Origin of the sequence: Vibrio sp. J1-1 (assembly GCF_021728395.1) — a bacterium.
Lineage (GTDB): Bacteria > Pseudomonadota > Gammaproteobacteria > Enterobacterales > Vibrionaceae > Vibrio.
The window spans coordinates 56,158-171,500 of sequence record NZ_JAKKCM010000004.1; the positions used below are offsets into that span (position 1 = coordinate 56,158).

A 115,343-nucleotide genomic window follows, 5' to 3' on the forward strand; every position below is an offset into this window, starting at 1 on the left:
AGAGAACGGATGAAAGCCCTTTTTACCGCCTGATAAATCGTTCTAGAAAACGAATAATCGATCCAAATAACCGTATCAACCTTTGCCCATTTTATTGGCGCAGTACGATTGTAGTTGCCATCAAGGACCCAATGCTCTTCCCTCAACTGTGCTTCAAGAGTAGCAAAAAATTCGTCATCGGATGACTCTTGCCAGTTAGGTTTCCAGAACATAGCGTCCATTTCCAGATAAGGATAATTCAGCTTATCCGCCAGCATACGACCGAATGTACTTTTCCCACTGCCACTCGTTCCAACCACGTTTATTCTCTTCATCACCTTCCCTGTTTTCATACTCCAGTACAGGCCGATTGTTAATCGGTTTAAATCCCTTTCCCTTCACTATCATGCCGCCTTTCATTCTAAAACTGAACTTAGAATCAGTGAGTTAGCAATCCATAAGACTAATTAGATTGATAAAACCTACGAGTCACAACAAAAAACTAACGCTTGAGTGACGATACGGTTAACGAACTCGCTTGCAGAGAAGTTGAAACCCACCGCAAGAAAATAACTGCTATTTAGGCATTCGCCATGATTAACTAACGGCCGACCATGACAGAACTTAAGAAACTTTATGCAATGAATTACTCGTGCTTGAATCCATCACCGCTGCGTTGGATACGCGCAGCAACCCAGACTTAACCCACTGTGCCATAAACGCGTACCAGAATTGCCAAGCGTTGGGAATCGGCCGTAAACGCTTTGGTATATTTATAGAACGACTAAACCAAATTGACCGATGCTCAAAAGCCTTTAAATCCGAGAAACGCCCTCTACTTCGGTAACACTACTCGCATTGGCTCGCTCTATCACTTTTAATATCACCGTCTGAATACTCTCGTCTTCACGCACGTCCTGCTTGGACGAGAATTTTTGACATTGCGGCTCTGCTCCCTCTTCAAGCACGAACTTAATGACAACTTCTGTTGCTAATTCTGGCTTTTCACCAAAATACTCGATAGAAACTAGTGGGTAACCTTTAAAACCTTTGCCAACCTGCTTTGCTATCCGCTTCTTTGCTTTGTCTATGTTCACTTTTAACCCTTACATGGTATGAACTTCAAAAAATATAACGCCACATTAAGTTGTGAGAAATGCTGCCACCAAACCTAATCCATTGCACAGTAACACGAAACCCAACCTTAAACTTAAAATGCCAAGCGTTACAAATCTACCTTAAACACTTTGTGATGGTGCATTTCTGATTGACTCTAGGTAACTAATTAGATTTGGATAAAACTGAATCAAGATGTCTTTAACTTGTTCAATTGTGTAATTTTCATCATGGTATCGAATGAATATTCCATTTTCTACCGATGTAAAACAATAATCATAGTGATTAAGAATCTTTGCTTCCGTACCGATAGACTTAATACCAGAGGACTCTTTCCATTTATAGTGTTTTGTTGCATTCGTTGTATGCCAACATATACGGATACTATTCAAAATATGTCGAACAGCGCCTTGGTGTTGGTTAGGAAGGCAGGTTTTATCTTCAATCCAATCCTCTGACACAAGAGGCAAACCTGTATCAGACTTACCTTTCATTGTGTTTTTAAAGTTGGCATCCATTTGCTCATCATAGTGCTCGCAAATCCACTCAGTTAATACTGCTGCTGTAACCACAAAATTAAAAAAATCGTTTTTATTTGGGATAGAAACAATCTTTTCAGCTTCGAACAGCAGCTTATCAAGTAATTCTAAAGGTTCTTGAATTACGTAATTTATTCCTGAATTAGCAGACATTCGTCCTCCATACTCAAATTGCACCATAACGCAGCGTTAAGTAGTGAGTAACACCACCAACATAAACATTTACGCCTTGTTATGAATCAACCACTTACAACTCACATATTTATATATGATATTTCGCGCTCCGGACGCTGTGATGATTTACCACAAAGCTTACACTTAAAAACTTCTTCATATTTTATATAGCCAACAGATAACATTATCTGAGGTGGGAAAGTGCATTGGCATAGTTTATAACCCAATGCTTGAGCGATTTGAGCTTCAGCCAGTTTAGTGGCCTTAGCTGCCTCCTCCAAAGATTTCTCTATTACTTCTTTATCTCGTGATTCTGGTAACACATCTTTAGTTTTATTGACCAAACCAATCGTATCAGAAAGCAAAGAAATACCTACTTTCACACCCTGCATTGCTGTGGTTATATCATCCATATTACTCTCCTGATTCATAACGCCGCATTAAGGTGTGAGCGGCGCTTGGCTATACTTGAGCGAAGCGAAACCGCCAAGCGTTGCGAATCACTCTTAAATGCTTTGTTATGCAGCTTTTACGACTTTGTGCGCATCTGGCCAACTTGAATTTGCAAGAATATACGCCCGAACTAATGCTCGATTATGAGATGTCATTGATGCCCAACTACGTTGCCAAACTTTGTAGGCGTGCCATGAGTACCCTACATAAAGTTCTTCTCGCATGGTATGCATTGATCGCAATACTGTTTCTAAGTAAATATCTTTCAAAGGCGTTGCACCGATATCCAGAATGCTGCCTAGATGTACTAACCACTTAGCAAGTTGCTCGTATTGCTCCCATGCTCCTGATTCACCCGTCAGCTCTCTTTTTACCTTAATGACATTAGCAAGCAACGATATTACCTTTTCATTTACCAACGATAAGCCCGATGCATTTATAGAAGCAATTATCTCAAAGAATGAGTTTTCGATTTTAATGTATTCTTTAGTAAAGGAGTGGCTACGAAACAGTACATTTTTTAAGTTATCAAGACTTGCTTCATGTTTACCTTTAACTTTTGGCAATTCATCATTTAGTAGTTCAAAAAATGTTTTAGTTTCCATGCTGTCTATAACACGAATGCCGAAACAGTAGGAATAGTAATCTTTCAAGTACTGGGAAACTGGCGATCGAGATACAAATATAACACTGGAGCCAATAGCGTGATCACTCGTGAATTTTTTATAGTCATTCATGATTGATTTTAAGTTCGTATCTCCTAGTGAGTAACCTAAAATAACAACTGTATTTTCATGAAGGACTGTACTCAACTTGCGTGAAAAGTAAGACTCTGCATGGAAAAACCTGAAGTAGTCTTCTGAGGTAATTACCATATCTTCAGGTGCATCTACGGAGCCGTGCACATGATAAACTTTCACTTTGGATTTCGATCTAGGAATAGGAAGACCGGGTGCAAAGGATTGAACATCACCGCCACACAATGATTCAGCTAACTTGTCATAGTTAGTCGTTACTATACGAAATGACCGCTCAGTAAAAAACTCAATAATACTCTCGTTGCCATCAGCTGATGGAGCTACTTTACTTATTAAAGCTGCCGTTTCTTTGTGTATGTCCTTACCCACCTTCTGTAGTTCAATCGCAATAACTTGGGCTGTTTCTTCTAAACTTAAAGGCATTTCTTTTCCTTCAGGAAAGAGTGAAGCCTTTATTTCATCCTTAGTTGTAAGTAGCTCACACAAGCTTTCAAGTAACCCTTGCCAACTCGGTGCTCGATTTCCTGTAACTGCCTTGGAGAAACCTGTTCCTGTAAAGAAACACAATCGATCTGATTCTGCCGCATAGGCAATTTCATAAAAATAACTCACTATTACTACCTTTGTTATTATTTCTGCTCTGCTGCATAACGCTAATTAGGCGGCTTAAATCCGTCTTTTCTTCCATTATCATGCCGCTACTCATTGATAGCTTCAAAGCATAATCAGTGAGTTAGTGATCTGTAAAACTAATTGTTCAGCAACAGCACACTAACTCACAGCTACTTTTTCATATTCCGGCTCTTTTTGTTCTTGAGCAAACAGCGCTTATGAGAACTTTTCATATGTTTCTTTTTGTTCTGACCGCCAATCATGCTTGTTATAAATTGCCATTGCGCATACCAGCCCATGCCCGAGCATTTTTTCGGTAACGTGCGGCATAATGCCGAGTTCTGACCAAGTGGTAGAAATACTACGGCGGAAATCATAAGCTCGTCAGTAAGCTCTTAGCTACTTGTCTTTATTAACGCTTTGCGAAAATGCCGACGAGCAAGGAAATTAGCGCGATTGGCATCAGAGTGATGAAAACAATAAAACCAGAACCTAACGGACCATTGAAAAGCACAATAAGAGAAAATGGTAAAATTAAAACTAAGCTCAGAGTTGTATAAGACTGGAAAATGCCTCTAGACATGATTGACAGGCTGGAACCAGAAGGAGCTAGCGCATGCATGAACGCGGAAAATACCGTTATCCCAGAGAGAATCAGTAACCCACCTAACGCATCTTCAACGTCTTTTGCATCTGGGTAAACAATTATTAAGCTAAGACAAAGGTGGACAATTCCGATGATAATAAAGCTCTTCCGTTGTGATAACTTTTCCTTTTCTGATTTTTTATCATCAGTCATTCAGGTCACCTAAATTCGAAAATTAGAGTTAGAAATTATAGTTACTGGATAAACACTCAACTTAAAAGCTGCTCCTACCCTAGCATTTATTCGCTGAGCGGAATTCGTGGGTTCGCCAGTGAGGCAGGTTCAGGTTACCGCGTAACCGTCCAAATTACGCTCAGAATAGTTGCGTAAATATCAAGCCGATGGACACTTATGTGCTTTTTCATATTCACAAATTTACGTTGCATCTTTCGTTGCGAGTTAAGGCATTGAATGGTCTAATACTCTTATCGGTTCCGTAAACGGTAAGCAGAATGCACCAAGATAATCAGCCCACTTTTTTCTTCTTTGACTACGAGACTTGGGGTACAAACCCTGCAAAAGATCGACCGAGTCAATTCGCTGGTGTTCGCACAGATGAAAATTTCAATATCATCGGCGAGCCTTTAGTTATGTATTGCCAGCCACCTGCTGATTATCTTCCTTCTCCTGAAGCTGCTTTAATTACAGGTATTACTCCTCAGAAAGCCGTTCAGGAAGGTCTGCCTGAGCCTGAGTTCATCGCCAAAATTCATGCCGAGCTTTCCAAGCCAAACACCACGAGCTTGGGTTACAACAGTATTCGTTTTGATGATGAAGTCACGCGTTACACCTGTTACCGCAACTTTATTGATCCATACGCGTGGAGTTGGCAGAACGGCAATTCGCGTTGGGATTTGCTTGATGTTCTACGCGCTTGTCATGCCCTTCGACCAGAAGGGGTTGAGTGGCCAGAAAATGAAGATGGGTTTACCAGCTTCAAGCTCGAACATCTGTCTGTTGCCAACGGTATTGAACACAGTAATGCGCACGATGCAATGGCGGACGTTATCGCAACGATTGAGATGGCGAAGAAAGTTAAAGCTGCTCAACCTAAGTTGTTTGAGTATTTCTTCTCGATGCGTCAAAAGCGTAAGCTGAATGAGCTGGTTGATATCGTGAATATGACGCCTCTGATGCACGTTTCTGGCATGTTGGGGCGCGAGTGTCAGTACACCAGTTGGATTGTGCCTGTAGCCTGGCACCCGACGAACAGCAACGCGGTTATCACTATTGATTTAGCGAAAGATCCGCAACCAATTCTCGAGCTTTCTGCGGAAGAACTGCATGAAAGGTTATACACCAAGCGAGAAGACCTCGGTGATTTATTGCCTGTGCCAGTAAAGCTTGTGCATCTCAACAAGTGCCCTATTCTGGCGCCAGCGAAAACACTGACGGCTGAAAACGCAGAGTCCATTGGCATTGATCGTCAACAATGCTTGAACAATCTGGCTCTGTTACGTCAGCATCCAGAGATTCGTGAAAAGCTGATCAGCCTGTTTTCTGTTGAGCGCACATTTGAAAAAAGTGATGATGTGGATACTCAACTGTACGATGGTTTCTTCTCTCCAGCGGATCGCGCAGCGATGGATATTATTCGTGAGACCGACCCGAATAATCTGGCGGCTCTGGATATTGAATTCGATGACAAACGCATTAAACCACTGCTGTTCCGTTACCGTGCTCGAAATTTCACTGGTACGCTCGATGAACAAGAACAAAGACGTTGGGCACAGCACTGCCGTGAAGTGTTTGAAAGCCAAATCGAAGAGTATATGCTGAATTTAGAAAACTTAGTTCACGAACATGAAAGTGACGAAAAGAAAATAGCACTATTAAAATCCGTATATCGTTACGTAGAGAGCCTAGCCTCTTAATTTCTTACTTAATCAAGGGCACCTTATGGTGCACTTGTCGTTTTTATATGCTGCCCAAATGATAAAAGATCGATTATTACAACTGACCCAATTGCTCGTTTCCGTTTTTCTCATCATGGGAGCACTTGGGATTGGAGTTACTATCCAAAGGTTCACAGACACTTCCGTTCCAGGCAGTGTTATCGGCATGATCCTGTTATTCCTTGCTATGGTAACTGGCCTTGTCAAAGTCGAGTGGGTAAAGACCGGCGCAACTCTATTTATTCGTTACATGATTTTGTTGTTCGTGCCAATTAGTGTTGGCCTGATGCAGCATTTCGACATGCTCTTTGCCAATGCACTTCCTATTCTTGCAAGTGCGGTCGGCGGTACATTGATCGTGTTAGTGAGTCTCGCATGGCTACTGGATTATCTGCTTAAGGAGAAACACTAATATGTGGATATTTGTCACTATTGTCGTTTTCCTTGTTGCACGTGAAATTGCAAAAAAAGCGAACCACCCACTTGTGAACCCGCTGCTTATCAGTATTGCGGTCATCATACCCTTGTTGATCTATTTGAACGTACCTTTCGATACTTACTACGCCGACAACGAAGTGTTTAGTTTCCTACTACAACCTGCCGTTGTGGCTCTCGCTTACCCGCTATATGAGCAGCTTCCTCAAATCAGGGCAAACTGGCGAATCATTACCTTCGCTTGTGTTCTGGGCAGTGTGATGTCGATGATGACCACGACCCTAATCGCCGTTGCATTTCACACCGAGCTAAGTTTGATCGCGAGTTTGGTCGGTAAATCAGTGACCACCCCTATTGCGATGGAAATCTCCAGCCACCTTGGTGGCGAAGCGGCGGTTGCCGCGATCCTGGTTCTTCTTGTTGGCTTGCTGGGCGCAATTGTGGCTTACCCAATCTACAACCTTATCGGGATTAAGCATCCTATTGCCCGAGGTTTAACAATGGGTACCGTATCGCACGCACTTGGTACCGCGACGTGCGTAGAAAAGCAGCCAGCAGACGCGGCATTCTCTTCTCTGGCGTTAGTGTTGTGCGGCATTATTACGTCGGTTCTGGCACCAAGCTTTTTTGCTTTGGCTGTCTGGCTGTATCAATAAGAAACGGTTTACGGCCTGTCTATCTTAGGGCAGGTCTTCCCCTTATTCGTTCTTCTACTCTCTTTTACTCTCTTTCCACAAATTGAAACCCGTTCGCAACCTGACAAACTCTTGTGGATGTAATAGAAGCGACACTCAAATCCCCATTACTTGTCGATATGAGTATGAGTTAATATATTTAAGAGATCGAAGTAACATTCAACACCTGTGCAATCGAATACATGTGTGACTTCACTCTAACTATGTAACGTGAATTTTAATTGCATTAATTTATGCGATCCAAAGCACAGTACATTTCTCCACTTTGCATAGAATATCTGTCCATGCAATAACAAGGATTCAACATGAAAAGTCGCATTGAACAAGCGCTAGCAAGCGCACCTGAAGCACTTTCAAACCAACTTGCTCCTATCGTCCTAGCCGACGATTTTGATGCTACTCTTTCAGCACAGCAGTTCGAGCAGTTGCTGTCAGCTACCGCTCTATCTGACAAAGAGCTGCGTGTTGCTCTACTTCCTGTTGCCGCTGCTTATTCTTACGCACCTATTTCTGAGTTCTATGTTGGCGCAATTGTTCGCGGACTTTCTGGCCGTCTCTACTTCGGTGCAAACATGGAGTTCCTTGGTGTTCAGCTGGGTCAAACTGTTCACGCAGAACAATCTGCAATCAGTCATGCTTGGATGAAGGGCGAACGTGGTCTTAAAGACATCACGATTAACTTTAGCCCTTGTGGCCACTGTCGTCAGTTCATGAACGAACTGTCCACAGCGAAAGAGTTAAAAGTCCAATTGCCGGAGCGTGAAGAAAAAACGTTACATGAATATCTACCTGAATCATTTGGCCCTGCCGATCTGGGTATCAAATCGGGCTTAATGGCAGAAGTTAGGCATCAGTTTGAATGTGATGATAACGATGTGTTAATTCAAAAAGCCGTCGATGCGATGAATATGAGTCATGCCCCTTACACCAATAACCTTAGTGGATTGGCGTTAGAGCTTGCTGATGGCCGCATTTTCCAAGGTGCTTACGCAGAGAATGCGGCGTTTAATCCGAGCCTTCCTCCTCTTCAAGTTGCTTTGATTCAGGTACTACTGGCGGGTGAACCGTTCGAAAATATTAAAGCTGCGGCGTTAGTGGAAAACTCGCAAGGTAAGATCAGTCATCTTGCTGATACACAATCAACGTTAGAAGCGTTGAATCCCGACATTCCACTTAGTTTTGTTAACGTGTAATTCACATAATGATGTCGATGAAAGCTCTACATGATGTAGAGCTTTTTTATTAGCAAAAAACCATACGCAAACGTTTGCTTTGCGATAAAAATTCAGTATGATCCCCTGCAAATTCTGTCTCATCACTTTATTTTGTAAGGGAACGATATGTTCGGTACTGCAACCAGCGCAAACGCTACTCGTGTATTACTTTTAGGCTCAGGCGAGCTTGGCAAAGAAGTCGCGATTGAATGCCAACGACTAGGTCTGGAAGTCATCGCGTGTGACCGTTATGCGGATGCACCGGCGATGCAAGTCGCTCACCGCAGCTACGTGCTTGATATGTTGGATGGTCAAGCATTAGAAGAGATCATCAATAAAGAGCAACCGGCTTACGTTGTTCCAGAGATTGAAGCTATCGCGACCGATAAACTGGTTGAGCTAGAAGAGAAAGGTCTGAATGTCGTTCCAACAGCAAAGGCGACTAAGCTGACAATGAACCGTGAAGGTATTCGTCGTTTAGCTGCAGAAGAGCTTGAACTCACCACCTCCCCTTACCGATTTGCAGACAACTACAATGATTTCAAAGCAGCCGTAGAATTTGTTGGTATCCCTTGCGTGGTTAAGCCAGTGATGAGTTCATCGGGTAAAGGCCAGAGCGTCATTAAAACAGAAGCCGATATTGAAAAAGCATGGAACTACGCGCAAGAAGGTGGCCGTACAGGTGCTGGTCGTGTCATTGTTGAAGGCTTCATCGACTTTGATTACGAGATCACTTTGCTCACCGTACGTGCGGTTGACGGCGTGCACTTCTGCGCACCAATCGGTCACCGTCAAGAAGATGGTGACTACCGCGAGTCTTGGCAGCCTCAAGTGATGTCAGAAAACGCCATAAAAGCAGCGGAGTACGCAGCGGAAAAAGTAGTGAATGCACTTGGTGGCTACGGGATTTTTGGTGTCGAGTTATTTGTGAAAGGCGATAAAGTCATCTTCAACGAAGTTTCTCCTCGTCCACATGATACGGGTATGGTAACGCTTATTTCTCAGGAAATGTCTGAGTTTGCACTGCACGTGCGCGCGTTTACTGGTATGCCAATCAATCAAATCGTTCAATATGGTCCTTCTGCATCAGCAGTGATTCTCGGTCAAGGTACTTCAACAAACATTCGTTTTGATAATGTGTCTGAAGCAGTAGCACAACCACAGACTCAAGTTCGCCTGTTTGGTAAACCAGAAATCGACGGTCGCCGCCGCTTAGGTGTTGTGCTTACTCGTCGAAACAGTACAGAAGAGTCCGTTCAAGATGCCGTAGCAAGTGCATCAAAGGTAAACATCGTTTACTAAGCTATCTTTCATTAACAAAAAAGCGCAGCTATATTAGCTGCGCTTTTTACTTTTTCTATGCACGGAACACGGCATTTAGCATCAAATCGTTTCAATTAAGTACACTTCTTCAGAGAAACGGCTCAGGCCTTGCTTAGCAATTTTTGGGTGCTCCTCATCCGCTTCGTCCACACTGAGGCAAGTTACTTTGTAACCCGAGAACAGCTGTTCAATCTCATTTACTGGTACGCTAAATGGAGGACCGGACATCTCCTCCTGAGGGTAATTGAGTGTCACAAGCAGAATTCGGCCACCTGGCTTAAGTAGCTGTTTCAAACGCTCTGCATATTCTTCTCGCATCTCTTGTGGCAGTGCAACCAATGCCGCTCGGTCGTAAATAATATCGACTTGAGAAACTGGTGCCGTGAAAAAGTCTCCGGAGTAAATAGAGAGCTCATCAAACTGATACAGCTCATGTGTACCACTTATTGGCGTAACAGTTGGGGTATAGAAGTGCTCTGCAAAGAAAGCTCGCACCGCAATTTGACTTAATTCAACACCACTCACTTCATCATGCTTGGTCGCCAACCAGACAAGATCTTCAGACTTACCACAAAGCGGAACCAACACGGTGTCTTCGCGTTTAGGGTTGGTGTGGTGCCAATACTGAGGCAGTAATGGATTTACATCTTCCAAATGGAATCCGATTTTGTTGCTGGCCCACTTATTGTGCCAAAATTCTGGGTCTCTCATTTTACTTTCTACTTATCGGCTGAAGTTCGTTTTGTGGAGTAAGACTAATGATTTTTTCGAATTTGTCTATGCCGTTCATCTTTCGTTAATCCTCAAGTGCTACGATGCATTCACGGTATACGAAATAATGCTGACGTTTAATTAACAGAATAATGAAAATACAAATAGTGGTCTAACGCATAATTCCACTGTAAACATGAGAGTTAACCTTGGAATGTTTCAAAAGATCCCCATTTATTAATAACAACCTGATTTGCAAATCTTAGCGACTTCTTTGTCCTCATTTTCTAAGTGTAAGCAAGTTAAGGAGAGTGAATGAGCTTATTTTTACGTACAGCAGCATTGATGCTTTTGGTACTAAGCCGTGCACCTGCATTAGCCGCAATCCCTGTTGCGCCAAGTAGTGAACAGAATCGTTCTACAAGCCAAAACGAGGTTTGTTCAAAACTATTCAAACATAGCCTAAGCGGTTTATATGGCATTCAAAATATCGACTCAAATCCAACTCAGCCATACTCTGATTTTGATATTCTTTACACCAAAGCACACCAAGCTCAGTTCGAACTTGAAACCATCTGTAAAAGTACCGCCCTTCTCAACGACGCCCAACCTTACTTCGCTGGCGTAAAATCCAAACAACGTGCCGAGGAAAAAGTTGCTTACGAACTGGATGGTCAGGTTGAACGCATCACCGACCTTGCGCGTGCGACGATAGTTGCGGAAGACGTGGCAAGTTTGGTCTCAATCTATGAAACACTAGAGCGCGAAACAACGATCGTTAAAGTGAAAAACAGATTTAAAAAGCCGGGACCTTCGGGTTATCGAGATTTAAACTTACTGGTTCGTTTACCGAAAACAAACCTCATTGCAGAAGTTCAGATCCATTTGAAAGCGATTGCGGATGTGAAAAGTGGTCCAGAGCATGACCTTTATGAAAAAATCCAAAAGCTTGAACGTCAGGCAATGGCAGAAAACCGCCCAATGACTGAATTTGAAACGGCAGCGATTCGAAGTATGCGCAGCCAAGCCAAGAACTTATACCAGCACGCTTGGCAACCATATTTAACGACACACCTAGAAGCTGCATAAAAACATCTTCTCTAAAAGTAACAAACCACCGCTATGCGGTGGTTTTCTTTTGCATGCCGACACTAAAATGCACACACAACAAAAGACCACGACCAAGCGTGATCTATTTGGTTAACTTACTGTTCTTTTTTAAGATTTTCTACGCGAGCTTTTAATTTCTGACCCGGGCGGAAAGTCACTACACGTCGAGCAGTAATTGGAATATCTTCACCAGTTTTCGGGTTACGACCAGGTCGTTCATTCTTGTCACGAAGATCAAAATTACCAAAACCTGACAGTTTTACCTGTTCGCCACTTTCTAGTGCCTTGCGAATTTCTTCAAAGAACACTTCCACCGTTTCCTTGGCGTCCCGCTTACTAAATCCCAATTTATCAAACAGGTTTTCCGCCAGTTCGGCTTTTGTGAGCGCCATAAAACTTTCCTCAAAGCTATGTTAAACAATGCTACTTAGTGTAGCGCCAGAGCAGTTTTACCCTACCAATTCAAGAACATATCGGGGTTACATCAGGAAGTGTATGACAAGCTTATGATTTTCGCCAACTTTTTTCTTTGCGAATAAATGGAATATGGCTGTATAAATTATTGTTAAATACCAACATTTTAACATTTTTTATTTAGAGAGTTCTTAAATACAAAACCCAACCAGTCGATTCAGCCAGTATAATGATTAATTTCAGAATAAATAACCATTTAATAAATTTGTTAGGTATAGACCATTTTACAAACACCTGACATAAGACTTGTCGGTATTTCATTGATTTGTAAGTAACTAGGCACATAAACAACCGGACAAGAAGTATGACCACTTACCACCGAATTTACTTTTATAAAGCTTGATTAACTCCAAGATTCTCGCTGTTTTACAATGACTCGCTAATCAAAGGTTGATAGTGTGAACCTAGATTAACGAAATCATCACATTTCTTACCATCAGTTAAAGTACGGTCATGATTAATCAAGTCATCAATATTCTTTTTCCTGTATTTGCTCTTGTCGGCGTCGGCTATTTAGTCGGTCGGCATATTAAGCCAGACTTCCGCTCAATCAATCGAATCAATATTGATGTCTTTACCCCTGCTCTGGTATTTTCTTCTCTTGTTAGCATGCCGCTCGATGCTGAACAAGGTCCTCTTCTTTTTGCTGCCATTGTTGCGGTTATCGTCCCCGGATTGGTCATGATACCGATCTGTAAAGCGACTGGATTAACTTTCAAGGCCTGGGCTCCGCCACACATGTTTCGTAATAGTGGAAACTTGGCTATCCCGCTGTTTACTTATACGTTCGGAGACGTAGCGCTTTCTTCAGCAGTTTTGCTGTTTGTTGTATCTGCTTGTCTACATATTAGTCTAGGGGTGATGTTGCTCAGCAGTGGCAACCCGCTAAAACAGATCACAAAGATGCCAATATTTTTATCGGCTTCACTCGCATTGGGTCTGAACTTATCAGGAATTGGCGCTTGGGCACCGCTCTATGAGGCGACGGCCTTATTAGGTCAGGCCGCAGTACCAGTCATGTTGCTTTCTCTTGGGGCACAAATGTGCAACTTACGATTGGATGGTCTGCGAGTAGGCGTAATATGCACCGTACAATCTCTGACTACAGGAGCGGTTGCTTTTGCTCTTATCTATTGGTTTATTCCGTTACCAACCATGCAATTGCAGATGATGGTACTTTTCACCATGTTACCGCCTGCGGTCATGAACTATTTATTTGCAGAGCGACTCAATATAGAACCAATGAAAGTGGCTTCGATGGTGTTATTTGGCAATTTTTTCAGTGTTTTGACGCTGCCTCTTCTTCTCACTTACACGTTATCGCTCTCTTAGTACATAGAATAACTAGCTCAACGATAGTGTAATTTTGCAGGAAGAATCAGATGCTCTGCTTTACGATCTGGCGAATCGATTAACGCCGCCGCTTGCTCAAATAAGGTTGTAGCAATGAGGTCGCAATCTTGTTCGATAGAGTCAATATGTATTGGTAAGCAATCTAAAATTGGTGAGTTATCGAACGTTGCTATTTTCACATTAGCATTCAATAACTGATGCTCTGACATATAACGTAAAACACCTTCGAGAATCGAATAAGAAGCGACAAATATTCGTGTCGGTATACGCCCAATGTCTTGGTGAATTTCCTGCAACATGGCATATCCAGACTCAGGCTGATAATCCTTATGTTTCACTAACTTTGTATCCGACTCCACGCCAGAGGCCAGTAAAGCTGCCTGATAACCGGAGAACCTATCTTTACTAGGCGAAAGCTCTAATTGCCCGCCCAAATACGCGCACTCTCTAGCTTGTTGGCAAAGTATTTCTACGACCTGTTGCGTTGCGCTAAAAGCATCCGTTTTGATTGTGGTTAACGAGGTAGACTCAAATATGCGGTCAAACAGAATTACCGGGGTCTGTTGCGTGATTTCCAGATAAAATGCGTCGTCAGTCATCGCCGTTGCGACCATTAGTAGATCGACTTGCCTCTCTAACAGGCTCTTAACAGCCGCTTTTTCTTGCTCTGGATTATCTTCAGAAGAGGCAATCAAAAGCTGGTAACCATGACTGCGTGCTAACTTCTCCAATAATTTCGCAGTAGTAGCAAAACCCATATTGGCTAAATCAGGTATCACAAGCCCCAAAGTATAAGTACGGTTAGCCTTTAGAGCACGAGCATACAAGCTTGGCGCATAATTGTGCTCATTGACCACCGCCTGAACTCGTTTTTCCGTTTCTTCATTTATACGATGTTTCTTTGCGTGACCATTGAGGACAAAGCTCACTGTGGATTTAGAGACTCCAGCGAGCTCAGCGATATCTGCTAACTTTAGTTTTTTCTTTTTCACCTTACCCTTCCGTGATGAGTTTCGCTCTGGCTGTTTGGCTTCACCACATCGGAGGTCATCATACCGATGAAAATGCTGAAAACCATCACTTTTAGTATCTGGTGTGCAAAGCAGCATTGCCGTCTCGCGGCCTAGATCACAATCAGCATCATTTTTTCTTCTGAGAAGGTAATTTCCGTTGATAAGCTAAATCGTTTTAGCTAAAAATACTGTCAGCGAAATTAACAGGTTTAAGGTAAGAATTATGAGTACGATTTGGGTGACGGGTGATGCCGTGGTTGATTTGATTCCAGATGCCAACAACACCTATTTGAAATGCCCTGGTGGCGCCCCTGCCAATGTTGCGGTAGCAATTGCTCGTTTGGGTGGCAACACCGCGTTTTTTGGGCGTGTAGGGCTTGATCCGTTAGGGCGTTTTATGAAAGAAACCTTGGCTAAGGAATCGGTGAATACTGATTTTATGCTGCTTGATGAGGCTCAACGGACGTCTACTGTCATTGTTGATCTGGATGATTCTGGTGAGCGTAGCTTTACCTTTATGGTAAAACCCAGTGCCGATCAGTTCTTGCTTCCTACAGACATTCCTTCTTTCACAAAGGGAGACTGGCTGCATGTGTGTTCCATCGCCCTAGCAAACGAGCCAAGCCGCAGCAGTACACTAAAAGCAATGAGAGACGTTAAAGAAGCAGGCGGCTTTGTTAGTTTTGACCCGAACCTTCGAGAAGAGGTGTGGGCAAACCCAGAGCAACTTAAACCTGTGGTTCGTCAGGCAATAGAACTAGCAGATGTGGTTAAGTTTTCAGACGACGAGCTGCTTTTCTTAACCGATACCAACTCTTTAGAAGAAGGCTTAGACGCGATCAAGAATTTCAATAATACGCTCGTCTTGATCACTCAGGGAGCAAAAGGCGCGCTTACCGTATTTGAAGGAGAGCAAGAGTTGATTGCTGGTCAAGCTGTAAAACCTGTCGATACAACGGGAGCTGGTGATGCCTTTGTCGGTGGTTTGCTTGCGAAATTAGCGCAGCAAACTGAATGGGCCAATAAAGAGGTTATTTACGCCGCGGTAACATGGGCGAATGGTTGCGGCGCGTTGGCAACAACGCAAAAAGGCGCAATGACAGCGTTACCAACTCAGGAAGCCCTCATCGCTTACATCTAGACTCAAAAACAAACGACAAATAGACAAATCCCCGCTAGTGCGGGGATTTTTTATAATTGGCTTTTATTGTTGCTGAAATGGCGCTTTCGCAGCTCTGAACCGGTGTAATATAGCATCTGCCGCCCGGCCATTGAGCGATATTCTGGTTGCATCTTGATCGGTAAACACACGTGATGTCATAACCGCAGAGCCGCCGTTTACGAACACTTCAACCGAAGAATTATCGGCAAGAATGCGTAATTCAATACGTTCACTATCGAGCGGTAACTCGCGAATGGTATCTTGTGCGCGATTCAACGTTTGAGAACGGTCCATGATTAAACAGCGATTTCTTTCTTCTGCTCGTAATACGAGCTTCTGCGTCGAGTTCTCAAATAGATTCAGCTCATCGCCCCACTCTAACGTAACCGTTAAATCAAAGGACTTAGTACCAACATTCAGCCCATTTGTATCAAGGTTGATCTCAGAAGAAGATTCAATCAGAGATTCCATCTCCGCAATAGGCCACTGGTATAGCGTACCATCGCGATACGTCAGCTCTCTCATCGCGGTAAGCTGATGCACCCATCCATTGTCGCTGCTTGGCTGGTCAACTTCATCTGGCAAGCCCATCCAGCCACACATCACACGTCTGCCATCTGGCGTTTGTATACTTTGTGGAGCGTAAAAATCAAAGCCGAAGTCTAAATGTTGAAACTCATCCAATTTCAGCCCGTTGCCCTCAACCCAATCTGCTTTCACAATACCGTTGTGATGTGGAATCGTATTGTGTACGGAAAAAGACGGTATGCCTTGCGGTCCAATCACCACAAACATTTGTTCATCCAGAGTAAACAGATCTGGGCACTCCCACATGTATCCAAAATCGCCTAACTCTTCACCATACAGGCCGTTAAATTGCCACTGATATAGATCCTCTGACTGGTAAATGGCAAGTCGTCCCTTGAGTTCTTCCGTTTGTGCGCCCAGCAACATTAACCACTTGTCATTATGGCGAACCACTTTAGGGTCTCGAATGTGAGGGGTGACATGTGGAGGCAACGAATCAATGACAGGACCATATTTGGTAAAATTCACCCCATCACGGGAAGTTGCTAAACATTGGGTCGTTTGACGGTCTCGTTCTTGCCCTATACGCGTGTTGCCCGTGTAGAACAGCATCAACTCTTCACCCTGACTCAGCGCGTGTCCAGAAAATACACCGTGACTGTCACACCAAAGAGAAGGTGTAAGCGCAACTGGCTGCCACTTCCACTGAACTAAATCCTGGCTGGTTAAATGTGCCCAGTATTTGTCTTTATGTTCACAGTTGTATGGATACCACTGATAGAAAAGATGGTATTCACCATTATGGTAAATGAACCCATTTGGGTCGTTGAGCAACCCCTGAGGTGGAGAGATATGCCAAGATGGGCGATATTCGCACTCTACAGGCTCTTGTAAAGCAGAAAAATGTTTAGATTGCTGTGTACAAATAGCCTCTCCCACTTCAAGCAATGCTTCAGTGCTCAACCCCGCTGGACGGGAGAATGTTAACTGAATCTCCCCTTGAACCTCTTCTCGCTTTTCGATCAGAGCAGAGTCCTGAACCAAATCTATATTCCGGACTTCTATCATAAGATCTTTTTCTGTAAGCAGTGTGCGAGAGATATTTTCAATACCTCCACAAAGAGAAAGAATTGGTGTTATGGTCATCAGTTTACCTAAACATTTATAATTGGGAACGTTTGCAAAGTACCATACCCCCTATTAGATTCCTAGTTTGTCAGCACTTTCAAGCACTCATAATTGAGATAGATCTAGTTTTGAAGCGAAGTAGCCCTCTATTCAACTCATTTAAAGCCTACTACTCCACTTTTAAATTGGAACGTTCCCTTAATCTCACATTCGTTTATTTTCAATTCATTGACTTGAAGTATAAAAAAACCCTGCCGAATTGGCAGGGTTTATAAACACTCTAATTAAAGAAGAGTTGCAATACTCTTAATCACGTAGAGTTGCACCAAACTTCTCAGATACGTGAGCAACGATAGCTTCTACCGCACCCGCGATGTCTGCATCTTCAAGCGTGCGCTCAACAGATTGTAGAGTCAGCGCGATTGCAAGGCTCTTCTTACCTTCTTCAACACCTTTACCTACGTAAACGTCGAATAGTTTCGCATCTTTCAGGAACTCACCACCCTGCTCTAGACAAGCATTAACAATGTCACCTGAAGCAATTGCGTCATCTACTACCAAGGCGATATCACGACGGTTTGATGGGAACTTAGAAAGTTGTACTGCTTCTGGAATCACTTTCGAGTTAATTGCAGACCATTCGATTTCGAACACGATAGTACGGCCGTTTAGACCAAACTTGCGCTCAAGCTCTGGGTGAACCGTACCAATAACGCCCACTTCTTTGCCATCTACGATGATTGCCGCAGATTGACCTGGGTGAAGTGCTGGGTGCTTAGTAGCAGCAAAAGAGTACGCTTTTTCGTTAGCAGATAGCTCAAGAATCGCTTCTAGATCACCTTTAAGATCGAAGAAGTCAACCGTGTTGGTTTCGATATCCCAGTGCTCTTCGCCACGAGTACCGGCAATAACACCCGCTAGCATCGGCTCTTGGCGCATGCCGTTTTCTGCAGATTCACATGGAATGAAACGCAAACCGTATTCGAATAGACGAACACGTGGCTGTTGACGCTTCTGGTTGTGAACAACGGTGTTCAACAGACCTTGGATTAGGCCAAGACGCATCGCTGACATGTCTGCTGAAATTGGGTTTGGAAGCACTAGCGGCTCAACACCCGGAACAACCAGTTTTTGTTGCTCAGGCTCTACAAAGCTGTAGGTGATTGCTTCGTGGTAACCACGATCAACGAGAAGATCACGAACGCGTTTTAGTGGTTGATCCGCTTCAACGTGATTGTGCATCTTAAGTGCCGCAACTGGATGCTGGTTAGGAATGTTGTCGTAACCGTAGATACGACCCACTTCTTCAATCAGATCCTGCTCAATAGCGATATCGAAACGCCATGTTGGTGCGATAGCAACCCAACCTGACTCACCGTTTTCAAGAACAGAAGCTTCAACCGTTAGACCAAGACGCTCTAGGATTTCTACAACGTCAGCATCTTCGATGTGGTGACCTAGCAAGCTGTCTAGTTTAGCGCGACGTAGTGCTACTTTGTTCGGCTTAGGTAGCTCAGCCTCAGACTCTACTGAAACAACAGGCGCGACTTCGCCGCCACAGATCTCAACAAGAAGTTGAGTCGCACGCTCCATTGAGCTTACTTGCAGTGCGTAATCTACACCACGCTCAAAGCGCATTGAAGAATCGGTGTGCAGGCCGTAGCTACGAGCGCGACCACGGATGTGGTCAGGTGCAAAGAATGCACACTCAAGTAGCACGTCTTTAGTTTCTGATGTAACACCAGAATCTTCACCACCAAAGATACCAGCGATTGCTAGTGCTTTGTTGTGGTCCGCAACAACTAGAGTGTCTGCGTTTAGTTCTGCTTCGCTACCGTCAAGAAGTGTTAGCTTCTCACCTTGCTCAGCCAGACGAACAACGATGCCGCCTTCGATCTTCGCTAGGTCGAACGCGTGCATTGGTTGGCCTTGCTCTAGCAGCACATAGTTTGTGATGTCTACTACAGGGTCAATAGAGCGGATACCACAACGACGCAGTTTCTCTTGCATCCAAAGTGGCGTTTCCGCTTGAACGTTTACGTTTTTAACCACACGGCCCATGTAACGTGGACACGCTGCTGGAGCTTTTACGTCGATAGATACTGTATCTTCAATAGAAGCAGCAACGGCTTCTACTGCTGGCTCAGTGACGTCAGCACGGTTAAGTACGCCTACTTCACGAGCCATACCGCGGATACTGAAACAGTCAGCACGGTTTGCTGTTAGATCTACGTCTACTGTTACGTCGTTTAGGCCTAGGAATTCACGGAAATCAGTACCGATAACTGCGTCTTCTGCTAGTTCCATGATGCCATCTGATTCTACGTCGATGCCTAGTTCAGTGAATGAACAAAGCATGCCGTGAGATGGCTGACCACGTAGTTTTGCTTTCTTGATTTTGAAATCACCAGGAAGCACTGCACCTACCGTTGCAACCGCAACTTTTAGGCCTTGGCGACAGTTAGGCGCACCACAAACGATGTCCAGAAGTACTTCTTCGCCTACATCGATTTTAGTTACGCGTAGTTTGTCTGCGTCAGGATGCTGACCACATTCCACAACGTGACCGACTTTAACGCCAGTAAATGAACCCGCTACAGGAAGAACATCGTCTACCTCAAGGCCGGCCATTGTAATTTGGTGAGTTAGCTCGTCAGTAGTAACCGCAGGGTTTACCCACTCACGAAGCCATGATTCGCTGAATTTCATGTTAATGAACCCTCTGGATTACTTGAACTGTTTTAGGAAACGAAGATCGTTCTCGAAGAACGCACGGAGGTCGTTCACGCCGTAACGAAGCATTGTCAGACGTTCAACACCCATACCGAATGCGAAACCAGAGTATTTTTCAGGATCGATGCCTACGCTACGTAGTACGTTCGGGTGAACCATACCGCAGCCTAGTACTTCTAGCCATTTACCGTTTTTACCTTTCACATCTACTTCTGCTGAAGGCTCAGTAAATGGGAAGTAAGATGGACGGAAACGTACTTCCACTTCCTCTTCGAAGAAGTTACATAGGAAATCGTGCAGAATGCCTTTCAGCTGAGCAAAGTTTACGTTCTCATCAACCAGCATACCTTCCACTTGGTGGAACATTGGCGTGTGCGTTTGGTCGTAGTCGTTACGGTATACACGGCCCGGTGCGATGAAACGGAATGGTGGTTTGCCATTTTCCATCGTACGGATCTGTACGCCTGACGTATGAGTACGAAGCATCAAATCTGGGTTGAAGAAGAAAGTATCGTGATCAGTACGCGCTGGGTGATCAGCGGCAATGTTTAGCGCATCAAAGTTGTGGAAAGCATCTTCGATTTCTGGACCAGACTCAGTGTTAAAGCCAAGTTCGCCAAAGAACTTCTCAATACGCTCAACGGTACGAGTAACTGGGTGTAAACCGCCGTTTTCAATGCGACGACCCGGTAGAGTTACGTCGATAGTTTCAGCGGCTAGTTTCGCTTCAAGCTCTGCACGTTGTAGTGCGTCTTTACGAGCTGCGATAGCTTGCTGAACAGCACCTTTCGCTTTGTTGATCTCTTGACCAGCTTCACGGCGCTCTTCCGGTGGTAGTTTGCCTAGGCTTTGAAGCTGAGCAGTTAGCTCACCTTTCTTACCTAGATACTGAACACGCACTTCATCAAGTGCGACTAGCGATTCGGCAGCTTCAATTGCAGTGCTTGCGCTAGCAATAATCTCTTCTAGATGTTGCATCGTTTCCTCATCTACCTATTGGTAGTATCCATAAGGGAGTGATTGGTTTTTTGATAGCTGTACATAGTAGCCAAACCGGGCACCAATGCCAAATTGAATTACGAAAAGAAGAGGTTATTGAATAAAAAGAGCACAAAAACGTCAAAAATGTCATCTTTCGTTAATCTGCCGTTAAGTTGTGCCCTTTTTTATTCGCTATTTGTTTTAGAAATAATACTGGATGGACAACTCGATAAAATCATCATCTCGGGCGAAATAGAGCAAATCTTTCGGTGTTTCATTTTTGAATAGCCAAGCGTCAATTTGCCACTTGAAGTGATTCGATATTCGGCTAGACGCTTCTAACTTGGCATTGTAAACATCGGAGTTGTCTAAATCTTTGGTGATCCCCGTCAACACTTCCGTTCCATCCTCGTCATTAAGCGCCCATCGGATCCCTGCAAACACGTCATTTTGACCGATAGTTTGTGCGTTATTCCCACGACTGTCATAGAGGTACTCACCAATCACCCCTACATCCCAAACCGTGTCAAATGCACCAATGAATGTGTACTCAAACCCCGTAACAAGACCAACATGATTATCCGCACTATCTCGATAAATACTTTCCAGCTTCCACAACCAATCGCCAACAATACCTTGTACATCTAAACCGACATGGCTCATCAGAGCGTAATAGGGCTTTAACTCACCATATTCAAAGCGAAAGTAAGGATCTCGATTTGTCCCATACAAATAACTCAGTCCAACGTCCCAATCGCCAAGCATTTTTGAGTACCGAAAAGCCACATCAAAATGCTTTTCTTCTCTGCTTGATTCATAGATAGCATCATCAGAGACAACGGGGTCGGTTCGTAACCGACCGTCAATACCCGCAAATGTGCGTTCCCTAAAATAAGGTAATAACATTGCGTGGACGGTGCCCCAGTCTTTGAGTGAGGTGAAATGTACCATTGGCTGGCCCAGTTTATCTTCACCATCAACGGCTTCAATGGCGTCCGTCTGGTTTACCACATCGACTAAATGGGCTGACTCCGTGACTCCCCAAAATACTTTGCTGATACCAACTCGAAGTTCATAATCATCCCAGTAAGTCAGATAAAGCGCCTCTCTTATGTCTCCATGACTTCGCTCGTTATCTAGACTGTCCAAACGGTAGAAAGGCGTGAAAGTAAAGCTCGCGTCACCATTTTGCATTTCCCAGTAAAATTCTGGCTGCAAAACCAACGATGTCTGCGCTTTGTTCTGACCTTGTGAACCTTGCTCAAAAAACTGACGATGCTCAATATTGACTTGTCCTGCAAGCTCAACAGCGGCAAGAGGCATCGAGTAAAGAGAGGTTGCTGCGCTAAGCAACAACCCAACATTTGATCGCTTCATTTCTCCTCCACTACCTCACTCGCTTTAACACGTTCTTATGAAAATCATTGTCTTCGAGGCCGGTGCTAAAGCTCATTTTACTTGTCGTAAGCTCAGTACTTTTGCCCGTTTGATGGTTTGTCATTGCCATGGTATGCGCTCGCCAATATTGGTTGAGGTACTGTTTGTAATCTGAGAAAGAAAGCGTTTTTAGCAACGAGCCTTTGCGATCGTAAAACTCAATTTTCTGTGGACGATAATGCGCTTTATCTAACCACACCGTTTGCTTGGTATAACCTGAGTTCTTATCGGTCGGGATTTGTTCTACGACGAAAGCATCTTGACCGTTTATCGTGTCGTCTTTGAGGTAATTGAAACGATACTTTTCGATCTCAAAGGAACTGAGATCCTCATACGCAAATTCACTGCCCATAAAAGGACCTGACTTGTTGCGAGAGGAAATACGTTTCACACGTTTTAGTGCCGGAAGGTAAAGCCATTGATCATCGGCACCCACAGTATGAGAGTGGTTAAGAAACGCTGTACCTTTTACATCTCTCGGCTCATCAAATATCGTGAGCCCTTTGTCACCATCTCCCTCAACTTCAAGCGATTGCAAGCGCATTGATCGTGTACTGCTTTCTCCTTGTGCGTTACGCAGAATCATTTGCATGGTGGCAACGGAATCCCCCCATCCTTCATCACGGGCTTTGCGCTCTTGAGCAATTTCCAGTCCCTTTGCTTCATCTGCGAACACCGCTGGACTCATGAAGAGCGAGACCGATAGTGCTGATACTTGTAAGACATTGTTTAGTAAATTCATGGTTCAATCCTTTGATTCGTTATGACTGAGTAACGTTAATAGTTTGAGAGTCATTTGATTTCAGCTTGTTACGACGATCCACTTCGTCATAGACGCCTTTATCAAACAACATCAGCAGAGTCGGCAGGAATATAAAATCCACCACTAGTGCAATAAAGATGACGATGGCACTCAACTGCCCCATATCCGCATTTAAACGGAAGCTCGACATCGCCAAAACAGAGAAGCCAGCAACAAGCACGACAGTAGTAATCCAAAGTGCGCGCCCCACGGTACGAAACGCGTAGCGAACCGCTTGCTCAGCGCTATGACCATCTTTCCGGGCGTATTGGTATTTAGAAAGAAAATGAACAGCATCATCGACCACTACGCCAAGCGTCAATGTCACTACCACCGACAGCCCCAAATTAATTTCACCGGACACCAACGCCCAGATACCAAAACCAATAAGCGCAGGAGCGATGTTCGGAACCAGACTGATTAACCCGAGCTTGAATGAGCGAAGAGCAAAGATCAGCAAGGCCGAAATTAAAACGAGAGTTATCGGCAAGGTCGACAACATACTGGCCATATTGGTTTCGCCAATATGCGCAAACATCAGTGAAGGACTGGAAGCAACAACATCATACTGAGGCGCGTTTTCGTTAAACCACTGGTAAATACGATTTTCCAAATCAACAAGCTCGACGCTGCCCAAGTTCTCTAACGTAAGAACCATCTTGATCGACGATTTATCAACATTGATTTGGTTGTTCAAATCTAAGCCGTACGGCAATGACATTTCATAAAGCAGCAGATATTGAGCAGCCAGCTCTCTGTCTTGAGGGAGCGAGTAATAAGCCTCATTATCCCCGTGCATATTCTTGTTTAGGCGTTTATAAACATCGCTCAAGGTCGCGACATGATCCGTTTCTGGCTGCACCCTCAGCCAATCAGTAAATTTACCCACGGTATTAAGGAAATTAGGAGCCGCAATGCCCTGCGATTCGTTAGTTTTGATCGCGATACTGATGTTCGCCATACCACTGATTCGCTCTTCCATAAAATCAGCTGCTCGACGAAATTCATTGCTATGACCAAAGTATTCGACGGATTCATCGTTGACTTTGTTAAGTGGAATCAAACTCGCGCTCACGACAATGACAAGCACTGACAAAGGCAATAACGCATGTCGTTTTGACACCACGAAATCGCCTAAATGATCCATAAAGTGTTTTCTTTCATCAGAAGCGCCCGACTTTACCTTAACAGGAAGAATGTTAAGTAACGCTGGGAGCAACGTAACGGAGAGGAAACACGCAATCATGACACCAAGGGCTGACAAGTTGCCGAAATCTCTCAGGATTGGAGAATCCGACATATTCATCATTAAAAAGCCGATTGCTGTAGTAATGGAAGTAATCAGGATTGGCATGAAATTGAGCGCGATACTTCGCTCAATAGAATGGGCTTTACTAAAGCCGTTTTGCATTGACTGACGCATTGTCGCAATGATATGCACACAGTCGGCGACGGCAAGCGTCATAACCAAGGTTGGTACATTAACCGTCGCAGTGCTAAGGAACATACCAGCCCATCCGGATAAGCCCATCGTCACCATGACCGAGCCGATAATAACGATGAGTGTCGCGATAACGCTAAGAAATGAGCGCAACATGAGAGTTAGGAAAACCAATATCACTAGCAACATGGTAGGAACTAATGTCGCGCTATCATCTTGAGCTGCGGTCATAAACGCGTAGTTCATTGCAATAATACCAGCCTTGTGGAACTCAGTATCTGGGTACACTTGCTGATAACGCTCAATCATTCCGTTTATGTAGGCAACCACTTCTTGTACTTCAGCGGTTTTATCTACCTCGGGGAGTTGGACCGTAATATTCACGACCGTGACATCTCCCTTTTCGGAAATCAGCGAGCTTTTCAAAACTGGCTCACTCAACGCAATACTTTTAACTTTCTCTATTCGCTGAGGCGTTAACTCATATTCGCTATACAGTAAATCTTCGACGAGAAGATCATCTTCAAACGCTTCGGTATGCTGGTAGTTTGCAAGGGAGTCGACACGGGTAGAATATGGGACTTGCCACGCTTCGTCGGTAACCTGCTGAATGAGTGATAAGGTGTTGGGAGTAAAAACAGTGCCACTTTTTGGGGCTATCACCAAAGCAAGACTGTCAGATTTTGCAAATGTGGTCTGAATTTCATCAAACGCGAGTAACTGCTCATTCGTCCCATCAAAGAAGATGTCATAGTCTCCTCTAAAATAAAGATTTTTTCCTCCAACCGTTGCTATAACAATCAATAAAACGGTAGCAAGCACAACCAATACACTATAATTAGTTGGTAGCTTACCCCAGCCTGTTCGGGCGTGTTGTTGAACTTTGTGATGTGGCATCACACTCTCCTTTTGTGACGTTTCGTCAAATTTAAAAACTAAAAAAACAGCGAATGCTGTATTCCCCAGATAACTTCAAGATGTAGGTCTCAAATCAAAATTATTTGGGTCTATAAGTTAGTCTTTGAGTAACTTTCTTTACTTCTCTTGAACGGAGAATTGAGCACCCGAGTTTCAAGAAGTTTTTGACGATTCGTCACAATAGTGTAATAAAAAAGCCAACTACAATATTAGATTGGCTTCTCTAGCCTATTAGCGATTCACTGACTCTAAATAAGCAAGTTCCTCGCTGAACAATTCCTGTTCTACTCGACGCCACGTTTTGCGGTAGTCCCACTCTGTAGATAAGGGTAACCATCCTAAACCATCAAGTAACATATTCGCGTTGTGCAGTACTGAGAATGGGTCTTGAATTCGCTGAATACACCGACTGTTCGATGCATTTTGTGCAAGAGCGTTTGAACCGAAGGCGATAGACCAGTTCGCAAACACGATGGCATCAGAACCAATAGCGGGAGAAAATTTAAGGTCTCCGCACTCGACGGCACTATTCACCAACGTATCCGCGCCATCTATCACTTCTTCTTCTAAGTTGTTCAATTCGTTCACACGCTTAGGCGAAGCTTTCTCCAGAACCCAAGGCGTCTTTGCAACAATCGCACAGGTAGAAAGTACTGGCTCCATACGAGCGTAAATACGATAACCTACATGCATAGCAATGATTTTTTCTCTTGTATTGCCATTGAATTTGGCGGTACGTTCAAAAAATATTGCCTCACTTTTCAACGAATGAATACAAAGCGCAAGAATCACATCTTCTTTGCTGCAAAAATGATTGTAGATCGTCCCCTTCGAATAAGGGCTTGCGGCTGTTAGCTTGTCCATCGTTAAGTTGGCAAAGCCCTGTTCTTGAACCAGAGACTTAGCCAGTTGAGTAAGCTCTATTTCACGATCAGCAATCGCCTGTTGCTTTTTAGTTAGCCCAGAAGACACACGACATCCGCCTTGCTTGCTATCCTTTTTACAGCGAAAGTTAAACATAATCCTTTGATCCGTATACCAACACACTCCCGTTAATTGTAACACGATTCTTTAATACAGGAACGCCACCAATTTTGACGAACCGTCATAAATGACACTTCGTCATAATAGACCAAAAAACAAACATTACAAGTATGAATTTATAGTCAGGCAAACAATAGCCGTTAGTTATGTATTTATCAGTTTTGTATACAGAAGGAGAGACTAGAGCGAGGATACAGGAAAAAATAACGAAAAAACCAGCACGTTCAACAAATTGAAAAGCTGGTAATGTTTGACTGATGTTATTCGAAAAAGCCCAAAGCATTCAAAACTTGAATCAAAAGCAGCAACTCATAGACGATCGACTTACAAAGTAGGTTCTGACTTAGACTTGTCTTTTACCACTACGTTTCAGAGATTAGAATTGCAAGCCTCTAAAATATAAAAGGGAAAGTGATTAGTTTTAAGTAAAAAGCTGTATGTTCTATATGGATAGGCTTGGTTTATCACCAGCAGACGCAATGGCGTAACGAATATCATCAATAAAGTGAGCATTTGTCTCAATAATTCCATCTGAGAATGTCACTGGCTGATGCGGACCAGCTAGCACGATTATGTTTGTAAAATCTGAGACGTTATAGTTCTCGGCAACAACATTCTTAGAGTGGAAATCAAGCACGGTATTGGCGATGAGCTCTTCAAGCTGTAAAAGCTGCTCTTCTGTAATCTTCATCCTTGCCAAAGCAACACGAACACAGTTCTTAGACGCAATGGCCTGCTCTTTAATTATTTCTGTGTATTTATCGTTAAGCTTTGAATTTTCAGCATAGCTGTAGTAAAGCGGCCCATGCAGCGTAATGTTATTCTTTTCATCGACATAGACAAGATCCAACAGCTCTAGAGCTTTGAGATAATCGGACATACTCTGCTTAGAGAGCTCATACTTTTTCTTTAGAATTGAGTAGCCATCTTTTCCGCGAAGCATCCTTAACTCACGATAAAAATCATAAAGGTGTGGATACTGGAAAAACACTTCATCCTGGGTGCGGCTAAAGTAGTCTTCATCTTCACCTTGCAGCTGGTCAGCTAACTTTTGCAGTTCATCCAACGTACAATCGATAGCGCGGCAATATTCGAGTAACTTATCTAAAGCAAGGTTTGTACTGGTTAAATGTCTTTTAAAAGTGGACAACGGCATGCCCATTTTTTCAGATAGCTCTCGATATGTTAGCCCTTTTGTTTTAATCGCTTGTCTTAAAGCAGCTAGCAAATACTCGGGAGTCAAATCTCTCATCTACGATTCCTTTTGGCAAAGTTACAGCTGTACAGAATTTGTAACAACTTAGAACCACTCAGCTAATTATTAGTTCATATTTTTATCATAAAAACATGAATTAATATACCGCCCTAGCATTCGCATGACAAATAGGACACTGAAAAATGCTGTTGCTTTCATTATGCCCATCAAATCTTATTGATAATAAAAACAAGTAAATTCAGCGTTTATTGAAATACTTACGACATGAACATCAAAAACCTCAGTATTTTACACCAAAGAAATTGCACCATTTCAGAATGTTGCACTTTACCAACCAAAAACAATAAGTGAATAAATACTCACACTACGCGCAGTAAAATACAATTTATCAAAAAGGAAAACTTACTACAGCCCTAGCCCTTCGCGACAGCCTGTAAGTTCATGACGACATTCCACAAACGAATGGGACCAATCGTCCCTTACAAGACCTAAGTTTCCAGCGGAATAAAGCCAACTCGTTTTTATTCCGAGAGCTTCACCGCTGTTCCAAACGACAGAATTTCAGAAGAACCATCCACAATTGAACTGGTGGTAAACCGGATTCCAACGATAGCATCGGCACCTTTTATTTCAGCCTCCTCTATCATGCGCTGGATAGCGATATTACGAGCTTCGGTCATCATTTCGGTATAACCTCGAATTTCGCCACCAACAATACTCTTGATTCCAGCCATGATGTCTCTGCCAATGTGTTTCGACTGAACCACACTCCCCATCACAATACCCTTAATTTCTAAGATCTCTCGCCCTGGAACCGTTTCTGTTGTTGTATAAATCATGATTTACCTCGATATAGTGGAATAGTTGCGTGATTCATTGAGTCAAAGCATAGCTGAGTAAGCATCTGCAATAAGTTAACAAACCATAGCGCATCTTTCGGCGGTTTTAACCACAAAGATGATTAGTTAGATAGTTTCTAAAATGGGGATAACCAATAGAAATGTTAGGCTGAAGTAAGCGCGTTGCTTCTGATTATATTTGGATGAGTAGAGGTAGGAACAGAGAAACAGAGAAACAGAGAAACAGAGAAACAGAGAAGGATTGTAGAGGCAATAAAAAAGGAGAGCGAATGCTCTCCTTTTCTTAAACCTAAACTGCTAATTAAAGAGCAGCTTTCGCTTTTTCAACTAGAACTGCGAATGCAGATTTGTCGAATACTGCGATGTCCGCAAGGATCTTACGGTCGATCTCGATAGATGCTTTCTTAAGACCGTTGATGAAACGGCTGTAAGATAGACCATTTTGACGAGATGCCGCATTGATACGTGCAATCCAAAGTTGACGGAATTGACGTTTCTTAGCGCGACGGTCACGGTAAGCGTATTGACCAGCTTTAGTAACTGCTTGGAAAGCTACGCGGTAAACACGTGAACGCGCACCGTAGTAACCTTTAGCTTGTTTTAGAACTTTCTTATGACGTGCACGAGCTTGTACACCACGTTTTACGCGAGGCATTATGCTTCTCCTAAACTAAACGATTGATAACTATAAAGAATTAAGCGTATGGCAACATACGGATTACTGCAGCCACTTCACATTTAGGAAGGATTGCATTTGGACGTAGTTGACGCTTGTTCTTAGTAGTACGCTTAGTCAGGATGTGACGTTTTGTAGCGTGCTTGTACTTAATACCACCAGCAGTTTTCTTGAAACGCTTAGCAGCACCTTTGTTGGTTTTCATCTTAGGCATGATGAATAACTCCGCATTGTAGTAGTTTAATAACAATGTAATTAGGGCGAACAAAACCCAACCGCTTACCTTCTATTAAAAGGAGTCGGCTAGGTTTTAATTACTTTATGAGCCGTTAATTACTTCTTTTTAGGGGCTAGCACCATGATCATCTGACGACCTTCAATACGGCTAGGGAAAGATTCTACTACAGCTAGTTCTGCAGTATCTTCTTTCAAGCGGTTTAGAACGTCGACACCGATGTCTTGGTGTGCCATCTCACGGCCACGGAAGCGAATTGTTACCTTCACTTTGTTGCCTTCTTCTAGGAAACGCACCAGGTTGCGTAGTTTTACCTGGTAGTCTCCAATATCAGTTCCAGGTCGGAATTTTACTTCCTTGATCTGAATCTGCTTTTGCTTCTTCTTCTGCTCTTTCGCAGCCTTGCTCTTTTCAAAGAGGAATTTACCGTAGTCCATCACACGACAAACTGGCGGCTCAGCGTTAGGACTAATCTCAACAAGATCCATACCTGCTTCTTCAGCAGCAGCAATCGCTTCTTGGATCGATACAACACCAACTGATTCACCGTCAGCGCCTGTTAGTCGAACTTCACGAACGCCACGAATTTCACCGTTTAAACGGTGTGGGTTTTGTTTTACCGGCTGTTGGCCGCGTCTTCCGCCTTTAATAGCTTATTCCTCCAGATTGAGCTTACGGCTTGAAATCTCGTCTTGGATGTAAGAGATAAAATCATCCACCTTAAATTTACCGAGATCTTTACCTTTACGAGTACGTACTGCAATTTCACCAGCTTCCATTTCTTGGTCACCGACAACAAGCATATACGGTACACGCTTTAAAGTGTGTTCGCGGATTTTAAAGCCAATCTTCTCATTTCTCAAGTCCGCTTTAGCTCTAATTCCACTTTTTTGTAATTTTTGTACTACTTCTTGAACATAATCTGACTGTTTATCAGTAATATTCATAAGAACAGCTTGTTCTGGTGCCAACCAAGTTGGGAAGAAACCAGCGTATTCTTCGATAAGGATACCGATGAAACGTTCTAGTGAACCTAGAATTGCACGGTGAATCATTACCGGAACAAGACGTTCGTTGTTTTCACCTACATAAGTTGCACCTAAGCGACCTGGTAGGTTGAAGTCTAACTGAACAGTACCACATTGCCATGCACGGTCTAGACAGTCGTATAGCGTGAATTCAATCTTAGGACCGTAGAATGCACCCTCGCCTTCTTGAATCTCGTATGGAATTTCCATTGATTCTAGAGACAGTTTCAATGCTTCTTCAGATTGATCCCAGATTTCATCCGAACCTACACGCTTTTCTGGACGAGTAGACAGCTTCACGACAATGTTGTCGAAACCAAATGTTTGGTACGTATCATACACCATTTTTATACAGCTGGTGACTTCTTCTTGGATTTGGCTCTCAGTACAGAAAATGTGAGCATCATCCTGAGTAAAGCCACGTACACGCATAATACCGTGTAGTGCACCTGATGGTTCGTTACGGTGACATGAGCCGAACTCTGCCATACGTAGCGGTAGATCACGGTACGATTTTAGACCTTGGTTAAAGATCTGCACGTGACCTGGGCAGTTCATAGGCTTAATTGCGTATTCACGGTTCTCAGAAGAAGTCGTGAACATTGCATCTGCGTATTTGTCCCAGTGACCAGAGCGTTCCCAAAGAACACGGTCCATCATTAAAGGACCTTTCACTTCTTGGTAATCGTACTCTGTCAGTTTATCACGAACAAACACTTCTAGATCACGGAAGATAGACCAACCATTGTGATGCCAGAACACCATACCCGGTGCTTCTTGCTGCATGTGGAATAGGTCTAGTTGCTTACCGATCTTACGGTGGTCACGCTTCGCCGCTTCTTCAAGGCGAGTCAGGTGAGCTTTTAGCGCTTTCTTATCGTGGAAAGCGGTACCGTAGATACGCTGAAGCATTTTGTTGTCGCTGTTACCACGCCAGTAAGCACCTGCAACATTCAATAGCGTGAAATGTTGACAGAAGCCCATGTTAGGAACGTGAGGGCCACGACACATATCGATGTATTCTTCATGGTGGTAAAGGCCTGGACGATCGTCACGAGAAACGTTTTCGTCTAGGATTTCCACTTTGTATGGTTCGCCACGTGATTCAAAGGTATCACGCGCTTCCTGCCAGCTTACTTTTTTCTTAACAACTTCGTACTTGGTTTTCGCTAGCTCTTTCATACGCTTTTCAATCTTTTCAAGATCTTCTTGCGTTAGAGACTCGTCTAAGTCGATGTCGTAGTAGAAGCCGCTGTCGATGGTTGGACCGATCGCCATTTTAGCTTGTGGGTAAAGCTGTTTCAGAGCGTGACCAAGGAGGTGAGCGCATGAGTGACGAACGATTTCCAGACCGTCTACTTCATCTTTTGCTGTGATGATTTCAAGGCTTGCGTCTTCTTCAATTAGATCACACGCGTCAACACGATTACCGTTAACACGACCAGCGATAGTTGCTTTAGCAAGACCAGGACCGATCGATTGCGCAACTTCCATAGTAGATACAGGGTTATCAAATTGACGCTGACTGCCGTCAGGAAGAGTAATAATAGGCATGCTATGTCCTTACAGTGGTGTTGCATACCAAGCAACACATGTTATTCAAATTAGAAGCTATTTGTTGGTAAATAGTTGAGAGTCGATGAAGGTCTCTCGGTAACACGAATACCGGACCATTATCGGAACGGCAGATTGTACCTAGCTCACAATTAGAATGCAAAGAGCGATTTACTTTGTCATTTAATCTTCACCCATGATCCAACGGTGGGACCATAAGACTTCTCTCATGAGGGGAACGAAATTGTGCTGGGATGTCATTATCTAATAGACAGTTCAGCCATTGAGGTACTAGCGAGGGTAACGCGAGGAACATGGATAACAATACCGATATCGCATTTCTGTTTGGATATCGGTACTTTTTCTTACCTGGTAAAGACAGCGAGGTAATTTATAAGCTTAAAATCGGCGCAAGTGCTGCCGCGACTTGTGTATCTGTTGCGTTGACTGGCAGAGTAAACGAACGATACTGATCGTCAGACAAGTTCAGTGAACGATCGATTTCAGCTAAACAGTGGATGACTTGCCCTTCTAGAATGAAGGAAAGTTCAATTTCTTTCGAAGAGATGAAACCGTTATTACGAAATTCCAGTTCCTGATAGATACCAGAGCGTGACGAGAAAGAACCACCGCGCAAGAAGCCTTTTTCAACGTCAGCTTTTGCCATTGTAAATCCGGCTTGTTCAATCGACTGAATGACGCGTGACACCACCGGTAACGGCTTAACTTCAATATAGTCACGGTCACGTGGGTCCATGGCGAAATCAATGTCTAACGTGGTTTCTAACCAAACGTGACACTGATTTTTTAATGCGTTGACCAATGTGATTGGAGCTTCATCATGTAACTTCAATTGAAATGGTACTTGCTTCTCTTCATTGGCTTGAATCACAAAGGGCTCAACGGCTTTTAACTGATCAAGCGTAAAAGTCTCGTATCTGACGCTATCATCCACCTCTACCTTCATTTCCGTATTGAGTTTTATCGTGATTGCGTCTATCCGCTGTTCTACATCGCCACCAATAATGTGTACGTACCCTGTAAGCATTGCACCTTGGTAAACACTCATCTCATCCAAGATGGTATCCACTTTTGCCGAACCAATACCTAATGATGCTTTTAACTTTTTAAACATTTCTTCCCTTACGTCTCTATCGTTTTTATTGTGATTGTGACCTGTTTACACAAATGCTTCGCGCGCTTCAAGTCATAGACATCGAGAATCCGGGCTATTTCCCTTATCGATGAAAAATAGCCTCACTGGCTCCCACATCAGACATCAAAGTAGCTCACGCAGTACTGTGACTAAACCAGCCGTACTGATACCAGTTTGAGAGAACTATTTGCTATTTTCACTTAAATTAAGCAGTATTTGTATAGTCAATTAAAAGGAAATCATTATGTCTGCGCCACTCTACATGCAAATCAAGCAATTTATCCTCGATAAAATTGAGTCAGGAGAGTGGATGACCGGACAACGCATCGCAACCGAATTCGAGTTAACCGAACAATTTGATGTCAGTAGGATGACCGTGAACAAAGCAATTCGAGATCTCGTGAACGAAGGCAGACTTCAACGTCGCCCGAGACTTGGCACATTTGTCTGTGATCCGGTTGAGAAATCAGAGTCACCACTGTTAGACATTCGCAATATTGCTCAGGAAGTCAGTGAGCGCGGCCGTCAATATCGCAGCAAGGTGCTGAAACAGATCGCGATCAAAGCCGATGCGACAATCGCGACAAAACTTGGGGTGATGCTTGGAACCACCGTATTCTACAGTGAAATTATCCACTATGAAGACAGCACGCCAATCCAGTTAGAACTGCGCTGGGTCAATAGCCAATATGCGCCAAGTTACTTGGACCAAGACTTCACTCATATCACGCCAAACCAGTTTTTGTCCGACAACTGCCCCCTCAGTGCCATCGAGCATACCGTTGAAGCTATTGTTCCTGATAGCCGCATAAAGCTTGATCTAAAAATGCAAGCTAACGAGCCTTGCCTGCTGCTAAATCGCAGAACGTGGAGCCAAGATAAATTGGTCAGTACCGCCTTGCTCTACCATCCAGGAAACAAATACAAACTGAGTTCAAAAGTGCTGATTTGAACCAGTGGGAATAACAATCCCCCTACTCTTCGATCACACCTTTACAACATCAATCTTGTCATCGATACTTTCTTGTTATACATATTTGTATATACATTTAATACTACAAACTAAATAGGATACAGAAATGGACTTGCTGATTGAAAATGCGCGTCTGGTCACTATGACGCAAGGGGAAGCAGGATATCTGCCTACATCACCTGCGCGTGTCGGGATTCAATCGGGGAAAATCGTCGCCATCAGTACTCGTGCACATGGTGAAGACGACCCTCAAGTCGAGTCGCAGCTAGATCCTCAGCACTACCCTCAAAGTCTCGACCTACAAGGCAAATTGATGATGCCGGGCTTGATTGATTGCCATACTCACCTCGTTTATGCCGGCAATCGTGCCAATGAATTCGAGATGCGTTTAAACGGTGTGCCGTATCAAGAGATCGCACAACAAGGCGGTGGTATTCTCTCAACAGTAAAAGCAACAAGAGCGGCAACCGAGGCGCAACTCGTCGAACTCGCACTGCCTCGTTTAGACGGGCTGCTAGCTAGTGGCGTGACTTCAGTGGAAGTGAAATCAGGCTATGGGCTGACGCTCAATGACGAGCTCAAAATGCTACGTGCCGCAAAAGCACTAGAGCAAGAACGAAAGGTGAAGGTAACTACAACGTTACTAGCCGCACACGCATTACCTCCGGAGTTTGCAGGCCGCGCTGATGACTATATTGAACATATTTGTCAGGACATCATCCCTCTGGTCGCAGAAGAAAAGCTCGCCACCAGCGTTGATGTTTTTTGTGAATCTATCGGCTTCAACTTAGCGCAGACAGAAAAAGTGTTTGCCACTGCAAAACAATACGGTTTAAAAGTAAAAGGCCACACAGAACAACTCTCTAACCTGGGTGGTACCGCGCTTACGGCACAATACAACGGTCTCTCTGCCGATCATATTGAATTCCTCGATGAAGAAGGCGTTATCGCGCTTTCCAAATCAAACACAGTCGCAACCTTACTGCCAGGCGCGTTTTACTTTTTGCGTGAGACGCAACTACCACCAATCGAGTTACTGAGAAAACATCAGGTACCGATGGCGATCGCAACCGACGTTAATCCAGGCACATCGCCATTTTCCGACATGACCCTGATGATGAATATGGCGTGCACCCTATTCCGTCTGACACCACAAGAGGCACTACGAGGCGCAACCCAACATGCGGCAAAAGCATTGGGCTACGAAGGCGATCGAGGAGCGATAAAAGTTGGCTTTGATGCCGATTTCTCTATTTGGGATATCGACCATCCGGCAGATCTGAGTTATCAAGTCGGTGCAAAACGTCTGGTAGGTCGTATAGTAAATGGTGAGTACATTGCACATGGAGGCCTTTAATATGTCTCAATCAGATCTACATAATCCGCTATTTCACTGGCAAGGCCGTCATGATGCTGAAGACGGAAAGCTTGGCCAACGTATTCACCATGTTGTCCAACATCAGTCAGCCCATGAGCTGGAAAAAGTGGCTCAAGGCGTGTCAATATTAGGCTTTGCTACCGATGCAGGCGTAGCGAGAAACAAAGGCCGCGTCGGAGCAAAGAAATCGCCTGATTTAATCCGTCGAGCGCTAGCGAATCTCGCTTGGCATAAAGATGCGCCCATTTATGATCTCGGCACGGTGGTTTGTGAAGACGACTTATTGGAAGAAAGTCAGGCTCGTTGTGCCAGTGCAATTTCGCAAGCACTACCCCACACCCCAGTTATTGTACTGGGTGGCGGACACGAAATAGCATGGGCTTCGTTCTCGGGAATTGCGGAGTACTTTAAGTCACATCATCCGGATAAAAAGCCGAAAATTGGCATTATCAATTTCGATGCGCACTTCGATCTGCGTGCTTTTGAAAGTCCGATGGCCGATGTCAAGCCAAGCTCTGGCACACCATTCAACCAAATTCATCACTTTTGCCAACGCAATGACTGGGCATTCCACTATGCCTGCTTAGGTGTCAGTCGCAGCAGCAATACTCAGGCTTTATTCCAGAAAGCCGACGAATTGAATGTGTGGTACGTCGAAGATCATCAGCTTAGTTACCTGAACCACAGCTACCATCTGACACAACTGCAACACTTTATCGACGATTGTGACTACCTATATCTCACGATTGATCTAGACGTGTTTCCAGCAGCAACGGCTCCGGGAGTCAGCGCGCCAGCCGCACGTGGCGTAAGTTATGACACGATTGCGCCGTTCATAGAGCGGATTCTTCATTATAAGAACAAGTTGATGTTGGCTGATATTGCCGAATACAACCCAAATTATGATGTCGATAGTCAAACTGCACGCTTAGCAGCCCGTTTGTGTTGGGACATTGCCAACGCAATGGCAGATAAGTCACACCAGTGATGATTTAAACTTCTATCATTAATGCCGTATTTGAAAGGCTCTATCTCAAGTGTAGGGCCTTTTTGTGTCTATACTTCTATCATACAAGTTAATACCGAAATAACGTCGTGTCATGAATGCTGAGATATACGGCTAAAGTAGGTATAGAAAGTCATTCAAGTGTGCGTTTTTAAACATTTATCTTGTGATGTGCATATCATGGTGAAGATACGTTGAAATCTCACTGGATGGACCATTGCCCGTCAGTGTTTCGCATATAATCCCTCACAGTTTTGGTTACTACGTAAAAATTATGTTTCTAACACCTTATTTTTCTAACAATGAGCACCAGTTTCAGTTCACTCGCGAGCAGGCAAGTCACTTTGCGAAGCGCGTAGCTGGAGATTACAACCCAATCCATGATGAAGACAACAAACGCTTCTGTGTTCCTGGCGATCTACTGTTTGCGGTACTTTTGAGCAAAGAAGGCATCAGTCAAAAAATGCGTTTCAGCTTTTCTGGCATGGTAAATGACGGCGTTGCGCTTCATATCGAGAATAAGTGTGAGAAAGAAAGTGCTGTCGTTGATGAAGCAGGCAAAGAGTACCTGCATATGTCTCGTGAAGGTGAAACCAATCACGATCCAGCATTTATTGAACATGTAGTGACAAATTACGTTCAGTTTTCTGGCATGAACTTCCCACATATCATGGTTCCTCTGATGGAAGAGCAACAAATGATGATCAATTGCCAACGCCCATTAGTGATTTACGAAAGTATGGAAGTTGAGTTCTCTCGTCTGGATCTAACACATCCGGAAGTAGAATTTACCGGCGCAACTTTCGACGTAGAAGGCAAGCGTGGCGTAGTGACGTTGAACTTCGCTTTCAAAGAAGATGGTGAAGTTGTTGGTAACGGCATTAAGCGTATGGTTGCGAGTGGTTTGAAACCTTACGACCAAGAAGCTGTTGATGATTTGGTCACGCGCTTTCATGAGCGTAAGGATGCATTCTTAGCAAAGTTCATTGAGGCAGCGTAATTACTGCCTCACACTCCTAAGAAACAAAATTCTAGCGGTAACGACTTAATGCGTTACCGCTATTTTTTTAGCCCTTCTTATTCGCATTTCTTGCTGACTGAATCATTGCCTCAATATAGGCAGGTCCGGTTGGACGAATTCCCGCAGGATTTAACTCTTTTATCGAATAATAGCCCGCTGTAATGTGATCGATACTGACCGTATCCACCACCCCCGGAAAATTGAGTATGCGTTCCATGTAGCTGGAAAGGTTCGGATAATCTGTAATTTGCTTGCGATTGGTTTTGAATAAGCCGTGGTATACCGCATCAAAACGAATCAAAGTAACAAAGGTACGGATGTCCGTTTCTGTTAGTCGGTTACCAACCAGATAATCTTGTCCTTCCAAGCGCATTTCCAACTCGTCCAACATATCAAACACTTTGCTTACCGCTTCTTCATATGCAGATTGGGACTGAGTAAAGCCAGCCTTATAAACCCCATTGTTGAGGTCGTTGTAGATACGTGGGTTAAGTTCTTCAATCTCCGCAGAAAACGCCTCTGGATACAGTCTGATATCCGATGGAACAATCTCTTCAAAAGCCGTATCCAGCATTCGCAGAATATCCGCACTTTCGTTGTTCACCAGTACATTTTGTTTCATGTCCCACAATACCGGTACCGTTGCACGCCCAGTGTAAGTTGGGTTCGCACGCGTATATATTTCATGCATGTACTGTGATGAAAACAGCGGATCGGAGTCAGCACCATCGTAGCCACCAAACGCCCATCCTTGTGATGTCATTTGAGGATTAACCACCGTGACAGGAATAATACCTTCCAATCCTTTCAGTTTACGTGCGATCAATGTGCGCGACGCCCAAGGGCAAATTAGCGCGACATATAAACGGTAGCGTCCTGCCTCTGCTTTGAAGCCCCCACTTCCTGTAGGACCTGGGCTACCATCCGGAGTAATCCAGTTACGAAACTCGGAGACCTGACGTACAAAACGTCCCTTATCATCCGCTTTTTGTAACGCTTTCCAGTTTTCTGTCCATTTGCCATTCACTAACATACTTTAATCCCCTTAATTTTAAGCGCCGTTGAAAACGAATGAGCGCATTGAAATTGAACCTAGCTCGACACCTTGTGAGGTATAAATGAGTTCATCTTTCAAACTTGATGCTCCAGCGATCGTCAATGCTGGCGCGTAATGTTCGAGTGTCGGGTTTGCCATTCGCATTAGGCTGCCCATAGAAGCGACATCGGCTAGCGACTTAAAGTCGCGTTCATTCAACCGCTCAGCAAAACGCTGATCAAATTCAATCGCCCAATCGTGAGGCTTTCCATCAAACCGCAAGGCTCTTAAGTTATGAACAATATTGCCTGAGCCAAGAATCAACACGCCTCGGTCGCGCAGTTCAGATAGCTTTTTACCGATGCTCAAGTGCCAGTTCATGTCTTTGGTGATATCAATGGATAATTGAAACACGGGTACATCGGCAGTCGGGAACAGAGAGTTCAGCAGTGACCATGCGCCATGATCTAACCCCCAAGTGTCATCAGTATGTACATGATGATCTGACAATAAAGCAGCGACTTCTTTAGCAAGCTCTGGATGCCCTTTCGCCGGATATTGCTTCTCATACAAAGCATCAGGGAAACCGTAAAAGTCATGAATGGTACGAGGTAATGCAGAAACATCGACCAACGTACTACCTTGGGTCATCCAGTGAGCAGAAACCACCAGTATCGCCTGAGGTCTTGGCAATGTGCGTCCAAGTTCCACCCAACTGCGTGTGAATTCATTATCCTCAATGACATTCATTGGGGAACCGTGACCAAGAAATACCACCGGCATTCTTGGTGAAGCTTTAAAGCTGTTTTTCAGCTTTTGAAGTGAGGATATAACGCTCATCGCTTTTCCCTTAATTTGTCAGAACCACAGCATTGTGGTTCGTTTTAACTTGGTATGGATAAATTATGTACTTCGCAAACTTTCAATACAATGACGATTATGTAGAATGATATTCAACAAAACGTTCCTAATATTGGGATAGCAATATGGACTTGGTTGATGGTTTAAAAGCATTTGTGGCCACCGCACAGACAGGGTCTTTGACAGAAGCAGCACAAAGGCTCGGCGTCTCTAACCGGATCACCTCTAAATATGTCGCTCAGTTAGAGGAAAGGATTGGCGCACAGTTATTACAGAGAACGACTCGGAAGGTGGGCCTCACTCCAACAGGTCAGGTGTTGCTGGCCAGAGCCCCTACGCTATTAGACGAGTTGGATGATCTTCTTGGTGCCATATCAGAAGAGTCAAAAGGATTGACGGGGGTGCTGCGTGTATCCGCACCATTGACGTTTGGAGAGATCTACATCACCGGGCTATTGAGTCGCTTTTCAGCCCTTCATCCTCAGCTATCAATTGATCTGCGTTTGAGTGATTCCTACGTAGACTTAGCCACAGAAGGCATTGATTTAGCATTTCGTATCGGCCTGCCAGACACCGCGACACTGAAAGTAAGAAAGCTTGGAGAAATCACCAGTTGTGTCGTCGCCTCGCCTGAGTACCTGAAGCAACGAGGGACACCAAATACACCTAAAGAACTCAAGGATCATTTCTGTATCATCGACACCAACCGAAGAGGTCACAACAAGTGGCTATTCTATCAGGGAGAAGAAGAAACCTCTGTGGCTCCAGAAAGGAATCTGATGGTGAACAGTGCTCGAATTGCAAAAGATTGGGCGATAGATGGGCGTGGGATAGCGATTTGCCCGGATTTCGTTTTACAACACGATATTGAAAGTGGAAGGTTGGTAAAACTCCTCGACGAATACAGCATGAATAAGCACCCGATTAACGCGGTCTATTTAGAAGGCAACGTGATACCGCGAAAAGTCCGAGCACTTATCGATTTCGTGGTAGAAGACTTCGCCAAAAGACCACCAGGTGCTATTTAGGCCAAAGGTAAATCACCTTTCGAACATAACGAAACGATCTGCGCTTATATCCAGCGGCGCACTCGGTTTTTGTATTTCAGGTAGTCTTCACCAAATAACCTTTCTAACGCGCGCTCTTCTGGTTTTATTTGGTAGCGGTTCATGTAAGAGATAAACAGAGCACCACAAAGAATCACACTAAGATGCTGCCACCACAACCCTAGCGCGATAATAAGCAGCAACAGAGCGACATACATCGGATTACGGGTATAAGCAAAAATGCCGGTATTTACTACAGTTGACGCATTCTCTGGTTTTACCGGATTAACTGTCGTCTTTGCTTTACGAAATTCATACACTCCAGCAATGCCTATAAAGCCCGATAACAGTGTTAGAGCAGCAACAACAAATTCGACAAAAGGGACGGTAATCATAAAATTCGGTGTGAGTCCTTTCAGCCAGTACATAAGCAAAAACACCAGCAAGAATACCGCGACAGGTGGGACTTTAAGTTCAAGTTTTCTCAAGGTTCAAATCCTTTGAAGTCTTAAGTTGATTATTCGATAAAAAGCCCAGCAGAACTGGGCTTAATCTTCATAGAAGTGATTAAATAAGTGTCAGTAACGCCTGAACAGGATGCTTCGGCTTGGTTCCTTCAAAACGTTTTACTTGGCTTCGACAAGAGTAACCCGTAATGAGGCATCGCTCATTGTCCAACTTATCTAAGTTTGGTTTCCAGCTTAGGTTGTAAATATCTTTCGACATCTCTAGCTTATCAACTTCGTGACCAAAGGTACCAGCCATACCACAGCAGCCAACCGGTACGGTATTAAGAACTGCCCCAAAGTGAGCGAATATAGCACCCCACTCTTTTTCTGCATTTGGCATTTTGGTCTTCTCTGTACAATGCGCGAACAGATACCAAGGTTCTTGTTGCGCAGCCTCTACCGCAGCAAAATTCTCCAACCTTGGATAGAGCCACTCATGAGCGGTCAATACATCAAACTCACCGCGCTTGTTACCCAGAACTTCGTTGTATTCGTCTCGGTAGCAAAGCACTAACGCAGGGTCAACACCCACCATTGGAATGCCCAAATCGGCAACCAAAGATAAAAACTTCGCGGTGTCCATTGCCGTTTCAGAGAACTGGCGTAAAAAGCCTTTGATATGCTGAGCTTTGCCATTTGGTTTGAATGGCAGTAGAACTGGATTCATGCCCAGTTTTCTAGCCAGCTTAACAAAATCTTCTACAACTTCGGCATCGTAATAGCTCGTAAACGGGTCTTGAACAATCAGAACATATTTACTCTTCTCTTCCGAAGATAGTCCAGACAACGCATTAAGGTCATAAGCGGATGTTAGAGATTCAATGCGTTTTTGCAAAGTAGGCACCGACAGCAAAGGCGCATCCACATAACCCACCGTCGATGCGGTTAAGCTTTTTACCCAAGATTGCTTGATTACACTGTTTACAACGCTTGGTGCTTTCGCCATTAGTGGTAGCATGGTTTCAATATTCGCCACCAAGTAATCTTTTGCAGGGCGTTGGTAGCGAGAGTGATAGATATTTAAGAAGCGAGAACGGAAGCTCGGCACATCCACTTTAATCGGACACTGGCTCGCACACGCTTTGCAAGCCAAACAGCCATTCATCGCCTCGTAGACCTCATGAGAGAAATCATATTCATGACGACGGTTAATTGAATGGCGAACACGATCGATCATGGTCTTGATCGACGATTTGCTTTCCAGCGCTTGTTTTTCAAGGTCGAGAATATCGATACCTTGCTCTGTCAACTGGCGCAACCACTCGCGCACTAAGCCCGCCCGACCTTTAGGAGAATGACGACGGTCAGCAGTGACTTTCATCGATGGACACATTGGTGAGCTGGTGTCGTAGTTGAAGCACAAACCATTACCGTTACATTCCATCGCTTGCTTGAAGCTGTCACGCACTTGTACATCAATCTGACGATCAAAATAACCACGTTTAGTGTCAGTCACTTTCACCAACTCTGCATCACTGTCTAACGGCGTACAGATTTTGCCCGGGTTCATCTTGTTGTGTGGATCAAATGCCGCTTTAACACGACGTAGCTCAGTAAACAGCTCTTCACCAAAGAATTCTGGTCCGTATTCTGAGCGGAAACCTTTTCCGTGTTCACCCCACATCAAGCCACCGTATTTCGCGACTAGCTTAACGACTTCATCTGAGAGTTCATGCATTAGCGCTTCTTGCTGAGGATCGCAGAGATCCAACGCAGGACGAACGTGCAGTACGCCCGCATCAACGTGGCCAAACATACCGTAATTAAGAGACTTGCCGTCAAGCAGTTCACGGAATTCAGCAATGAAATCGGCTAAGTTTTCTGGTGGGACACACGTATCTTCTGCAAACGGTACAGGCTTAGCCCGTCCTTTTGCCGCACCAAGCAGACCTACCGCTTTTTTACGCATGTTGTAAATACGGCCGATACTCGCCACATCATCACATACTTGATAGCCAATAACGCCTGCTTCTTCTGTTGCGAGCATGGTATCAAGTTTGGCCGTTAACGCCGCGACTTGAGAAGCAATCTCCTCAGCATCCTCGCCTGCGTATTCCACCATGTTGATACCAAGCATCTCTTTGTCTGGTACATCCGTGATGAGATCGCTGACCGTATGCCAAACAATGTCTTGTTTCGCGAGGTTAAGAACCTTTGAGTCAACCGTTTCTACCGACATCGCATTCGCTTGCACCATCAGTGGCGCGTTACGCAATGCCGAGTCAAAACTGTTGTATTTAACGTTCACCAGGGTGCGAACTTTAGGAATACGAGTCAGGTTTAACTTCGCTTCGGTAATAAAAGCAAGTGAACCCTCTGCACCACACAAAACGCGAGTGATATCAAAACTATCATCCTCTTCGTTAAGTGCATTTTTCAGATCGTATCCGGTTAAGAAACGGTTTAAAGGTGGGAACTTATCATTAATTTGCTGACGTTTTTCACGACAGACGGATTCGGTGACACTCAGTGCGGTTGCCGCAAACTCGCCTTCTTTTGGATAACCATGGGACAAGTCTGACTCTAAAATCGAGCCATCAGCAAATACGGCTTGGAGTGAAAGGACATGATCGGACGTTTTTCCGTATTTCAGTGATCCCTGACCAGAGGCGTCAGTGTTGACCATACCGCCGATAGTAGCGCGATTACTGGTGGATAAATCAGGTGAGAAAAAGTAACCATAAGGGCGAACGGCGTCATTTAACTGGTCCTTAATGACACCAGTTTGAACACGTACCCAGCCTTCTTCCTCATTTATCTCAAGTACTTTGTTCATGTGGCGAGATAAATCAACCACAATACCTTTCGTTAGGGACTGCCCATTAGTACCAGTACCACCACCGCGAGGTGAGAACGTGATTCGCTCGTACTTTTCTTTATTGCTCAGTTGACCAATAAGCGCAACATCTTGCGTTGTTTTAGGATGAACAACAGCCTGAGGTAACTGTTGGTACACACTGTTATCAGTGGCAACCGCGAGTCGGCTTGAATATTGGCTTTCTATATCACCGGTGAATCCAGCTTGTTCAAGCTCTTTTAAAAAAATCAGAACAAGAGGGTCGACGTCAGTTTGCGAGTGTAATCTTGGTAACATTTGCTTCCTGCCCCTACGACGCTGATCCTATCAGCTGCGGGTTATCTAATTATTTTACTCAATCCTCAAGCTGCTTTTCGAAAGAGTCTCGAGACAGGCAGTAGAGTTAGAGTGGAGTGGTTTGCTTCGGGTCTCGTCACTTTACAACATTTGAAAAAGCGATTAAATCAGAATCTCAATACAATATTGAAACTTATGCTTTATTTCTTGGCTATTAATGCCTTACATTGAGAAAAAATCGCCTTTCTAAATGAGCTTTCAGAATGAAAAAGAATAAAGTAGTAACCACAGAAGATATCCTTTTAAAACTTTGCCAATCAGTTTCTGGCGTCCTTACCTCTGCCACCTCATCCCAAGTAAACTATTCCGCCATGGTGCAAAAGATCAATAAAACCAGCCTTAAGCCAGATTTCGGTTGTTTTGTCTTGTTTGATGGTGGATTCACCGGCTTAGTTGTCATTAACTTTACTGCCAAAGCTGCACTAGAGATCTATACCAATTACATGCGCAATATGGGGATGCCTGAAGAAGAGCTCGCGATCTCACATACATCCGATGAAGTGGCCGATGTGCTTGGTGAACTGATGAATCAATTAGTGGGTGATTTTACCAATAAAATTCGCAAAGAGTTGCAAACAATCATCACGCAAAATCAGCCTAAAATGCTGTCACTGAATAAACAGGTAATCTTGCAGGTAGACACCAACCTTGATCGCCCTCAGGCGCGTCGTGTGACTTTCTCTACCGCAAATAACAACATCTTTTACCTTGAACTGGCGATGGATAAAACTGAATTCATTCAGCTTGAAGAATTTGAAATCGCAGAAGACGAAAACCCAGATGATATTCTGGAAGCCACCCGTAAGAAAATGGCAGAACAAGAAACGCAGCAATCACACGCTAAAGATGACGCCAATGACTTGTTAAACCAACTAGGCTTATAGCAACGTACAGTGTCGTTGTCCCTCAGCATCAGAGAAATCTTACCTACTGAATAGGGTGTAGAAATACCACGCTCCGGTTCGCAACGGGGCGTTTCCCCTTCGTTAAAAAGTCGCATTGTATTTCGTTTTTATGTCAAAAAAGGTAATATATCTGACTTCATAAATTTTCTGCTCTCGTAATTGGTTGTCGATGGATAAACAAAAAGCCCTGAAAAAAATCGCCAAGTGTTTAGAACTGGGTAACTCTGCCAACGTCAATGAGGCCGCTAACGCCATCAAGATGGCGCACCGCCTGATGATGAAGTACGGTCTGGACAAAGATGATATTGAGTTCATCAAAATGGGGAAAACACAATCTTCCCATCTGTTACCCGCGAACATAAGTTCTACCATTTTGCGAGTGATTCGTGGTATCAACACCAAGTTTGGCGTTGAAGCGGTTCTGCTGAATCACAAAGGGCTTAAACGCGTTGAATTTATTGGTGAAGCCGACCGTGCGATTTTCGCCGCCTTTGCGTTCGATATTATCTATCGCGAGATGAACGAAAGTACCGGCCAATTCCGTAATAGTTTTGCTGGTAGTGGCACTTCGTCTATGGAAGTAACACGCCGCGTGAATTCATTTGTTTCAGGCTGGGTGGAAGGGGCAATTGAAAAGCTACCGGTGATCTCCCCTGACGAAGAGTCGGCCAACAAAATTAACGACTATATCGACAAAGAATTCAAAAACATCGATCGCGAAACGTTCAAGAAACAACTTAAAGAAGCGATGAAAAACTTAACCGCAGACTATGAAGTTGGCTTGAAAAAGGGCCGAAAAGTTTCGGTGAACCGCGGTGTTGGTGGTGAGCAAGCAAGGAAAATGCTGGATAATCACTCGGAGTAACCTCCTTAATTCCTCAAATAAGCCAAATAATTTTAACTGCGTAGCAAATATGTTGAAGTTATTTGGCCTAAGTAAGACAATTCTTACACTTTTCTGGACCCATCTTACTTTCAGCTAACAAAAATCGATAACGACTGATTAATAATTTAGGTCTAATCTTATAAAACAGCGTTTCGCCTCACTTTTTATACGGAGATTTTCCCTTGAAAAAGCTGTCTATCGCACTTGCTCTAGTGCTTGCTCTTACAGGCTGTGAAGCCACTCAACGTCAAAATGCCACTACTGGTGAATACGAAACCAACTCGACGACTCTAGGCGCCATAACAGGTGCTGTTGCTGGTGCAGCGATCGGGTTGGCGACGGGTGATAATGCCAAAGAGCGTCGTCAACGTGCTTTGATTGGCGCTGCCGCCGGTGGAGCAACAGGTGCTGGTGTGGGTTACTACTTTGACCAGCAAGAAGCCGCATTACGTCGAGAGTTGTTGAATTCTGGCGTACAAGTGCAACGCGTTGGTGAAAACCAGCTTCTGCTTCGCATGGAAAACGGCATCGGCTTTGCTACAGACTCTTACCAACTTGATTATGGCATCCATAACACCCTTCGCGGTGTCGCGCGTATCCTTGTTGAATACCCAGATACCAGCCTTGTGATTGACGGATACACTGACAGCACAGGCAGTGAGTCACACAACCAGTCTCTATCTGAAAATCGCGCAGAATCGGTACGTCAGTTCCTGATTCAACAAAATGTTGCGTCTGGACGTGCAATTGCACGCGGCTACGGTGAACGTAACCCACTTTGTTCAAATCAAACAACCGAAGGTCGCGCTTGTAACCGCCGTGTAGAAATCCAAATCTTGCCTCTGAAGTGATTTGATAGCACCATTAGGTAATTAACAATAATTACCGGAACAGGCCTAGAAACACGTCTAGGCCTGACATATCAATGTCTTTCAGAACCGTCTTTAGCATTACCTTGAGCACTTTCTTCTCAGGTCTCGTATTCGCCTCACAGTCCCCTCCTTCAGCGGAAGAACAATTTAAACTGGCAATGCAGACAGATTCAACGTCGCCGGCAGAAGTTCGCTACTGGTTAGAACAATCCGCAAACCAAGGCTACCTACCCGCGCAAAAACAGTTAGCGAAAGATTTAACTCAGGGACTAACAGGTTCAGTATCCTACCCTCAAGCCGCCTACTGGTTTAGTTCAATAGCTCTGAGTGACCCAACAGATAGTGGTTACGCTCTTGCCAGTTTTTTGGAAGAGCACCAGCAGAACATTACCACCGATGATTTAATCGAAGCATGGTATCAACTTGCCGCAAAGCAAAACAAAGATGCAGAAACCGCGTATAACCATTTCCTTGAGCAACGTTTTAATCTGCTAAGAGCCAAACAAGTATCGGCAATTGCTGAGTTGGACCAAAGCACCGCTGAAGCGCAACCAATTCAATCAAACCGGAATAACCAAGCGAAAGGGTTGAGCGTCGAGACAGTTCTTGCGATTGGTATCTGCGGGTTGATGCTAAGCGCTGGCTGGTTTGGGTATAAAAAACAACAACGGAACCGAAAACTTCAATTGGTTGATGAAGAAAATCGAACCCGACAACTGGATTTACAGGTGAAAGAGTTGGAGTTCACCAATAGACAATTAAAGCAACAGTTAGAGCAGGTATTTAGAGAGTTTAAGAAAGCCAAATCTGAATCAGTCCCCCATGATCTGACCATTGCTTGTGCTATGTTTGGTTGCACTCCGAATTCGATACCGGAGCCTCAAGCGATAAAGCTACGTTATCGTCAATTATCCAAGCTTTACCATCCCGACGCTCGAGGAAGTGAAGTCGAGATGAAACGTCTGAATCAAGCCTTTAGAATAATCACACAAAATGTTACAAATGCGTAAAAATTTAATAATCATTAGAATCCATAATCTTTCAAGCCCCACACACAGGGATCTGTAATCGATTCCCCTCTCAAAACAATTAACAGACATTTAACCTCACCCACTTATTTGTGTCATAATGTGCTGCGAAAAATAACACCTAAAGACTCTAATTTTTCTAGGTGGGGAGAAAAATCAATGTTCACTGAAGAAGGCACCTGTGATTGGTGTAAGAAACCAGCTCTTATCACGCGACATGACTATTTAGATGGTAAACATCATAATTCGTGTAAATCTTGTTACGATATGGCGAAAATCGATGTCCGCCTATTTAACCAAGGTGAATTGCAAATGCGTGAGCGTATGACTCAACGCGCAAGCTGAAAAATTCAAATCAATGGAACTGAATTCTAAAGGCGCCTCATCGGCGCTTTTTTGTTGTCTGCTAATCTCCACCGCCTTGGGCCTTGGGTCCCGCCAAACACAGTAAAAAGCACTGTATAGACTGATCATAACTACTGTATATACAGTGCTTTTCTTAACTTGATACCCAGCTAATACTGTTAGTTACTTCACATTTCATAAGCCGTATCAAATATATCACCTAGAATTAAACTCTTTATATTTCATTCTGTTAAATATAATTTCCAACAGAATGACGCAAATACATTGCCTCAAAAAGCATAAAAACCAGTTGATCGATTTTCTAAAACAAACTACTGTATATACACACAGCATGCATAAAGGAACAGTATGATGCAGCTACACGGTCAACCTCAAACATACTCTCGTTACAATGTACTGGCACAAGCTACTCAACCTATGAATGTTTCCAACCAGCTTCTTTCTAAGCTGGCTGTACTTTCTCAGCAGAAACAATGGATTTTATTTACGTCTGAGTGTCCTCGTCCTAACTTTGATCAGCTCACTGCTTCCAATATTTGTTGTAAAAACGTCATTCAGATGAAGCCATCCCAACAGCTTTCTGAAGTCGAGATTGTAATTAAAGCGATACGCTCAGGTAACGCCAGTGCGGTTGTCGCATCAAATGACATAGCTCCGATTAATCAGTCTATGCTGCGTGATATTGGCCTACGTTATCAGTGTGAAGTCTTTTTCGTCGAAGGCAGAGTAAACCAGTATCACTAATAAGTTCGACGTTATCCATCCTGCATCTCGCCTCCTTTCCAAGGAGGCTTTTTTACCTATTACTGAGAGAATCAACAAATCAAGCAAACGTTTGCTTTTTCTCTGGCGAGTTAAAATAGTTCTGGTATGATGCCCACATTCGATTTATTCAGCTGCTTACTTTAGCTGAATATCTTCTCTTTATGACGTTTGATTAAGATGATAGGAATGTCGCAATGAGCCTTGCTAATCAAGTACTTGCCGTCAATGACGACCTGCCAATTCGCACTCACAAACCCGTTCACAGCGGTAAAGTTCGTTCAGTTTACTGGTTAACTGAAGAAGACAGCGCCCGCCTGATCAAAGAAAAAGGATACGACGTTGCCCCAGACGCGCCTCTGGCGATCATGGTGATCAGCGACCGTATTTCTGCTTTTGATTGTATTTGGCATGGAGAAGGCGGTCTGAAAGGTGTGCCGGGTAAAGGTGCCGCGTTAAACGCCATCTCGAACCACTGGTTTAAGCTATTTAAAGACAACGGCCTGGCTGATAGCCATATCTTAGATATTCCTCACCCGTTCGTTTGGATCGTGCAGAAAGCAAAACCAGTTAAAATTGAAGCGATTTGCCGTAAGTACATCACAGGTTCAATGTGGCGTGCATACGCAAATGGTGAGCGCGAGTTCTGTGGCATTCAGCTTCCAGAAGGTTTGGAAAAAGACAAAGCTCTACCAGAGTTATTGATGACACCTTCTACAAAAGGCATTTTAACAGGCATTCCGGGCGTACCAGAAGCGGACGACGTGAACATCACGCGTAAGAACATCGTAGATAACTTCGAAGCGTTTAACTTCTCTAGTGCCGAAGATATTGCACTGTACGAAAAGCTATTGAAAGAAGGCTTTAATGTAATCAGCAATGCGCTAGAAGTGATTGACCAAATCTTCGTCGATACGAAGTTTGAGTTTGGTTATGTTCACGATGCAGCAGGAAACGAAAAACTGATTTACATGGATGAAGTGGGCACACCAGATTCTTCACGTATTTGGGATGCAAAAGAGTATCAGGCGGGTAATATCGTTGAGAACTCAAAAGAAGGTTTCCGTCAGTTCCTGTTGAACCACTTCCCTGACCCAGATATCTTGCTGAATAAAGAGCGTATGCCTGAGCGTGAAGCACTGGCTCGTGATAACGAACTGCCAGTTGAGTCATTGATGGACATTTCGAAGACTTACATTGGTATCGCAGAAAAAATTACTGGCAAACCAATCACGCTAAGCGAAAATCCAAAAGCTGAGATCATTGATGTGCTTGCCAAAGAGTACGGTTTAATCGACTAAACTATTCGATAGCGATACTCAAGGTTCTGATACAAAAAGTCCGCATCAATGCGGACTTTTTTCGATCTACTTTCAACCAAACTAACTAATATCTAATGTAATACCATCGGTTGTCGAGGCTGATTTCGTCGTTACCTGATACTCCATCTCTTTAACAGTAGAAACAAAATACCAAGTGGATTGCGCATTTTCAGGCGTAAAAGTCACTCGCATAAAGCCTCGTTGTTTAATATCCGTCCACTCTAGCTCTGAGACTAATTGCGGCAAACTAAACTCCATCTGTGCAATCACTGCTGGGTCCAGTGCCAAATACTCTTCCAAACCTGGTGAACTGACTGAGCACGTTGCAAATTCAACGCCGACAGGAGTACCAGAAATGTCATGTAAAGCACTCGCCCAAGCATTGTGCGTATCGCCAGCCAAACATACAAAGTGACCAGCACTGGCATTCGCCAACTGGTAAACTTTTTCTCGCTCTACGTAGTAACCATCCCAAGCATCCAGGTTATAGGGTAAGGACACAGGATCTGAACTTGGGTCAGACAGATAATTCATAATTGCAGTGTTCACTGCCAACAAAGCCGCAGCTTTCTGATCTTCTGTCGCAGTAAAAAGTTGGAACATCGCTGTCATGACAGAGCTCGGTAACTCCATTTTAGACATCAGAACCTGTTGCCCGAGTACATTCCATTTGGCATTACGCGTCGTAAATTCGTTTATTAACCAAGCCAGTTGGTCAGAGCCCAACAGCTCTCTGTCAACACTTCGAGACTCAGCGACTAAGCCTGCAATGGCTTCTATGCTTGGTTCGCTCAATGAAAAGTAATCCAATGGCTCATCACGACCAACTAATCGAGTATCAAGCATCATCAAGTTTACTAAGTTGCCAAATGAAAACTGACGATAAATCAGCATGCTTGAGTAGCTATTCTCTCTTACAGGCAACCACTCAGTCCACGCTGCCGCTGCCGCTGCGCGTCGATCATTAAAGCTTCCTTCATCATCTTGATGGTTTTCGGCGCCTTCTTTCCACGCATCATTCGCGAGTTCATGGTCATCCCATACCGCGATCATCGGTAATTTCGCATGTAGCGCTTGCAGATCAGCATCTTGGCGATATTGGGCGTATCGTTTTCGGTAGTCATCTAAAGTCACGCATTCCGTGCCTTTACTTGCCACTCGATCTAAGGTCTCGGCGTCTTCGCTGGCATACCCACCAGCACCATATTCATAGATGTAGTCCCCTAGATGAAGCACCACATCAAATGAAGCCTCTTCGTGCTGATTTAAAATCTCGCGATAAACATTAAAATACCCAGCCGGATAGTTTGCGCAAGAAACAACAGCCATTGATGCCTGTTCGACACTTTCATCCGGTAGGGTTTTGGTCTCTCCGACTCCACTTACTACCTCACCAACCATAAAACGGTAGTAATAGTGCATATTTGGGCTGAGGTTTTGAACGTCGACTTTTACGGTAAAATCACGGCTTGTGTCCGTAGAGAACACACCACTTTGTATCACATCTGAAAAGCCCTCATCTGAGGCGACTTGCCATGTCACATCAACATAGTCAGCACCCGTGGTAACACGCGTCCATATGATGACTTGAGTTTGAGTCGGATCGCCACTGGCGACTCCATGTTCAAAGGTGACCACTACTAATTCAGAACTATCACTACCACAGCCGATCAGCCCGGTAGCCACGGCGGTTGAAGAGACGGCTTTCATAAAATCTCGACGAGAAAAAGACATACTCACTTCCTTTTTGATTGATTATTGCTTTTTATCTAACTGACCATAGCGGATGAACATTTGCTTACCTGAGATTCATCAAAGATAAGTGACTAACTCATACCACCGACAATCTGGTCTAATCAGTTGCCTAAAAACAATAAGTTAGAAGCGAGTTATGACAATTAGATTGCTGCGCCTAAAGAACATGTTAAATATAGTGCATGTAGGATCTATCGGTGACGTTGATAATTTGAGTGGCCATTACAGAGACTGGCAGTTTTACGCGAAGGAAAAGAAGTAGTGTTTAGTGATGACGGATAGTTGAGCGTTCCAGAGATTGAACGCTCTAACCATGTATAGATAAAGGCAGGCTTACAGTTTGATATTTAGAATCTCTTGCTCAGTTGTATCAACTTTCAAATGGCCTCGCGACTCAATGTACTCAATCTGCTTTAAGTCTAACGAATATGGCATGACAATACGCAGTTCATCGATCCCCTCACCTTTAGCCAATCGAGTTAACTCGACCAGATTCGACTCGTCACTATGACGTGAAGACATTGACTTTAAGGCAGCATCCCACAATCGATCTTCTGGCTCGCTGAGGTCTGCAAGGTTCTTTTGCCACATTAGACCAAAAATGGGAGCGATGGTGGCAAATGCTTCTAGGAAGGTCCACTTCTTACTTGCTGTTACTCCTAGAAAACTGGTGTAGTCGAATTCAATGCATGTTTTTTTTTGTTGATTCATTTTATGCTCCGACACTCAAAATGAGATACACCAACTATCGTTCAACTATTTTGATATAGCAATGGGATATAAAAGAATGGTCTTTTATATCCTAATTTTCCGTCAAAAAGAAATATTAAAACCAGCCCTGTAACAAGTAATGTACAGCTTTTCTATATACGCAACCAATTGATTAATATTTCAAATTATAAAAGAAATAACCATATTGATATATGGAGTTTAAATACTGAATCAACACTCATTCACACAAAATATACGACTCAACTCTAAAATACAAAATCGTTATTATTTCACATCAATAACGCGACTGGCTTTTTTATATTGTACTTTCCAACCTGACCAACGTGGCAGTTCCCAACGCTTTGGATCGCCCTTTCGGCTTCCTTCATTGTAAATAACATGGACCAGCTTACGACTGGCGAAGTACTCCACATCAAGCTTGAGTTCTGCAAGGAGTAATTTCAGAGGGAATTTCTGAGCAAAATCCTCGTATTCCCATTCTGGAACGCCTTCAAAAGGTAAATCATCAGCATTGAAGAGCTCCATGTCTTCAACTGACTCCACACCCAGTGTTTGAAGTTGCTCAGTTAGCCACGCAGAAAACGTCAATGATTCCATAGCCGTAAGATCTATGGTTGATTGATTGAGCCCAAGTGCGGTATACAACTTCCAATGCAGGATCTGCTGTTTTCTTATTGGTGCAAAACCCGGTAATAAGGTTTCGTCTTCAATCATCTCAACGATAGACTGAATGGCAACTTCCCCTTGCAACGCCTGATATTCCGTTACGACGGTACGGCCTGCATACACCAAGCTCATGGTTGCCCGTGGTGATTCTTCTTCATAGTTAGTTTCACCTTGTTGCCACTCTCCCAAGCTAAGGTCTTTAATGAGCGATAACGGAATTGGCATCATCACCGAAGCAAGATTAAGTGTCTGCTTAACACCTCTGCCGGGCACACTATGGCTATCCAAAACTAACGCAGCCTCTTCTTTTTCAGGAAAACGGCTATTGCGCCCTACCACCATTTCCATAACGCCGTTACCTAATGCATCTCGGCGACGCGCTCTGCGTACAAACACCAGTTCAGGGTGAGTATCCGCTATGGCATAGCAAAGTGATTCGCGCCGATACCTTGATGCGACTTCCAGTTGCGGCAAATCGAATAGTTCCCGCATTTGCTTAGCTAGCCCTTGTGCTTCTTCTAACACACTTGAATCTACAGAGATCCCCGGTAACTTTTCTCCGCGAACTAAACGAATCATCAGAGAAACATCACATCCCGTCGGCTCCTCTAACGCCAATGCTTCGGCAACGTCACCACTTTGCAATTGATATAGCTGTGCAGGAACCGACAACGCAGCCGCTAAATCAACCATGGCCTCTTTTTCGGGTCTGGTCTGAATACGGGTCGCTAAATCAGCAAATAAGGCATCAATCGGTAATGGATATACTTTTCTGCCATGCTCGGTAATCTCACCTTGCTCATCAACCGCTTCCATGGCTTTCAGGTTTTCAAATGCCAGATGCAATGATTTATCAGGGACACTATCGAGGAAAGACAATTCTGTCAGACGATATCCACAGCAAGCGGCGGCTAACATAGGCTCGACCAACTCTTCTCGATGAAGTTCTGGCGGCGTTATTAACTCTAAAGGCGCATGTTCTCCGTACAGTCTTATGCACGTCCCTTCCGCAACACGACCTGCACGTCCCATTCGTTGCTCAGCACTGGCCTTGGAAATGTTGCTTAACGTTAAAGCCGTGCGACCATTACGCTGCACGGTTCGTCTTTCGAGTCCACTATCAATCACGACTCGAATATTTGGAATGGTCAGTGACGTTTCAGCCACATTAGTTGCAAGTACGATTTTTCGTTGGCTTTGAATGGTCAGGGCTCGATGTCGTTCTTCATCACTAACAGACGCATGCAGCTTGACCACCAATACATGTTCCAGACTTTGTAGCATCTGAGCGCATTGGGTGATCTCTTTACGACCCGGAAGAAATACCAGAATGTCTCCCTCTTCATCCTCCAACGCTTCTTTAACGGCTCGAACGACATCATTCTCACAACCTTTTTTGTTCGGAAGATAACGACTATCAGTGCTTCGATATGTTACTGAAACAGGGAAACAGCGCCCTTCAGAGCGAAGACGTACGGCTTGTAAATAATCAGCAAGTTTCTCTCCCTCTAAGGTAGCGGAAGTGACGATCAGTCGATGATTATTTTCTTGTTTCAAAAGCGCCGTAAGGAGATCAATGTCCCAACGGCGTTCATGAAATTCGTCGACCATTACGATATCGAAGCTCGCCAATTTATCTTCTGCAAACCAACGCAACGCGACACCCGGCGTAACAAATACCACTTCCGTATTCTCATCAAAATAGGAGTGCAGTTTAATCGCATACCCAATTTTTCTACCTACTGGCTCGCCTGATTGCTGCGCAAGAAACTCCGCCAATGACGTACAAGCTATTCGGCGCGGTTCAATCACTAAAACACGGCCATGTTGCGCTGCCCAAAGAGGTAAACGAGTGGATTTACCCGAACCAGTTTCAGCTTCCACAACAAGGTGAGCGTGTTTCAGGTTCTGATCAAATTCATCTTTTAGGGTATCGATAGGTAATAGAGACATAGGATACGGGGTTTGTTCTGATAATGAGGGTCATTATACCCAAATAACGTCGAGATACTTGTTTCAGAGAGAATCACGCGACTTTGAAACCTTCTGGATGATTTCTTTTGAGTATAAATTCCCACCAGACGTGAATTTTTTTGCAACATTACCTTGATGAGTATCAACGAATGTTTACAACTTAAGACTTAAACCGTTAAAATTTGGCGAGCATCCTTCAACCCTACATAAGGCACCCAATGAACAACGATAAACGCCCGCTATATATCTCGTATGCGGGGCCCGCTCTTATGGCAACCCCTCTTTTGAACAAAGGCAGTGCATTTTCTGCTGAAGAACGCAGTTCATTCAACTTAGAGGGCTTGCTGCCTGAAGCCACTGAAACCATACAAGAACAAGTAGAACGTGCTTACCAACAGTACAAAGGTTTCGAAAGTGACATGGATAAACACATTTATCTACGTAACATTCAAGATACCAACGAAACGCTATTCTACCGCTTAGTACAAAACCACGTTTCTGAGATGATGCCAATCATCTACACGCCAACCGTTGGCGCAGCTTGTGAGAACTTCTCCAATATTTACCGTCGCGGCCGTGGCCTTTTCATTTCTTATCCTAATCGTGACCGTATTGATGACCTGCTAAATAACGCAGCAAACCATAACGTAAAAGTGATTGTTGTTACCGACGGTGAACGTATTCTAGGTTTGGGCGACCAGGGTATCGGTGGTATGGGTATTCCTATCGGTAAACTTGCTCTTTACACCGCTTGTGGTGGTATTAGTCCAGCTTACACACTACCAATCGTACTGGATGTCGGCACGAACAACCCTCAGCGTTTGGCTGATCCAATGTACATGGGTTGGCGCCACCCTCGTATCACAGGTGCAGAATACGACGCGTTTGTTGAAGAGTTCATGCAAGCGGTACAACGCCGCTGGCCTGACGCTTTAATCCAGTTCGAAGATTTCGCACAAAAGAATGCGATGCCTCTTCTTGAACGTTACAAAGACCGTGTTTGCTGCTTCAACGACGATATCCAAGGAACCGCTGCGGTAACAGTTGGCTCATTGCTTGCTGCGTGTAAGGCTGCCGGCACTAAGCTTTCTCAACAGCGTATTACCTTCTTAGGTGCAGGCTCTGCTGGCTGTGGTATTGCAGAAGCGATCATCGCTCAAATGGTTTCAGAAGGCATTTCTGACCAACAGGCTCGCTCTCAGGTTTACATGGTTGACCGTTGGGGCCTACTTCAGGAAGGCATGCCAAACCTTCTTGATTTCCAACAGCGATTGGTACAAAAACATGAAAATACCAAAGAGTGGGAAAATGAAGGCACTGGTTACTCACTACTAGACGTAATGCGTAACGCAAAACCGACGGTACTTGTTGGTGTATCTGGTGCTCCAGGCCTATTTAGCCAAGAAGTCATCGAAGAGATGCACAAACACTGTAAGCGCCCTATCGTGTTCCCGCTATCAAACCCAACCAGTCGTGTAGAAGCGACACCAAACGACATCATTCGTTGGACAAATGGCGAAGCGTTGGTTGCAACGGGTAGCCCATTCGCTCCAGTTGTACACGAAGGAAAAACCTACCCGATTGCTCAGTGTAATAACAGTTACATCTTCCCTGGTATCGGCCTGGGTGTTCTTGCTGTTAACGCAAAACGCGTCACTGATGAAATGCTAATGGAATCTAGCCGCGCACTAGCATCGTGTTCTCCTTTGGCGATTAATGGTCATGGTGCACTTCTTCCACCATTGGAAGAGATTCACCTAGTATCGAAGAAGATCGCTTTTGCTGTCGCTAAAAAAGCCATTGAACAAGGTGTCGCACTAGAAATCACCGACGAAGCACTTCATGTCGCGATTGACCAGTCCTTCTGGCAACCAGTTTACCGCCGTTATAAGCGAACTGCGTTCTAAATTTAACCGCAAAAGAATAACTCGCCTAATAATTAGCCCCTAAACGTAGGGGCTTTTGTTTTTTAAACGTTTTTTTATCATCCTAACCGTATTTTGGCACAAAGGGACTTCTCTCTTTTTGTTTGTATCAGATATGATGAGACCTACACTTTCATTCAAGGATAAAAAACGTTTTGTTGTTTTCTCGTATAAGGTCAAAGTGGATGCTTAAATTTACATGGAAGCGACTTGCTTTGATTTTGTCGATCGCTGTACTTGGCCTGCTGATCTCCGTTATTGCCATCGACAGATGGGTAGTATTGCAAGCCAAAGAGAATATTTTTACGGACTACGAACAAATACCTCAACATGAGGTGGCCGTCGTGCTCGGTACGAGTAAATATATCGGAAAGATCCTCAATACTTACTACACCCATCGCATCAACGCCGCGATTGAGCTGTACGACCAAGGCAAGGTGAAACAATTTTTGCTTAGTGGTGACAACGCCCACCGCTCTTACAATGAGCCATGGACGATGAAACGTGATTTGCTCAAAGCTGGCGTACCAGAAGAAGTCATTCATCTCGACTACGCTGGTTTTCGTACGCTCGATTCGATTGTACGTGCGAAAAAGATATTTGCTTCTGAACGATTCCTGATTGTGACCCAGCGTTTCCACTGTGAACGAGCACTGTTCATTGCCAATGCGTACCAAATAGACGCGCAGTGTCTTGCGGTTGCCGGGCCTGTCACAGACAAACAGAAAGCATCGATGCGCATGCGCGAACTGCTTGCCCGCGTGAAAGCATTCCTCGACCTTTACGTGATTGATACACAACCAAGGTTCCTTGGACCTCAAGAACCGATCGTTGCTGTCAAAGAGCCCATCGAGCCAAGACAAGTCCCTGTGGAATAGACAATCAAGCCAACTTCTGGCCCTAATAATATTTCTATAAAAAGAATGGGTAGCAATCTACCCATTTCTAATTCTCGACATCACATTTTCATCTTTGCTCTACGATTCAAGCCAAACTCAAACGCTCATTCAAAGTAACATTTAATCAATAAATAAATACAAGTCAGTTACTTTGCCATAAAAAACCGACAAAAAGGCAATGAATAAGGAGCATACCCCATGACCGCACTCGCTGTGACATTGAAGAACTGGTTCTTCACTCGCAACAGCATGATATTGAACGCAAATATCATGCTGTTCATTATCTTGTTTAATACCCTACCTTTTGAGCCACAAGTCGTTACCGGCATTAGCATCTTAGTTTTTGTTGCTATTTTGTGGCTAACGGAAGCCATTCACGTAAGTATTACAGCATTGTTGATACCGCTACTCGCCGTGTTCTTAGGCGTGTTTAATACACAAGTCGCGCTCAACAACTTTTCTAACTCAATCATCTTCTTGTTCTTGGGTGGTTTTGCGCTAGCGGCGGCGCTGCATAAACAAAAGTTAGACCAAGCGATTGCCGATAAGGTGTTGCTATTAGCACAAGGAAAAATGTCGGTGGCCGTCTTTATGCTGTTTGGCGTGAGTGCAGGCCTGTCGATGTGGATTTCGAACACGGCGACCACTGCAATGATGCTTCCGCTGGTACTTGGCGTGATGAGCAAACTGGATGGCGATAAAAACCATCGCACATTCTTATTCGTTCTGCTTGGTATCGCGTACAGCGCATCAATCGGTGGTATTGCCACACTCGTTGGTAGCCCACCCAATGCGATTGCAGCGGCCGAAGTCGGACTTAACTTTACCGAGTGGATGAAGCTTGCTCTGCCAATCTCGCTATTATTGATGCCAGTTGCGGTTCTGGTTCTGTACATCATGACAAAACCTGATTTGAGCCATAAGTTTGAACTTGACCACAAACCAGTCGAGTGGACAAATGGCAAGAAAGTCACTTTGGCGATTTTCCTCTTGACCGTCACCCTATGGATTTTTAGTAAGCCAATCAATGCGATGCTAGGTGGTTTTGCGAAATTTGATACGCTGGTGGCAATTGGCGCAATCCTTCTTCTGGGCGCATCTCGTGCAGTTGAATGGAAAGACATCGAAAAAACAACCGATTGGGGCGTATTGATTCTATTCGGTGGTGGTATTTGTTTAAGCAACGTCCTGAAAGAGACTGGCACCAGTGTTTTCTTAGCGCACAGCTTGTCAGGTTTTCTGGAACAGGCAGGCGTTCTACTGACAATTCTTGCCGTGGTTGCCTTCGTCGTATTTTTGACCGAATTTGCCAGCAATACCGCAAGTGCAGCGTTGCTAGTACCCGTTTTTGCAACCATTGCTGAAGCACTAGGAATGTCCCCAGTCATTCTTTCAGCACTGATTGCTGTCGCAGCTTCATGTGCCTTTATGCTACCAGTAGCTACACCACCAAACGCGATTGTATTTGGTACGGGTCACATCAAGCAAAAAGAAATGATGCGTATAGGCCTTGTTCTGAACATTGCGTGTATTGGGGTACTAACACTGTTCGCTTGGATTTTCTGGTAAGCATAGAAATTCAATTAGCACTACACTGCTGTACTTCGCTGTTTAGTTCCCCTTAAGTGATGTACAGCAGTTTCCCGACTGGTGGCCAATTGGCCACCTTTTTCTATTTTAGTGCCCAAAGCTTAAAGTTACTGTGCTCGGAGTGTTGTTGGCCTTAAGTTAACTTCATAACGGTTGCAACCATTACGCTTAACGGTGTAGAGAATAAAAATGACCGATAAAAATGTAACCAAAAGGTTTCTAAATTCGATCAACATAGACTTCTGCCCTGCCCCTCACTTAGCATTCGGTATATACTGTGCAAAAACACAATACTGAGTAATGTTATGTCTTTAATTGCAACTGGTACGCTGAACAAAATGCGTGCTTCTCTGGATGGTGCAGTAAGTTACCGTCTTCCCGTAGGTGATGAAGAAATTGATCTTTCTCCATTCCTTGGTCAAACCTTAACGCTAACCCACACTGGCAATATTTTCTGCTGTTCATGCGGCAAGAAAACCAAAAAGAGCTATTCACAGGGTCACTGTTTTGTTTGTATGAGAAAACTGGCAAGTTGCGATATGTGCATCATGAAGCCAGAAACCTGTCACTACGACCAAGGCACTTGTCGAGAGCCACAATGGGGTGAAGAAAACTGTATGGTGGATCACTTCGTGTATCTGTCTAATACTTCTAGCCTTAAAGTCGGTATCACTCGTCACACTCAAATCCCGACTCGATGGATTGATCAGGGCGCGACACAAGGCTTGCCGATTTTTAAAGTGAAAACCCGTCATATTTCCGGCTTGATTGAAGTCGAACTGGCCAAACATATTGCCGATAAAACCAACTGGCGCACTTTGCTTAAAGGTGATGGAGAACCGATTGCTCTTCAAGACCGATTTGCGGAACTACTTCCTCTGGTAGAAGACAAAATCGCCGAGATCAAGCAGAAATATGGTGATGATGCAATCGAAGTATTAAGTGAGAGCATCACGGATCTTAGCTACCCAGTGCAACAGCACCCGACTAAAATCACCTCGCATAACTTCGACAAGAACCCTGTTGTAACGGGCACTCTGCAAGGTATTAAAGGTCAATACCTGATTTTCGATACTGGTGTCATCAACGTGCGAAAGTTCACGTCTTATGAAGTGGAAGTCAGCGCATAAAAACTGACGACCATTGGTATGCTTTGCATATAAAAAAGCTCGGGCATTACGCTCGAGCTTTTTGTTTTCTATTCAGGATTTGCTAAGCATCCAGAATGCTCTCTATCACATCAAACAACATATCCACCTCTTCAAGTGTGTTGTAATGCATGCAACCAATCCGGACAACACCGCCGGTCTCTTCCAGCCCAAGCTGACGAACTAAACCCAGTGCGTAAAAATGCCCGTTCCAGACACAAATATTGTGTTCGCCCAAGGTTTTCGCAATAAATTCTGGCGAATATTTATCGAAGGTCAACGCAAATGTTGGCGTACGAAGCTGCGTATATTCCTTATCGATGCCATACAGTTTAACGCCCTCTAGCGCATCTAATCGCTGTAAGAAACGCTCACTTAACCGTTGTTCATGCTGAGTATAAAGCGCAAAGCTTTGTTCAAGTCTTTGGCGAAGTGGTAAACCTTCTTCACCAAACTGCGCTAAGTATTCGACGGCTGCAGTGACGCCAGCCAAGCCTTCAAAGTTTTGCGTCCCTGTTTCAAATCGACCCGGACCGATATTCGTTGCCGGCTCAACTTTATATGGACGGATGCAATGTAACCATTGGTCAGCGACGTACGCGATTCCCACGTGTGGCCCGAAGAACTTGTAGGCAGAACACGCAAGGAAATCACAACCTAACTCCTGAACATCAACGAGATGGTGTGGCGCATAGTGCACTGCGTCGACGTAAACTTGAGCACCAACTTGATGTGCCATTTCTACAACACTTTGAATATCGACAATTGACCCTGTCGTATTTGAAGCGTAAGTGACTGCGACCAAACGCGTTTTGTCAGACAACAAGCTTTGTAGATGTTCAAGATCAAGCGTACAGTCATCCTCATTGATACGAACCTGATGAACGACTGCCCCTTTGTCTTCAGCGGCTTGCTGCCAGCTCGAAACGTTGGAATAGTGATCTAAGGCAGAAACGATAATTTCATCGCCCTCTTGCCAGTCTCGGCTGATCGCACGACTTAATTGGAAAGTCAGCGATGTCATGTTCGCACCAAATACAATGTTGCCAGAGGACGGCGCATTCACTAGTGCCTGAGCTGATTCACGCGCACTTTGCATCACGTCAACGGTCGTTTGACTGGAAAAATAGTGCCCACCCAAATTGGCGTTGAAGTACCCAAGGTAAGCCACCATAGCGTCAAGAACTGACTGTGGCACTTGTGAACCGCCCGGGCCATCAAAGAAAGTAACGGGTCTATCGTTATGGTACTGTGCTAACGCAGGAAACTGCTGTCTGATTTGATTAAGATTGAAGTTCATTACGCTTGTCCGTTGCCGTAAGTACAAATACATCCATGTGGCCAGCTTTATCGTCAATCACAGAGCGGATCGGACAGGCGTTATGCCAGAGCTTACTGTCTGCCAACATCGCTACTTCACCATTTTCAAGAACTTTACGGAAAAATGGCGCTTGGTTGTGGCTGCTGTATAGCATGATATCGCCACCAATGATGTTGTGACGACCCACACCTACCATTGCAATGTGATCAAAGCCATCTTGGTGGACACCTTCTGGTGCTACTTGAGTCTCATCTTCAAAGGCGGTGATTCGGATTTGGTGAATTTCGATTTCTTGTCCATTCACTAGATGATTCGCGTTGACAAACAACTCACACATTTCTCTAAAGCCTTCGCTATCCAGAATATTCTTTTCGATAGGTTCAAATTGACGGACAACATCACCTTGGAATTGATTGATGTCTGAAGATTGCACAAAGCTATTTTTATTTAAATCGACGACCTGTCCATTTTCAAAACGTACAACAGAGTAACGTCTTAGTCGATATTGGCCATCAGCATGCTCTGTGTTTGGAAGCGTTTCGAATGATGGTGACAGTTGCTCAATTGCTGCCATGCTGAGCTGAGTTAAATGTAGAGTATTCTCGCGTGAATGTAACATCATTCTCTCCTTTAATGAGGCACATTTGATTAACATTTAATTTACACAATAGGTTACGCAAATATTCTGCAATTACCAGCTTTTGACGTTGATAGCTTCAACAAATATAAAAAAACACGACAAACAACCACAAATGGAAACTAGACTAGTTCTATGTTCCATTTTTTAAGTTTAACAACATTTGAAACTAGACAACTCCACTAGAAACAGAGTTTTATGCTAATGGATAAATATTCGACTGCTTCTGAGTAAGTTCTAATCTATAACCAATTATTCGATCTCTATCCTGCTTTATGCTTTTAAAGCTATAAGAATTTCCATACAATCGAAGGAAATGTTCAGCCCTTTTTGGAGCCATAATGAGCGACGTAAAACATTGTAAACTATTAATTCTCGGTTCTGGCCCTGCGGGTTACACGGCGGCAGTGTACGCTGCACGTGCAAATTTAAACCCAGTGCTGGTAACGGGAATGCAGCAAGGTGGTCAGTTGACCACAACAACAGAAGTTGAAAACTGGCCTGGCGATGCGGAAGGCTTAACAGGTCCTGCGCTAATGGAACGCATGAAAGAACATGCTGAGCGCTTTGAAACTGAAATCGTGTTTGACCACATCAATGAAGTTGAATTATCTCAGCGTCCTTTCCGTCTTAAAGGTGATTCTGGTGAATACACCTGTGATGCATTAATCATCTCAACAGGTGCGTCAGCAAAATACTTAGGCCTCGATTCTGAAGAAGCCTTTAAAGGCCGTGGGGTTTCTGCTTGTGCAACCTGTGACGGTTTCTTCTACCGTAACCAGAAAGTGGCTGTTGTAGGTGGTGGTAATACTGCGGTTGAAGAAGCGCTTTACCTATCAAACATCGCATCTGAAGTACACCTGATTCACCGCCGTGACTCTTTCCGCGCTGAAAAGATCTTAGTGAACCGCCTGATGGATAAAGTGGAAAACGGTAACATCATTCTTCATACCGATCGTACCCTTGATGAAGTTCTTGGGGACGATATGGGCGTTACCGGTGTTCGCATTAAAGATGTAAACTCAGATGCCACTGAAGATATCGATGTAATGGGTGCGTTTATTGCGATCGGCCACCAGCCAAACACGCAAATTTTTGAAGACCAGCTTGAGATGAAAGATGGCTACATCATCGTTAAATCTGGTTTAGAAGGTAACGCTACGCAAACCAGTATCGAAGGTGTATTTGCGGCAGGCGACGTGATGGATCATAACTACCGTCAAGCAATCACTTCAGCGGGTACAGGCTGTATGGCAGCATTGGATGCAGAACGCTTCCTTGACGCACTGAATGACAAATAACTTTTCATATTTGTGCCATATCCTTAAAACCCAGCGGTATTCCCGCTGGGTTTTCTTTTGTATACTACCGCCTCATTAAAACAATTATTATTAAGCCTTTACAATGGATAAGAAAAAGCATAGCAGCTTGAACAAGTGGCTTAAGCAACAAAGTAAGTTAGCCAAGCGCTGGCTTATGATTGCGATCGGCCTAGGCGTACTTTCAAGCGTGTTTTTATTGGCTCAAGCAGCCCTGCTCGCCTCTATTCTTCATCAATTGATCATCGAACAAGTCGACAAAAGTGAACTCATTTGGCACTTTGTCGGACTGGGTGGAACCGTTATTGGTCGTGCAGCCTGTACTTGGGGTCGCGAAATCGCTGGTTATCGTTGTGGAGAACAGATCAGAGTTTATATTCGTCAACTTATTTTGGACAAGGTCCATAAGTTGGGACCTGCTTACATCAAAGGTAAGCCAGCAGGTAGCTGGGCAACGCTGATCTTAGAGCAAGTGGAAGACATGCAAGATTTCTTCTCTCGCTACCTTCCTCAAATGTCGTTATCGGTATTGATTCCTTTTATCATTCTGATCGTCGTGTTCCCAGTAAACTGGGCGGCTGGTTTGATTTTCCTGGTTACCGCTCCTCTGGTCCCTATATTTATGGCATTGGTTGGTAAAAAAGCCGCAGAAGCAAACCGTAAAAACTTCAAAGCTATGCAGCGTTTGTCCGGTCACTTCTACGACCGTCTGCAAGCCATGACGACTATCCGTCTGTTTGACAGAACAAAATCTGAAACAGAAACGCTTAAAGGTGCATCTGAGGTTTTCCGTACTCGTACTATGGATGTACTAAAAATCGCATTCCTATCTTCGGCAGTTTTAGAGTTCTTTACCTCTATTTCCATTGCGATTACCGCCGTTTACTTCGGTTTCAGCTACATCGGTGAGCTAAACTTTGGCTACTATGGCGCTGGGGTAACGCTATTCGCTGGCCTATTTATTTTGATCTTAGCCCCTGAGTTCTATCAGCCACTGCGTGATCTAGGCACTTACTACCACGCGAAGCAACAGGCGGTTGGTGCAGCAGAAAGTATTGTCGAGTTTTTGGAACTGGAGGTCGACCACGTCAAAGACGGTAATCAGACTCTAGACCAGGACACACCAATCGAGATTGAAGCTAATGACCTCGTCATCTTTAGCCCAGAAGGTAAACAGCTCGCTGGGCCTCTCACCTTCTCGCTAAAAGCAAACCAGAGCACGGCACTTGTTGGGCCGAGTGGTGCAGGCAAAACCAGCCTTGTAAATACGATTCTTGGATTTATGCCCTATCAAGGCAGTCTAACAATCAACGGTTGCGAGTTGTCACAACTCGATCTTGCCACATGGCGGAAAACCATTAGCTGGATTGGTCAAAACCCAATGTTGCTTCACGGCAGTATCCGTGACAATGTCACGCTAGGTAAACACAACGTCCTTGATGATGCAGTCAATGTCGCTTTGAAAGACTCACACGCGGCGGAATTTGTTGAGATGCACGGACTGGATTACCCAATTTCTGATCGTTCTGGCGGTTTGTCCGTTGGTCAGGCACAACGTCTGGCTCTTTCTCGCGCTATGCTGCAAAACGGGCGTTTTTGGTTACTCGATGAACCAACCGCAAGTTTAGATGCTCGCAGTGAAAGACTGGTTATGGAAGGGATTAGTAAATATACCCAATCAACCACGAATTTGATGATCACTCACCAGCTTGCACCATTGAAAAACGTCTCACAGATCTTGGTGATGCAAAACGGTCAGATTGTACAGCGTGGTGACTACGCAACTCTCTCGTCTGAGGACGGTTTATTCAAAGACATGTTAGAAGCTAATTTAGCCCAGCGTGAATCAGATAAGGGGAACTTAGATGCGTGATTTACTCCCTTACTTAAAACTGTATAAAAAGCACTGGTTTGGTTTGTCATTGGGGATGCTATTAGCGTTCCTGACTCTTGCGGCTTCAATCGGATTGTTAACCCTTTCTGGTTGGTTTATTTCTGCTGCTTCAGTCGCAGGTTTAACCATCGCAAGAGAAACCTTTAACTACATGCTTCCTGGCGCAGGTGTCCGCGGTGCAGCCATGGCACGTACCGCTGGCCGTTGGGGTGAGCGCGTGGTAAGCCACAACGCAACGTTTAAGCTGCTGACCGATTTGCGCATCTTCTTCTTCGAGAAACTGACTCCGCTCATGCCGGGGCGAGTTTCCTCCATGCGTGATGCGGACGTGCTTAACCGCTTGGTTGCTGATGTGGATGCGATGGATCACGTCTATCTACGCCTTATTAGCCCCGTGATCATTGGTATATTCGGTATCCTAAGTTTAACCGCAGTACTGGCATTCTTTGACTGGCATTTAGCAATGCTGTTGGGTTCAGTACTCACTGTCATGCTGTTGGTTTGGCCGGTGCTGTTCTACAAACTCGGCAAAAAGAATGGTGCGCACCTAACACACCGCAAAGCTGAACTACGCATTGCAACACTTGACTGGCTGCAAGGCTATAGCGAACTAAGCATTTTTGGTGCGGAAGAACGTTACCGCAACTTGATTTTAGACAAGCAAAAACAGCTGCTTTCTAATCAGTTTGTTAACGCGAATCTCACCGGTATGGCATCAGGGCTACTTATGCTGGCTAACGGCCTGACACTGGTAATGATGTTATGGCTTGCCGCAGATGGCGTCGGTGGGCGAGCTCCAGATCCGTGGATTGCGCTTTTCGCTTTTGCAACCATGGCAAGTTTCGAGATCCTGATGCCTATTGCAGGCGCGTTTCAGTATCTAGGTCAAACCTTGACGTCGGCACGTCGACTGAACGAAGTTATTCTTGCCAAACCGGATGTTGTTTTTCCTGAGCAATCGAACCGTGAAGACAAACCGTTAGATATCGAGTTTGACAAAATTAGCTTTGCTTATCCTGATGGCCAGCAAAAAGTGCTAAGCGATTTATCGCTATCTCTACCTTTGGGTTCAAAAACCGCAGTGGTTGGTCAAACTGGTTCAGGCAAGTCGACTCTCATTCAACTGCTGTGTCGCTACTGGGACGTTAACCAAGGTGAAGTACGCATTGGTGGCGCGTCACTAAAAGACTGGGCCGAATCTGATCTACGTTCAGCCATTACCGTCGTAAGCCAGCGTGTAGACGTATTAAACGGCACGCTACGTGACAACCTACTCTTGGCGGCACCGGATGCAACCGATGAGCAACTTGCAGAGATCCTGAATAAAGTGGAACTTGGCGCTTTGCTTGAAGAGCCGGGATTAGATGCATGGTTAGGCGACGGTGGACGCCAGCTTTCCGGTGGTGAAAAGCGTCGTATTGGCATCGCTCGAGCACTGTTACGAAATGCGCCTATCTTGCTCTTGGATGAACCTACTGAGGGTCTAGACAAGCGCACAGAGCAGAAAGTGATGACGTTATTTAACCAGCACTTTGCTAATAAGACAGTGGTGTTCATTACTCACCGACTCATCGAGCTAGAGAGCATGGATAACATCTGCTTAATGGAGCAAGGGGAAATCATAGAGCAAGGCGACCACCAAGCGTTGGTAGCGCAACAAGGTCGCTACTACCAGTTGTTACAGTCTCTATAGATCTAAAAGATACGCAAAGGGCTCATCACAAGATGAGCCCTTTTTATTTGGAAGCATCAAACACAGTGTTCTGACTGAGCTAAATATGCCGCCATTTCTGCTTCTGGAACCATACCACCACCCGTTGCCCAAACGAGATGCGTTGCACCACTAAGTTTATCCTTGCTAATTTGCATACGAGCCCGATATTCACTGTTATTCGATACATGAACCGCTCCGACCATTCCAGCAAGCGCAGAGGGTTCAAGACGGATATTTTCAAGTTCACTCAACTGACCTAAATGATGGTACATACGTTGATCAGAAATGGTGTAATACCCGTCTAACAACCTTTCCATCGCCCTCCCGACAAAACCGGAAGCTCTTCCTACCGCTAAACCATCAGCGGCGGTAACATTATCAATACCTAAATCCTGAACTGAAATTTGGTCGTGCAAACCGGTATGCACACCTAATAACATGCAGGGAGAATGAGTTGGCTCAGCAAAAATACAATGAACGTTATCTCCAAAAGCCATTTTGAGACCAAATGCGACCCCACCGGGTCCGCCGCCAACCCCACATGGTAAGTAGACAAACAGTGGATGGTGTTCATCAACAGCAATACCTAACTCTTCAAACTGCTGCTTTAAACGCTCCCCTGCGACTGAATACCCCAAGAATAGAGTTTGCGAATTTTCGTCATCAATAAAAAAACAGTTAGGATCTTGCTCAGCTTCTTTACGACCCTGCTCCACCGCTACGCCGTAATCTTGTTCGTACTCAACAACGTTAACACCATGAGAACGGAGTTTGTCTTTCTTCCATTGGCGAGCATCGGCAGACATGTGGACTGAAACAGAAAACCCAAGTTTTGCACTCATTATACCAATCGACATACCTAAATTGCCTGTCGAACCTACTGCGATTGAGTATTGTTGGAAAAACTGCCGAAATTCTTCGCTAATGAGCTTACTGTAGTCATCCTCTTCCGCCAGCAATCCTGCTTCTATTGCGAGTTTTTCAGCATGCGTCAGTACCTCGTAAATACCACCACGCGCTTTGATAGAGCCAGAGATGGGTAAATGGCTGTCCTTCTTCAACAGTAAGCGACCCGAGATCGGGGTTTTATACTGGGTTTCCAGACAAGCTTTCATCTTCGGAATATCAACAATAGGCGATTCAATAATACCATTAGAGGATTCAGTTTCAGGAAAAGCTTTCATTATGTAAGGCGCGAATCGCTTTAGGCGCTGGCTCGCAGCATCAATATCTACGGCGTCTAAACCAACATAGGGTAAGCCCTCTTCTAAAGAGGTCACATTTGGGTTAAACCAGCAGACTTCTTTCAAATCGATTAACTGCGTTAGGAGGGGAAATTGTTTTTGTAGTTCTTCGGTGTCGAGCAAATCCATGTTAATCCCACCTTATTCAATCTTTGCCGAAGTAAAGTGCTCAACATGAAAAGTGGTATTCTGTTTGGCTAATTTACCCAAGCATTGGTTAGTTAAACAAAAGCGCCGCAAGTGCGACGCTTTGAGCAGTTCAGCGTTGGTTTAAACTAGGCGTACTTTTCTTCGAACTCTTTCATAAAGTTCACAAGCGCCTCAACACCTTCTAGTGTCATTGCGTTGTAGATAGACGCACGCATACCACCTACAGCACGGTGACCTTTCAGAGACTTCAAGCCTTTAGCATCGGCTAGCTCTAAGAAAGTGCTATCAAGCTCTGGCTTCGCTAACTGGAACGGTACGTTCATTAATGAGCGGTTCGCAGAGTGGATACCGTTACGGTAGAAATCTGACTGATCGATGAAATCGTAAAGCAATTTCGCTTTTGCACGATTCACTTTCTCGATACTCTTAACACCACCCTCTGCTTTTAGCCATTTGAATACGAGACCAGATAGGTACCAAGCAAATGTTGGAGGCGTGTTAAACATAGACTCTTTTTCTGCAAGTACGGTGTAGTCTAGAATGCTAGGCAGCTCTTGTTTCGCCAGACCCAATAAATCATCACGCACGATAACGATAGAAATACCAGATGGGCCAATGTTTTTCTGAGCACCCGCGTAGATGACGCCGTATTTAGAAACGTCGATTTCACGTGAAAGAATAGTGGAAGACATGTCTGCAACAATTGGCTTGTCCGTAACAGGCAAATCGTTGATTTCAATACCATCAATGGTTTCGTTAGGGCAGAAGTGAACATACGCAGCTTCTGGCGCAATTTCCCATTCACTTGCAGGCTTTACCGCCAGTTTGCCATTAATTTCCGTTTTCGCATCAAAAACATCAGGTTCGCAATATTTTTTCGCTTCCGCAACTGCACTTTCAGCCCAGTAACCGCCATCAATGTAAGTGGCTACTTTTGCTTCACCTAGAAGGTTAAGTGGTACAGCAGCAAACTGAGCGCGAGCGCCACCTTGGCAAAATAGGACTTTGTAGTTCTCTGGAATATTTAAAAGGTCACGCAGATCTTGTTCCGCTTCTTCAGCAACTTTAATGAACTCCTTGCTTCGGTGGCTAATTTCCATCACGGATGTGCCCAGACCTTGCCAGTTTAATAGTTCGTTTTGTGCTTGTTGCATAACTGCTTTTGGCAGACCTGCTGGTCCTGCGCTGAAGTTAAATACGATGTCCGTATTTTGTTCCATGATGCTCATTGCTCCTGCTAAATATATGTCGAAATTAATGTACTCAAATAATCTCGAGATGTCGGCTAGGGAAGGCTTGTGTGGTCATCAGCGCAGACACTATTTATCGTGCGAAAACTCTCTAACAAAGCTCCGATGCCTTCATCTTGATATATGTTGGGTATATCACGTTTTTACGGCGATAAAAACAAGAAAAGAGGTCCTACGACCTCTTTTTAAATTGAAAACGCCCTATGAGCGTAATTAACTAACAGTAGCTGTCTATTTTTGCATCAAAGCAGGCATCAATAACGCGATCAAGGGAAATTCGTGTCCGTTTTCGAATTTTAACTTTCCATCACCAATTTGAGCTTTAAGTTGATAACCACCCTCAACTTTTTCTATTAACTCCATGATTAACAATTCATCTATCCCTTCTTGAATAAACGGATAACGCTCAACCAATTCATCGGAGAAATAAGTACTCAAGGCTCCGTTAGTCACATTGACCAACTTCATCGGGTTCTGCGTGATTTGCTCAGTGCCTTGTGGGACAGACAATTCCCATTCGTTATGGAACGTCCCTTCACCAAACGCGAGCGACAGTTCATTAACGGAAAGGTTAAAACCTTTGTTAAACAACGTATCAATGTGAGGTAATAGGTTGTTGATTTCTTGCTCGCTCAACACCGCTGAGCTCTGATAAATCGACATAATCTGATCAAACGATTGGCTATCTACATCCTTGATAGAAAAGTCGAGCTTAAAGTTGTCAACATCCGTGCCGTCCGTCAATCGCATGGTTTGCGCTGCAAGATTGAACTGGCTATTCAGCTTTTCACCCGCCTCATCCGTAGCGGTGTTACCACTGTAATTTGCATTTTCAATTAAAAATACTGGGGTCATGGCAGAGTCCACCACATCCAGTTTCTCTAAAGAAAAAGCCTGCTCGCCTAACCAGTAGCCTTTAACTTGTTTTCCTTTACCCTGCCCAGTTAAACCGTTCAAATGCAACTCATCCCCATTGCCGAAATCAACCTGAACATAAGGGACAGAAACCTGATAATTGAGGTCTCCCAAAACCGTCACATTGCCCGATACTTTTACCGGGCTTGTCGATACCGAAAGATCTTCGACTTCATTTCGGTAATGCCAACTATCTAGATTAAGTGTAAACGCGGTATTACCATTGAGTTGAGTCTGACTGCGCAACGTAAGCGGCACAGAGTCGCTATCTACTAATTTTGAATCTGCAGTAAGACTCGTCAGACCATGACTCACATCACTGGTCACATCAAAGGTTGTTGGGACGTTGTCACTGATTAGCAGTGTCTTTAGCTCAGGGTCAACCACTGTATATCGAGTTAACACAGCCGAAGACAGGTACCCGCGTTGATACTCAATGACTTCTCCTTTGATCATTTCATCGTTCAAATTCGCGATACTATCTTCAATGATGGACTGGCCAATTTGACCAACTGCAAGTGGCCAACAAAGCGCGAGTGAAATTGCACCGCCAATGGCGCCAAGTTTTTTCAAATTTTGCATAACGTCACTTTTCAGGTATTTGTGTTCAGTCTAACCCAAACCCTCGGTGGATAAAACATTGAGATAAATCAGACTATTGTTGCTTATTCTAGACCATTAATCAGGAATCATACTCAGCTCGCACTCATTCCATATTTTTATTGATAGAGTCTGCTTGGAGAAGTTTTAATCGGAGCTCAAATACCTGTGAACCGCTACGCTGTATTGTGTCTTGATAACAATCCAATCAGTGCTGAACAGTTTCGATTGGAACTGTCTGCTTTCGCGAGCAAATTTGATATTTTTTCTGTTGAATCCATTGAAGAAGCACAAAGTGCCCTTGAATATCTCGAACAGCAGAATCAGACAGTCGCACTCGTCATCGCCAGCCACCACGCTCATTTTAACGGCGTGGAGTTTCTGATTGGTCTTGACCGGGCACCACATACCGAAAGCGCGCGCAAAATCCTCATCAGTTGTTCCTCGGATATCCAAGCAATTCTTACGGCTGTCAATGAAGGTCGACTAGACCACTGTCTCACAAAGCCACTCCCTGATAAGGTTTTATATAACACCGTTCAAAAAGAGCTAACCCAGTTTATTTTACGCTACTGTCATGAGGACTTGCTCGGCTACAGCCAGGTACTGGATCCGCATAAATTGCTTCGAGCACACGTTGAAAATCAGATGCAGAAATACCAAGCGGGATTTCTGCATGACGACTACCATGAAATGCCAGATGAAGAGCTCGCAGAACAGGTCATTTCTGCCTTACAGCTGTTTTTCAAAGACAGTGATGATACCCACGCTTGCCGGACCTACTCACCAGAGCACTTATTGACGGTTGAAGGTGAGCCAAACAACTTTCTCTGGTTTATTACCAACGGAGACGTTGCGCTATACAAGAAAGATGAGCAAGGCGTTCAACGAGAAGTCGTTCGCTATACAAAAGGTAATATTGTCGGCAGTATGTCATTCGTAACGGGTGAAAACTCCTTTTCTACTGCGCTGACGTTATCGAAGACGGAAGTGATCAAACTCGACCGGAAGGTGTTCCACAGTGTCATGCAAAGTGACTCTAATCTTCTGCCACTCTTCACCAACTTACTACTTCGACACTTTAATCGACGTTTGCAACGCAGCATCAAGACCAAGTTACAACTGCAAAAAACACTTGAATCGTTAGAGTCGGCTCATCAACAACTAATAGAGCGAGAAAAAATGGCCATGCTTGGTCAGCTCGTTGCCGGTGTCGCCCATGAACTCAACAACCCTATTGCAGCTATTTTGAGGGGGGTAGAAAACCTCACTCATACCCTCGAAAGCCTACTGACCGAACTTCCTACTTCGGATATACAGAGCAAGGGCGTACAGCTGCTGTCTCAAGCCCAAAACTCTAAGCCTGCCTCTACCGCAGAGCTGAGAACACGAGTAAAACAACTTAACCCTATCCTACCGGATCGCACGTTAGCCAAAAAAATCGTCAGTCTCGGCTTGGAGTCAGATAGTGCGTTTTTGTCCCAGCTAGCGAAAAAACGGCATAGTGCTGCCCAGACACTTGGCACACTTGAGCAATATCATAAAGCGGGAGCTTCATTGCGTTCAATTAACGTGTGTGCAGCCCGCATCGCCGATATGGTAAAGAGCTTAAAAGGTTATGCACGCGCCGATGATGAAAGCATGCACTACGCTGATATACATGAAGGCATAGAGGACACCTTAGTTATCTTTGAAAACAAGTTGAAAATTCACCAAGTTTCAACAGACTACGATAAGTTACCGCGTATTCTTTGCCAGCCTATCGCTTTGCAACAGGTTTGGACGAATCTAGTTTCAAACGCTATTGACGCTTTTCCTGAGAAAGGTGTTTTAAAAATCCAGACAAGGCAGGTAGAGAAAGATCAAAAGAGATATGCCGTTATTTCATTCGAAGACAATGGTTGTGGCATTCCGGAATCACAGAAGACATCGATTTTTGAACTCAACTTTACGACCAAAAAAGTAGGCAACTTTGGCTTAGGCATCGGGCTTTCTATCTGCCAGCAAATCGTTTCCGCTCACCACGGATGGATTGAAGTGGAATCAGAACTCAACAAGTACACTCGTATGACAGTCTGGTTACCAGTCATCGAAGAAGGAGATGAAATATGACAAAGTATCTAATTTTATGCGTCGATGACGAAAGAGAAGTCTTGGATAGCGTGTTGCAAGATTTGGCTCCCTTCGAAGAACACTTCATTCTAGAAGGTGCTGAGTCCGTAACAGAAGCAAGACAAGTGATTGAAGACATGGCGGAAGAAGAAGTGAAGCTTGCTCTCATTTTGTGTGATCACATTATGCCAGAACAAAACGGAATTAGCTTTTTGATCGAACTCAGTCAAAATGCCGACACAAGAAGTGCCCGCAAAGTGTTACTGACGGGTCAGGCTGGATTAGAAGACACCGTTGAGGCTATTAATCACGACAGTTTAGACTATTACATTGCCAAGCCTTGGAAAGGAGACGCACTAAGACAGGCGATCCTTTCCCAGTTAACTTCGTTCGTGATCGAACAGGATGATGACTTGTTATCTTGGACAACCGTCCTTGACTCAGAGGCCATTTTAAATGCGATGGCGGAACGCAGAGCAAGCTTTGGCGAATAAACAAAACCGTCATAAGTGCGCCACCATACATGGCGCATTTTTTGCTTAAACTGAATAACAAATAAGTTAATTGACAAAACATCGACACATTTATGTTGGTCGTAGACCTTTCTTTTGATTATGATGTCGGACAAATAAGATTACGGTTCAAGTGTTTGCTTGAACTCATGGAAAAATAAACAAGGTTTATCGTTAGTTATGCGTAAGACACTATTAGCCACAGCCCTATTGTTAGCATCAAGCCATGCCCTAGCTGCAAACGGCAATACGCCTGCAACTATGAGCAACTTTAGCTACGACTACTTCGAAGCTCGCATTGGCGCAAGTCCGGTGACATTTGGTGCTGGAGTCAGCAAGTCCATTCACCCAAATGCACACGTAGTGGCTCGTATCGATTCTGAGTTTGAAAGCGACTTTGATTCAGCAGCCGGTTTTGGTTTCCATTCACCGCTAAATAACTGGGCAGACCTAACAGGTGAAATGCTGATGCGTGTTGTCCAACCATCCCACTCAAGCAGTACTGATGTTGGCATGGAGTTAAACCTAGGCGTTCGTCAGTGGTTAGGCCCTCAATTAGAAGTGGGTGGTAAAGTTGGTTACGTTTCTATTGATGATAACGACGATTGGATGGGTGCAGCCTATGCACGCTTCCACTCAACTGAGCTGTTCTCTCTAGGTGCAGAAGCGCGCATTAACGACTTCTACGGTGATCAAGTTATGTTCACTACACGCTTCAAGTTCTAATAAACACAAGCGAAAAACAAAAACCGAGGCTTATGCCTCGGTTTTTTTATTTAGTTACAATGAAAAACTCAAATAAAGTGGTCAAAAGTATCAATATCCCTTTTCTACTTTCAACGCTTACTGTTACGAATCGCTAACGCCAGAGCAAAGCAATCGTTGTGCGAACTCATTGCGTTAATTACACAATTCCAATAGCTGTTTTTTACGTGGCTCTTGAATAAGCTTCCAGTGCACTCCATCTATTGCACCAGCAAACTTCCACAGCAATTTGACATCTACATCGTTGCCGTAGGCTTGTCTTACTTTATTGAAAACTTCCACAGGTCCGAGTTCCAAAAATGCTTCAACATCTTCAACACCGGCTTTTTTCACCATACGCTCAAGCGTAAGTTGCATGTTAGGTAGATCCCTCAGTCGTCTACTCGCTGAAGATTTTTGGTATTTACGTTCCTTAACTGCGTACTCAATTGATTTTTGTAACAGCTTATCCAACCCGGAAAAGCCGGATTCAAACAGTTCTGTCACGTCATAATAGTTAACGGTTGCCGTCGTTTGTCTCTTGACGTGCTTATATTTTTCACAATTTAGCCGAATCAGCTCTTCGTCCAGCCCATTACCTCCACGTAAATAACAACAGTCGTTACTAACAAGTGCAAACATAGCGTCATCGCAAAATAAACCGATGCCACCAAACATGGAACGTTTCTGATACTGACTAAAATTGCGTACGTACTTAAAAAAAGCTTGGTCTGTCATGTCCATTGACCTCTTTAATCTGAATAAATTACCCCGATTAGCGATGTCACCAGATGAACAGCAGCTTGTAGCGAATTATAAAATGTCGATTTGTTGGCGATATATTTGTGATTTGTGCTTACCAACTTGCTCAATCATACTTAACGACGAAAAATAAGTTTGGACATAAGTCACATATAAAAAAGTATAAATTCCTCATACGTGATTGATTTCACAGTTATCCTTCTTTGTAGCGGTATTTTTTTGACACCCTATAACCTGAATCAACAATTCATCAAGATATGTTAGTCAATTGAGAATACAGAGCACGCATTTCATTGATAATGGGCGTGTTGAAAGGGTACACTGTACCAAAGATTATAAGCACAACGTCATAATGGAACATCTATCATTTTTTTGGCTACCAAATAACAAAGATAAGCTTTTAAAAGCGCTAGAATCCGAGTTCGCCCAACTGGTAGAACAGTCTATTGCTATCGGTAAGATTTCTTTACCTCCGATACCTGATGTCGTGCTCAAAATTCAGCAGTTGTGCCAAGAAGAAAACACAACAATCGCCGATATTGCGAATTGTTTGTTAGAAGACCCTGGGTTAGCAGCAGTTGTGGTTAGGGTCGCGAATTCGGTAATTTTCAATCGTAGAAACATCACCTGTAATGATCTAACAACGGCGGTCTCGCGTTTAGGCATTCTACGCGTACGTGACATTGTTACAGCTCAAGCAATTGAGCAGTTGAAGCACTCATTAAACCTAACCAGCGAATGTAACGCGATAATGGTGAAAAGTGCTGCGGTTTCCCGCGAGCTTGGTGCTGTGATGGTGTTAATTGTGCAAGAGTTTCATAAGCACGACCCTGTGACTTATGGACACCTTGAACAAGAAAAAGCATTGTTAGTCGGTTTGTTAGCAGATATTGGCCTATTTTGTCTTGTTAATGAGTACAATATGTACATCGAAAGAGGCAACTACCTCGATCAAGACATTGCGTTACAAATCTTCCAAACACGTTGTTCTACAACCAGTAATCTGGTGTTAGAACGCTGGGGATTTGATAACGATTACAGAGAAGTGTCATCGAACGAAAAGTACATCACTTCTCGCCCTGAAGTCAGTTACTTAGACATAGCTAGAATTGCACACCATCTGTTAATGTTCCGCAATCAAGATGAGCGCATTGACGAACACGAAGTGGAAATCAATCTAACGGGAGCCGAGATCCTCTATGACCTCAGCAATATGAGTGATCAGGACTTCCGTCAGGAAATGAACACGGTTTTAACGACCAGTGGCTTGTAAACCTTATTTTTAATTATAACGTCATCCACAGTAATGGCTCCACTCAAGGTTGAGTGCACTTTTATCTGTGGCCAATTTAGGCTTGCCTAACAAAGGAATAATTGAGTTTTATGTTCTCAGGGATGCTATTCATATTTGCCCCACTCGTTGTCGGGTACTTAATTCCTATTTCTCGCGCTTCGATACTCGAGAAAATCAACCAATCCACCTCTTACCTTATCTACGTCATTCTGTCGTTGATGGGGCTGAGCTTGGCTGCACTTGATAATCTGGGTAGCAATTTACAAAGCATTCTTCTTTATGCGAGTACTTTTTTCATTTGTTTAAGTATGTGTAACCTTTTGGCACTGCCTCTTGTCGATAAGATAATTCCTCTCAAAACCGATCAAATTCACAGTAAGTTACCTCTTTCTTCTATGGCTTTGGAGTCTGCAAAATTGATCCTCGTCGTCGGCGGTGGCTTAGTCGTAGGTTTAATCCTTCCCATTGATCTGTCCTGGGTAGATACGGCAAGCGAGTGGATATTGTTCCTCTTGCTGTTCTTCATTGGAATTCAATTACGCAATAGTGGTCTTACCCTCAGACAGATTTTGTTAAATAAGCAAGGCATGGCAATCGCGGCCGTTATTATTGTTACTTGTATGCTTGGTGGCGTAATCGCCTCATTTGTTCTGGATCTTCCGCTATATAAAGCATTGGCCATGGCATCTGGGTTTGGCTGGTATTCATTGGCTGGTATCTTGATGGGAGACGCTTTCGGTCCCGTATTCGGTGGAGCGTCTTTCCTGATAGAGCTTATGCGTGAGTTAGTGGCATTAGTTGCCATTCCACTATTTATCCGCCGTTACCCGTGTACCGCTATTGGTTATGCAGGAGCAACCGCAATGGACTTTACTTTGCCAGTCATCCAAACAACGGGCGGCGTACGTTGCGTACCCGTTGCCATTGTTAGTGGCTTTATTTTGAGCTTGCTCGTGCCAGTAATGATGCTTTTCTTTGTATCACTTGCTAGCTAGATCTCAGGTTTTGTCTTTAACATCCATTACAATACGGCAAAAATTTAAAAACCTAATTAACGTGAAGTTGTCGATACACAATCGGCACCTTAATTCGCTACTTGAATCAACAGCCCAAGACTCTCTTAGCTCCAACATGAATTAAGGGTCATTCATCGCAGAATGAGATTTAACGTTAATTAAGGAATAACTATTAGAAGGAAGAAGAATGAAACGCTTTGTCGTTGCAGCGCTCCTCGCTACAAGCTCAACTTTTACGTTCGCCGCAGATCAGCAATGTCTGGCTAATAAGTACGATGGCTATGTCGATGCTTCGCTACAGTGGTATCAAGATCTTGTTGACTTGACCGTTGATCAATACCCTGATCTCGATGAAGTAAGCCAATGGTTCTTAGATGGCCGTAAGCATCACTTCGAGCTCAATCGCGAAGCGGTACATTATTTTCTTAAAAATGACCCTAGTCGTGTAGCAACAGAGCAGCCAATCGAGGCATGGCTCAAACTTGAGCAACAAGATGTCAAGCAACTGGCAAGTCGCAGTGACAAACTGGGTGAGGCTGCACAAAAAACATTTAGTGACCGCCAATCAACCAATCACGAGAAAAACTACGATCTTCGCTCTGCTTTCGCGGATCTGCTAAGCCACCCTCAGAAAATTGACTCTGCTCTTAATAAGTACAATCAGTCAATTGAGAAGGTCGAAAAACAACAATGTGAATAGCGTCGATACCCAATTAACCTGATAATTGCGGTTTTCAGGCCTTGTCAGAGACGGTTAAAAGTCAGTGACAAAGCTTAGCGTATTACGTGCACTGAGATAGCCTTCGTAACTCGTTTATATATTGCTTACGAAGGCCCTCTTCTAATATACGACCTCTGAGAAACCGCCTACTCTACGTTATTGGTATATGACTTGGTTTTCATTTCATCAACATGGCCTTGCATAATTAAAACGGGACTTTGAAACCGTTTTGGTTTAGATTGTGCCGCTCGCATCACCCAAATTACTACAAATGATTCTTTGCTATGGTTAAGGAACAAAAAACCGCTGACGTTAGTTTTGAGAGCTTATTAAAGATCTTCACTGTCCCTGAAGGTCCAGACTCGACGTTAACAAAAATTGAAGAAGGTCTCTCTCGAAACTTGAATCAATTTCTTCGTGAACACATCGTGGCAGAAGAAAAGCCTTTACGTGAAATAGAGAAAGACTTTTCTTCTGCTCAGATTCCTGAGCAGCCTGAGTTTGTATCAGACCATACCGAGCACTTGTTAGACACGTTGGTGTCGCACTCGGTTCATACGTCAGCTCCAAGCTTTATCGGCCATATGACATCGGCACTGCCTTACTTTTTGATGCCTTTGTCTAAAATTATGATTGCCCTGAACCAAAACTTGGTGAAGATCGAAACGTCGAAAGCGTTTACGCCATTAGAACGCCAAGTACTGGGCATGTTGCACCGATTAATCTACGCCCAGTCGAATAATTTTTACGACCAATGGATGCATAGCGCCAACCATTCTCTTGGTGCATTTTGCTCTGGTGGCACGATCGCGAACATCACTGCCCTTTGGGTTGCCCGAAATAAGGCATTAAAAGCAAACGGTGAGTTTAAAGGTGTAGAGAAAGAAGGCCTATTCAAAGCCATGAAACATTACGGCTATGAAGGCTTAGCTATTTTAGTTTCTGAGCGTGGTCACTACTCACTTAAAAAAGCGGCAGATGTACTGGGCTTGGGTCAGGAAGGCCTAATCGCCGTAAAAACGGATGCAAATAACCGAATTATTGTCGATGATCTTAAAGCGAAAATCATCGACCTCAAGAAGCAAAATATCAAGCCGATTGCAGTGATTGGTGTAGCGGGTACGACTGAAACTGGTAATGTTGATCCTCTCGCTTCGATTGCTGAAGTTTGTCAGGAGCACGATTGTCATTTTCATGTTGATGCAGCATGGGGTGGCGCGACATTGATGTCTAATCATCACCGACACCTGCTGACTGGCGTTGAGCTAGCAGACTCAGTAACGATTGACGCGCATAAGCAGCTTTATATACCTATGGGCGCAGGCATGGTTCTGTTTAAAGATCCTGATGCGATGAGATCCATCGAGCACCACGCTCAGTACATCTTGCGTAAAGGTTCTAAAGATTTAGGCAGTCATACTCTAGAAGGCTCTCGTTCTGGTATGGCGATGTTGGTGTATGCGGCAATGCACATTATTAGCCGACCTGGCTATGAGCTTTTGATCGATCAAAGCATCGACAAAGCACGCTACTTCGCTGATTTAATTAAGAAACAGGACGATTTTGAACTGGTTTCTGAGCCAGAACTATGTTTGCTCACCTACCGCTACTTACCGCCCAACATCCGTGAGGCGCTAGAGCAAGCGCAAGGTGCGCACAAAGAGGAACTGAATGAGTTAATCAACCAGCTAACTCAGTTTATTCAAAAGCGTCAACGTGAAACTGGTAAGTCATTTGTTTCTCGCACCACGCTTAACCCAGAGCAGTGGGAGCGCCTGAGCACTATCGTCTTCCGGGTAGTACTTGCAAATCCTCTGACCTCTACAGACATTTTTGATGCTGTTTTGGACGAGCAAAGGCTTATTGCTCAACAAGCACCAAACTTAAACGCGAAAATCCAAGAACTGGCTTCTAAGATTTTGGCATCTTGACGATAAGTTCGGGTTACATCAGTTTGAAAATTTCTTTCTTTTTGATGTAACTCACTAATCATTCTTGGCTAACCTGAGAAACAAACCAGCATTTTCACATTCATTTCTGTAGTTTTCAGAAAATTTTGTTTGAGGTTTGTCAAATTCTCACTAAATAGTAACCGTATTTGGTTTAGCCGAATTAAAGATCAGGTTTATACTGAATCTATGGCGCTGGTAGTTTTAGTTAACGCTCTTCACCACTGGGAAACCTTTGGTTTTCTATCCGTTAACAGAGCCAGCGAGTTGTTCTCTATACCCTCGTGAACACTATGAATACATTAGAAAAAATTCAAAAAAATCTGGAGAATTTCAGTAAATCTGAGCGCAAAGTTGCAGAAGTAATTATGGCGTCTCCACAAACTGCTATTCACTCGAGCATTGCCACGTTAGCTAAAATGGCCGACGTAAGTGAACCCACTGTAAACCGCTTCTGTCGTCGCCTGGATACAAAAGGCTTTCCAGATTTTAAACTTCACCTGGCACAGAGCTTGGCTAACGGTACGCCTTACGTAAACCGAAACGTAGAAGAAGATGACGGTCCTGATGCGTATACGCACAAGATTTTCGAATCCACGATGGCTTGCTTGGATGTGGCGAAAAACAGCCTAGATGCAATGCAAATTAATCGTGCTGTCGATTTGCTGACTCAGGCGAAGCGTATTTCTTTCTTTGGATTAGGCGCATCGTCTGCCGTTGCCCGAGACGCGCAAAACAAGTTTATTCGCTTCAATATTCCCATCACTTGCTTTGAAGATATCGTCATGCAACGCATGAGCTGTATTAATTGCAGTGATAATGACGTGATTGTTCTGATCTCTCATACTGGCCGCACCAAGAGCCAAGTAGAAATTGCGAACCTTGCTCGTGAAAATGGCGCGACTGTTATTGCGATTACAGCAAAAGACTCTCCGCTAGAAAAGGCAAGCTCTTTGGCTATTACGCTTGATATCCCTGAAGATACGGACGTATACATGCCAATGGCAAGCCGAGTTGTACAGATGACGGTGATTGATGTTTTGGCAACGGGCTTTACTCTCCGTCGAGGTTCGGGCTTCCGTGAAAACCTCAAACGAGTGAAAGACGCGCTAAAAGACAGTCGCTACGATAAATTAAGCCAATACTAATTATCGTTATAAAGGGAGCTATTTCGCTCCCTTTTTTATTTCGCACATCAAGAGAAACGCTTTATTCGTCGACACTTGTCAGATTCGTTCTCGACGTTTCTAATACCTCGACTGAACCAACTCGTGGCACGCTTTCAACGTCGATATTACCCCTACAATCACAGACTTGTTTAAGAATGTAGATAAGACGTTCTTGGTTTAAAGGTAATGGGTTACCCTTTATCGCAACAGACTTAAGTGCATCGCTCGCCACCTGCTCAAAAGAAGTCTGACACACTCCGAACTGTCCAAGTGAGGGTAACTCTAACTTATCAAGTATCATTTTCACCCAAAGCACGCCGTCATGTTCATTCGCATTAGTACGACCTGTAACAAGCTGAGCAAGCTTTCTATAACGATTCATCACATCTGTCCTACCCGCTTTTTTCGCAGCGTAGATGTTCTCCTGCATAACATGAGGTGCTAAACGCGCGGTTATCACGCTATGAGGAGCATCAAGCTTGCCTCCAAGAGCGGAAGCCAGACCATGCGCAGCACCTAGTTTTGCATTAGTAATCGCCATACCACCTAGCAAAGCCGCAAATGATAAATCAGATCGTGCTTTATGGTCGTTATGTTTACACCCTGCGATGACTGATCGACTTAACCGACGCAATCCTTCTTCGCACACCATATCCGTTAACGGGTTTGGTTCACCACATACGTAGGCTTCCATCAAATGAGTAAACGCGTCCATTGCACCACGTCCAGAGGTGTATGGTTCAGTATCATAAGTTAACGTCGGGTCGACAATCGCAACGTCCGCGAGCATATCCGGACTTCTTAGGCTGACTTTGACTTTATCTTGCCCAGATTTTAATACCGCATTTCGAGTCACTTCAGACCCCGTACTTGCGGTCGTTGGAATCGCGATAAAGTGTAGAGGTTTTGCCTTTAGCGGTACATTTCTGCCAACAACTTCAACATAGTCATAAACATTGCCATGATTAGGAATAATAGCCGCTAACGCTTTACCCATATCAAGCACACTGCCTCCACCAATAGCAATAACCATATCTGGCTTAAATTTTCGGCCCAGAACCGCAGTCTCTTCCACCATTGTGATATTAGGCTCACCACTAATCGCGACGTGCTGATAACGCATACTCTGTGCTTTGAGATAATTGAGGATTGGTATTGCTCTTTGCCTGTCCCGACCTGTGACTAACAATACGCTGTAACCGAACTGGTTAATGATGGATAACGAAGACTGTAGTGCGCCTTCACCAAAAATAATCCTTGTTGCAGTCATGAACTGAAACATACATTTCCTCCCACAAACAATAACTCCCACTAGATTGCTACGGTTTCTATTAAAAAAAGTTGACCAATTCCACCTTGCTATCAATATCCATATAAAAAATATGCTTTTATGCGCCACTTCACATCGTAATTATGAGAAGATTTTTTGTTCGATAGGTTTCACCTATAAAACCAAGAGGCAATTGCTACTTTATTTCCGTATTTGGATCGGGCATAGTTAGCCAAATGAAAGAGAGCCACTTAACCAACGCGTTTTTGTCTGCTTTCAATAAAGAATAGATTTAGGAGAAATTAAAATTATGTTCGTTGTTATCTTCGGTCGCCCAGCATGTCCTTACTGTGTTCGTGCAAAAGAGCATGCAGAAACGCTAAAAGCAAAACGTGATGACTTTAACTACCGTTACGTTGATATTCATGCTGAAGGCATATCTAAAGCAGACCTTGAGAAAACAGTAGGCAAACCAGTTGCGACTGTTCCTCAAATTTTCATCGACCAAGAGCACATTGGTGGTTGCGATGAGTTTGAAGCTTACGCGAAAGAGCACCTAGGTCTATTCGACGTAGCGTAATAAAAAGTATAATTTCCTAAAAGCCGCTTCTTATTGCGGCTTTTTTATTATTTTTCATATGGTTACTCCCCTAAATCAACTAATGGAAAAACATAAAAAAATTCACTTACCTTTTTGCTATATTTAGTTACAATTCGCCACTCTAATCTTTCTTGGCACACACTTTACCGAGCCACACAGTGAACATAGACGTAGTATATCTTCTCGAACAAAACCCTATCCTTCTAATCTTCGTCGTATTAGCCATCGGCCTTGCCTTCGGAAAAATCCGATTTGGTAACTTACAACTAGGTAACTCCATCGGGGTTCTCATAACTTCGCTTATCATGGGCCACTTAGGCTTCTCTTTTAATGCAGAAGCGTTAACTATTGGCTTTATGCTGTTTATCTACTGCGTAGGTATTGAAGCAGGCCCTAACTTCTTTGGTATCTTTTTTAGAGACGGAAAGCACTACTTTATTCTAAGTATGACCGTACTGGTTTCAGCAGTATGTTTAACTTATGGATTAAGCCATTATTTTGGGCTCGATTTTGGGCTTTCAGCAGGTATGATGGCGGGCGCATTAACCGCAACCCCAGTACTTGTGGGGGCACAAGACGCGCTGAACTCAGGTTTGGCGACGATACCACGTAATATGGATTTTGCACTGGTATTAGAAAATTTATCCGTAGGCTATGCAATGGCTTATCTGATTGGCTTGATAAGCATGATCATGTTTGCCAAGTTGCTGCCAAGGCTACAGAAACAGAACCTTTCTGATTCAGCACAACAAATTGCTCAAGAGCGTGGGCTCGGTAATTCTGGACAGAGAAAAGTCTATCTCCCTATCATTCGTGCCTATCGCGTAGGTCCGGAACTGATCGACTGGACGGACGGTAAAAACCTGCGTGAGCTGGGTATCTACCGACAAACTGGTTGCTACATTGAGCGAATTCGCCGCAATGGCATTCTCGCCCACCCTGATGGTGACGCTATTCTCCAAGAAGGCGATGAGATTGCACTCGTTGGTTTCCCGGATAGCCACGCTCGGTTGGATTCCAGCTTCCGCAACGGCAAAGAAGTCTTTGATCGCAACTTGCTGGACTTACGCATTGTGGAAGAAGAAATCGTGGTGAAAAGTGACTCTATAGCTGGTAAACGTTTATCCGATCTTAACTTGTCGGAGTTTGGTTGTTTCTTAAACCGGGTAGTACGCGCGCAGATTGAAATGCCAATGGACTTAGACATCGTGCTTGCCAAAGGTGATGTTCTTCAGGTCAGTGGTGAAAAAAGCCGAGTACACGGGCTTGCGGAAAAAATCGGTTTCATCTCGATTCACAGCCAAATGGCAGACTTACTGGCATTTTGTAGCTTCTTCATCTTGGGCATTATGTTCGGTTTGATCACAATGACATTTGGCCAAGTGTCATTTAGCTTAGGTAATGCAGTAGGCTTGTTACTTTCTGGTATTACCCTGGGTTTCTTACGTGCCAACCACCCTACTTTCGGTTACGTTCCGCAAGGGGCGCTGAATATGGTGAAGGACCTCGGTTTGATGTTCTTTATGGTAGGTATTGGCCTCAGCGCTGGTGGCAAAATGTTTGAACATCTGACACAGGTAGGCCCGAAAGTAATTGGTTTGGCCTTTATTGTCAGTGTAGTTCCTGTGGCGCTGGCTTATCTCGTCGGGGCCTATGTACTTAAAATGAACCGTGCATTGCTTTTTGGTGCCATTATTGGTGCCCGTACATGTGCGCCAGCCATGGATGTAGTAAACGACTACGCGAAGTCAACAATTCCCGCGTTGGGCTATGCTGGCACGTATGCAATTGCGAACATCTTAATGACGTTGGCGGGTACGATTCTCATCATATTGAGTTGATTCGGTAAAGTTCAAAAACAAAAAAGGCGCTCAGTGAGCGCCTTTTGCTATATAAATATTAGGAACGACCTAAACAATAGCAATTAGATTTGGATGAAATCTGCTTCTACTGCTGGGTTCACGTCTGCTTCGTAATCCACACCGTCAACACCAAAGCCGAATAGCTTCAAGAACTCTTCTTTATACTCAACGTAGTCAGTCAGCTCTTTTAGGTTTTCAGTCGTGATTTGTGGCCATAGGTCACGACAGTGTTGCTGGATGTCTTCACGAAGTTCCCAGTCATCTAGACGTAGACGGTTCATGTCGTCCACTTCTGCCGCAGAGCCATCTTCTTTATAAAGACGTTGGCTGAACATGCGGTAGATTTGCTCCATACAACCTTCGTGTACGCCTTCTTCACGCATCTTCTTGAACACCATTGCAATGTACAGTGGCATTACAGGAATTGCAGAACTTGCCTGAGTTACAACAGATTTAAGAACCGCAACGTTCGCGCTGCCGCCTGTTTCTGCTAGCTTCTCGTTAAGTGCTGTTGCTGCGCGGTCCAGGTCCATTTTCGCTTTACCTAGCGCACCATCCCAGTAGATTGGCCAAGTTAGCTCAGTACCGATGTAGCTGTATGCTACAGTCTTACAACCTTCAGCCAGTACACCAGCTTCAGACAGTGCGTTGATCCAAAGTTCCCAGTCTTCACCGCCCATTACGGTTACTGTGTCTTTGATCTCTTCTTCTGTTGCAGGCTCAACACTTGCTTCGATGAGCACGTCTTTGTTGGTATCAACCGCTGTAGAAGTGTAAGTTTCACCGATTGGTTTTAGAGATGAACGAATCAGTTCACCCGTCTCTGGCAATTTACGTACTGGAGAAGCCAGTGAGTAAACCACCATATCAATCTGACCAAGGTCTTGTTTGATCAGCTCGATTGTTTTCTCTTTTGCTTCGTTTGAGAAAGCATCGCCGTTCAGGCTTTTCGCGTATAGGCCTTCTTCACGCGCCAATTTTTCGAAAGCGGCAGCGTTGTAGAAACCTGCAGTGCCTGGCTTCTTCTCTGTGCCTTCTTTTTCAAAGAACACACCGATAGTTGATGCACCGCCACCAAATGCCGCAGCGATACGAGAAGATAGACCGTAGCCACTTGATGCACCCACAACAAGAACGCGTTTTGGTGCGTTTTTAATTGGGCCTTGCGCTTTAGTGTAAGCAATTTGTTCTTTTACATTAGCTTCACAACCAACAGGGTGCGTAGTAGTACAGATAAATCCACGAATTCTAGGTTTGATGATCATATTCAACTTCCTTTAAAAAACCTTGTAAGGATAAAAGTTTCGCTTCGAGTTCGCATCTAATTTCTGTAAAAATGCTTCGAAAATGCAAGTGGTTGGAGCACTCTGTTGTTATTTTTGAGCGAGCGAAACAAAAAAGCACCTCAAAGAGGTGCTTTTATCGATATCTCTATTCGCTTGTTAAGCGGCTGAATTCAGATGTGACTTTTTTGGCGCGTCGGTACGAAGTTCCGAAAAGTCATGGCTGAAATGGTCTACTTGAATCGCTTTGTAGCGCAGTTTGTCCGCTGCTTTAATCTTATCGACTTCTTCCTGAGTTAAAACGTCAGCCTCGAGTGCTTGTTGCAAACGGTCATTCAACAGACCTTTACGAGCGACTTTACCATCTTTAACGCCCTTAATAAGCTTACGCTCTAAAGGTTTGATATCGTACATCGCAAGGAAAGCTTTTTCCATTAAACCGATATTGTCATCTTCAGCTTTGCCTATGTAGCATAGATGAGTTAAACGATCACGCTGTGCACCCGGAGTCATCATTGCCTCTGCAATACGCATGCTCAATTCATCACTAGGCTTGTTGAAATGGTTACCGAGTGGGAATAAAAGCCCTTTAAGCACTCCACCAACGTATTTCACTGGAAAGTTTGTATACGCTTCGTTTAGTGATTTAGCTGCGTTGTACAAACAGTGCTGCACTGCATAGTGAACGAAGTCCAAATCGCCTTGCTGACGGCCTTCATCTTCGTACTTCTTAAGTGCTGCTGATGCCATGTACAGGAAGCTTAAGCCATCACCTAAACGTGCAGAGATCATCTCTTTACGCTTCAGATCGCCACCGAGTGTCAACATAGCGAAGTCTGCGCTCACAGCAAGATCTCGGCTTAGACGCGTGATGTCTTTGTAGTACTTCTTAGTTGGACCGCTCATTTCTGCTTTGATAAAGCGAGAACCTGTTAGTGCGGCACCCAATGCGCCAAATGTGTTTCCTGTAGCGTGCTTAATATGTTTGAACAGCAGTTCATCAAACTCTTTCGCACCTTGCTCTGCATCAGGGTTCGCTGCCGCTTCCATCTCTTTTAGTACGTATGGATGACAACGAGTCGCACCTTGACCAAAGATCATCAGGTTACGCGTCAGAATGTTTGCACCTTCAACGGTAATCGCAACTGGAATACCCACGTAATGCTTCGCCAGGTAGTTCATCGGGCCATCTTGGATTGCGCGGCCAGCGTGAATATCAAACGAGTCATTAAGAAGCGTACGTGCTATCTCGGTCATATGATATTTAGCAATAGCTGTGACGATACCCGGCTTTTCTTTCATGTCTAACGAAGTAGTTGTCAGTGTGCGCGTCGCTTCAAGAAGGTAGGTTAAGCCACCGATACGGCCCATTGCTTCTGCTACACCTTCGAATTTACCGATAGACATGCCGAACTGTTTACGCACGTATGCATACGCGCCGGTTGTTCTGGTTGTTAGGTGTCCGATAGCGGCACCAAGCGCTGGCAGTGAAATACCGCGACCAGCCGACAAACATTCAACCAGCATACGCCAGCCTTTACCTGCGTAATCCGCACCACCAATCAACCAATCCATTGGAATAAAGACATCTTCACCACGAGTTGGACCATTCATAAATGCAGAACCTAGTGGGTCGTGACGTTCACCAATTTCAACACCTTCGTGATCGGCAGGAATCAGAGCACAAGTGATACCAATATCTTTCTTGTCACCTAGTAGACCTTCAGGATCCTGTAGTTTGAATGCCAGACCTAAAACCGTCGCTACAGGCGCTAGAGTAATGTAACGCTTGTTCCAGCTAAGGCGAACACCCAGCACTTCTTCACCATTATGCTTGCCATAACAAACGACACCCTGATCTGGAATACCGCCCGCATCAGAACCTGCTTCAGGACCTGTAAGCGCGAAACATGGAATATCGGTACCGTCAGCAAGACGAGGCAACCAGTAATCTTTTTGCTCTTGTGTACCATAATGAGAAAGAAGCTCACCTGGACCCAATGAGTTTGGTACCATTACCGATACAGCCGCACTGATGCTTCGAGTCGCAATGCTCGAAACAATCGTCGAGTTAGCATGTGAAGAAAACTCGCGACCGCCATATTCTTTAGAAATAATCAGAGAGAAGAAACGCTCTTTACGTAAGAATTCCCACACTTCTGGAGATAAGTCTCGGTCTTCTTTGACGATCTTTTGATCGTCAAGCATATCGAGTAGCGTTACGAGCTCATTGTCCATAAAGGATTGCTCTTCTGCTGTTAACTTCGGAGTTGGGTATTGGTGCAGCGTTTTAAAGTTTGGTTTGCCGGAAAATAGCTCTGCATCCCACCAAACACTACCTGCTTCCATTGCTTCTTTTTCCGTGCTGGACAACGGAGGTAGTACTTTTTTAAACATCTTAAATGCTGGGTCACTAATCCATTTTCTTCGTAGAGAGCTCATTGTTCAGATCCTTTTGTTCACGTCACCTTACGGCATAATTTATTATTGGTTTACCTAACAGCTTACTTGTTTAAGTCATTTACTTCGCTGACATACCTGCTGACAAGTAAGGAATTAACAAATCGACTACAGACTTAATATCGACTTCTTGATCGAATTTACTTTCTGCAAGCTCTAGCAGCGCTTGACTAGATGCCATCGTGAAAACGCAAGTTCCGAGCGTGAAATGTAATCGCCAGAATAGTAGCTCTTCCGTTAGCTCTGGATTCGCTTTCATGATAGAGGTAGTAAATAACTTCAATACTTCGTCGTAACGAGTGGTGATGAACCAACGTAAATGTCCCTGCACATCCGTGTAACCGCGGCCCAGCAGTAGCATAAACAACGCTGTACCATTTGGTCTTACTTCATTAAGTGTAGCTAGAGGCAATCTCAGCGATTCAAACACTTCTTCCATCGTATAATTATCGCGCGTATTCAGTTCGACTAGAGAGGTCTTGATACTCGGCATCAGCGCTTCTAGGTATCGGTCTAAAACCGCCCTAACCAGTGTCTTTTTATCACCAAAATGGTAATTGACTGATGCAAGGTTTACATTCGCTCTGCCAGTAATGGTTCTCAGTGATGTATCATTGAACCCATACTCTGCAAACAACCCTTCTGCGACATTGAGTATTTTTTCTTTTGTTGAAGTTCTTGGGGCCATTTTAATCACTCGTATTAAACAACTGTTTAAAATATACCGCCAACACCGAGATTAACAAACGATTAACATCACATTTTCAAGATTTATTCTTTCAATAAAAACACTCAACGTTTAAACAAGATAAATTTTAAACAGAGTAATTTCGGTGCGATCACAGTTTACATGGGGAGAACTCAAGCAGCTCAGTGGATTGCAGGTGATAAACTCCTGGTTATATTGTCCATAGATACAATGAGTTAAATTGTTACGTCAAAATTCGCTATGTATTGGGAAAATATTTTTCAAAAAAATGGAACTGTTTGGGAAAAGCTCGGTCTGAATATATGTAACAACTAGGGCATTTTAAGTTTCACTGGCCGTCAAACTTTTCCATCTGATTGTTACGTTGCTGCTTTTTTCTTATTAACTCCTATGTTTGTATCCGCCCAGTCAATTTTTCGACTGGGCTTTTTTTCGCCTGTAACTTTTGCTCTGTAACTTCATTTCATTTTACGGCCATACAGATATAAAAAACCTCCCGTCTGGGAGGTTTTTCATGTGCTTAAGTGTTTATGCTTGTTTCTTTTTTGGCAAAGATAGATGCAGTAGCACGTAACCAATTATCGCTGCTGTCGTTGACCCCATTAAAATACCTAGTCTTGCGTAAGTATCGAACTCTGGGCTCACATTTCCGAATGCGAGTGACGAGATAAAGATAGACATAGTAAAGCCAATACCACAAAGCACAGAGACCGCGAAGATATGTTTGAAACTAATACCTTCAGGTAGCTTCGCCACGCCCAGTTTCACTGCCGCCCAGCTGAAGGAAAAAATACCAAGTGGCTTACCCAACAACAAGCCAAGCGCGATACCCAATGGCAGCATTGAAGTTAATCCAGATAGAGACACGCCTTGTAACGAAATACCAGCGTTTGCAAATGCAAACAGTGGAAGAATACCAAACGCCACGTATGGATGAAGCGCGTGCTCCATGTGTTTCAGCGGTGAATGCTCGCCCGGCTTACCTTGAAGCGGGATAGCAAAACCGATTACCACACCAGCAAGCGTCGCATGAACACCCGACTTAAGAACAGCAAACCAAAGGATAGCACCCACAATCATATATGGTGTTAGTTTGGTCACCTTCTTAGCGTTCAACAAGAACAGTAAACCAGTCATGGCAAAGCCAACTAACAGTGCCATTGTAGATAGATCGCCCGTATAGAACAGAGCAATGATAACCACAACACCTAAGTCATCGATGATCGCCAAAGCGAGCAGGAATACTTTTAGACTTACTGGGACTCGTTTACCCAGGAGCGCCATAATACCCAATGCAAACGCAATATCCGTTGCCGCTGGAATTGCCCAGCCTGAAACCGCTTCGGCGTCACCCGCATTAAACGCAACATAAATAAGAGCGGGTGCCAACATACCACCTACCGCTGCAATCGCAGGGAAGATCGCTGTTTCTTTTGATTTCAACGCACCTTCAAGTAACTCTCGTTTAACCTCAAGGCCAATTAATAAGAAAAACACAGCCATTAGGCCGTCATTGATCCAGTGAGATACAGACATACCTAAAACATAAGTATGCAGAAAAGATTGATAATTTTCGCCCAGAGGTGTGTTGGCAATGGTCATCGCAATCACTGCAGCAATTACGAGAAGAATACCTCCTGCGGATTCCATTTTGAAAAAGTCACGAATGGCATCGTTCATACATTAACCCTTATATTTATTATCTTAATAAACGATCGACAAAGAATGATATGAGTTTATAGCTGTAAGAAACTTTAGAATAATCGCTTGTTCAGAGTATAAACTTCGTTATTTCCGATAATTGGTTCGCAAAACATCGTATTTTCCAACGTTAACTTTATGGTCATTACAACTAATTACAAACCAACTCTTTGCTATTTATTAATCAGTATTACTCACAATTCAGCATAACATGATTAAAATACTTATGATAAACACGGAGAATCATCATATTTATATCAAGGTACAGGAACAAAAAAGCCACCTCAAGGGTGGCTTTATAAATAAAAACAGATAGTAGCTAGCTAAAAACTAATAGCCAGTTAATTGCATAAATCCCCATGCCTCGTTAGAGCCTGATGCTAATGTAGGCCCTTCCCAATAAGGGATAACAAAAGGGAGCCACATATTGGTGTTAACGACATGTGTCGTCAGATCAATGTCGTATTCTGGCACATTGATAACCCATTGTAATGGCAGCCGTTTTCCGTTCGATAAGCTGGTTACTTGTATCGGTTTAATCGTGATCTCTGTCTCTGACAGGTTAATCACTTTACCCGAACGTGTTGATAAGGTGCCAAATATATGAGGCATTTGACCGTGATGACGATATCTGCTTACAGTCAACGCTCTGCCATCATCCAAGTTGAACGTGAACCAGTCCCAACCTTGTTGCCCTTCACCGATTAAACCGCTGCCCCACTCTTTTTGAGTCCAAGCAGTTCCCGATACCGGAACCCGTTGTCCATCTATATTCAAATTACCTTTCACATTAAGAAAAGGCGCACTAAAGCTAAAAGAGGCAACCGACTGCAAGGTATGCTTCACTTGAAAGCCTCTGTCGCCATTAACAACGAAAGGGCCATTTGTTTGTGTATTAAGGTCAACGCTGAATTCATCCGTCGCAACAATCAGCTTACCAGGGAAAGGAGTCGTGCCAAGCGAGCGCCAGTTCCAATTGTCAATCCATAAACTAAATGGACGATTTTGCATCCCAGCCTGGCCTATGCCACCTCGCGCAACACGTTGCTCTTTCCACACCTTGGAACCATGGCTAATGACGATGTGTGAGATATATAGCTGTGGATTTTGCCAACCTCTCGTTTCACGTTCATCTGTCGCTACTCTAAAATAGCTCCACTGAACGTTATAAACCCCACCGTTCTCATCTTGCAGCTTAGCGAAGTAATTCCACCATTCGTGCTGGTATTTGGGATGAAACCTAAAATCGGCTGGCAGTGAAACATGTTCATCAGGCAAAACAGGTTCAAAGATAGTGTTATTCTCTCTGGTCAGTATCGAGTTAATCTCAGTTTCCTGAGTGACCGTGTCTTCTGACCAAAACAGCGAGTACAGAGAACCTAGCATCACTACCACTGCCGTAATAAACAATATTGCTGCTAAGAAGCGCTTTTTGGAATTCTTTTTTGCCACTACAACGCATCCCTCAATGACTTCATTGGTGTACTTTTGATCATTCTAATGACAGGCAAAGCACCTGCAGCCATGATAGCCAGCATTGCCCAAGCAAGCGTCTTAGCGTATTCCCACGGGATTGTCTGTAACTCCAGTGACCAACCAAAAGATTGTCTGATAATAATATCCACAATCACATGAGCCAGAGCTAAACCCAGAGGCACAGCGATCAGCGCTGATATAGCCCCAAACGCAAAGAGCTGTAAGCCACCGAGTAAAACAAGCTCTTTGCCGGAAACGCCCATACATCTAAGTAGTGCGAAGTGACGCTGTCGAGATAGTTCACCTGCCAGTGTCGCAAAGAACAAACCGAAAACCGCGATGATAAGAGTAATGTTACCCAGCGTACCTGCGATAGCAAACGTATGATCAAAAACGCGCATTGCTTGGTTATAAATATTACTGCCATCAAAAATGCGGTCCTGCGATAAGCGGAACACGTTTTCTAGCCTGTTTTTCAGCCCTTCACCATCCACTTTACCTTCAAGGACAACGCCAAGCCCCACGTTACCCGTTCCTGCAAAAGCATACAGCCAATTTCGATGTGACATCATCACTTGGTTATAGGGGTTACCATAATCATAATAGACACCCGCGACTTGCCACCCTTCACCAAGCGGAGCATGAAGGTCAATAACATCACCAGGTCGAATATCGAGCTTTAACGCCATCGACTCGCTCACCATCACACTTTTTCCATGATGTAGCTGATACCAGTAACTAGGTACACCTAGCTTAACCGTTAAGGAATCGAGTTCCCCTTCAGAAGCACCGGTACTCACAACCTGAAGAACGCCCTGATCAGTGGGTAGATCTTTTTCCCAGCGCCACCACACAGACTTCACTTCAGGTTGCTGCTGCAACCAGCCGCTAATACGTGCCGCATTATTGTTGTTCGGGTAAATATAGATGTCCGCAGCCAAACGTTGGCTAAGCCATTTGTCGGTCGTATCTCTAAAACTACCAACCATAGTTTCAACACCAATATTTGCAGCAAGTGCAAGCATAAATGCCATACTTGCGACTCCACGGTAACTCATACTCGCCGCAGCATCTGCGAAGAACCACCTGACTCGTACCCAACGTAGCGAATAAGAAAAACTCTGAAATACGTGCCACATAATAAATGGCATTAGCAGGGCGACACTTAACATCATCAGCGCGACAATAGTAAAGCCTATCTCCTGCGTTTTTGGCGCTTGGTATACGGCTACCGCAGCAACACAGAAAGCACATGCAGCCAACGCTTGCCAAGAGAACTCTCGGCCAGCAAAACGCATGAGGGAAAGACGGGATGACAATCGAATAGGTTGTGATTTAAGCAGACGTATCAGCGGCCACAAACAAGAAATTAGAGCCCCCATCGCTGACATGATTAAGCTGTATATGCTCGATTTCCATGACCAACCGATAGACAAACCAACGTTCGCGTCATACAAATCACTTAAACTTGCCGATACTGTTGGAATCAGCTCATTTGCGAGTATTACACCCAAAAAGTTGCCACAGGCCCAAGCTACCGTCACGAGAATAGACAGTTCAAGTAATAAGGCTTGTGCAAGCTGAGTTCCACTGACACCTGCTTGGCGTAAAATCCCGACTAAGCGTTGTCGCTGAATCAGCGACAAAGACATGGCTTGATAAAAGATAAATAGCCCGACTAAAAACGACAGCATTCCCATCGCCGTTAAGTTCATATGAAATGCTTTAGTCAAAGACTCTAATTCGTTGCGCGTGTTATGAGTCAGCGTCATACCATTAGGTAGCATTTTTTTCAGTGCTGACAACTTCTCTTCTGACATTTCACCACACAAAATCGAAGACAAGCCAGAGCTGCGTTTCAACATGCGAAGTAAAGAGATATCAGTTATTAGCCTCGATCCCGAAAGCAGACCATTTTGGTCTACTTGAATCGGGCCCAGACGGCTGCCGTCCCTCATCTCAATAAAGTCACCATTTTGCCAGCCCATGTAAGAAGCCAAGTCTTGACTGGTCAGGATAGGATAAGGAGGCTTCATTATGGACAGAATCGGCATTTCCCCTAATGACTTTCCTTGCTGAAGAGGAATCATCGCAACAGGGTCAATACCGACCAACATCAGATTCATATCTGATTTAGCGTCTAAATGGATCACATCAAACGGGGCACATTGATTAAAGCCTGCTCGTCGCAGTTGGATATAGAAACCCTGAGGAACTTTATTGGCGGAGTGCTTGGTACTGATTCGGTATGGTAACGGGTTGGAGAAAAGCCTCTCACCAGTTGTGTAGCTCTGTTTCGCATGCTGGTTAATGGAGGTAACACCAACCAGAAGGGATACGCCTAAAGTTAAACCTAACCAGACGAGAATAATTTGCAATGGGTAACGACGGTAATGACCGAGTAGTGCCTTAACTACGGGCCATAACATGCAGTTGCCCCCCTTGAAGTCGGATTTTACCTTCCATATGGCCAGCTACCTTCTCACTATGGGTCACCAACAACAATGTGCAATTCAGTTGGCGTGCTAGTGAAGTTAATAAACGCATCACCGCTTCGGCGTTTCGTTCATCCAAACTTCCGGTAGGCTCATCGGCCAAGAGAATTTGTGGTTCCATATAAAGTGCTCGTGCAATCGCTGCGCGTTGTTGCTGACCACCAGAGACTTCTTCAGGATAACGGCCAAGAAGAGGCATCAAATCAAGTGCAGAGAGAATCTGACGCCACAAACCTTGATCTTCAGGTAAACCTTTTAGTTGGCGACAAAAACGAATGTTATCCGCAATGTTTAGAGTAGGAAGAAGGTTAAATTGCTGGAAAATATTGCCAATATTATTTCTGCGATAAAGTGTTCTTAAACGCTCTGGAGCATCATGCATCGAAAAACCAACAAACTGAATTTCTCCGGAATCCACCGTGTCCAGCCCAGCAATCAAATTAAGTAAGGTACTTTTACCTGAACCACTCTCACCCATCAGAGCAACTTGCTCACCGCGTTGTAATGTTAATTCTGCCCCTTGCAAAACTGGGTGAAACTCTCCCCCATCTACATAGCCTTTACATAGGTCTGACAGTCTTAACATTAATATAGCCGCTCAACAGGTATTTAAAATTGGGATAAGAATCTACACTAAAATCGGTCCTGTAGGAAGTATTTTGAATACTAGATCACATTATCAAACCGCAAATGCAACTCGACTCAACTTCTCAAACTATTTTTATTGAAATTAAAAGAAATTTCCTGTCGCTAATGGTCTATTTCTCCCTTTGTATAATCATTTCCCAATTAGGTTTTTCATCCACTTTTTACTTCTCACACGTGGTAAGGAAATCGCCCACTTCACCACCTCCTCCGTCAGAAAGAGTAAGTACACCCATTGCGGCTCCCAACCAAGGTGAATAGCGGCAAAGGCAGCAAGTGGAATACCAATAACCCACTGTGCTATCAAGTCCTGATACAAGCAGAATTTAACATCACCGCCCGCACGCAAAACACCTATAATGACCATCATAGGAATGGAGCGCAATACCACACCAATGGCCAGAATTAGCATAAATTGCTCTGATAGTTGACGCGTTTCTGGCGACAAAGCGCTAAACGCATTCAGTATCCACTGGTTTGAAACCAACAGTATTAAGGCAACCATCACTGCAATGATCAGATTCAAAATCAGCGTCGCCCAGGCTTGATAGTAAACGGGTTCAAAGTTCTTTGCGCCTAACTGGTTGCCCACCAAAACTGCTGCAGCATTCGACAACCCTATCATCATTGCCAAGGCTATTGATTCAACGGGGGTCATTACAGAGAGAGCCGCTAAGCCTTGAACGCCTGCTTGTCCCATAATCGCGTGGTAAACAAATAACCCACCAGCCCATGCCAGAAAGTTAAACGTCGTTGGTAATGACAGGCTCAGAAAGCGCGTGATATTTTCCAACACTAATCCCGCTTGGATATCATTCCATCCAAACGCTAGAATATGTTTCTTAGCCCATAAATAACCAAATAAACAGCCCACTTCGATAGCGCCGCTAATGACTGTCGCGATGGCAGCTCCGGTAATACCAAGTGCAGGAAAGCCTAAGTGACCGAAAATCAACACCCAGTTCAGCAACACGTTCGAAACTATACCAATACCACTAAAGAAGGTGCTTAAGCCCGGCTGGTGCATTGCTCGCAAGCCCACGGCCATACTGGCAACGCAAGCCACAGCAAACATACTTGCAGACGAAACCACTAGATAGTTTGCCCCAAGATCAATAACCTGTTGAGAATCGGTGGTTAGACTCATGATGGGAGCAGGAAAGAGTACAAACAAGAGAACGGCCATCGCCGCAAACACCATTGATATCACCCAAGTAAGAGATGTACTTTCCCTTACGCCCGCTTTGTCCCCGGCACCCCAATATTGAGCGGTCAACAAGGCCCCACCAGTCGTGACACCGACTAGCATAATGGTAGTGACAAACGTGGCTCGAGCGGCCACTCCAACGGCGGCAATTTCAGCTTCACCAAGCTGGCCGAGCATCAATACATCGACCAGACTGCGGCTGGAAAACATAATGCTCTGAAGAGTGATTGGAAGCGCTATCGAAAACAAACGACGTAAAAATGCCTTATCGGCGTGAATCAAGAGTTGAGAAAAAAAAGACACGAGCACTCCAACGACAACTTATTGAAAGAAATGGAAAAGTGTCTCATGATTATACCTAGTGGTGATAATTCCACCAACAAAAAAAAGGACAAAGAATGAAAAAGGTGTTGGTACTTGGCGCGTCTGGATACATAGGCTCTCAACTTCTTCCTCTTTTACTAGATAAAGGTTACAGCGTCACTGCGGCAGCGCGACATATCGATTATTTAGAATCAAGATCCCGCCCTCACCCAAACCTGACTCTGAAATACCTGGATTTAGCTGACGCTGAAGCGACGCTAGCTATTGTGAATGATTTTGACTTGGTCTTTTTTTTGGTACACGGCATGGCTCAGGGAGATGACTTTGTCGAATACGAACTCAACCTTGCGTTAAACTTCAAGTTCGCCTTAGAAAAAAGTCGCGTTAAACACGTCATTTATCTAAGTGCAATTCAACCCCAAACAGGGAACTCACGCCATTTAGCAGCACGAAAAGCAACCGGAAAAATCATTCGCCAGTCCGGTGTCCCGGTCACAGAATTACGTGCGGGTGTGATTATCGGCCCAGGCTCTGCAGCGTTTGAAATAATGCGTGACTTCGTCTACAACCTGCCGGTCTTAGTCACACCAAAATGGGTGGACTCTAAAGCCAACCCGATAGCTCTGCCTAATCTGAATCATTACTTACTCTCCCTTGCAGCAGAACCACCACCGGAGGAAAGTAAGATCTACGAAGTCGGTGGGCCAGATACACTAAGCTACAGAGAGCAATTTCGCGTTATATGTCGAGTGACGGGTAAACCATACCGATTGTGGTCGACCCCACTGCTTACCCCTAAAATGGCGTCTTACTGGCTGGGGCTTGTTACTTGTGTTCCATCAAGTATTGGCAAGGCGTTGCTCGCTGGATTAGAACACGATTACATCGCAGATTCCGTCGCGATTGAGACTCGGTTTCCACAAGAAATGATCACTTATGAGCAATCGGTAACAGAGGCAATTGCTCACGAGGGAACGTTTGTTCGGAGCAACGTTTGGGGGTTTGAACCCGCGGCATTAAAGCGCTGGCAACCAGGATATGGCTACTTTCCCAAGCAAGCCGGAGCCAGCATTAAAACCAAAGCATCCGCCGAAGCTCTGTGGAAAGTTACCCAGAAAATTGGCAGCCAAGAGAAAGGGTACTACTTTGCGAATATTCTTTGGCGTACACGAGAGTGGCTGGATATCTTTTTTGGTGGCGGGAAGCCAGTTCGAGTCTCCCCTCCCGGACCGGAGCTCAAAGTGGGTGACTTCATTGACTCGTGGAAAGTGATCCGATGTGAAGAAAACCAGTTCTTATCTCTGTTTTTTGGTATGAAAGGTCCCGGGCTCGGACGCTTAGAAATCAATATAAAAGATGAAGGCGATGAGCGAGAGCTGGACATTACAGCATGGTGGCACCCGCAAGGCTTTCTAGGGCTGCTTTACTGGTTTGCCATGATGCCTGCTCACTTATTCATTTTTAATGGCATGGTTAAAACGATGGCTAGCCTAGCGGAAAAAGACCAAGGCCACTAGGCTGCCCTTTTTATATGTGTCAGAACCGATGAAGAAAAAATCAGTTAACCATAGCGGTCGTTTCAACTGCTTCTTCTTCGGCTTCTTCTTCGGCTTCTTCTTCGGCTTCTTCTGGCTCATCTTCTGGTAATTTGTGCGCTATCCCGGCGTGACAATCTATGCACGATTGATCCCGGGATTCCATCATTTGGTGTCGACGAGCCGTCGTGCGACCTTGCGCTTCGAAGTCCATGCGGTCAACCTGGTGACAGTATTTACATTGCTTAGACTTATTAGCAACGAACTCCTCCGTTACAATCGCCGCAAGTCTTGGCCGGTGTTCTGACTCAAAGTTCTCCAGCGTAATATCGCCTTTCAATTTATGGAATATATCCGCTGTCGCGGTGATTTTAACGATCATTTTGGGAATAAACTCTCTCGGAACGTGACAGTCACTGCATGTCGCGGCAATCACACCTTTTGAGTTTTTGTAATGTATTGACTCTTGATACTCCTCCACAATCGTATCCATTCCAATGTGGCATCCAAAACAGAAGTCGTTGGTGTTGGAATAATTCATAACGCCATGGTAAGCACCAAGCACAGCCACGCCTAAGATAAACGCGACCACGCCACCAAGAGGAATACCGAGCATCCATTTTTTGTTAGGTCGACTCCACCATCCCATATAGTTTGCTCCACCTTGCAAGTGATTGAATTATTGGAAACTCGCGTAATATTCAGACAGTGCCACCAAATCGTCTTCACTTAACCCTTTAACAGCGCTATCCATTTTCTTATCTACTGAACGTGCACCGCTATGGAACTGCTTGAGCGTGGTTAGCAAGTAGCCTTTTTGCTGGCCTGCCAGAATCGAGGTTTCATCCATCGGATCACTTCCCCCATCCACATGGCAACTGTCGCAATTTTTCTCGTGAATCATTTTCCCTTTATCAGCGAGAGATTGATCGAAGTCTTGCTTAGCACGAACAAACGCGAGCTGAGAATAGTGCGCGGCTAACTCTTCCACTTCCTCTTCGGAAAGCGATTTTACAATAGTCGCCATGTCACCACTTTTACTCGTATCACCATAAACATGCTTAACGGTTTCAGCAGGTCGCCCTTCACCGTATTGCAGCATTTGATCAATAAAATTAAATTCCGGTAAGCCGGCGATAGAAGGAATATTGGTATTTGTAGATACTCCACGCGGTCCATGGCATGCCTCACATTCCAAACGCTCAATTAATTCTGGAGCAGATGCTTGCACTGACGAAACCAGAAGAAAGTTTGCTGTAATCAACGTCAACGCTTGAGTTATTTTTGTCAAAGAAGAACACATAGGCTGCGATTCCTAAACTTAAATATTATTGAAAGACAGAGAGAACAAGGCGGCTGTATCTAAGATCTACTAGAAAGAAAGTGGAATAAACACGACGTTTCTAACGTCAAATCACTGCTATGCCATCGCTTCTTTATAAGCAATTCCCATATCAACCTATCCAAAACAACATCTCATTCACATACACCATACATGTTAGACCAAGCCCTTATAATTTGCCGACATTAGAAAGGCAAATATTAACCTTATTTTTTATAAGTCATTGTTATGCATAATAAAACAACAAAACCCATAACATTCAACACTTTGAGCGACATCACAACACTCAAAAAATCTCTTTAGCAAGCTGTGAAACACGGTTTTATGTCTATACTCAAAACAGTAAGTGGTAGAGTGGAATGTAAATTTTGACCCGTCGTTGTCCACTCTCTCCAAAAGATAATTAACAAGAATAAAGCAAACCATTTTATTTGGTCTCTTTATATTCAGAGCCGAAACTTCAACAAGTTGTATCTAAATTAGTCCCACTTTTATTTAAATCTATTAGGTGAAAGCGAGAGGGAAAATGAACAATAAAAAATCACTTTTCATAACAACCCTTGCCATGTTAATGGCCGCATGTGGTCCGGGCGGTAGCAATGATCAAAATACCCCTCCGCCAGATGTCAGTTCATTCAGCGTCGAAATCGAAACGCCGATGCTTATGCCCTCCGACAGTGGTAATGAAACAAAGTTGGTGGTTGACTTTAACGTTCTAGACGGCGCGGGACGTGATTACACGTTCGACACCGATAAAGACTTTAGAATCGCGGTGTTGAAAGCAATGCCAGCCCGTAGTGACGTAGAAGATACCAGTGATCCTGCTTACGACTATAACGGGCGTAACGGCAATACCTTCTGGAAGAGCTTCCATCACTCCAGTGATGCCTCTAATAATAGAGCGTCAATGGAGAATGTTTGGGATGGCGATTTAGAGAAAACAGACGACGGCTATCGTTATACCTTTGCAATTGCAGACATTTTGAAAGTCGCCGATCCGTATCCTGCCGATTCCGCTGATAATGGCGGGTATATAAGTTGGGATGAGGATAAATTACACCGAATCGTGCTCGCTTATGGGGACCAAGAAGTTGGTTTTACTCATGTTTATGAGTGGGTGCCAGGTACCAGTTCAGACAGCACTGTATCAAGAAATGTCATTGAAGACGGAACCTGTGCGAATTGTCATATGAACGAGCCACTTCGTCATGGGCCGGGTTATCGCTCAATCGACAACAACATCGCCGTTTGTACGTCTTGTCACAACGACAGTAACCCTGGTGCAGCACCGGCTCGCCGACCACTTGCTGCCGTCGTACACCAATATCACGGTAACGTCTTTAAACTTGGTAGTGACAGAAGTGACCTTACGACTTATAAACAGCCAGTTGACGATACTGGACAGTTAGTCACGGACATAAACGGTCTTGTCGTTGAGGGCAGCCCATTCCCACAAGATGCGCGCAACTGTACGACTTGTCACTCGAGTGACACGGCAAAAGCATCGGATGCAAACAACTGGTTTGAACACCCAACACAAGTTGCCTGTGAAACCTGTCACTTGTTCCGTGATCGCGGAGCCCATGCAAACCAAGTCGGTACGGCATGGATTCGTGACGGCTCTCCACAAAATACCTGTACTGGATGCCACCGCCCTTATGAGCGTGATGAAAATGGTGATCCAATCATTGGTGAAGATGCCAGCCGAAGCGCTAAAACCGTTCATATGACGCGTTTAGCGAACCTTTCAACCGCCAGAGATACCTTAGACGTCACAATCGAGCAAGCTCGATTCATTGATGATAGCTTTGAAGTTCAAGTTCGCATCATGAAAGACGGTGTGGGTATAAGCACGATGGGTGACATTAATCCATACATCAATAATGACGATCACTTCTACCTTCTTCTTAACTGGGATAACGGTGAAGGCCCTCTATTGTCGTATTTAAGCCCTTTAACTTTCTCGTCACCATCACCGCTCCCAACCGTTAATCTGGACATGAATGGAGACGGCTCGGTTGGCGATGGCTGTGTTGCTGAAGGCGATGGCATGTTCACCTGTCAGAAAGACTTCAGTACTTCTGATGTCAAACCAACCAGCACCTCGAAACTGACTGTCAACATTGCAGAAGTACCTCTCTGTGCAGACAGAAAAGAAGCAGTGTTAAGTGAGTGTGTCAACTTTACTGGTATTGATCTAATCAAGAACCCGTTCATGATTGCAGCGCATAACACTTCTGCAGCCTTCGGTATTGGTGGTGTAGAAATTTCTCATGACCTCCCTATGGGCGCGGATATTGAGAGCTGTAACGGTTGTCATGAAGAATTGACAATCCACAAAACCTCTCATGCGGCGACTGATTTCCAGCAATGTAAAAATTGCCATAACTCAGAACGCCCATCTTTTTACACTGGCATACCAGCAGATCTGAAATACCACGTACACTCATATCATGCGTATGGTTCTCATCGCAATGGTGAGGCGGTATTCCCAGGAGCAATAAACAATTGTGAAGCTTGCCATACTTCGTCTCAATTTAACCTGCCAAGTCAGGAAAATACGCGTCCATCATTGGCGATGAATACAGCAGGAGACACTAAATACTACAGTCCGGCTCTTGTGGCCTGTGGTGCATGTCACCTTGAATCAGCGCTCGCTGACGCCGATCCTGAGACTGTCGCAGGTGACGCAATCCTGAGTCACATGCTGAATAACGGCGCGGTCTTTGGTGCTGATACTGCAGAAGAAGCCATGGGTTCTGAGCAATGTTCGACATGTCACGCTATTGGGCAATCTCAGGGTGTAGACAAGGTTCACAAGGTATATGACTACCGTTGAAACGTCATTGATCATAAGTAATTGACGATTAAGGATGGAAAAAGGAATTGTTATGAAAGCAATCATTCAGCGGTGGTTAGTGGTGTTAATACTCGGGTTTGGGGTGATCTCTTCGGTAAACTCAGAAGAGGTTACCGAGGCTGAGCCGGAAACAGCGACCTTATCGAGAGAAGAGATACAGACCATATTGGATACGAAGTTTTCGGAAGGGAAATACTCACGTCGTGGGCCTGACGGATGTTTACGATGCCATGATGATACGTCCGATAAACCTGCATCAGGTATTTTCGATAACGTCCATGGTAAGGCCGCCAACATTCACGGCCCAATGAACGACAAACAGTGTGAAGCTTGCCATGGCCCTGCAAACAACCATGAGCGTAACCCACGTAAAGGGCAAGTCCGGGAACCAATGATCACCTTTGGTCCCAACTCCCCTGTTCCAGTCGAAAAGCAAAATAGTGTGTGCTTATCTTGTCACCAGGACGCTAAGCGCTCGACATGGCACAGTAGTGAGCACGCTTTTGAAGGCCTGTCTTGTTCAAGTTGTCACCAATTGCATCAAAAGGACGACCCTATGATGGTGGCTGAGTTGCAAGCGGATAAATGTACCGATTGTCATATAAAAGCGAAATCGGACATTCACAAGCGCAGTAGTCACCCGGTACTTGATGGCGTAATGACCTGCTCGAACTGTCACAACCCACATCAGACAGCCAACGAAGCGAGCCTCAACTGGTCATCTATCAATGACACTTGCTTCGAGTGTCACGCGGAAAAACGCGGTCCAAATTTATGGGAGCATGAACCCGTTACGGAAGATTGTACAGCCTGTCACTCTCCTCACGGTTCAGTCAATAAAGCCATGTTAAACAAACGTCTGCCAATGTTATGTCAGGATTGTCACCGCGTTCCTCACGCTAACGTAGCAATGCCTGAAAACGACTTGAAGGTTCGTGGTGGTAGCTGTATGAACTGCCATACTCAAGTGCACGGTTCTAATCACCCACGCGGTCAGACGCTAAGATATTAAGGAGGGTGGCATGAAACTTTCGAAAATCTGTATTGCTATTTCCCTTGCTTTATCTCTACAAGTACACGCAGATGATTACTCACTGCAAAATGCGCAAGAGGCTGATACCAGCCGCTGGAATTGTACTGACTGCAGTAGTGACGGAACCTGGAGTGGTGAAGTTGGCGTGGGTGTCGGTTACCTCGATAACGATGGTTCAACAAGGTTCTATAACTGGAACCCACCGCTTCATGGTACAACTTCAGATAACAAGCGTCTGAACGGCAGCTTAAATGCCGATATTGAGCGCTATGAAGACAATGGATTCTACAATCGTTTCCTTATCGATGATCTGGGATTACAACGCTTCTTGCTTCAGTGGGAAATCGGAGAGTTTGACGGTTTTCGTTTATCAGCAAGCTATAGCGAAACCCCATACTACTGGAATCGCTCATCATTAAGCGCCTACGATGGCAGTGCTGGGACACTGACTAGTGGAGATTTAACCAAATATGAGCACGAAGTGACTCGAGAAACCTTCAAGTTTGAGCTCAAGTACACACCTAAGACGCCTTGGCAGCCCTATGCATCCATGAAGCATGAGCGCAAAGAAGGCACTACCTCACTTTATTCAGCGACAATACCAAGCTATGGTTCCGGTCCCGGATTTATTCCTAAAGCGGTCGATCATGAAACGCTGAATACTCAAGTGGGCCTGAGTTATGTTGAAGACCTCTGGTTAGTTGATGTTGCTTATCGCGGCTCTTTCTTCCGCAATGACATGTCAGCACTCTATTATGGTGACATAACCAACCCTTACGCGAATCAACTTTCTTACGAGCCTGACAACGATTTCCACCAGTTTGCTGTATCGGGTAATTATCTCCTAAATCAACAAACCTTTAATGGACGCATCTTGTGGTCACAAGCCACATCTGAAGGCGGCTTACTCCCATTCTCGTTGTCCCCTTCTAACTCAGATACGTTCCGCGGCGAAACCAACACTTGGCAGATCAGTGCGGATTATCACAACAAACTCTCACGCGAGACAGCGTTAAAAGTATCTGCTGACTATTCGGACAAAGGCGACGAGTCTGACAGACACGATGTCGTCGGTGCAACACGTGACAGTTATGACCGAACCAAAACCAAACTGGAAGCAGCGGTCACTCATCGCCTCAATCGAGATATCCGATTAAATGCCGGATACGACTATACTCACGACAAACGAGAGTATGCGGATCGTAAAAGTATTGATGAACAAAGTATGTATCTCGGTGCGCGTTATCGTCCGGAAGCGCCATGGCAATTGGGAGGTAAGTTATCCTACTTATTCCGCGATGGTTCAAGTTGGCGAAATTCAAGTAGCGACTCGCCAAACTTACGGCAGTACTACTTAGCCGATAAAGACCGCATAGAGTTTCGAGGAGACGGTAGCTACGATCTATCAGCAGATGTACAACTCCTAGCGGAATTCTGGTACGGCAATGATGATTATGACAAACCTGACATTGGCATGAGTGAAGGTGAAGACTACGGCTATGATCTGAGTGTCAACTTCAACCTAGCTGAGGATCTGAATGGGCACGTGTTCTATAATCAACAAATCATTCGCTCAGAACAGCAACATGCGAATTCTGATGTCGTTGGTTGGAATAGATACAAAACAAAACTGAAAGATGATGTCACCACAGTTGGTTTTGGCGTCAGCAAAGATGGACTACTTGAAGATAAACTCACGCTTTCCCTAGACTACAGCTACAGCCAGGCGGACAGCGAATCATCGACCACATCTAGCGGCTATCAATACCCGGATAATGAGTACAAATCTTCGCGTCTTGAAGGTGTCGCAGATTATGAAATATCAGACAATCAAAGCGTTCAATTCAATATTCGTTACGAAGATTACTCTGAAGAAGATTACCTCTACAATAATGAAGTAAGTAACATGGGTGACGTTCTACAAGACTACAACGGCATCTACGGCGGAGTTTATTGGAAGTATCGCTTCTAGCCAATATGAGTGCTAAAACTAAAAAAGCATCAGAAACATTACGAATCTGATGCTTTTTTGTTTATCGGGGCAAATTATGCCTGAAAGCTGAGAGGAATCTCTGCTAATTGATTGCCTTCATTGGCAGGGAATATTAGGTATTCGCCATGGTATTTCACCATCGATTTATAATCCGTTACCTTGTGAACCATAAAGCCCGCCTGTGATGCTTTTTCGACAAACTCGGCATGATTACCACGAACAAACCAACTCATTGGTTTAACCAGTAACTCACCATCAAAACAGCTTTCACATTGGTCTGCACACAGTGCCAATGAGTTTTGACCTTCGGTAAAAATCTGAACCTTACCGCAGCCCACTAATTGCTCTGAGGTAGAGACTTCCCAGCCCGCTTGCTCCATTACGTCCAAAAAGGCTTCAACGTCAGAGTCTTTAATCACTTTCACTTCTTCACCTTCGGGGAAAAACTGTGCGTAATAGGCTGAAATACGATTAAAAATAAACAGCAGGCCTGAATCGTTCCCCTTTGAACGCCCCGCCTTTTGCCAACGGGTCAGATCATCCCCCACTACTCGGCCAAATTTCTGCGATTTCAGTGCTTTTGTTACCCAGCGAACCAAGTAATGGTTGTTAGCAACAGGCGCATTCGCCAACTTACCTGAGCGATGTTCCGCGTCCAAATCTGCCAACGCAGAGTTAACGAGATTCTGAATTTCTTTGGTGTAATCCGACATTACGCCTTTCTTCCTAAAGTCCAATAAAACAGTGCAGAAAGCACTGAACAAGCAAACATAACAATAACCATTGGCCAAGCCACTCCGCCAGGAAGTGCCGCCACCAACGCACCAATCAGCGACCCCATGCCAAACCTTAATGTACCTGCCAGTGACGACGCCGTTCCAGCCATTAATGGGTAGCCGCTTAAAAGTAGTGCCATCGCGTTACTACCAATTGTTGATAACGTCCCGATGAACAGCACAACAAAAGGCACTGTGCCCCATAAACCTAAATCCAACATCCAGCTCACTAGCAAACCAATGCCCGCAAAAAGCTGAACCGACAGACCAAAACGAAGCATGGTATGCGAGCCGACCTTTTTCACTAAGCGACCGTTAATGCTGGTCATGATGATCATCGCGACAATATTCAAACCAAACAGGTAACCAAAGTAGTCAGGTCGAACACCATATATATCAATATAGACAAATGAGCCTGCGGTAAGGAAAGCAAACATCCCAGAGAATGAGAATGCGCCAGCTAACATCAAGCCTAATGCTTCTGAGCTCGAACACAAACGAGCGTAGTTTCTTAGTGTCGTACGAAAGCGCAGTGGTTGGCGATTTTCTGGTTTCAGTGTTTCCGGAATCTTCCAGAATACTAAAGAAATAACCAAAACAGAGAATACAGCTAGTACCCAGAAGATTGAGCGCCATCCAAACCAGATCGCAAAATGCCCACCGATCAGCGGCGCAACTAACGGCGCGATTGTAATAACTAGGGTGACAAATGACATAGCACGGGCGAAGTCTTCACGTTCAAACATGTCGCGAACAACCGCTTGGATGATCACCGCTGCCGCTGCACCAGCAAACCCTTGTGCGGTACGGACATAAGTCAGCGCATCAATACCATTTGTAGTCGCACTCACGACGGCTGCTAAACCAAAGAACAACACACCTAAAATCAGCACAGGTCTGCGGCCAAAACTGTCTGAAAGCGGACCGTGGATTAACTGTCCGATAGCAAAGCCCGCAGTGTACGCTGTTAATGTGATTTGCACCGCGCCGGGCGCTACACCGAGATCTTTCGCGATCGCAGGCATCGCAGGTAAATACATGTCAATGGCAAGCGGTGTCAGTGCGCCAATCGCCCCAAGAACAATGAATAGTAAAAAGGAAATTTGGGATTGCGGAGCACTTTGAGCTTTTTCTGTCATTCTTTTACCTCTAGTTGTGTCCCAACCACTCGCACCCTGGATTGGATACTGTGATAAATAAAGCTTCTCGTATCGTTGATTGTAGGAATAACGACGAATCCAAATCTCGTTTTACAAGATACAAAAGGACGGATGTATACCAAGGTGCTTCAAACGAACTCGACACCAAAAGCATATGATAACGACCTAAATTCATACACTATCGATGATATTAAAACGAAAAATGATGGAGCTTGCTCCACCATTCATTTACTACATCAGATGTTTACGAGAAAAGCATGTGTCTTAGGTATCGCTCCTCAGTTAATGACTTGAGGTTCAACACATACTAAAAATGTCTGGCACTAAATCAATTTGGTAGGAACGGCCATTTTGAGCGAATTCCTACCAAAAAACCAGTTCCCAATAGGAACTAAATAATTTCCTAGAGCTATGATTAATTCCAGATTGAATCAATTTCATCTTGGGTCAAATAACGGTAATCACCCGGTTCTAGTGCTGCGTCCAGCTCAATAGCGCCTATGCGTTCACGATGTAAATACTCAACTTTGTTACCAAGTGCAGCAAACATGCGTTTCACTTGGTGATATTTGCCTTCAACGATGGTTAGCAACAACTCATTTTCAGCTTCATTTACGATCTCTAAACGCGCCGGTAGCGTCGCCTCCTGCTCATTGCGCAGCATGATGCCTTCGGCAAGTTTCTCGGCATAATCAGGCTGAATAGCATCAACTAGCCAGACACGGTAGGTTTTTTCACATTTGTGTTTTGGCGATGTAATACGATGCGACCACTTACCATCGTCGGTAATGAGTACCAGACCAGTCGTGTCAACGTCGAGACGACCAGCAAAATGGAGATTCTCGATTTTTGGCTCATCAAGCAACACGAATGCAGTTTGATTGTAACCATCTTCATGTGAACAAACGAAATCAGCAGGTTTGTACAACATAATGTAACGCGGCCCCGGCGCTCCAACGACACGGTCTTTCCATATGACTTCCGCACCTTCTGGTACCTTGAATGCCCCACTTTTTTGAATGTCACCATCAACGGTCACTTCACCACTCTTGATGATCTTTGTTGCCTGCTTGCGCGTCGCACCCAGAGCGTCACACAAATATTTATCTAAACGCATGAATACCTCATTGAATTATACCCAAATGCTCTCCGAATCATGGTTCAAAGATCACTTGGGTATAAAAGTCAGGTATTATAACGTTCCTAGTTGGAATAGTTGAGCAATTTCACATTTTTTCATGTATACACTTCGTCCCTATCAAGCTGACTCTGTAAAAGCAGTCATTCATTACTTTCGTAAACACTCAACGCCTGCTGTGATTGTGTTGCCAACTGGTGCTGGTAAAAGTCTGGTGATTGCCGAATTGGCTCGTCTGGCTAAAGGGCGAGTTTTGGTTATGGCGCATGTTAAAGAGCTGGTCGAGCAAAACCATGCTAAGTACGAAGGTTACGATCTTAAAGGCTCAGTTTTCTCTGCAGGTCTTGGACGCAAAGAAACCGATCAGCAAGTTGTGTTCGCCTCTGTCCAGTCGGTGGTAAGGAACTTAGATGCCTTCAAAAACCAATTCTCACTGCTGGTGATCGACGAATGTCATCGAGTGCCAGATGATAAAAACAGTAGCTATCAAAAAGTGATTACTCATTTGCGGGAGTTGAACCCGGGGATTAAAGTTCTTGGTCTTACAGCGACCCCTTATCGATTGGGCATGGGTTGGATTTACCAGTACCATACTCGCGGACAGGTGCGCACTGAAGAGCCTCGCTTCTTCCGCGACTGCATATTTGAATTACCGATTCGATACTTGCTCGATGAAAATTTTCTTACTCCAGCTCGCATGATGGACGCACCTGTTTTGTCCTACGACTTTTCGCAGCTTAAACCCGCCAATACTGGGCGCTACAAAGAAGCGGAAATGGATATGGTGATCGACAAAGCCAAACGTGCCACGCCACAAATCGTCGAACAAATCATTCAATACGCTAAAAACCGTCATGGTGTCATGATTTTTGCCGCCACGGTTCGTCACGCGCAGGAGATCCATGGTTTATTACCTGAGGGTCAAACCGCAATTGTCATCGGTGATACGCCAACACCGGAGCGTGACGCCATCATCCAAGCGTTTAAAAACCGTGAAATCAAGTATCTGGTTAACGTATCGGTATTAACCACTGGGTTTGATGCACCACACGTTGATCTGATTGCCATTTTACGTCCTACAGAATCAGTAAGCCTGTATCAGCAAATCATTGGCCGCGGGCTACGCCTGTCAGAAGGTAAGTCTGAATGCTTGGTTCTTGATTACGCGGGAAATAGCTACGATTTGTATCAACCTGAAGTCGGTGACCCTAAACCCGACTCCACCAGCGAGATCATCACCATTCCCTGCCCTGCTTGCGGTTTTAATAACAACTTCTGGGGCAAACTGGACAACAATGGCTTTTTGCTGGAACACTTCGGCCGCCGTTGCCAAGGTTACTTCGAAGACGAAGAAACGGGTGAGCGTGAGCATTGTGGCTATCGATTCCGAGCAAAATATTGTGGTGAATGTGGTGCAGACAACGACATCGCTGCGCGTATCTGCCATGAATGCGATGCCACATTAGTTGATCCGGATAAGAAGTTGAAAGAAGCGCTCAACCTGAAAGATGCGTTGATATTCGAGTGCACAGAGATGGACCTATCTGTATTCAAATCCCAAGACGGCAAGTCTCAGTTAAAAGTCACCTACTCGGGAGAACCATACCAAGGTGAAGGAAACGCCTTAGTACATGAGTTTTGGTCTCTAAGTACCAAAAAGCAGAAACAGAACTTCAAAGACCAATTTGTTCGTCCTCACCTAGCGGACAAGCATCGCCCGTTTGACGAAGCGTCTCCGACTCGAGTGGTGGCAAATCAGCATCGTTTTCGCTTACCACAATTTGTGATAGCCAGAAAGTCAGGACGCTTTTGGAAACTGCGTGACAAAATTTTTGATGATGAGCTGCAGTGATATTGAAGAAATCCGGCGATGTATTTCAGTTAAGTCAACGAAGTGAACCACTCAAGCAGCTAACAGGCAGGTTCACCTTCTATTCATATACCGCTGCCTATAATTCTGCCAATTGTTTAGAAAAGGTTTTATTATGAACAAACCAACCAATTCTCAGCGTGTTACGTTGTTTCTAAGCTTGCTTCCAGTGTTAATTTCAGCGTCAACGTTCGCACAGCAAAAGGATCTGACATCGTCGCAAGATGGCCATGCGATTGTACAGGATGTGATAAAACCTGGTACCGAGATTGAATTTTATGAAGACCAAGATGAGGTCTACCGCGCGGTGCAAAACGGTGATATTCGACCATTTTCTGAACTCTACACGACGGTCGAAAAGGACTTATATGGTCGTATTATTAAAGTAGAACTCGAAGAAGATAATAGTGCGTGGGTTTACGAATTAAAAATCCTCTTTGACAACAACGTCTTAAAAGTTGAATACGATGCTGCAACATTAGAAATGCTCGAAGTAAAAGGGCGTAGCTTCAATAAAGCACTGAAACCACAGCAACAATAAACGAACAAAGAAGCCACTATGAAAATACTTGTTGTCGAGGATGATCCTCGCATTGGTGAGCAAATCATCAAGACGTTAGAAAGCACTGGCTGGGTACCTGAACTCTCTCAAGATGGGATTGATGCGCTATATCGTGCGACAACAGAAGAGTGGGATGTGATCGTTCTGGATCTCGGCTTGCCTAAGCTGGATGGCTTGTCAGTATTGAACGGCATTCGAGATGAAAACATCAATACACCTGTCGTCATTCTCAGTGCTCGCGACACACTCACCGAACGTGTCGAAGGCCTTAATGCTGGTGCCGATGATTATCTCACCAAGCCTTTCGAGATGGTTGAGTTGATCGCCCGTATCCGTGCCCAGCTTCGCAGAGCTTCAGGTAATGCTTCTCCTGTCATGCAAATTGGCGATCTGAGTTTGGACACCCGAACCTCTAAAGTTATGTGGAAAGGCGAACCTGTTAGCTTAACCGCGCTCGAGTATAAAGTGGTTGCGTACTTTGTACATAATCCGGAGAAAGTAATTTCACGGACAGAACTGGTCGAGCACATTTACAAACAAGACTTTGACCGAGACTCAAACACCATTGAAGTCTTTATTGGCCGTATCCGCAAAAAAATCGCACCTAAAATCATCAAAACCGTCCGAGGCTTAGGGTACCAATTAAATGCCAAATAAATATCGACTACCGCTGTATCCGTTAAAACGGCTCAGTATTAAAAGTCGGCTGGTATTAGCGGCTGTTGTTTGGTTAACCGCGATGATACTTGCTGCTGGCGTCACCATCCCAACTCAGGTTTATAACTACATGGTGGACGACACTCGTTCCCAACTGAGCGTTTTTATGGACGAGATCGCCGCGCAGTTAGAAGTCGACAAAACCGGGCATTTGTCTCTAGCCGCACAACTTTCTGATCCGCGCTTTAGCAGACCTTATAGCGGGCTGTACTGGAGCGCCTCGACCAAAACTAACCTCGAACGTTCACGCTCTTTATGGGACAAAAGAATCGAGTATAAAGAGCTCGACAAAGACGCTTATGGCGCTCGCGATGAGAAGCTAATTACCTTGGAAAAGGTACTGTATTTACCCGATTATAATGGCCCTATTCATGTTGTTGTCGGTATTGATGAAGCCCCAATCAAAAATACACTTCAAACGTTAATCGGACAATTGTGGTTAATTTTAGGCTTGCTGTTTGCTGGTGTTCTCACCGTTATTTTGGTGCAGATAGCATGGTCTTTAAGCCCTCTTACTAAATTACAGAAAGAGCTCGCTGAGCTTAAATCGAGAAATAAAACCAGTCTGGAAGAGACCTACCCTAAAGAGATCTCTCCCTTAATCTCCGATCTTAACGCATTACTGTTTCATTATCAGGAGCTTTTAGAACGGGCACGAAACCATGCCGGGAATTTATCCCATGCGCTAAAGACACCGTTATCTGTCCTGAAAAACGAAGTACGCACGTTGGATACAAACGCCCAGTCTCGATTAGATGAACCACTGAATCAAATTCAATCACACATTGATTATCACTTAGGACGAGCACGAATGGCGGGGGCGATGAATATCCTATCAGTCAAAGCCAATCCAGCCGAACGAGTCGATGCCATTTCGATGGCCTTTGATAAAGTGTACGCCCAACGTGACATCACACTGGTCAGTGAACTCGACTCTGAATTAAACGTAGCGGTAGAGAAAAGTGATCTTGACGAAATGTTAGGTAACCTACTTGAGAACAGCTACAAGTGGGCAAACCAAATGATTCGTGTCCATTCTATTCACGATAAGGAAAATATCCGCCTTATCATAGAAGACGACGGTCCGGGGATTCCTAAAGAACAGTTAGAGCGTGTGACCCAACGAGGGTTTAGGCTGGACGAAGAAACACCAGGCTCAGGGTTGGGATTAAATATTGTCAGTGAAATGGCGCATAGTTACCGCGGGCAATTAGAGCTAGAAGCAAGTAAAATGGGTGGCTTGAAAGCGACACTTATATTGCAGAGAAGCCGCACTTAATCGCCGTGAACGGTTCTAGCTTCAGCTGAGAGTAAACGCAGAAAAGCGGTGAAAACAAATACAAGTGGCACATTTTTTGTTCTACCTATGTAAGGTGCATTTCTCAGACATACTTTATTGGGCTGTTTTTGTTGATTTAGATACAATTTTGGTTGCTGAAGCTCGGGTGGAATGATAGTATCCGCGCTCGCTTGAACAGTTCCTGTGTCAAGCCTTACCACAAACAACAAGGTCGCATTGTTGATTGTGAAAATTTATTTTTACTAATTTGAGAGTAAATACTATGAAATTCGAAGCAGTAGTACGTACTGAACTAGGTAAAGGTGCGAGCCGCCGCCTACGTCACGCTGGCAAATTCCCTGCAGTTGTATACGGCGGTGAAGAAGCAGCTGTAGCTATCGTTCTTAACCACGACGAAGTCATCAACCAAATGGACAAGCCTGAGTTTTACGAAGCGCTAGTTCTAGTTATTGATGGCAAAGAAGTTAAAGTTAAGCCACAAGACGTTC

Annotated in this window: 96 protein-coding genes and 1 pseudogene (2 of these 97 only partly in view); 47 read left to right on the forward strand and 50 right to left on the reverse strand. The window is 44.3% G+C overall.

Going from position 1 to position 115,343, the window contains the following annotated elements; all coding sequences use genetic code 11:
• From L3V31_RS07475 to L3V31_RS07500, 6 genes are all read right to left on the reverse strand, one after another.
• Positions 1 to 314, reverse strand: the 5' portion of a protein-coding gene (locus L3V31_RS07475) for a shikimate kinase (protein ID WP_237315465.1). It extends 232 nt beyond the left edge of the window; 314 of the gene's 546 nt are visible here — the first part of the coding sequence; the start codon lies at positions 312 to 314; its stop codon lies beyond the left edge, outside the window.
• Positions 315 to 794: 480 nt separating this feature from the next.
• The gene (locus tag L3V31_RS07480) at positions 795 to 1,076 is read right to left on the reverse strand and encodes a hypothetical protein (protein WP_237315466.1); all 282 of its coding nucleotides are present in this window, start codon (positions 1,074 to 1,076) and stop codon (positions 795 to 797) included.
• Positions 1,077 to 1,217: 141 nt separating this feature from the next.
• On the reverse strand, positions 1,218 to 1,787 hold the full coding sequence (locus L3V31_RS07485; protein WP_237315467.1) for a hypothetical protein: 570 nt from the start codon (positions 1,785 to 1,787) through the stop codon (positions 1,218 to 1,220).
• A gap of 101 nt (positions 1,788 to 1,888) precedes the next feature.
• Entirely contained in the window at positions 1,889 to 2,221 is a 333-nt protein-coding gene (locus L3V31_RS07490; RefSeq protein ID WP_237315468.1) for a hypothetical protein, read from the reverse strand.
• Positions 2,222 to 2,326: 105 nt separating this feature from the next.
• Positions 2,327 to 3,631, reverse strand: coding sequence for an SIR2 family protein (locus L3V31_RS07495; RefSeq protein WP_237315469.1), 1,305 nt, complete (start codon positions 3,629 to 3,631; stop codon positions 2,327 to 2,329).
• A 412-nt stretch (positions 3,632 to 4,043) separates the two neighbouring features.
• The gene (locus tag L3V31_RS07500; protein WP_237315470.1) at positions 4,044 to 4,430 is read right to left on the reverse strand and encodes a hypothetical protein; all 387 of its coding nucleotides are present in this window, start codon (positions 4,428 to 4,430) and stop codon (positions 4,044 to 4,046) included.
• Between the two features lie 299 nt (positions 4,431 to 4,729).
• On the opposite strand from L3V31_RS07500, the gene sbcB reads away from it, so the two are divergent.
• From sbcB to purT, 5 genes are all read left to right on the forward strand, one after another.
• Complete coding sequence (sbcB, locus tag L3V31_RS07505) at positions 4,730 to 6,151, forward strand: exodeoxyribonuclease I (protein WP_237315471.1); 1,422 nt, start codon at positions 4,730 to 4,732, stop codon at positions 6,149 to 6,151.
• Positions 6,152 to 6,209: 58 nt separating this feature from the next.
• Complete coding sequence (locus L3V31_RS07510; protein WP_237315472.1) at positions 6,210 to 6,584, forward strand: CidA/LrgA family protein; 375 nt, start codon at positions 6,210 to 6,212, stop codon at positions 6,582 to 6,584.
• A gap of 1 nt (position 6,585) precedes the next feature.
• Positions 6,586 to 7,263: a CidB/LrgB family autolysis modulator gene (locus L3V31_RS07515; protein WP_237315473.1), complete on the forward strand. Its 678-nt coding sequence runs from the start codon at positions 6,586 to 6,588 to the stop codon at positions 7,261 to 7,263.
• Between the two features lie 344 nt (positions 7,264 to 7,607).
• Positions 7,608 to 8,495 (forward strand): cytidine deaminase, encoded by an 888-nt coding sequence (gene cdd / locus L3V31_RS07520; RefSeq protein ID WP_237315474.1) that lies wholly within the window; start codon positions 7,608 to 7,610, stop codon positions 8,493 to 8,495.
• 147 nt (positions 8,496 to 8,642) lie between these two features.
• A complete protein-coding gene (gene purT, locus L3V31_RS07525; protein WP_237315475.1) occupies positions 8,643 to 9,818 on the forward strand; it encodes a formate-dependent phosphoribosylglycinamide formyltransferase in 1,176 nt (391 codons plus the stop codon).
• 81 nt (positions 9,819 to 9,899) lie between these two features.
• Here purT and L3V31_RS07530 read toward each other — a convergent pair whose 3' ends face one another.
• Entirely contained in the window at positions 9,900 to 10,550 is a 651-nt protein-coding gene (locus L3V31_RS07530; RefSeq protein ID WP_237315476.1) for a thiopurine S-methyltransferase, read from the reverse strand.
• A 315-nt stretch (positions 10,551 to 10,865) separates the two neighbouring features.
• On the opposite strand from L3V31_RS07530, the gene L3V31_RS07535 reads away from it, so the two are divergent.
• Positions 10,866 to 11,639, forward strand: a complete 774-nt coding sequence (locus tag L3V31_RS07535) for a RelA/SpoT domain-containing protein (protein ID WP_237315477.1) — start codon at positions 10,866 to 10,868, stop codon at positions 11,637 to 11,639.
• 116 nt (positions 11,640 to 11,755) lie between these two features.
• Here L3V31_RS07535 and ihfA read toward each other — a convergent pair whose 3' ends face one another.
• Positions 11,756 to 12,052: an integration host factor subunit alpha gene (ihfA, locus tag L3V31_RS07540; RefSeq protein WP_005462650.1), complete on the reverse strand. Its 297-nt coding sequence runs from the start codon at positions 12,050 to 12,052 to the stop codon at positions 11,756 to 11,758.
• 535 nt (positions 12,053 to 12,587) lie between these two features.
• Here ihfA and L3V31_RS07545 point away from each other — a divergent pair.
• Positions 12,588 to 13,466, forward strand: a complete 879-nt coding sequence (locus L3V31_RS07545) for an AEC family transporter (protein WP_237315478.1) — start codon at positions 12,588 to 12,590, stop codon at positions 13,464 to 13,466.
• Positions 13,467 to 13,483: 17 nt separating this feature from the next.
• Here the strand turns inward: L3V31_RS07545 and L3V31_RS07550 are convergent, their stop codons facing one another.
• Positions 13,484 to 14,479, reverse strand: coding sequence for a LacI family DNA-binding transcriptional regulator (locus L3V31_RS07550; RefSeq protein WP_237315479.1), 996 nt, complete (start codon positions 14,477 to 14,479; stop codon positions 13,484 to 13,486).
• 244 nt (positions 14,480 to 14,723) lie between these two features.
• Here L3V31_RS07550 and L3V31_RS07555 point away from each other — a divergent pair, with 244 nt between their 5' ends.
• Complete coding sequence (locus tag L3V31_RS07555; protein WP_237315480.1) at positions 14,724 to 15,641, forward strand: aminoimidazole riboside kinase; 918 nt, start codon at positions 14,724 to 14,726, stop codon at positions 15,639 to 15,641.
• Between the two features lie 63 nt (positions 15,642 to 15,704).
• On the opposite strand, the gene L3V31_RS07560 is transcribed toward L3V31_RS07555, so the two are convergent.
• The 13 genes from L3V31_RS07560 to thrS form a co-directional block, all read right to left on the reverse strand.
• Positions 15,705 to 17,336, reverse strand: a complete 1,632-nt coding sequence (locus L3V31_RS07560; RefSeq protein ID WP_237315481.1) for a glycoside hydrolase family 32 protein — start codon at positions 17,334 to 17,336, stop codon at positions 15,705 to 15,707.
• 288 nt (positions 17,337 to 17,624) lie between these two features.
• Complete coding sequence (gene pheT, locus L3V31_RS07565; RefSeq protein ID WP_237315482.1) at positions 17,625 to 20,027, reverse strand: phenylalanine--tRNA ligase subunit beta; 2,403 nt, start codon at positions 20,025 to 20,027, stop codon at positions 17,625 to 17,627.
• Between the two features lie 18 nt (positions 20,028 to 20,045).
• Positions 20,046 to 21,029, reverse strand: coding sequence for a phenylalanine--tRNA ligase subunit alpha (gene pheS, locus L3V31_RS07570; protein WP_014231614.1), 984 nt, complete (start codon positions 21,027 to 21,029; stop codon positions 20,046 to 20,048).
• A 204-nt stretch (positions 21,030 to 21,233) separates the two neighbouring features.
• A complete protein-coding gene (locus L3V31_RS07575; RefSeq protein ID WP_237315789.1) occupies positions 21,234 to 22,355 on the reverse strand; it encodes a hypothetical protein in 1,122 nt (373 codons plus the stop codon).
• 64 nt (positions 22,356 to 22,419) lie between these two features.
• The gene (locus L3V31_RS07580; RefSeq protein ID WP_237315483.1) at positions 22,420 to 23,211 is read right to left on the reverse strand and encodes an outer membrane lipoprotein-sorting protein; all 792 of its coding nucleotides are present in this window, start codon (positions 23,209 to 23,211) and stop codon (positions 22,420 to 22,422) included.
• A 19-nt stretch (positions 23,212 to 23,230) separates the two neighbouring features.
• Positions 23,231 to 25,609 carry an MMPL family transporter gene (locus tag L3V31_RS07585; RefSeq protein ID WP_237315484.1) on the reverse strand — a complete coding sequence of 793 codons (2,379 nt, stop codon included), beginning with the start codon at positions 25,607 to 25,609 and terminating at the stop codon, positions 23,231 to 23,233.
• 252 nt (positions 25,610 to 25,861) lie between these two features.
• The gene (locus L3V31_RS07590; protein WP_237315485.1) at positions 25,862 to 26,650 is read right to left on the reverse strand and encodes a TetR/AcrR family transcriptional regulator; all 789 of its coding nucleotides are present in this window, start codon (positions 26,648 to 26,650) and stop codon (positions 25,862 to 25,864) included.
• Positions 26,651 to 27,116: 466 nt separating this feature from the next.
• Positions 27,117 to 27,926, reverse strand: a complete 810-nt coding sequence (locus L3V31_RS07595) for a helix-turn-helix domain-containing protein (protein WP_237315486.1) — start codon at positions 27,924 to 27,926, stop codon at positions 27,117 to 27,119.
• 485 nt (positions 27,927 to 28,411) lie between these two features.
• Positions 28,412 to 28,729, reverse strand: coding sequence for a heavy metal-binding domain-containing protein (locus tag L3V31_RS07600; RefSeq protein WP_237315487.1), 318 nt, complete (start codon positions 28,727 to 28,729; stop codon positions 28,412 to 28,414).
• A gap of 322 nt (positions 28,730 to 29,051) precedes the next feature.
• Entirely contained in the window at positions 29,052 to 29,405 is a 354-nt protein-coding gene (gene rplT / locus L3V31_RS07605; protein WP_009841742.1) for a 50S ribosomal protein L20, read from the reverse strand.
• A gap of 40 nt (positions 29,406 to 29,445) precedes the next feature.
• A complete protein-coding gene (gene rpmI, locus L3V31_RS07610; RefSeq protein WP_005377932.1) occupies positions 29,446 to 29,640 on the reverse strand; it encodes a 50S ribosomal protein L35 in 195 nt (64 codons plus the stop codon).
• A 119-nt stretch (positions 29,641 to 29,759) separates the two neighbouring features.
• Positions 29,760 to 30,311, reverse strand: coding sequence for a translation initiation factor IF-3 (gene infC / locus L3V31_RS07615; RefSeq protein ID WP_076633413.1), 552 nt, complete (start codon positions 30,309 to 30,311; stop codon positions 29,760 to 29,762).
• Positions 30,312 to 30,314: 3 nt separating this feature from the next.
• Positions 30,315 to 32,243 carry a threonine--tRNA ligase gene (thrS, locus tag L3V31_RS07620; protein ID WP_237315488.1) on the reverse strand — a complete coding sequence of 643 codons (1,929 nt, stop codon included), beginning with the start codon at positions 32,241 to 32,243 and terminating at the stop codon, positions 30,315 to 30,317.
• Between the two features lie 204 nt (positions 32,244 to 32,447).
• Between thrS and L3V31_RS07625 the strand changes: the two are divergent.
• Positions 32,448 to 32,608: pseudogene (locus tag L3V31_RS07625) on the forward strand (DUF3187 family protein); the annotation flags it as partial.
• Positions 32,609 to 32,634: 26 nt separating this feature from the next.
• Here the strand turns inward: L3V31_RS07625 and L3V31_RS07630 are convergent.
• The gene (locus L3V31_RS07630) at positions 32,635 to 33,378 is read right to left on the reverse strand and encodes a sporulation protein (RefSeq protein WP_237315489.1); all 744 of its coding nucleotides are present in this window, start codon (positions 33,376 to 33,378) and stop codon (positions 32,635 to 32,637) included.
• 265 nt (positions 33,379 to 33,643) lie between these two features.
• Here L3V31_RS07630 and hutC point away from each other — a divergent pair, with 265 nt between their 5' ends.
• The 4 genes from hutC (at position 33,644) to L3V31_RS07650 (ending at position 37,756) form a co-directional block, all read left to right on the forward strand.
• Positions 33,644 to 34,351, forward strand: a complete 708-nt coding sequence (hutC, locus tag L3V31_RS07635; protein ID WP_237315490.1) for a histidine utilization repressor — start codon at positions 33,644 to 33,646, stop codon at positions 34,349 to 34,351.
• Between the two features lie 127 nt (positions 34,352 to 34,478).
• The gene (gene hutI / locus L3V31_RS07640; RefSeq protein WP_237315491.1) at positions 34,479 to 35,729 is read left to right on the forward strand and encodes an imidazolonepropionase; all 1,251 of its coding nucleotides are present in this window, start codon (positions 34,479 to 34,481) and stop codon (positions 35,727 to 35,729) included.
• A gap of 1 nt (position 35,730) precedes the next feature.
• Entirely contained in the window at positions 35,731 to 36,738 is a 1,008-nt protein-coding gene (gene hutG, locus L3V31_RS07645; RefSeq protein WP_237315492.1) for a formimidoylglutamase, read from the forward strand.
• 292 nt (positions 36,739 to 37,030) lie between these two features.
• On the forward strand, positions 37,031 to 37,756 hold the full coding sequence (locus tag L3V31_RS07650; RefSeq protein WP_237315493.1) for a DUF3581 domain-containing protein: 726 nt from the start codon (positions 37,031 to 37,033) through the stop codon (positions 37,754 to 37,756).
• A gap of 67 nt (positions 37,757 to 37,823) precedes the next feature.
• Here L3V31_RS07650 and L3V31_RS07655 read toward each other — a convergent pair whose 3' ends face one another.
• Both L3V31_RS07655 and ygiD read right to left on the reverse strand, forming a co-directional pair.
• Positions 37,824 to 38,810 (reverse strand): glutathione S-transferase C-terminal domain-containing protein, encoded by a 987-nt coding sequence (locus L3V31_RS07655; protein WP_237315494.1) that lies wholly within the window; start codon positions 38,808 to 38,810, stop codon positions 37,824 to 37,826.
• An 18-nt stretch (positions 38,811 to 38,828) separates the two neighbouring features.
• Entirely contained in the window at positions 38,829 to 39,653 is an 825-nt protein-coding gene (gene ygiD, locus L3V31_RS07660; protein WP_237315495.1) for a 4,5-DOPA dioxygenase extradiol, read from the reverse strand.
• 146 nt (positions 39,654 to 39,799) lie between these two features.
• Here ygiD and L3V31_RS07665 point away from each other — a divergent pair, with 146 nt between their 5' ends.
• Positions 39,800 to 40,702: a LysR family transcriptional regulator gene (locus L3V31_RS07665; RefSeq protein ID WP_237315496.1), complete on the forward strand. Its 903-nt coding sequence runs from the start codon at positions 39,800 to 39,802 to the stop codon at positions 40,700 to 40,702.
• 44 nt (positions 40,703 to 40,746) lie between these two features.
• On the opposite strand, the gene L3V31_RS07670 is transcribed toward L3V31_RS07665, so the two are convergent.
• Both L3V31_RS07670 and L3V31_RS07675 read right to left on the reverse strand, forming a co-directional pair.
• Positions 40,747 to 41,208, reverse strand: coding sequence for an isoprenylcysteine carboxylmethyltransferase family protein (locus L3V31_RS07670; protein ID WP_237315497.1), 462 nt, complete (start codon positions 41,206 to 41,208; stop codon positions 40,747 to 40,749).
• 79 nt (positions 41,209 to 41,287) lie between these two features.
• Positions 41,288 to 44,323 (reverse strand): FAD-binding and (Fe-S)-binding domain-containing protein, encoded by a 3,036-nt coding sequence (locus L3V31_RS07675; protein ID WP_237315498.1) that lies wholly within the window; start codon positions 44,321 to 44,323, stop codon positions 41,288 to 41,290.
• A 263-nt stretch (positions 44,324 to 44,586) separates the two neighbouring features.
• On the opposite strand from L3V31_RS07675, the gene L3V31_RS07680 reads away from it, so the two are divergent.
• The 7 genes from L3V31_RS07680 (at position 44,587) to L3V31_RS07710 (ending at position 50,503) form a co-directional block, all read left to right on the forward strand.
• Positions 44,587 to 45,267 carry a DUF3334 family protein gene (locus L3V31_RS07680; protein ID WP_237315499.1) on the forward strand — a complete coding sequence of 227 codons (681 nt, stop codon included), beginning with the start codon at positions 44,587 to 44,589 and terminating at the stop codon, positions 45,265 to 45,267.
• 190 nt (positions 45,268 to 45,457) lie between these two features.
• Positions 45,458 to 46,153 carry a DUF2786 domain-containing protein gene (locus L3V31_RS07685; RefSeq protein ID WP_237315500.1) on the forward strand — a complete coding sequence of 232 codons (696 nt, stop codon included), beginning with the start codon at positions 45,458 to 45,460 and terminating at the stop codon, positions 46,151 to 46,153.
• A 203-nt stretch (positions 46,154 to 46,356) separates the two neighbouring features.
• Positions 46,357 to 47,025 carry an OmpA family protein gene (locus L3V31_RS07690; RefSeq protein ID WP_237315501.1) on the forward strand — a complete coding sequence of 223 codons (669 nt, stop codon included), beginning with the start codon at positions 46,357 to 46,359 and terminating at the stop codon, positions 47,023 to 47,025.
• 74 nt (positions 47,026 to 47,099) lie between these two features.
• Positions 47,100 to 48,056 carry a J domain-containing protein gene (locus L3V31_RS07695; protein WP_237315502.1) on the forward strand — a complete coding sequence of 319 codons (957 nt, stop codon included), beginning with the start codon at positions 47,100 to 47,102 and terminating at the stop codon, positions 48,054 to 48,056.
• Positions 48,057 to 48,233: 177 nt separating this feature from the next.
• A complete protein-coding gene (locus tag L3V31_RS07700; RefSeq protein WP_237315503.1) occupies positions 48,234 to 48,419 on the forward strand; it encodes a hypothetical protein in 186 nt (61 codons plus the stop codon).
• 372 nt (positions 48,420 to 48,791) lie between these two features.
• Positions 48,792 to 49,184 (forward strand): SulA-like leucine-rich domain-containing protein, encoded by a 393-nt coding sequence (locus L3V31_RS07705; RefSeq protein WP_237315790.1) that lies wholly within the window; start codon positions 48,792 to 48,794, stop codon positions 49,182 to 49,184.
• Positions 49,185 to 49,399: 215 nt separating this feature from the next.
• Positions 49,400 to 50,503, forward strand: coding sequence for a phosphoribosylaminoimidazolesuccinocarboxamide synthase (locus L3V31_RS07710; RefSeq protein WP_237315504.1), 1,104 nt, complete (start codon positions 49,400 to 49,402; stop codon positions 50,501 to 50,503).
• Positions 50,504 to 50,584: 81 nt separating this feature from the next.
• On the opposite strand, the gene L3V31_RS07715 is transcribed toward L3V31_RS07710, so the two are convergent.
• The 3 genes from L3V31_RS07715 to L3V31_RS07725 form a co-directional block, all read right to left on the reverse strand.
• Positions 50,585 to 52,258: an alkaline phosphatase D family protein gene (locus L3V31_RS07715; RefSeq protein WP_237315505.1), complete on the reverse strand. Its 1,674-nt coding sequence runs from the start codon at positions 52,256 to 52,258 to the stop codon at positions 50,585 to 50,587.
• A gap of 354 nt (positions 52,259 to 52,612) precedes the next feature.
• The gene (locus tag L3V31_RS07720; RefSeq protein WP_237315506.1) at positions 52,613 to 52,990 is read right to left on the reverse strand and encodes a transporter; all 378 of its coding nucleotides are present in this window, start codon (positions 52,988 to 52,990) and stop codon (positions 52,613 to 52,615) included.
• Positions 52,991 to 53,275: 285 nt separating this feature from the next.
• Positions 53,276 to 55,630 carry a helicase-related protein gene (locus L3V31_RS07725; RefSeq protein ID WP_237315507.1) on the reverse strand — a complete coding sequence of 785 codons (2,355 nt, stop codon included), beginning with the start codon at positions 55,628 to 55,630 and terminating at the stop codon, positions 53,276 to 53,278.
• Positions 55,631 to 55,869: 239 nt separating this feature from the next.
• Here L3V31_RS07725 and L3V31_RS07730 point away from each other — a divergent pair, with 239 nt between their 5' ends.
• The 4 genes from L3V31_RS07730 (at position 55,870) to L3V31_RS07745 (ending at position 61,195) form a co-directional block, all read left to right on the forward strand.
• A complete protein-coding gene (locus L3V31_RS07730) occupies positions 55,870 to 57,558 on the forward strand; it encodes an NAD-dependent malic enzyme (protein ID WP_237315508.1) in 1,689 nt (562 codons plus the stop codon).
• A 173-nt stretch (positions 57,559 to 57,731) separates the two neighbouring features.
• On the forward strand, positions 57,732 to 58,454 hold the full coding sequence (locus L3V31_RS07735; RefSeq protein WP_237315509.1) for an ElyC/SanA/YdcF family protein: 723 nt from the start codon (positions 57,732 to 57,734) through the stop codon (positions 58,452 to 58,454).
• A gap of 219 nt (positions 58,455 to 58,673) precedes the next feature.
• Positions 58,674 to 60,044 carry a DASS family sodium-coupled anion symporter gene (locus L3V31_RS07740; RefSeq protein ID WP_237315510.1) on the forward strand — a complete coding sequence of 457 codons (1,371 nt, stop codon included), beginning with the start codon at positions 58,674 to 58,676 and terminating at the stop codon, positions 60,042 to 60,044.
• Positions 60,045 to 60,370: 326 nt separating this feature from the next.
• Positions 60,371 to 61,195, forward strand: a complete 825-nt coding sequence (locus tag L3V31_RS07745) for a DUF2797 domain-containing protein (RefSeq protein WP_237315511.1) — start codon at positions 60,371 to 60,373, stop codon at positions 61,193 to 61,195.
• Positions 61,196 to 61,277: 82 nt separating this feature from the next.
• Here L3V31_RS07745 and L3V31_RS07750 read toward each other — a convergent pair whose 3' ends face one another.
• Both L3V31_RS07750 and L3V31_RS07755 read right to left on the reverse strand, forming a co-directional pair.
• Positions 61,278 to 62,513, reverse strand: coding sequence for a cysteine desulfurase-like protein (locus L3V31_RS07750; protein ID WP_237315512.1), 1,236 nt, complete (start codon positions 62,511 to 62,513; stop codon positions 61,278 to 61,280).
• On the reverse strand, positions 62,497 to 63,153 hold the full coding sequence (locus tag L3V31_RS07755) for a 2OG-Fe dioxygenase family protein (protein ID WP_237315513.1): 657 nt from the start codon (positions 63,151 to 63,153) through the stop codon (positions 62,497 to 62,499). Before L3V31_RS07755 ends, L3V31_RS07750 begins: the two co-directional genes overlap by 17 nt.
• Before the next feature lie 359 nt (positions 63,154 to 63,512).
• Between L3V31_RS07755 and trxB the strand changes: the two genes are divergently transcribed.
• The 3 genes from trxB (at position 63,513) to cydC (ending at position 68,077) form a co-directional block, all read left to right on the forward strand.
• Positions 63,513 to 64,472, forward strand: coding sequence for a thioredoxin-disulfide reductase (gene trxB, locus L3V31_RS07760; RefSeq protein ID WP_237315514.1), 960 nt, complete (start codon positions 63,513 to 63,515; stop codon positions 64,470 to 64,472).
• Positions 64,473 to 64,575: 103 nt separating this feature from the next.
• Entirely contained in the window at positions 64,576 to 66,363 is a 1,788-nt protein-coding gene (gene cydD / locus L3V31_RS07765) for a cysteine/glutathione ABC transporter permease/ATP-binding protein CydD (protein ID WP_237315515.1), read from the forward strand.
• A complete protein-coding gene (gene cydC / locus L3V31_RS07770) occupies positions 66,356 to 68,077 on the forward strand; it encodes a cysteine/glutathione ABC transporter ATP-binding protein/permease CydC (protein WP_237315516.1) in 1,722 nt (573 codons plus the stop codon). Before cydD ends, cydC begins: the two co-directional genes overlap by 8 nt.
• Positions 68,078 to 68,133: 56 nt before the next feature.
• Here cydC and L3V31_RS07775 read toward each other — a convergent pair whose 3' ends face one another.
• From L3V31_RS07775 to L3V31_RS07785, 3 genes are all read right to left on the reverse strand, one after another.
• A complete protein-coding gene (locus tag L3V31_RS07775) occupies positions 68,134 to 69,471 on the reverse strand; it encodes a D-serine ammonia-lyase (RefSeq protein WP_237315517.1) in 1,338 nt (445 codons plus the stop codon).
• Positions 69,472 to 69,617: 146 nt separating this feature from the next.
• On the reverse strand, positions 69,618 to 70,721 hold the full coding sequence (gene serC, locus L3V31_RS07780; RefSeq protein WP_237315518.1) for a 3-phosphoserine/phosphohydroxythreonine transaminase: 1,104 nt from the start codon (positions 70,719 to 70,721) through the stop codon (positions 69,618 to 69,620).
• A 252-nt stretch (positions 70,722 to 70,973) separates the two neighbouring features.
• Positions 70,974 to 72,239, reverse strand: a complete 1,266-nt coding sequence (locus L3V31_RS07785) for a DUF945 family protein (protein ID WP_237315519.1) — start codon at positions 72,237 to 72,239, stop codon at positions 70,974 to 70,976.
• Positions 72,240 to 72,425: 186 nt separating this feature from the next.
• Here L3V31_RS07785 and L3V31_RS07790 point away from each other — a divergent pair, with 186 nt between their 5' ends.
• From L3V31_RS07790 to L3V31_RS07800, 3 genes are all read left to right on the forward strand, one after another.
• Positions 72,426 to 74,369, forward strand: a complete 1,944-nt coding sequence (locus L3V31_RS07790; RefSeq protein ID WP_237315520.1) for an ATP-binding protein — start codon at positions 72,426 to 72,428, stop codon at positions 74,367 to 74,369.
• A complete protein-coding gene (locus L3V31_RS07795) occupies positions 74,366 to 74,863 on the forward strand; it encodes a response regulator (RefSeq protein ID WP_237315521.1) in 498 nt (165 codons plus the stop codon). Before L3V31_RS07790 ends, L3V31_RS07795 begins: the two co-directional genes overlap by 4 nt.
• A 198-nt stretch (positions 74,864 to 75,061) precedes the next feature.
• Positions 75,062 to 75,607 carry a hypothetical protein gene (locus tag L3V31_RS07800; RefSeq protein ID WP_237315522.1) on the forward strand — a complete coding sequence of 182 codons (546 nt, stop codon included), beginning with the start codon at positions 75,062 to 75,064 and terminating at the stop codon, positions 75,605 to 75,607.
• Positions 75,608 to 75,781: 174 nt separating this feature from the next.
• Here L3V31_RS07800 and L3V31_RS07805 read toward each other — a convergent pair whose 3' ends face one another.
• A complete protein-coding gene (locus L3V31_RS07805; RefSeq protein WP_237315523.1) occupies positions 75,782 to 76,369 on the reverse strand; it encodes a TfoX/Sxy family DNA transformation protein in 588 nt (195 codons plus the stop codon).
• Between the two features lie 370 nt (positions 76,370 to 76,739).
• Between L3V31_RS07805 and L3V31_RS07810 the strand changes: the two genes are divergently transcribed.
• From L3V31_RS07810 to L3V31_RS07830, 5 genes are all read left to right on the forward strand, one after another.
• Entirely contained in the window at positions 76,740 to 77,660 is a 921-nt protein-coding gene (locus L3V31_RS07810) for an HDOD domain-containing protein (RefSeq protein ID WP_237315524.1), read from the forward strand.
• Between the two features lie 110 nt (positions 77,661 to 77,770).
• Entirely contained in the window at positions 77,771 to 78,676 is a 906-nt protein-coding gene (locus tag L3V31_RS07815; RefSeq protein WP_237315791.1) for a lysine exporter LysO family protein, read from the forward strand.
• Positions 78,677 to 78,884: 208 nt separating this feature from the next.
• The gene (locus tag L3V31_RS07820) at positions 78,885 to 79,397 is read left to right on the forward strand and encodes a hypothetical protein (RefSeq protein ID WP_237315525.1); all 513 of its coding nucleotides are present in this window, start codon (positions 78,885 to 78,887) and stop codon (positions 79,395 to 79,397) included.
• A 305-nt stretch (positions 79,398 to 79,702) separates the two neighbouring features.
• Positions 79,703 to 81,349 (forward strand): pyridoxal-dependent aspartate 1-decarboxylase PanP, encoded by a 1,647-nt coding sequence (panP, locus tag L3V31_RS07825; RefSeq protein ID WP_237315526.1) that lies wholly within the window; start codon positions 79,703 to 79,705, stop codon positions 81,347 to 81,349.
• Between the two features lie 311 nt (positions 81,350 to 81,660).
• Complete coding sequence (locus L3V31_RS07830) at positions 81,661 to 82,515, forward strand: MurR/RpiR family transcriptional regulator (protein ID WP_237315527.1); 855 nt, start codon at positions 81,661 to 81,663, stop codon at positions 82,513 to 82,515.
• Positions 82,516 to 82,576: 61 nt separating this feature from the next.
• On the opposite strand, the gene L3V31_RS07835 is transcribed toward L3V31_RS07830, so the two are convergent.
• Complete coding sequence (locus tag L3V31_RS07835; RefSeq protein WP_237315528.1) at positions 82,577 to 83,818, reverse strand: iron-containing alcohol dehydrogenase; 1,242 nt, start codon at positions 83,816 to 83,818, stop codon at positions 82,577 to 82,579.
• Positions 83,819 to 84,116: 298 nt separating this feature from the next.
• Here L3V31_RS07835 and L3V31_RS07840 point away from each other — a divergent pair, with 298 nt between their 5' ends.
• The gene (locus tag L3V31_RS07840; RefSeq protein ID WP_014231567.1) at positions 84,117 to 84,386 is read left to right on the forward strand and encodes a GrxA family glutaredoxin; all 270 of its coding nucleotides are present in this window, start codon (positions 84,117 to 84,119) and stop codon (positions 84,384 to 84,386) included.
• Positions 84,387 to 84,565: 179 nt separating this feature from the next.
• The gene (locus L3V31_RS07845; RefSeq protein WP_237315529.1) at positions 84,566 to 86,248 is read left to right on the forward strand and encodes an aspartate:alanine antiporter; all 1,683 of its coding nucleotides are present in this window, start codon (positions 84,566 to 84,568) and stop codon (positions 86,246 to 86,248) included.
• 83 nt (positions 86,249 to 86,331) lie between these two features.
• On the opposite strand, the gene fabV is transcribed toward L3V31_RS07845, so the two are convergent.
• The 8 genes from fabV to L3V31_RS07885 form a co-directional block, all read right to left on the reverse strand.
• A complete protein-coding gene (fabV, locus tag L3V31_RS07850; protein WP_237315530.1) occupies positions 86,332 to 87,534 on the reverse strand; it encodes an enoyl-ACP reductase FabV in 1,203 nt (400 codons plus the stop codon).
• A 177-nt stretch (positions 87,535 to 87,711) separates the two neighbouring features.
• Positions 87,712 to 89,994 (reverse strand): acyl-CoA dehydrogenase, encoded by a 2,283-nt coding sequence (locus L3V31_RS07855; RefSeq protein WP_237315531.1) that lies wholly within the window; start codon positions 89,992 to 89,994, stop codon positions 87,712 to 87,714.
• 79 nt (positions 89,995 to 90,073) lie between these two features.
• Positions 90,074 to 90,700, reverse strand: coding sequence for a TetR/AcrR family transcriptional regulator (locus L3V31_RS07860; protein WP_237315532.1), 627 nt, complete (start codon positions 90,698 to 90,700; stop codon positions 90,074 to 90,076).
• A gap of 549 nt (positions 90,701 to 91,249) precedes the next feature.
• Complete coding sequence (gene nhaA / locus L3V31_RS07865; protein ID WP_237315533.1) at positions 91,250 to 92,401, reverse strand: Na+/H+ antiporter NhaA; 1,152 nt, start codon at positions 92,399 to 92,401, stop codon at positions 91,250 to 91,252.
• 351 nt (positions 92,402 to 92,752) lie between these two features.
• Positions 92,753 to 93,808 carry a lipocalin-like domain-containing protein gene (locus L3V31_RS07870; RefSeq protein WP_237315792.1) on the reverse strand — a complete coding sequence of 352 codons (1,056 nt, stop codon included), beginning with the start codon at positions 93,806 to 93,808 and terminating at the stop codon, positions 92,753 to 92,755.
• A gap of 65 nt (positions 93,809 to 93,873) precedes the next feature.
• A complete protein-coding gene (locus L3V31_RS07875) occupies positions 93,874 to 96,327 on the reverse strand; it encodes an ABC transporter permease (protein ID WP_237315534.1) in 2,454 nt (817 codons plus the stop codon).
• Positions 96,308 to 96,979 (reverse strand): ABC transporter ATP-binding protein, encoded by a 672-nt coding sequence (locus L3V31_RS07880; RefSeq protein ID WP_237315535.1) that lies wholly within the window; start codon positions 96,977 to 96,979, stop codon positions 96,308 to 96,310. Before L3V31_RS07880 ends, L3V31_RS07875 begins: the two co-directional genes overlap by 20 nt.
• 192 nt (positions 96,980 to 97,171) lie before the next feature.
• The gene (locus L3V31_RS07885) at positions 97,172 to 98,548 is read right to left on the reverse strand and encodes an MATE family efflux transporter (protein WP_237315536.1); all 1,377 of its coding nucleotides are present in this window, start codon (positions 98,546 to 98,548) and stop codon (positions 97,172 to 97,174) included.
• 95 nt (positions 98,549 to 98,643) lie between these two features.
• Here L3V31_RS07885 and L3V31_RS07890 point away from each other — a divergent pair, with 95 nt between their 5' ends.
• Entirely contained in the window at positions 98,644 to 100,086 is a 1,443-nt protein-coding gene (locus L3V31_RS07890; RefSeq protein ID WP_237315537.1) for a DUF2867 domain-containing protein, read from the forward strand.
• Between the two features lie 40 nt (positions 100,087 to 100,126).
• Here the strand turns inward: L3V31_RS07890 and L3V31_RS07895 are convergent, their stop codons facing one another.
• Positions 100,127 to 100,753 carry a NapC/NirT family cytochrome c gene (locus tag L3V31_RS07895; protein WP_237315538.1) on the reverse strand — a complete coding sequence of 209 codons (627 nt, stop codon included), beginning with the start codon at positions 100,751 to 100,753 and terminating at the stop codon, positions 100,127 to 100,129.
• A 30-nt stretch (positions 100,754 to 100,783) separates the two neighbouring features.
• The gene (locus L3V31_RS07900; protein ID WP_237315539.1) at positions 100,784 to 101,407 is read right to left on the reverse strand and encodes a cytochrome c-553; all 624 of its coding nucleotides are present in this window, start codon (positions 101,405 to 101,407) and stop codon (positions 100,784 to 100,786) included.
• 565 nt (positions 101,408 to 101,972) lie between these two features.
• Here L3V31_RS07900 and L3V31_RS07905 point away from each other — a divergent pair.
• The 3 genes from L3V31_RS07905 to L3V31_RS07915 are packed head-to-tail and all read left to right on the forward strand — an operon-like array spanning position 101,973 to position 107,311.
• Positions 101,973 to 104,285 carry an OmcA/MtrC family decaheme c-type cytochrome gene (locus L3V31_RS07905; protein ID WP_237315540.1) on the forward strand — a complete coding sequence of 771 codons (2,313 nt, stop codon included), beginning with the start codon at positions 101,973 to 101,975 and terminating at the stop codon, positions 104,283 to 104,285.
• A gap of 52 nt (positions 104,286 to 104,337) precedes the next feature.
• Positions 104,338 to 105,318, forward strand: a complete 981-nt coding sequence (locus L3V31_RS07910) for a DmsE family decaheme c-type cytochrome (protein ID WP_237315541.1) — start codon at positions 104,338 to 104,340, stop codon at positions 105,316 to 105,318.
• 10 nt (positions 105,319 to 105,328) lie between these two features.
• Positions 105,329 to 107,311 (forward strand): MtrB/PioB family decaheme-associated outer membrane protein, encoded by a 1,983-nt coding sequence (locus L3V31_RS07915; RefSeq protein ID WP_237315542.1) that lies wholly within the window; start codon positions 105,329 to 105,331, stop codon positions 107,309 to 107,311.
• Positions 107,312 to 107,385: 74 nt separating this feature from the next.
• Here the strand turns inward: L3V31_RS07915 and L3V31_RS07920 are convergent, their stop codons facing one another.
• From L3V31_RS07920 to rsuA, 3 genes are all read right to left on the reverse strand, one after another.
• Positions 107,386 to 108,045, reverse strand: a complete 660-nt coding sequence (locus L3V31_RS07920) for a DUF2913 family protein (RefSeq protein WP_237315543.1) — start codon at positions 108,043 to 108,045, stop codon at positions 107,386 to 107,388.
• Positions 108,045 to 109,247: a Bcr/CflA family multidrug efflux MFS transporter gene (locus L3V31_RS07925; RefSeq protein WP_237315544.1), complete on the reverse strand. Its 1,203-nt coding sequence runs from the start codon at positions 109,245 to 109,247 to the stop codon at positions 108,045 to 108,047. The genes L3V31_RS07920 and L3V31_RS07925 overlap by 1 nt, the downstream gene beginning before the upstream one ends.
• 436 nt (positions 109,248 to 109,683) lie before the next feature.
• Positions 109,684 to 110,385 (reverse strand): 16S rRNA pseudouridine(516) synthase RsuA, encoded by a 702-nt coding sequence (gene rsuA, locus L3V31_RS07930; RefSeq protein ID WP_237315545.1) that lies wholly within the window; start codon positions 110,383 to 110,385, stop codon positions 109,684 to 109,686.
• A gap of 121 nt (positions 110,386 to 110,506) precedes the next feature.
• Here rsuA and L3V31_RS07935 point away from each other — a divergent pair, with 121 nt between their 5' ends.
• The 5 genes from L3V31_RS07935 to rplY form a co-directional block, all read left to right on the forward strand.
• Positions 110,507 to 112,258 (forward strand): DEAD/DEAH box helicase, encoded by a 1,752-nt coding sequence (locus L3V31_RS07935; RefSeq protein WP_237315546.1) that lies wholly within the window; start codon positions 110,507 to 110,509, stop codon positions 112,256 to 112,258.
• Positions 112,259 to 112,391: 133 nt separating this feature from the next.
• Entirely contained in the window at positions 112,392 to 112,817 is a 426-nt protein-coding gene (locus tag L3V31_RS07940; protein WP_237315547.1) for a hypothetical protein, read from the forward strand.
• An 18-nt stretch (positions 112,818 to 112,835) separates the two neighbouring features.
• Complete coding sequence (locus tag L3V31_RS07945) at positions 112,836 to 113,495, forward strand: response regulator transcription factor (RefSeq protein ID WP_237315548.1); 660 nt, start codon at positions 112,836 to 112,838, stop codon at positions 113,493 to 113,495.
• The gene (locus L3V31_RS07950) at positions 113,485 to 114,834 is read left to right on the forward strand and encodes an ATP-binding protein (RefSeq protein ID WP_237315549.1); all 1,350 of its coding nucleotides are present in this window, start codon (positions 113,485 to 113,487) and stop codon (positions 114,832 to 114,834) included. Before L3V31_RS07945 ends, L3V31_RS07950 begins: the two co-directional genes overlap by 11 nt.
• 283 nt (positions 114,835 to 115,117) lie before the next feature.
• Positions 115,118 to 115,343 carry the 5' portion of a 50S ribosomal protein L25 gene (rplY, locus tag L3V31_RS07955; RefSeq protein ID WP_237315550.1) on the forward strand. 53 nt of this gene lie beyond the right edge of the window, so the window shows 226 of its 279 coding nt (coding positions 1–226); the start codon lies at positions 115,118 to 115,120; its stop codon lies beyond the right edge, outside the window.

Excerpts from the sequence above, each read along its gene's own strand:
- L3V31_RS07485 (WP_237315467.1), bottom strand. The coding sequence starts at position 1,787 with ATGTCTGCTAATTCAGGAATAAATTACGTAATTCAAGAACCTTTAGAA.
- L3V31_RS07490 (WP_237315468.1), bottom strand. The coding sequence starts at position 2,221 with ATGGATGATATAACCACAGCAATGCAGGGTGTGAAAGTAGGTATTTCT.
- L3V31_RS07500 (WP_237315470.1), bottom strand. The coding sequence starts at position 4,430 with ATGACTGATGATAAAAAATCAGAAAAGGAAAAGTTATCACAACGGAAG.
- sbcB (WP_237315471.1), top strand. The coding sequence starts at position 4,730 with ATGCACCAAGATAATCAGCCCACTTTTTTCTTCTTTGACTACGAGACT.
- L3V31_RS07510 (WP_237315472.1), top strand. The coding sequence starts at position 6,210 with ATGATAAAAGATCGATTATTACAACTGACCCAATTGCTCGTTTCCGTT.
- L3V31_RS07515 (WP_237315473.1), top strand. The coding sequence starts at position 6,586 with ATGTGGATATTTGTCACTATTGTCGTTTTCCTTGTTGCACGTGAAATT.
- cdd (WP_237315474.1), top strand. The coding sequence starts at position 7,608 with ATGAAAAGTCGCATTGAACAAGCGCTAGCAAGCGCACCTGAAGCACTT.
- purT (WP_237315475.1), top strand. The coding sequence starts at position 8,643 with ATGTTCGGTACTGCAACCAGCGCAAACGCTACTCGTGTATTACTTTTA.
- L3V31_RS07530 (WP_237315476.1), bottom strand. The coding sequence starts at position 10,550 with ATGAGAGACCCAGAATTTTGGCACAATAAGTGGGCCAGCAACAAAATC.
- L3V31_RS07535 (WP_237315477.1), top strand. The coding sequence starts at position 10,866 with ATGAGCTTATTTTTACGTACAGCAGCATTGATGCTTTTGGTACTAAGC.
- ihfA (WP_005462650.1), bottom strand. The coding sequence starts at position 12,052 with ATGGCGCTCACAAAAGCCGAACTGGCGGAAAACCTGTTTGATAAATTG.
- L3V31_RS07545 (WP_237315478.1), top strand. The coding sequence starts at position 12,588 with ATGATTAATCAAGTCATCAATATTCTTTTTCCTGTATTTGCTCTTGTC.
- L3V31_RS07555 (WP_237315480.1), top strand. The coding sequence starts at position 14,724 with ATGAGTACGATTTGGGTGACGGGTGATGCCGTGGTTGATTTGATTCCA.
- L3V31_RS07560 (WP_237315481.1), bottom strand. The coding sequence starts at position 17,336 with ATGACCATAACACCAATTCTTTCTCTTTGTGGAGGTATTGAAAATATC.
- pheT (WP_237315482.1), bottom strand. The coding sequence starts at position 20,027 with ATGAAATTCAGCGAATCATGGCTTCGTGAGTGGGTAAACCCTGCGGTT.
- pheS (WP_014231614.1), bottom strand. The coding sequence starts at position 21,029 with ATGCAACATCTAGAAGAGATTATTGCTAGCGCAAGCACTGCAATTGAA.
- L3V31_RS07575 (WP_237315789.1), bottom strand. The coding sequence starts at position 22,355 with ATGCCTCTTGCCGCTGTTGAGCTTGCAGGACAAGTCAATATTGAGCAT.
- L3V31_RS07580 (WP_237315483.1), bottom strand. The coding sequence starts at position 23,211 with ATGAATTTACTAAACAATGTCTTACAAGTATCAGCACTATCGGTCTCG.
- L3V31_RS07585 (WP_237315484.1), bottom strand. The coding sequence starts at position 25,609 with ATGCCACATCACAAAGTTCAACAACACGCCCGAACAGGCTGGGGTAAG.
- L3V31_RS07590 (WP_237315485.1), bottom strand. The coding sequence starts at position 26,650 with ATGTTTAACTTTCGCTGTAAAAAGGATAGCAAGCAAGGCGGATGTCGT.
- L3V31_RS07595 (WP_237315486.1), bottom strand. The coding sequence starts at position 27,926 with ATGAGAGATTTGACTCCCGAGTATTTGCTAGCTGCTTTAAGACAAGCG.
- L3V31_RS07600 (WP_237315487.1), bottom strand. The coding sequence starts at position 28,729 with ATGATTTATACAACAACAGAAACGGTTCCAGGGCGAGAGATCTTAGAA.
- rplT (WP_009841742.1), bottom strand. The coding sequence starts at position 29,405 with ATGCCTCGCGTAAAACGTGGTGTACAAGCTCGTGCACGTCATAAGAAA.
- rpmI (WP_005377932.1), bottom strand. The coding sequence starts at position 29,640 with ATGCCTAAGATGAAAACCAACAAAGGTGCTGCTAAGCGTTTCAAGAAA.
- thrS (WP_237315488.1), bottom strand. The coding sequence starts at position 32,243 with ATGCCTATTATTACTCTTCCTGACGGCAGTCAGCGTCAATTTGATAAC.
- L3V31_RS07630 (WP_237315489.1), bottom strand. The coding sequence starts at position 33,378 with ATGTTTAAAAAGTTAAAAGCATCATTAGGTATTGGTTCGGCAAAAGTG.
- hutC (WP_237315490.1), top strand. The coding sequence starts at position 33,644 with ATGTCTGCGCCACTCTACATGCAAATCAAGCAATTTATCCTCGATAAA.
- hutI (WP_237315491.1), top strand. The coding sequence starts at position 34,479 with ATGGACTTGCTGATTGAAAATGCGCGTCTGGTCACTATGACGCAAGGG.
- hutG (WP_237315492.1), top strand. The coding sequence starts at position 35,731 with ATGTCTCAATCAGATCTACATAATCCGCTATTTCACTGGCAAGGCCGT.
- L3V31_RS07650 (WP_237315493.1), top strand. The coding sequence starts at position 37,031 with ATGTTTCTAACACCTTATTTTTCTAACAATGAGCACCAGTTTCAGTTC.
- L3V31_RS07655 (WP_237315494.1), bottom strand. The coding sequence starts at position 38,810 with ATGTTAGTGAATGGCAAATGGACAGAAAACTGGAAAGCGTTACAAAAA.
- ygiD (WP_237315495.1), bottom strand. The coding sequence starts at position 39,653 with ATGAGCGTTATATCCTCACTTCAAAAGCTGAAAAACAGCTTTAAAGCT.
- L3V31_RS07665 (WP_237315496.1), top strand. The coding sequence starts at position 39,800 with ATGGACTTGGTTGATGGTTTAAAAGCATTTGTGGCCACCGCACAGACA.
- L3V31_RS07675 (WP_237315498.1), bottom strand. The coding sequence starts at position 44,323 with ATGTTACCAAGATTACACTCGCAAACTGACGTCGACCCTCTTGTTCTG.
- L3V31_RS07680 (WP_237315499.1), top strand. The coding sequence starts at position 44,587 with ATGAAAAAGAATAAAGTAGTAACCACAGAAGATATCCTTTTAAAACTT.
- L3V31_RS07685 (WP_237315500.1), top strand. The coding sequence starts at position 45,458 with ATGGATAAACAAAAAGCCCTGAAAAAAATCGCCAAGTGTTTAGAACTG.
- L3V31_RS07695 (WP_237315502.1), top strand. The coding sequence starts at position 47,100 with ATGTCTTTCAGAACCGTCTTTAGCATTACCTTGAGCACTTTCTTCTCA.
- L3V31_RS07700 (WP_237315503.1), top strand. The coding sequence starts at position 48,234 with ATGTTCACTGAAGAAGGCACCTGTGATTGGTGTAAGAAACCAGCTCTT.
- L3V31_RS07705 (WP_237315790.1), top strand. The coding sequence starts at position 48,792 with ATGCAGCTACACGGTCAACCTCAAACATACTCTCGTTACAATGTACTG.
- L3V31_RS07710 (WP_237315504.1), top strand. The coding sequence starts at position 49,400 with ATGAGCCTTGCTAATCAAGTACTTGCCGTCAATGACGACCTGCCAATT.
- L3V31_RS07715 (WP_237315505.1), bottom strand. The coding sequence starts at position 52,258 with ATGTCTTTTTCTCGTCGAGATTTTATGAAAGCCGTCTCTTCAACCGCC.
- L3V31_RS07720 (WP_237315506.1), bottom strand. The coding sequence starts at position 52,990 with ATGAATCAACAAAAAAAAACATGCATTGAATTCGACTACACCAGTTTT.
- L3V31_RS07725 (WP_237315507.1), bottom strand. The coding sequence starts at position 55,630 with ATGTCTCTATTACCTATCGATACCCTAAAAGATGAATTTGATCAGAAC.
- L3V31_RS07730 (WP_237315508.1), top strand. The coding sequence starts at position 55,870 with ATGAACAACGATAAACGCCCGCTATATATCTCGTATGCGGGGCCCGCT.
- L3V31_RS07740 (WP_237315510.1), top strand. The coding sequence starts at position 58,674 with ATGACCGCACTCGCTGTGACATTGAAGAACTGGTTCTTCACTCGCAAC.
- L3V31_RS07745 (WP_237315511.1), top strand. The coding sequence starts at position 60,371 with ATGTCTTTAATTGCAACTGGTACGCTGAACAAAATGCGTGCTTCTCTG.
- L3V31_RS07750 (WP_237315512.1), bottom strand. The coding sequence starts at position 62,513 with ATGAACTTCAATCTTAATCAAATCAGACAGCAGTTTCCTGCGTTAGCA.
- L3V31_RS07755 (WP_237315513.1), bottom strand. The coding sequence starts at position 63,153 with ATGTTACATTCACGCGAGAATACTCTACATTTAACTCAGCTCAGCATG.
- trxB (WP_237315514.1), top strand. The coding sequence starts at position 63,513 with ATGAGCGACGTAAAACATTGTAAACTATTAATTCTCGGTTCTGGCCCT.
- cydD (WP_237315515.1), top strand. The coding sequence starts at position 64,576 with ATGGATAAGAAAAAGCATAGCAGCTTGAACAAGTGGCTTAAGCAACAA.
- cydC (WP_237315516.1), top strand. The coding sequence starts at position 66,356 with ATGCGTGATTTACTCCCTTACTTAAAACTGTATAAAAAGCACTGGTTT.
- L3V31_RS07775 (WP_237315517.1), bottom strand. The coding sequence starts at position 69,471 with ATGGATTTGCTCGACACCGAAGAACTACAAAAACAATTTCCCCTCCTA.
- serC (WP_237315518.1), bottom strand. The coding sequence starts at position 70,721 with ATGAGCATCATGGAACAAAATACGGACATCGTATTTAACTTCAGCGCA.
- L3V31_RS07785 (WP_237315519.1), bottom strand. The coding sequence starts at position 72,239 with ATGCAAAATTTGAAAAAACTTGGCGCCATTGGCGGTGCAATTTCACTC.
- L3V31_RS07795 (WP_237315521.1), top strand. The coding sequence starts at position 74,366 with ATGACAAAGTATCTAATTTTATGCGTCGATGACGAAAGAGAAGTCTTG.
- L3V31_RS07800 (WP_237315522.1), top strand. The coding sequence starts at position 75,062 with ATGCGTAAGACACTATTAGCCACAGCCCTATTGTTAGCATCAAGCCAT.
- L3V31_RS07805 (WP_237315523.1), bottom strand. The coding sequence starts at position 76,369 with ATGGACATGACAGACCAAGCTTTTTTTAAGTACGTACGCAATTTTAGT.
- L3V31_RS07810 (WP_237315524.1), top strand. The coding sequence starts at position 76,740 with ATGGAACATCTATCATTTTTTTGGCTACCAAATAACAAAGATAAGCTT.
- L3V31_RS07815 (WP_237315791.1), top strand. The coding sequence starts at position 77,771 with ATGTTCTCAGGGATGCTATTCATATTTGCCCCACTCGTTGTCGGGTAC.
- L3V31_RS07820 (WP_237315525.1), top strand. The coding sequence starts at position 78,885 with ATGAAACGCTTTGTCGTTGCAGCGCTCCTCGCTACAAGCTCAACTTTT.
- panP (WP_237315526.1), top strand. The coding sequence starts at position 79,703 with ATGGTTAAGGAACAAAAAACCGCTGACGTTAGTTTTGAGAGCTTATTA.
- L3V31_RS07830 (WP_237315527.1), top strand. The coding sequence starts at position 81,661 with ATGAATACATTAGAAAAAATTCAAAAAAATCTGGAGAATTTCAGTAAA.
- L3V31_RS07835 (WP_237315528.1), bottom strand. The coding sequence starts at position 83,818 with ATGTTTCAGTTCATGACTGCAACAAGGATTATTTTTGGTGAAGGCGCA.
- L3V31_RS07840 (WP_014231567.1), top strand. The coding sequence starts at position 84,117 with ATGTTCGTTGTTATCTTCGGTCGCCCAGCATGTCCTTACTGTGTTCGT.
- fabV (WP_237315530.1), bottom strand. The coding sequence starts at position 87,534 with ATGATCATCAAACCTAGAATTCGTGGATTTATCTGTACTACTACGCAC.
- L3V31_RS07855 (WP_237315531.1), bottom strand. The coding sequence starts at position 89,994 with ATGAGCTCTCTACGAAGAAAATGGATTAGTGACCCAGCATTTAAGATG.
- L3V31_RS07860 (WP_237315532.1), bottom strand. The coding sequence starts at position 90,700 with ATGGCCCCAAGAACTTCAACAAAAGAAAAAATACTCAATGTCGCAGAA.
- nhaA (WP_237315533.1), bottom strand. The coding sequence starts at position 92,401 with ATGAACGATGCCATTCGTGACTTTTTCAAAATGGAATCCGCAGGAGGT.
- L3V31_RS07870 (WP_237315792.1), bottom strand. The coding sequence starts at position 93,808 with ATGCTAGGTTCTCTGTACTCGCTGTTTTGGTCAGAAGACACGGTCACT.
- L3V31_RS07875 (WP_237315534.1), bottom strand. The coding sequence starts at position 96,327 with ATGTTATGGCCCGTAGTTAAGGCACTACTCGGTCATTACCGTCGTTAC.
- L3V31_RS07880 (WP_237315535.1), bottom strand. The coding sequence starts at position 96,979 with ATGTTAAGACTGTCAGACCTATGTAAAGGCTATGTAGATGGGGGAGAG.
- L3V31_RS07890 (WP_237315537.1), top strand. The coding sequence starts at position 98,644 with ATGAAAAAGGTGTTGGTACTTGGCGCGTCTGGATACATAGGCTCTCAA.
- L3V31_RS07895 (WP_237315538.1), bottom strand. The coding sequence starts at position 100,753 with ATGGGATGGTGGAGTCGACCTAACAAAAAATGGATGCTCGGTATTCCT.
- L3V31_RS07900 (WP_237315539.1), bottom strand. The coding sequence starts at position 101,407 with ATGTGTTCTTCTTTGACAAAAATAACTCAAGCGTTGACGTTGATTACA.
- L3V31_RS07905 (WP_237315540.1), top strand. The coding sequence starts at position 101,973 with ATGAACAATAAAAAATCACTTTTCATAACAACCCTTGCCATGTTAATG.
- L3V31_RS07910 (WP_237315541.1), top strand. The coding sequence starts at position 104,338 with ATGAAAGCAATCATTCAGCGGTGGTTAGTGGTGTTAATACTCGGGTTT.
- L3V31_RS07915 (WP_237315542.1), top strand. The coding sequence starts at position 105,329 with ATGAAACTTTCGAAAATCTGTATTGCTATTTCCCTTGCTTTATCTCTA.
- L3V31_RS07920 (WP_237315543.1), bottom strand. The coding sequence starts at position 108,045 with ATGTCGGATTACACCAAAGAAATTCAGAATCTCGTTAACTCTGCGTTG.
- L3V31_RS07925 (WP_237315544.1), bottom strand. The coding sequence starts at position 109,247 with ATGACAGAAAAAGCTCAAAGTGCTCCGCAATCCCAAATTTCCTTTTTA.
- rsuA (WP_237315545.1), bottom strand. The coding sequence starts at position 110,385 with ATGCGTTTAGATAAATATTTGTGTGACGCTCTGGGTGCGACGCGCAAG.
- L3V31_RS07935 (WP_237315546.1), top strand. The coding sequence starts at position 110,507 with ATGTATACACTTCGTCCCTATCAAGCTGACTCTGTAAAAGCAGTCATT.
- L3V31_RS07940 (WP_237315547.1), top strand. The coding sequence starts at position 112,392 with ATGAACAAACCAACCAATTCTCAGCGTGTTACGTTGTTTCTAAGCTTG.
- L3V31_RS07945 (WP_237315548.1), top strand. The coding sequence starts at position 112,836 with ATGAAAATACTTGTTGTCGAGGATGATCCTCGCATTGGTGAGCAAATC.
- L3V31_RS07950 (WP_237315549.1), top strand. The coding sequence starts at position 113,485 with ATGCCAAATAAATATCGACTACCGCTGTATCCGTTAAAACGGCTCAGT.